Origin of the sequence: Enterovirga sp. GCM10030262 (genome assembly GCF_042666435.1) — a bacterium.
Classification (GTDB): Bacteria; Pseudomonadota; Alphaproteobacteria; order Sphingomonadales; family Sphingomonadaceae; genus Allosphingosinicella.
Map to the genome: position 1 here is coordinate 611,667 of NZ_JBHTDC010000001.1, position 111,694 is coordinate 723,360.

A 111,694-nucleotide genomic window follows, 5' to 3' on the forward strand; every position below is an offset into this window, starting at 1 on the left:
GATCCCGGAATGTGCAGCGCCCAGATGTGGAGGATGATGACTCCCGCGATCACGAACGGCAGCAGGTAGTGGAGCGAGAAGAAGCGATTGAGCGCCGCCTGGTCGGGCGCGAAGCCGCCGAGCAGCCATTGCTGGATGGGCTCCCCGACCAAAGGAATCGCCGCGAACAGCCCGGTGATAACCTGCGCGCCCCAGAAGCTCATCTGCCCCCAGGGAAGGACATAGCCCATGAACGCCGTCGCCATCATCAGCAGGAAGATGACCAGGCCGAGCAGCCACACCATCTCGCGCGGCGCCTTGTACGAGCCGTAATAGAGGCCGCGGAAGATATGGATGTAGGTGACGATGAAGAAGAAGCTCGCCCCATTGGCGTGGGCGTAGCGCAGCAGCCAGCCGGAATTGACGTTGCGCATGATATGCTCGACCGACTCGAACGCGCCCGCGGCGGTCGGCGCATAATGCATCGCCAGGATGATGCCGGTGACGATCTGGATAGTAAGCGCGACGCCCGCGAGGACCCCGAAATTCCAGAAATGGTTCAAGTTGCGCGGCACCGGATAGCCGCCGCCGACCGAATTCCAGACCAGGCGCGGGAGCGGCAGCCGCTCGTCCATCCACCGCATGAAGCCGTTTTTCGGCCGATATTCTTCCGCCCAGGGAAAGCTCATCTCAATCTACCTCAGCCGATCTGGACCAATGTGTCGGACGCGAACGCATATTCCGGCACCAGCAGGTTCGTGGGCGCCGGGCCTTTGCGGATGCGCGCGGCGGTGTCGTAATGCGAGCCGTGGCAGGGACAGAAATAGCCGCCATATTCGCCTTTGTTCTCGCCCTCGGCCGCGCCCAGCGGAACGCAGCCGAGATGGGTGCAGACGCCCATCGTGATCAGCCACTGATTCTTGCCTTCCTTGGTGCGCTCGGCGAGCGTCTGCGGATCGCGCAGCTCGCCGATCGGCACGGCATTGGCGGCCTGGATCTCCTGCGGCGTCAGGTGCCGCACGAACAAGGGCTGCTTGCGGAAGATGGTCTTGATCGCCTGGCCCGGCTCGATCGCGGAGACGTCGACCTCGATCGAGGACAAAGCCAGCACATCCGCCGACGGATTCATCTGCGTGATAAGCGGGTAGAGCGTCGCCACCCCGCCCACGCCAGCGAAGCTCACCGCGGCGATGTTGATGAAATCGCGGCGGCGGACGCCTCCTTCTTCAGGAGTCCCCGCTTCCGCACCCGTATCATCGGCATGTCGAACCGTCGCCATTTCAACCCTTCAGCGATTCAAATCGGATGTGCCAAAAGTCGCCATGGGCGGATTGCCGCGGCGACTCGTGTACACGCCGCGTCAGGCAACCCCCATTTGCGGCTTCGGGGCCTGATAGCCGCGCGGGACGCGCTTTGCCAACAGCGATTTTGACCCGGACGCGCCAAGCGCTATCGAGAACCCATGCGGATCGCGCTTTATCAGCCGGACCAGGCGGGCAATGTCGGCACCATATTGCGGCTGGCGGCCTGCCTCGGCGTGCCGGTCGACATCGTCGAGCCCTGCGGCTTCCCCTGGGGGGACCGCGCGCTCAAGAGGGCCGGCATGGATTATGCGGAGATCGCCAACGTGACCCGGCATGAAAGCTGGGATGCGTTCGAGGCCCAGGCGACAGGCCGCGTCGTCCTGCTCACGACCAAAGGCGATGTGCCGTTGCCGGAGGCACGCTTCCGGCCGGACGACATCCTCCTCCTGGGCTCCGAGAGCGCCGGCGCGCCGCCTGAGGTCCATGAACGCGCCGCACTCCGCATCCGCCTTCCCCAAGTGCCGGGCACCCGCTCCCTCAACCTCGCCGTCGCCGCCGGCATCGCGTTGGGCGAAGCGCTGAGGCAGACGGAGGGGTGGCCGAAGCCCTGAGTTCGGTGGGCGGCGACGGGCGCTCCGGCACCGCGGAGGTCGTTATTTGCGTGACCCAATTCCGGAACCTCCGCCCGCACAGACGGCAGGCACCCAGGCGCCCACCCGTTCATTCCATCGACTCCCCGGCGGCACGCCTCGCCTGACGCCGAGGGCGCGGAGTCGCTTGTCGAGCAGCGTGATCGCGTCGTCGAAGCTCATCCGCTTCTGATGGCCGTGGCGCCACTCCCGCGGGGCGGGCCGGCCGCCGCGCCGGTCCCACCCGGCGAGCAGCTTCATCACGCGCTCGAACTCGTTCGCCGCCTCGCCGGAGAGCAAGGCGGTCGGCTCGGCCTCCTCGATCGCCTCGCGGAGCCGCTGCTGCGCCCCCAGCCGCTGCCGCACCGCTTCCCCCTCCAGCCGGACATAGCCCTGCTCCAGCGCCTCCTGGAATTCCCCGGCGAAGACCGTATCCTTGCGGCGATAGGCGTAAACGGTCCGCTCGCAGACCCCCGGCTTCCGCGGCGGCGGCGGTGGCGTCGCAGCTCCAGGCAAAATGGGCGAGGAACACCTGCTGGCGCTTCTCGTCGAACCACACATGCCGCATCTTCCGCCGCTGCAACACGCGGCGGTTGTTCGACACGATCCGCGTCTCCGGCGCTTCGTCGGGTCCCGCCGGCCGCCGCCGCTCCGCCTGGGCCGAAACCGCGTGCGCCTCGTCCGACCCGGCGCGAAACGCCGGATCGCCCCGCGCCACGCGATAGAAGCTGTTCAGCGCATAACCGCCCGCCGCGGCCGCCTCCTGGCGCAGCGAGCCGGGGCGTAGAGCCGCCAGGAAAGCCGCCTTTGCCGCCGCCCCGATCGGCGCCTTCCACCGCCGCGAATCACCCTCCCCGCTCATCCGGGAGTTTAGAACATAAAAAGAACGAGTAGGAAAATAGTCCGGCCCTATTCCTCGAAACATGTAAGCGACTGTTCCCCGGCGAAAGCCGGGGTCCAGCCCAGCCGAGATCGCGCGCGATAGCGCGCATTCGACGCTTCGCGTCAAATCTGGACCCCGACGAGAAAGGCCGGTCGGCATCGACCACGAAGAGGACGAGCTGATCGAGATCGTTCGTGCCGCTGCTCGCCAGCTGCATCGCCCTTGACAGCCAGCCGCGAAGCGGCCCTTTTTGTTCGCTCAACGACTGGCGACGGGCCGTACTCAGGTGCCGTTCGCGGTTTGCTCGATCTGGCCCTCCGCCCAGGAGCGGAATGCCGAAATGAGGCGGCCGAGATCGCGCGGGCCACCCCAACCTTTGAACTTCGAGCCGTCGACCCGGCAAACAAGCCAAGGGACGTCGCCGTCTCCGCCCTGAACAGGCTCTTCCGCGTCAGGCACCCCTTGGTAAATTGGCGTGAAGTTTAGGCCTTCCAATGCGGTGCCATCCAGATCGATGGTCAGACCCCATCCGGGGTTGTCGAGCGTGTCGATCGTGACACCGAACTGGTGCTCCCAGTCCTCATCGCACTGCGCGAGATACCATTGCATCAACCAAAGTAGGTCATCTGGCGCGTTCATTCCGCTACAGTAGCGACCAGCCTCGAACATCCGCAATGAATTGCTGATTCAGTCGCTCATTGCCGGGAACCAGCAGGCACCCGACTCACCCCTAATGGATAGCAGACGGGAACGGTAAGAAGGAGCCGCGCCAGCCAGGGCATCGTTGTTTCGTGCGCCGCGTCCAAGTGGCGAAGAAGGTTTGGTACAGCCCTGCATCGTTCGCACGATAGACCGGAATGAAAGCCTCGACGAGTTTCACCGCGAAGCGCCAATCCTGGTCAGCCGATGGAGATACGGCTCCGAATCGTGCGGCCAGGTAGGCTGCGCCTCCCAGCCCCTGGGTGTGAGCCCATTCGTCCAATCCTCCCAGCTTCTCGTCGGCCTCGCCGGGATTAGAGCGATCCAGCAGCATCTGGGTAATGAACTCGGCGGAGCTCTCGGTCGCATCGCACTGGATGCTGCTCGTGATGCCCGCGGCAGCCGCTGACAGACAACCTTCGAGCGAGCTAGCAGCGATGACGATCAGCAGGGTACGACACTTCATGACGGGATGCTGCCATTGGCAGAGAATGTCCGCAATGGGCCCTTGCGGATTGCGCAATCCACGGGCGCGGGCCGCCGCGCGGCTTGCAAGCCGCGCCACACCACGGCATCGGGTCGCGCGGGAGTCACGGATGATCGAGCTGGACGAAGAACAACAAAGCGCTCGGGACTGGTTCGAGTCCTTGCGCGACCGCATCTGCGCGGAATTCGAGGCGGTCGAGCGGGAAGCCGAAAGCGGGGCCGCGTTCGACTATATCGAATGGGACCGCACCGACCCGGACGGAACCCCCGGCGGGGGCGGCGTTCGCGGGGTGATGAAGGGCGAGGTGTTCGAGAAAGTGGGGGTCAACGTCTCCACTGTCGGCGGCAGCTTCAGCCCCGAATTCGCCGCCACCATCCATGGCGCGGGCGAGGATCCGAGCTTCTTCGCGACCGGCATCAGCCTGGTCGCGCACATGGCCAATCCGCACGTCCCCGCCGTCCACATGAACATGCGCTTCCTGTGCACGACCAGACGCTGGTTCGGCGGCGGCGCCGACCTCAATCCGCCTATCCCCTATGAGGAGGATACGGCCGATTTCCACGCCCGCCTCCGCGCCGCCTGCGCCGCCCACGACCCGACTTATTATCCGCGCTTCTCCCAATGGGCGGAGGAGTATTTCTTCCTGCCCCATCGCGGCGTCCAGCGCGGCGTCGGCGGCATCTTCTACGACCATCTCGAAGAGCATTTCGACGGCAATTTCGCCTTCACCCGCGATGTCGGCGAGGCCTTCCTCGACGTCTTCCCCCGGCTGGTGCGCCGCCGCATGGACACGCCTTTCACCGACGGCGACAAGGCGCGGCAGCTCGAATATCGCGGGCGCTATGCCGAGTTCAACCTGCTCTACGACCGCGGCACATTGTTCGGCCTCAGGACCGGCGGCAATGTCGACGCCATCCTGATGAGCCTGCCGCCGATGGCGACATGGGCCTGATCGAGATTCCCGATGGCCATGTCGGCGCGGTGGTCACCTGTCTCGAAATGACCGAGCGGCCGCGGCCGCGGCCCCTGCCCGCCTCGCCGCTGCGGCTGAAAGCCTGGCCGGACATCGCGCCGGCCCAATATCGCCTGCTGTTCGAGCGGGTCGGCGGGCGCTGGCTCTGGGTCTCGCGGCTGGCGATGGACGATTCGGCGCTGGCCGCCGCTTTGGGCGAGGTCCACGCGGTGGTCGACCGCGCGGGCGTGGAGGTCGGGCTGGTCGAGCTTTCCTTCCGCGAGGAGGGCGAGTGTTTGATCGCCTTCCTCGGGCTGGTGCCGGAGCTGGCCGGCAAGGGCCATGGCGGCTGGCTGTTCGCGCGGACGCTGATGCTGGCGTGGCGCGAAGGCATCGCGCGCGTCCGGGTCAATACCTGCACGCTCGATCACCCGGCGGCGCTGCCCGCTTATCTCAAGGCCGGTTTCAAGGCCTGGCGGCGCGCCTTCGAGAGCTTTCCCGATCCGCGGGCCATCGGCCTGCTTCCAGCCGACGTCGCGCCTCAGATCCCGTTGCTGGGCGCCCCGGAGGCGAGCCGGCGGTAGAGCGAGGCGAGCAGCACGATGAGGACGGTGTTGAAGATCGTCCCGACGGCGGCATCGAGGATGAGCAGCAGCAAAGCGCCGATTCCGCCGCCGCCGGCCGCCTTGTCGAACAGGAGGAAGATCGAGCCGAAGACCGTGGTCAGCGCCAGGCTGACGATGAAGAAGGTGAGGACGACGATCAGGATCAGGCCGACCAGGGCCCAGCCATGTCCTTTCGTGACCGCGAAGCTGCGGCGGATGACGGCGATCGGCCCGCGGCGGCCCTCGGCGACGATCACCGGTCCGGTGAGCGCGACCCGGCCCATCACGTAGAGGCCCGGCACGATGAAGGCGAACAGGCCGGCCATCACGATCAGGCCCGACACCAGGGACACGAGGAAATAGAGCGGCACCAGCAGCAGCGCCGCCTTCAGCGCCGCGCCGACCGTCGGCCGGTCGTCGTCGAGCGCGAGGATCAGCAGAGCGAGGTTGCCGACGAAGCCGACGATGTTGACGACGAGCAGCAAAGGCCAATTCTCGTTGATGTGCGCCACCAGCATCGCCAGGGTCGGCCCCTCGCCGCCGCCGGCCGGCTGGGGCGCGAAATAGCCGGTGAGGACCGAAGGCAGGAACAGGAACACGCCGGCGACGGCGAGCAGCAGCGACGCATTGGCGCGCAGCAGCCTCGCCGCATCGTCCCAGACCGCGCTGTACGAAAATTTCATGTGCCGGAGCCCCTTTTCCTCCGCCGCCTTTGCCCGCGCGTGGACGGAGTTTCAAGCAAGGCTTGAAAGCCGGACCGATCTGTGGCCGAAGCCCGGCCATGGCGACGGCGGACCTGGAATGGCGGATCACGCCCGGCCTCACCCCTTATCCGGGCGCGCTGGCCGAGATGGAGGCGCGGGCGGCTGCGATCCGGGACGGCGGCGCGCGCGAGCTGGTCTGGCTGCTCGAGCATCCGCCGCTCTACACCGCCGGCACCAGCGCCGACCCGGCCGAATTGTTCAACCCCGAGGGCTTTCCCGTCTTCGACGCCGGGCGCGGCGGCCGCTACACCTATCACGGCCCCGGCCAGCGGGTCGGCTATCTGATGCTGGACCTCGACCGGCGGGGGCGCGACGTGCGCAATTTCGTCCACGCGCTGGAGGGCTGGCTGATCGGCGCGCTGGCCGGGCTCGGCGTCGAGGCGTTCCGCGCGCCGGGGCGGATCGGCATCTGGGTGGCCCATAAGGGGACCGAGGCGAAGATCGGCGCGATCGGCGTGCGGGTGCGCCGCTGGGTCACGCTGCACGGTTTCTCGATCAATGTGGCTCCGGAACTTTCCCACTTCTCAGGGATAGTGCCATGCGGTATTGCGGAGTTTCCAGTGACCAGCCTCGACGAGATGGGGGTGTCCAACGGGCAGAAACGTTTCGATCTGGCACTGAAACAGGGGCTCGACCATTTTCTATTCTCTCTCGGGGGGAGAATATAGAAGGCTTGAGAGCCTTCCTCTTTCCGTCTATTGTGCAAACCGGTTTGGCAAAAAAGGGGGGCCACCCCACCCAAGCCATCAATCTAGGGAGTTTCTAAATGCGTGACCTTCTCAAGACCGTCCTGACCTCGTCGCTGGTTGCCGGCGCGGCCCTCCTCGTCGTCGCCTGCGACAGCGGCGCCGACACCGAAGTCAACAACATGGCGGTCGACATGACCACCACCGATCCGATGATGGATGGCACCACCAACGACGTCACCGCCGTCGACGGCGCCATGGGCACCGACGCCAACATGGCGATGGACGCCAACATGACGATGGATGCCAACATGACCGACGCCAACATGGGCGCCGACATGAACATGGGCACCGACGCCAACATGACCAACGGAATGTAATTCCGACCCGTCATTCTGGTTTGGAAAGGCCGTCCGGAACCCCCGGGCGGCCTTTTCTTTTGGCGTCGTGTCCCGGCCCACCGCCGAGCCGTGCCGCGAAGGCGACAGAAAACAAACCATATTCTGGATTGCCCCGGGCGCCCCGTTAAGCATAGGGACAGGGGGAGCGGCCAACATGGCCGCCGGCTGGAGGGGTTTGGATGCGCGTGAAATTGGCTGGAAACTGGGGTCGGGCCGCATGGACGGCGGCCGCCGCGATCGCCCTGTCGGTCTCGCAGGCGGCGCCGGCGCAGATGTTCATCACCGATCCCGGCTTCGCCAAGGGGCCGGTCGAAGGCAGCGATCCGCTGGTCGGAATCCCGGTTCCGGGCGCCACCGCCGCCGAATATCGCGCCCACCTGCTGTGGAACCTGCGGGCCGGGCTGAACGTCGCCGCGCTCCAGTGCCAATTCTCGCCCTATCTGCGCGCGGTCGACAATTATAACGGCATATTGGCGCACCATTCGAAAGAGCTGGCCGACGCCTATTCGACGATGAACGCCTATTTCAAGCGCGTCCACGGCAAGGAAGGCCAGAAGCGCTTCGACGATTATACGACCTCCACCTACAATAATTTCTCGACGCTGCAGGCCCAGTTCGGCTTCTGCCAGGTCGCGAGCGACATCGCCAAGGCGGCGCTGACCCAGCCCAAGGGCCAGTTCTACGTGACCGCGCAGCAGCGGATGCGCGAGTTGAGGAGCAGCCTGGTCCCGACCCACGACCGCATCGCCGTCTACAATCCCCAGCTGATCCGGATGCCCGTCCTTCCCCCGCTGGACGAGGATTGCTGGCGGCGCGACCGGCTTCGGGAAAGCTGCATGACGGCGGTCGCGGGGCGCTAAAAGCCGGCAGCGACCTTAGGGCAATCCCAGCAGCTTGTGCGCCTGGAGGCTGAGCTTCCAGCGCGGATCGCGCATCGCCAGGTCGATCGCGGCGGCTTTCGCGCCTTCCGCGTCGGCGCAATCCATCGGCTGGACCAGATGATGGTCGAACGCCCAGGTCGCGAGCTCGCCGGGATCGATCTCGGGTTGCGGCCAGACCAGCTTCAATTCGTCGCCCGAGCGTTGGACGATATTCGTGCTCCCCTTCGGGCTGACGCAGATCCAGTCGATCCCCGGCGGCGCGGCAAGCGTGCCGTTGGTCTCCACCGCGATCTCGAAGCCATGGCCGTGCAAGGCGTCGATCAGGGGCGCGTCGAGCTGGAGCAGCGGCTCGCCGCCGGTGATCACGACCAGGCGGCGCCCTTCCCCGCCCCACAAGGCCGAGACCTTGCCGGCCAGCGCGGCGGCGTCGTAGCGACCGCCATTCTCGCCATCCAGGCCGACGAAATCGGTATCGCAGAAGCTGCATTGCGCCGTCGCCCGGTCCTGCTCCCGCCCGGTCCACAGATTGCAGCCGGCGAAACGCAGGAAGACGGCGCGGCGCCCCGCCTGCATCCCCTCGCCCTGGAGGGTCAGGAAGATTTCCTTGACCGCGTAGCTCACGGACGCACCGCATAATGCGTCGGGTCGGGAAGGCCGGCTTCGGCGAACCCCTTGGCCCTGAGGCGGCAGGCGTCGCACAGGCCGCAATGCTCGCCCGCCGCGGTCGGATCGTAGCAGGACCAGCTGAGGCCGGCGTCGAGGCCGAGCCGCGCCGCCTCGGCGGCGATGTCGGCCTTGCTCATGTGGAGCAGCGGCGTCAGAACCGAAAAGCCATCGCCCTCCACCCCCGCCCGGGTGGCGAGGTTGGCGAGCCGCTCGAAGGCGGCGACGAAATCGGGACGGCAATCGGGATAGCCCGAATAATCGAGCGCGTTGACGCCGATGAACAAGGCGCGGGCGCCCGCCGCCTCGGCCCAGCCGAGCGCGAGCGACAGGAAGATGGTGTTGCGCGCCGGCACGTAGGTGACGGGGATCACGCCCTCCTCGGCCCCGGCCTTGGGCACGTCGATGTCGGCGGTGAGCGCCGAGCCGCCGAAGCCGGTGAGATCGAGCGGCAGCACGATGTGCCGCTCCGCGCCCAGCCGCGCGGCGATCCGCCCCGCCGCCTCGATCTCTATGCGGTGGCGCTGGTTATAGTCGATCGTGAGCGCGAGCAGTCCGAATCCCTGCTCCCGCGCGATCGCGGCGGAGACCATCGAGTCGAGCCCGCCCGAGAGCAGGACGATGGCGAGAGGAGGGCTGCGGGTCATGGAAGGCGGCCCTCTAGGCCGCGGCGCGGGCGCGCGCAAGGCGCCCAAAGAAACGGGCCGCCCGGTGCGGACGGCCCAGTTGAGGCCGTGAAGCCTGCTAGGGAGGAAAGCGTGCCCAACTCGGCACGATGTCCTTATACCCGGTCCATGGTAAACAGAGGGTTAACGGCGGCCGCTGACACGATTTCCCTGGCAGGCGCCGGTCCGCCGCGCCTCGAGCCGGTAGGCGAAGGGCGCGTTGCCCGAGATTCCCTGGGTGTCGATCTGAACGAGGCGCGGCGTTTCCACCCGTAGCGTCGTGCGGCCGAAGCCGTTCGCCGGGCAGGTATAATGGACCGTGGCGCCGGCGGCGTCGTTGGCGATGACCAGCCGCGAGCAAGGCGAATTGCGATGCTGGACCTGCATCAGCACCGCGGGGTCGGCGACGCAGATCGAAGCCGGCGCCGAGCGATCGTCGTCGAGGTCGCGCAATTGCCACAGGCCCGGCTCCAGCCCGGCGAGCGCGCTGAGGCGGCCCTGCGTCAAGGCAGGCGCCGTCATCGATGCGGCCGCGCCGAGGACGATCAACGCCCGGCACAATGCGCCGTTCAACCTAGTCATCGCGGCACTCCAAACCAGCAGGCATCCCCACGCCCGCGCCCGATCGCGGCTGGCCCACCGTGCCACGAACCCCCTTTGTAGCAGATTTGCTCGCTCAAATCGACGGACTCGACACCCGGCGCGTCTAAGCTTCCAGGTCGCTGATCGAGATCGGGAAAACCCGCGAGCAGAACTCGCAGTCGACGCTGATGAAGCCGTCCTGGTCGACCATGTCGCTCCGCTCCTCTTCTCCGAATCGGGAGATGACGCCGCGTATATGTTCGAAATTGCAGCGGCAGCCCTTTTCCAGCGGAATCCCCGCCAGCACCCTGATCTCCTCCTCTTCGTGGAAGAGCCGCCAGAGCAGGGTCTCGAACGGCAGGTTCGGATCGACCAGCTCGCCCGCCTTGATCGTCTCGGACAATGCCCGGACATGCTCCCATTCGGGATGGTCGAGACGAGTATGGAGCCGGTCGCGCCCCTCCTCTCCTTCGGGGAGATGCTGGACGAGGATGCCGCCGGCGACGTGGCCGGTATCGTCGACCGCCAGTCGGACCAGGCTCGGTATCTGCTCCGACTGGCTGAAGAAGCTCTGCGCCGCCTCGGCCAGCGATTCGCCTTCGAGGGGCACGATGCCCTGATAGCGTTCCCCGCTCGCCGCCTGATCGAAAGTGATGGCGAGATAGCCCTTGCCGAACAAGGCGAACAGCGACGGCAGGCTGTGCATTTCGGCGAGCCGCTCTTTGTCGAACCGGACATAGCCGCGCAGCTCGCCGCCTTTATAGTCGCAGACGAGCAGGTCGATGATCCCCGCCTCGGTCTGCGCCTGGAGCGTGAGCTGGCCGCCGGCATCCTTGAGCATCGCCCCCAGCAGGGCGGTGAGCGTCAGCGCCTCGGAGAGGATGCGCGCGATCGGCGCCGGATAGGCGTGGGCGGAGAGGACCTCGTCGAGCACCGCGCCGAGCCGCACCAGCCGGCCGCGGGCGTGGCGGGCGGGAAGGGTGAAGCCCACCGCCTCGTCGAGATGGGCGGTCAGCGTCGCGGTGGATTGGTCGGAGGTCATGATGCCGATGTAGGGAGCGCAGCCGGCATGTCGAGTATCCGCGCTCGGATCGATCCCCTTACCGTTCGGGCTGCGCTTGTCGAAGCGCTGCTTTTCCACCAGCCCGGGGCGCTGGCCACCGGCACGAAACCGCACTCGCTCATCCTGAGGAGCCGCTGAGCTTGGCGAAGTCCCTCCTCAGGATGAGCGGAGACGATTCGGATTTCGCGCTCTAATGTTCAGGCAGCCGCCTTGGGCGCCTCGTAGCGGCGCGCCGCCTCGGACAGGCGCTCGACGAACTCGGTCACATGCGCCTCCTCGATAATGAGCGGTGGCAGCACACGCAGCACATTGTCTCCTGCGGCGACGGCGAGGAGGCCGTGTTCGCGCAGGTAGCTGACGAAGGCACGGCTGTCGGTCTTCATCTTGACCCCCAGCATCAGGCCGAGACCGCGCACGCTCTCGAACAGATGGTCGTGATTGGGGATCATCTGCTCCAGCGCGCCGCGCAGCCGCTCGCCCATCCGGGTCACGCGCTCCAGGAATTCATCGTTGGCGACGATGTCGAACACCGCCTGCCCCGCCGCACAAGCGAGCGGGTTGCCGCCATAAGTGGAGCCGTGGGTGCCGATCACCATCCCCGACGCCGCTTTCTCGGTGGCGAGGCAGGCGCCCATCGGGAAACCGCCGCCAATGCCCTTGGCCGAGGCGAGGATGTCGGGCTCCACGCCATAATGCTCATAGGCGTAGAGCTTGCCCGTGCGGGCGACGCCGCACTGGACCTCGTCGAACACCAGCATCAGGTCGTTCGCGTCGCATATCTCGCGCAGGCCCTTGATGAACTCCTGGCTGGCCGGGCGGATGCCGCCCTCGCCCTGGATCGGCTCGACCAGGAAGCCGGCGCTATGATCGTCGACGGCGGCGCGGGCCGCTTCGAGATTGTCGAACTCGACGACGGTGAACCCGGGCAGCAAGGGCGCGAAGCCGTCGCGCAATTTCTCTTGGTTCGTGGCGCTGATCGTCGCCATCGTGCGGCCGTGGAAGGCGTTGGAGAAGGTGATGAGAGTGTGCTTCTCGGGCTGACCCTTGGCATGATGGTAGCGGCGCGCGGTCTTGATCGCGCACTCCACCGCCTCGGCGCCCGAATTGGTGAAGAAGACGGTGTCGGCGAAGGTCAGGTCGACGAGGCGCTGGGCGAAGGCCTCGCCCTGCGGGCTGCCATAGAGATTGGAGACGTGGATCAATGTCGCCGCCTGCTCCTGGATCGCCTTGGTCAGATGCGGGTGACCGTGGCCGAGCAAATTGACCGCGATGCCGCTCGCGAAATCCAGATATTTCTCGCCCTGCTCGCCATAGAGATAGACGCCCTCCCCCTTTACCGGCCGCACCGGCGAGCGGGGATAAACGGGCATGAGCGGCGTGATCGGCATGGGGGGCTCCTGAAAGGCGGCGGTAGCGGGAAAGGCGGCCCCGAAAGGCCGTCCCTTCGCCGTCCAATAGGAGAGAAGCGACTCGCCGGTCAACTTGACCGACGCCCCTAATTCTTGAGCTTCCAGCCCGAGCGGAGCAGCCAATAGCACAAGGCGCCGAGCGCGACGTTGATCGCCAGCAGCAGGACGGCGCCGAACACGACGGGGGAGTCGGCGATGCCGAGGAAACCGTAGCGGAAGCCCGAGATGATGTAGAAGAAGGGGTTGGCGTGGCTCACCGCCTGGAAGACGGGCGAGAGGCTCTCGATCGAGTAGAAGGTGCCCGAGAGCAGCGACAAGGGCGCGACCACGAAGTTGGTCACCGCCGCGGCGTGATCGAACTTCTCCGCCCAGATCGATGTGATGAGGCCGAGGAAGGCGAGCATCGCGCTCCCCATCAGTCCGAACCAGACGACCGCGCCGATATGGCTCGGCACGACATCGACCCCCGGGTAGAAGAGCATGATCAGCCACACCGCGCCGCCGACCAGCAAGGCGCGGGTCACGGACGCGCCGACCAGCCCGGCGATCAGCTCGCCCGTCGACAGCGGCGGCATCAGATAATCGACGATATTGCCCTGGATCTTGCCGACCAGCAAAGAGAAGCTGGCATTGGCGAAGGCGTTCTGGATCATGCCCATGACGATGAGGCCGGGCGCCAGGAAATCGGCGAACGGCACCCCCATCACCTCGCGCCCGGCGCGGCCCAGGGCGACGGTGAAGATGACGAGGAACAGCAAGGTGGTGATGGCCGGCGCCCAGATCGTCTGCAGCTGCACCTTGAAGAAGCGCCTTACCTCTTTCAGGTAGAGCGTCTTGAGCCCGCCCCAGTTGACGCCCCTGATGACGGCGGTGCCGGGCTCGGCGCGCATCCAGTTCGAGGGCCGGTCGTTCATCGCGCCGTCGCTAGAGCCGGACGGCGAAGGGAGCAAGCGGCGTTTGCGATGGAGGCGGGGGTGTGGATGGAATTGAGGTTAGTGTTTCCCGGAACTGGCGCGGCCAAACGCGGTGCCGGGCGGAGGGAAGCGGGGGCGGAGCAGCGGATCGGCGAGCATCGGCTTCTCCCGAGCGGAACGCGGCGCATGGTAGCATCGGCTCCGCCCGATGGCGAGCGGCGGGAATTGAGGTTAGTGGCTCCGGAATTGTGAGGGGCGGGAATTAAGTATAGTGTCCCCGGAATTATAGTGTCCCCGGAATTACTGTTCCCGGAATTACTCGGAATTACTAGATGGATCAGCCGTAACCGACGAAATCTGTATGCTCTATCACGGTACCCGGTGGGAGAGTCAGGAACACGTTGAACGTTTGCCCCCCTGAGCCATCCGGGTCATATCTCACCCAGCCTGAATCCGGATCGTAAATGACGCGGTCATTTGCATCCTGTGCCTCTGTGCCGATCACGAACGACTCAGGGTCAAGAGCCCCCTCCTCTATCTGGGTGAAAACTGCGCGATCCAGGAATACCGCGTCGTCCGTGGATGAGAAATCCACGATGCGATCGGCGAAGGAACTGAGTTCTTCAAAATAGAAGCCGTCATTTCCGACACCCCCGAAGAGTCTGTCATTTGCTCCTCCCCCATAAAGGCTATCGTCACCGGCCCCGCCGATCAGGGCGTCGCGCCCCAATTCCCCTTTTATGACGTTATTCGCATCGTTGCCGACGATTCGGTTATTGAAGCCATTTCCGGTTCCGTCGATAGCGTCGGAGCGGATCAGGACCATGTTCTCAACGAATTCGCCGAAAGCAGACCCGGCCAGCGTGTAGCTGACCGTTGTGCGAACCGTGTCGATGTCCGATCCATCTTCCTCGATGGTGTCGCCGGGATTATCCACGAAATAGGTATCGCTGCCCCAGCCGCCGCTCATGAAGTCGGCGCCTTCGCCGCCGTTGAGGACGTTGGCGACGCGGTCGGCATTGTCCTGGTCGGCGATGATGCGGTTGTCGAGGTCGTTGCCCCGGCCGCTTTCCGCCGTGCCGGTCAGCCTCAGATTCTCGATCCCGCGCTGCAGCCGGAAGGAGACCGAGGAATTCACCGAGTCGATGCCCTCGCCGGCGAACTCGCGGATGCGGTCGAGCTCGCTGTCGACGAAATAGACGTCGCCTCCGGCGCGGCCGACCATCAGGTCGAACCCGCTGCCGCCATTCAGCCGGTCGTCTCCCGCCCTCCCGCGAAGCAGGTCGTCGCCGCCGAGCCCGCGCAGTTCGTCGTCGAGAATCGTGCCGAGCAATGTGTCGTTGCCGGATGTGCCGTCGATCATAGCCATGGCCGGAACCTTTCCAATTGCGTGTGGCACAAGAGCACGACTTCGAAGATTTTCAAAGGCCCGCCCCCTTGCGACCGTGTCGCTCCACAATTCCGGGGACACGCAATTCCGGGGGCATGATCCCTTTCGATGCCGCGCCGGCTCCCTCGGTCGGCGGCTCCGGAGACTCTCACTCCAGCCCCAGAAGCCGTAGCCCTATTGGCTGACCCCGGGGCCGCCCGTGTACGCCCTTGACGGGGCGATGAAGAGCGTCAGCCGCGGTCGCGAGGCGCGAAGGGCGTGCCCGCGAGGATTTTCCTACACGCGCGCTTCGTGCCACCATGATCGCGGCGGCGAGTCGGGCCGCCTTGGCTCCTTGAAAGTATAGAGAAGTTGCCACGGCTTCGCCCGGTGGACGCCTCACCTCGCTTTTCCGCGCCGAGGGCCGAAAAAAGCCGCCTCACCCCAGGAACTTCGTGAACTTCGCCGAGCCCGCGCCCCCGCCGACGTGACTTATCGAAATAACACAGCATAAGCTCTTGCGCTTCGCCCCGTATGTGCCCCATCTTCGCCAAGAGAGGCGGAGAAAGGGGAATCCGATGGCGACCGAGACCAAGCTGAAGCTGGAAGCGCCCGACGCGCTCGCGACCGTGCAGCCGCAGGAGGCCGCCGGGCTGGTGCCGCTCAAGGAGGAGGAGCGGACCGCGCTGGAGCTGAAGGTCGATTCCTTCGTCGACGACCTGGTCGCGACCGACGCCAACAGCCCCGAATTCGGCAAGAAGATCGACCAGCTGACCTCGATGGGCCGCAAGGAGATCGCCGAGGCCGCCGGCCATTCCAACCGCTTCCTTGACCGGCCGGTCAAGGCGATCGACAGCGACACCGGCATCGGCGCCGATCTGACCCAGCTCCGCAAGACGGTCGAGGAACTCGATCCGGGCCGCCAGGGCAAGCTCACCGGGCGCAAGCGCTTCCTCGGCATCATTCCCTTCGGCAGCAAGCTGCAGGGTTATTTCCGCCAATATCAGTCGGCGCAGAGCCATATCGCGGCGGTCCTCGCGCGCTTGGCCTCGGGCAAGGACGAGCTGCTGATGGACAATGCCGCCATCGACACCGAGCGCGCCAATCTGTGGAAGACTATGGGCCGCCTCGAACAGATGATCCACATCTCCAAGACGATGGACGCGCGGCTGGAGGAGAAAGCGAACGAGCTGGACGCCACCGATCCGGCCAAGGCCAAGGCGATCCGCGAAACCGCGCTTTTCTACACCCGCCAGCGCACCACCGACCTCCTGACCCAGATGGCGGTCAGCGTGCAGGGTTACCTGGCGCTCGACCTCGTCAAGAAGAACAATGTCGAGCTGGTCAAGGGCGTGGACCGCGCCTCCACCACGACCGTCTCGGCCCTGCGCACCGCGGTCACCGTCGCCCAGGCGCTGACCAACCAGAAATTGGTGCTGGGGCAGATCACCGCGCTCAACACCACCACCGCCAACATGATCGATTCGACCGGCACATTGCTCAAGCACCAGTCGGGGGAGATCCACAAGCAGGCGGCGTCCTCGACCATCCCGCTGGAGACGCTCCAGCGCGCCTTCCAGAATATCTACGACACGATGGACACGATCGACCGCTTCAAGCTCGAAGCGCTCGGCAACATGAAGCAGACCGTCACCGTGCTCACCAGCGAGGTCGAGAAGAGCCGAGGCTATATCGCCCGCGCCGAAGGGGTCGAGCAGAACCGGCTCAGCGGCTCCGCCTCGCCGCTGACGGCGCTGGAGGGGTAATAAGTGAGCCGTGCCACCTTCATCTTCGCGTCATCCCAGCGAAAGCTGGGATCTCCCTTGCTCCTGAAAGGAAAGGAGATTCCAGCTTTCGCTGGAATGACGGGGATGGATCGGGAGGGGCAAGGATGACCCGTCACCCCCGCGGCGTCGACCAGGCAATCGCCCGCTTCGACGAGATGGCCGCCCGGCTCGACGGCCATTTGCCGGCGGCGACGCGGCGCCGGGTGGGACGGAGCGCGCGCGCGGTCGGCCGGCGCCTCGCCAATATCGGCATGGCGATCGGCGCCCTCATCGTCGCGACCATCGCCTTCGGCCTGTTCGTCTCGCCGATCGGCTGGACCGGCCTCTTCCTGGTCGCGATGGCGATCATGTGCATCCTGGTCTTCTTCTCGAGCTGGTCCCCCGAGCCCAAACGGGTCGAATATAGCGAGCAGCTCCCCAACAAGGCGGTGGTGCGGCAGCTCGACACCCTGCTCGTTCGCCACCGCCCCGCCCTCCCCGCTCCCGCCGCGCGCACCGTCGACGCGATCAGCGCGCAATTGCCTTTGCTCGAATCCCGCCTGGCCGAGGTCGACCAGCTCGATCCCCTTGCCCAGGATGCGCGGCGGCTGATGGGCAAGCATCTGCCCGACCTCATCGACCGCTACGAGAAGGTGCCCGCCGCCTATCGCCACGAGCGCGACGGCGAGGGCCTGACGGTCGACGAGCGCCTCGCCTCCGGCCTCGAAGCGGCCAAATCGGCGCTGGACGATCTCGGCCGCAAGCTGGCGCATGAGGATCTGACCGCGTTCGAGACGCAGGGGCGCTTCATCGAGAGCCGCTACAAGGACAATGACGGCGCCATCCAGGGCGACTGAATCGGCGCGGCGGGGCCTTTACATGCCCCCTGCCCCGCCCTATATCGCGCCCATCACCACAGCCTTTCGGGACATGATGCGCCGTCGCGCAGCGCATCGTACGCATGGATCGGCTGAGGTTTCATAGACGCTGAAGCTGCCGTTTTCGCATCGAGAACGCGCGGCTTTTTGCGTTTCCGCGCACCTGAATCAGGACTGGACCCCGGCTTGTCGCCGGGGAACGGCAGGCAGACGAGGCGAATTTTTACATGGCGACCAAGGCAGCTCCGGCGACGGAACAGCGTTCCACCGCGTCCAAGCGCATCCGCAAGATTTTCGGCAACATCCACGAAGTCAGCGAAATGCCGAACCTCATCGAGGTTCAGCGCGAAAGCTATGAGCAGTTCCTCCGCTCGCGGCCGCAGGACGGCTATGTGTCGGGCCTTGAAAAGACGCTCCGTTCGGTCTTCCCGATCCGCGACTTCGCCGGCACCGCCGAGCTGGACTTCGTCCATTACGAGCTCGAAGATCCCAAATACGACACGGACGAGTGCCGCCAGCGGGGCATGACCTATGCCGCGCCGATGCGCGTCACCTTGCGCCTGATCGTGTTCGAGGTCGATCCCGATACCGAGACCCGCTCCGTCCTCGATATCAAGGAGCAGGACGTTTATATGGGCGACATGCCGCTGATGACGAAGAACGGCACGTTCATCGTCAACGGCACCGAGCGCGTCATCGTCAGCCAGATGCACCGCTCGCCGGGTGTGCTGTTCGACCATGACCGTGGCAAGACCCACGCCTCTGGCAAATATCTCTTCGCCGCCCGCGTCATCCCCTATCGCGGCTCGTGGCTCGATTTCGAGTTCGACGCCAAGGACATCGTCAACGTCCGCATCGACCGGAAGCGCAAGCTGCCGGTGACGGCCCTGCTGCACGCGCTCGGCCTCACCAGCGAGGAAATCCTCGACGAATTCTACAACAAGGTGACCTTCGTCCGCGGCGCGGGCGGGTGGCAGATTCCTTACGTCGCCGAGCAATGGCGCGGCCAGAAGCCGGCCTTCGACGTCGCCGACGGCAAGTCGGGCGAGGTCGTCTTCCCGGCCGGACAGAAGATCACGCCGCGCGGCGCCAGCAAGGCGGCCAAGGACGGGCTGGAGCAATTGCTCATCCCGACCGAGGAGATTTTCGGCCGCTATTCGGCCTATGATCTCGTCAACGACAAGACCGGCGAAATCTATATCGAGGCCGGCGACGAAGTGACGCCGGAAAATCTCGAGAAGCTCGACAAGGCCGGCATCGACCGGATCGAACTGCTCGACATCGACCATGTCAATGTCGGCGCGTGGATGCGCAACACCCTGAAGGCCGACAAGGCCGAGGACCGCGACCAGGCGCTCTCGGACATCTACCGCGTCATGCGCCCCGGCGAGCCGCCGACGCGCGAGACCGCCGACGCCTTGTTCGCCGGCCTGTTCTTCGATCCGGAGCGCTACGACCTGTCGGCCGTCGGCCGCGTCAAGCTCAACATGCGCCTCGACCTCGATGCCGAGGACACGGTGACCACGCTTCGCACCGAGGACATCCTCGCCGTGGTGAAGACCCTCGTCGATCTGAAGGACGGCAAGGGCGAGATCGACGACATCGACAATCTCGGCAACCGCCGCGTGCGTTCCGTGGGCGAGCTGCTGGAGAACCAGTATCGCGTCGGGCTCCTGAGGATGGAGCGCGCCGTGAAGGAGCGGATGAGCTCGGTCGACGTCTCGACCGTGATGCCGAACGACCTCATCAACGCCAAGCCGGCGGTCGCCGCGGTGCGCGAATTCTTCGGCTCGTCGCAGCTCTCGCAGTTCATGGACCAGACCAACCCGCTCTCCGAAGTGACGCACAAGCGCCGCGTCTCGGCGCTCGGGCCGGGTGGCCTCACCCGCGAGCGCGCGGGCTTCGAGGTCCGCGACGTCCATCCGACCCATTATGGCCGCATCTGCCCGATCGAGACTCCCGAAGGCCCGAACATCGGCCTGATCAACTCGCTCGCGTCGTTCAGCCGCGTGAACAAATACGGCTTCATCGAGACGCCCTACCGCAAGGTCGTCGACAACAAAGTGACCGACGACGTCGTCTATCTGTCGGCGATGGAGGAGGCCAAGCACACGATCGCGCAGGCCAATGCCGAGCTTCTGGAAGACAAGAGCTTCGGCGAGGAAATCGTCTCCAGCCGCCAGGCCGGCGAATTCCTGATGGCGCCGCGCGACATCATCACCCTGATGGACGTCAGCCCCAAGCAGCTCGTCTCGGTCGCAGCCTCGCTCATTCCGTTCCTGGAGAATGACGACGCGAACCGCGCGCTGATGGGTTCGAACATGCAGCGGCAGGCGGTCCCTCTGGTCCGCGCCGAGGCGCCGTTCGTCGGCACCGGCATGGAGGAGACGGTCGCGCGCGATTCCGGCGCCGCCATCGGCGCGCGTCGTTCGGGCATCGTCGATCAGGTCGACGCCACCCGCATCGTCATCCGGGCGACCGGCGAAGTCGATGCCGGCAAGTCGGGCGTCGACATCTACACGCTGATGAAGTTCCAGCGCTCGAACCAGAATACCTGCATCAACCAGCGTCCGCTGGTGAAGGTGGGCGACGTGGTCAATGCCGGCGACGTCATCGCCGACGGCCCGTCGACCGAGTTCGGCGAGCTGGCGCTCGGCCGCAACGTGCTGGTCGCGTTCATGCCGTGGAACGGCTACAATTATGAGGATTCGATCCTCATCTCCGAGCGCATCGTCAAGGACGACGTCTTCACCTCGATCCATATCGAGGAATTCGAAGTCATGGCCCGCGACACCAAGCTCGGGCCGGAAGACATCACCCGCGACATCCCCAATGTCGGCGAGGAAGCGCTGCGCAACCTCGACGAGGCGGGCATCGTCTATATCGGTGCCGAAGTGGAGCCGGGCGACATCCTGGCGGGCAAGATCACGCCCAAGGGCGAGAGCCCGATGACGCCGGAGGAAAAATTGCTCCGCGCCATCTTCGGCGAGAAGGCGTCCGACGTTCGCGACACCTCGCTGCGCCTGCCCCCGGGCGTCGCCGGAACGGTGGTCGAGGTCCGCGTCTTCAACCGCCACGGCATCGACATCGACGACCGCACCCGCGCGATCCAGACCGAGGAAAAGGACCGACTTCGCAAGGACGCCGACGACGAGCGCACCATCCTCAAGCGCGCCACCTTCTCGCGGCTTCGCGAGATGCTGGTCGGCCAAACCGCCACGGCGGCGCCCAAGGGCGTCAAGAAGGGCGTCGAGATCGACCAGGAGCTGCTCGACGGCGTCGAGCGCTTCGAATGGTGGAAGTTCGCGGTCAAGGACGACAAGGTCCAGGGCAACCTCGAAGCGGTCAAGGTCCAGTATGACGACGCCGAAGCCGTCATCAAGGCCAAGTTCGACGACCGCGTCGAGAAATTGGAGCGTGGCGACGAGCTGCCGCCGGGCGTCTTGAAGATGGTCAAGGTGTTCGTCGCGGTGAAGCGCAAGCTCCAGCCCGGCGACAAGATGGCCGGCCGCCACGGCAACAAGGGCGTCATCAGCCGCATCCTGCCGATCGAGGACATGCCGTTCCTCGAGGACGGAACCCATGCGGATATCGTGCTCAACCCGCTCGGCGTGCCAAGCCGGATGAACGTCGGCCAGATTTTCGAGACCCATCTGGGCTGGGCCGCGCGCGGCCTCGGCAAGCAGATCGGCGCGATGCTGGAAGAGATGCACGACAAGGGCAAGGACATCGATCCGAAGGACGTCAAGGGCGTCCGCGCCAAATTGAAGGACATCTATGGCGAGCATTATGACGGCGACATCGATGCCCGCGACGACGAGCAGGTGATGGAGCTGGCGTCCAACCTGGTCGGCGGCGTTCCGATGGGCACTCCGGTGTTCGACGGCGCTCGCGAGGCGGACGTGTCGGCGATGCTGCGCATGGCCGGGCTCGACGAGAGCGGCCAGGTGACGCTCTATGACGGCCGCACCGGCGACGAGTTCGATCGCAAGGTGACGGTGGGCTATATCTATATGCTGAAGCTCCACCATCTCGTGGACGACAAGATCCACGCGCGCTCGATCGGGCCGTACAGCCTCGTCACCCAGCAGCCTTTGGGCGGCAAGGCGCAGTTCGGCGGCCAGAGGTTCGGTGAGATGGAGGTCTGGGCGCTCCAGGCCTACGGCGCCGCCTATACCTTGCAGGAAATGCTGACGGTGAAGTCGGACGACGTGATCGGCCGCACCAAGGTCTACGAGGCGATCGTCAAGGGCGACGACACGTTCGAGGCCGGCATTCCGGAGAGCTTCAACGTGCTCGTCAAGGAGATGCGGTCGCTCGGCCTCAACGTCGAGCTCAACACCACGATCGACGAGAATGGCGAGGACATTCCGGCGATCGCCGCGGAGTAAGAACAGCCCCTCTCCCCTTGCGGGAGAGGGACAGGCGCGAAGCGCCAGGGTGAGGGTCTGGAAATGGCCATGCCCTCACCCTCCCACCGCTCTTCGAGCGGCGGGCCCCTCCCTCTCCCGAAATGGGAGAGGGGCAGAATTTCTAGAGAGGGTCATACCCGATGAATGAACTGAGCAACTTCGCCAACCCGGTCGCCAAGCCGGAGACGTTCGACCAGATCCAGATCGGCATCGCCTCGCCGGAGCGCATCCGCTCGTGGTCGTTCGGCGAGATCAAGAAGCCCGAGACGATCAACTACCGCACGTTCAAGCCCGAGCGCGACGGCCTGTTCTGCGCGCGCATCTTCGGTCCGATCAAGGATTACGAGTGCCTGTGCGGCAAGTATAAGCGCATGAAGTATAAGGGCATCGTCTGCGAGAAGTGCGGCGTCGAGGTGACCGTCTCCAAGGTCCGCCGCGAGCGCATGGGCCATATCGAGCTGGCCGCGCCGGTCGCCCATATCTGGTTCCTGAAGTCGCTCCCCTCGCGCATCGGCCTGCTGCTCGACATGCAGCTCAAGCAGCTGGAGCGCGTCCTCTATTTCGAGGCCTATATCGTCACCGAGCCCGGCCTGACGCCGCTCGAGAAGTTCCAGCTCCTCACCGAGGACGAGCTTCTCACCGCTCAGGATGAATATGGCGAGGACGCCTTCTCCGCCGGCATCGGCGCCGAGGCGGTCCGCCACATGCTGGAGAATCTCGACCTCGAAGGCGAGAAGGAGGATCTCCTCAAGGAGCTGGCAGAGACCAAGTCGGAGCTCAAGCCCAAGAAGATCATCAAGCGCCTGAAGGTCGTCGAGAGCTTCCTCGAATCCGGCAACCGCCCGGAATGGATGATCCTGGAAGTCGTTCCGGTCATCCCGCCCGAGCTGCGTCCTTTGGTGCCGCTCGACGGCGGCCGCTTCGCGACGTCGGATTTGAACGACCTCTACCGCCGCGTCATCAACCGCAACAACCGCCTGAAGCGGCTGATGGAGCTGCGCGCGCCGGACATCATCGTCCGCAACGAAAAGCGCATGCTGCAGGAATCGGTCGACGCTTTGTTCGACAACGGCCGCCGCGGCCGCACCATCACCGGCGCCAACAAGCGTCCGCTGAAGTCCTTGAGCGACATGCTCAAGGGCAAGCAGGGCCGCTTCCGCCAGAATCTGCTCGGCAAGCGCGTCGACTATTCGGGCCGTTCGGTCATCGTCACAGGTCCGGAATTGAAGCTCCACCAGTGCGGCCTGCCCAAGAAGATGGCGCTCGAGCTGTTCAAGCCGTTCATCTACTCGCGCCTCGACGCCAAGGGTCTGTCGATGACCCTGAAGCAGGCCAAGAAGTGGGTCGAGAAGGAGCGCAAGGAAGTCTGGGACATCCTCGATGAGGTGATCCGCGAGCATCCCGTCCTCCTGAACCGCGCGCCCACCCTCCACCGTCTCGGCATCCAGGCGTTCGAGCCGGTGCTGATCGAGGGCAAGGCGATCCAGCTTCACCCGCTCGTCTGCGCGGCATTCAACGCCGATTTCGACGGCGACCAGATGGCCGTGCACGTCCCGCTGTCGCTTGAAGCGCAGCTGGAAGCGCGTGTGCTGATGATGTCGACCAACAACATCCTCTCGCCCGCCAACGGCAAGCCGATCATCGTGCCCTCGCAGGACATGGTGCTGGGTCTCTATTATCTGTCGATGGAGCGCGAAGGCGAGCCTGGCGAAGGCATGATGATCTCCGACATGTCGGAGGTCCACCAGGCCTTGAACGCCAAGGCCGTGACCCTGCACTCGAAGATCATCAGCCGCGTCCCGCAGACGGACGAGGCCGGCAAGCAATATATGAAGCGCTTCGAGACGACGCCGGGCCGGATGCTGCTCGGCGAGACGCTGCCGAAGAGCCACAAGGTGCCGTTCGAGACGGTCAACCGCCTGCTGACCAAGAAGGAGATCGCGGACGTCATCGACACCGTCTATCGCCACACCGGCCAGAAGGAGACAGTGCTGTTCGCCGACGCGATCATGGGGCTGGGCTTCCGCCACGCCTTCCAGGCCGGCATCAGCTTCGGCAAGGACGACATGATCATCCCGCACGAGAAGGAAGGCCTCGTCGACGAGACCCGCAACCTCGTGAAGGACTATGAGCAGCAGTACCAGGATGGCCTCATCACCCAGCAGGAAAAGTACAACAAGGTGATCGACGCCTGGAGCCGCTGCGGCGACCAGGTCGCCAACGCGATGATGGACAAGATCAAGGCGCAGCCGATCGGCGAGGACGGCCGGATGGCGCAGATCAACTCGATCTACATGATGGCGCATTCGGGCGCCCGTGGTTCGCAGGCGCAGATGAAGCAGCTCGCCGGTATGCGCGGCCTCATGGCCAAGCCGTCGGGCGAGATCATCGAGACGCCGATCATTTCGAACTTCAAGGAGGGCCTGACCGTCCTTGAATATTTCAACTCCACCCACGGCGCCCGCAAGGGCCTCGCGGACACGGCGCTCAAGACGGCGAACTCGGGCTACCTCACCCGTCGCCTCGTCGACGTCAGCCAAGATTGCGTGATCGTCGAGGAGGATTGCAAGACCTCCAACGTGCTCGACATGCGCGCGATCGTGCAGGGCGGCGCCGTCATCGCCTCCCTGGGCGAGCGCATCCTCGGTCGCACCCCGGGCGAGGACATCGTCGATGCCAAGACCGGCGATGTGCTGGCCAAGGAAGGCGAGCTGATCGACGAGGCCGCGGCGCTGCGGATCGACGAGCTGGGCATCCAAGCAGTCAACATCCGCTCGCCCCTCGTCTGCGAGAGCGAGCATGGCGTCTGCGGCAAATGCTACGGGCGCGACCTCGCCCGCGGCACGCCCGTCAATATCGGCGAGGCGGTCGGCGTCATCGCCGCCCAGTCGATCGGCGAGCCGGGCACCCAGCTCACCATGCGGACCTTCCACATCGGCGGCGCGGCCCAGCTCAACGAGACGTCGAGCCTCGAAGCCTCGTCGGACGGCAAGATCGAATTCCGCGATCTGCCGACCATCATGGACTCGCGCGGACGGCGCGTGGCCATGGCCCGCAACGGCGAGCTCGCCATCGTCGACATGGACGGGCGCGAGCGAGCAGTGCACCGCATCCCCTATGGCGCGCATCTGATGTTCGACGACGGCCATATCGTCACCAAGGGCGACCGCATGGCCGAATGGGATCCGTTCATGATGCCGGTCATCACCGAGAAGGGCGGCATCGTGAAGTTCCAGGACATGGTCGAGGGCAAGACCCTCGCCGAGCAGGTCGATGAAGCGACGGGCATCGCCCAGCGCGTCGTCACCGAGTTCCGGGGCTCGGCGCGTTCCAAGGAGGATCTGCGCCCGCGCATCACCCTTCTCGACGAGGATAGCGGCGAGGCCGCGCGCTACATGCTGACGCAGGGCGCGATGCTCTCGGTCGAGGACGGCCAGACGGTCGCGGCGGGCGAAGTGCTCGCCCGCGTCTCCCGCGAGGCCGCCAAGACCCGCGACATCACCGGCGGTCTGCCGCGGGTGGCGGAGCTGTTCGAGGCGAGGAAGCCCAAGGAGAATGCGATCATCGCCAAGGTCTCCGGCCGGGTCGAATTCGGCAAGGACTATAAGGCCAAGCGCAAGATCGGCATCCGTCCCGAGGATGGGGGCGAGCTGGTCGAGTATCTGGTGCCGAAATCGAAGGTGATCGACGTGCAGGAAGGCGATTTCGTCAAGCGCGGCGACAATTTGATCGGCGGCTCGCCCGATCCGCACGACATTCTGGAAGTGCTCGGCGTCAAGGCGCTCGCCGAGTATCTCGTGTCGGAAATCCAGGAAGTCTATCGTCTCCAGGGCGTGAAGATCAACGACAAGCATATCGAGGTGATCGTTCGCCAGATGCTGCAGAAGGTCGAGATCATTGAGAGCGGCGACACCACCTTCCTGGTCGGCGAGCAGATCGACCACCAGGAGATGCGTGAGGCCAATGCCAAGCTCGGCAAGGGCAAGAAGCCCGCGGAAGGCAAGCCGGTGCTCCTGGGCATCACCAAGGCGAGCCTGCAGACCCGCAGCTTCATCTCGGCCGCCTCCTTCCAGGAGACGACCCGGGTGCTGACCGAGGCATCGGTGCAGGGCAAGATCGACACGCTCGACGGCCTCAAGGAGAATGTCATCGTCGGCCGCCTGATCCCGGCGGGCACCGGCGCAGGCATGAACCGGATGCGGATCGCCGCCTCCAGCCGCGACGCCGCGCTCCGCGCCCAGCACAAGAAGCTGCAGGAAGCGATGATCCTTGCCAACACCGCCGAGGAAGAGCATCGCGCCGAGCTGGCCCAGGGCCCCGAAGCGGCGATCGGCGACGACCCCCTCGCCGCGGTGGCCCCGGAGGGCCACGGCACCGACGCGGATGCGGGTGAATATCTGCAGGACTGAAGGCCCGGTAGAGACTGAAGAAAGAAGAGCCCCGCCGGAGCGATCCGGCGGGGCTTTTTTCGTTGCCTCGGAAGCGTTGGGGGGAAACGAACCGGCCGCTACGACACGGCCTTCCGCGGGGCCAAAATCAGAGTGTCTGGCGTGATCGCTTCCTTCTGTAGAAGCGAGTGATCGCTGAGAACGTCCCTAAATGCAGCCCAGGCTTCGGATGAACCGAGACGCGCACCCTGCTGATACAACTTGCCTATGCTTCGAGACGAGACCATCCGCACCAGATCCCCGACCGTTTTCACACTTCCCGGCAGGCGAATGGGTGCCACTCGATAGAGCGCAACCGGAGGAATGACGGAGGCAGCAGCCATCCACCATGGCCAACCTACAGTCAGCATGCCCATAGGAAGTGCCACGAAAAGCAGGAGCGCGATACAGCCCCAGAGTGACACGTACTGGGGTGGCGGTCGCAAGCCGCATTCGTGCTTGATGATCCAGTGCAATTTTCGCACCGACAAGCTTCCCAGCCCTTCGATGGGTGTCTTGGGCCGTAGCTCAGTTACAATCCGGGGCTGAAGCGCTCGACGCAACCGATAGAAGCACATTGCTGTTGCACAGCTCTCTATCGAGCGCGCACCAGGTAACTGGGCCTCGATCAGCTTAAAAAGATCCCCCACGGTCCAACACTGCTTAAGTTTTTCCTTAGAGAACTGGACGTCAAATGCCTCCTCGACGTCTTCAATTAGGTCATTATCGTCCAGATCACCTGTCAAACCAAGTGACGAGGGCATAGAAAAACTCTCCTTCGCTCCGGCAGCATAGCATCAGCTTCGCCACACACCAACAGGCGATGAACGTCTGAAACGGATCGAGCGACGCTAGAAGCTCACCCTCGCGCTCAGCCTTATGTCCCGACCAGCCAAAGGCACGAAATCCTTGGTGAAGGAGGCGTGGCGCCTCGCGTCGACGTCGAAGATGTTGTTGGCGGACAGCAGCAAGGTGGTGGGGTTGCTCTTCCCCCACGGGCGCCAGGCGACCGAGGCGTTGACCAAAGTGTGGCCGTCGGTCGGCGTCTCGAAGGCCGCGATCCGCTCCTGCTCGTCCGACCATTCGACCTCCAGGCGGCCGTCGACATGGTCGGACTGCGCCTCGATGCCGCCGAGGATGCGGAGCGGCGGGATGCGCGGCACGGGGCCGCCCTTCTCGATCGTCGCGTTGACATAGTCCGCCACGACGTCGCCGTTGAAGCGGAAGCCGGCGGCCTCGAACAGCTTGGCCGAACCTTCCAGCTCGAAGCCGTAATAGCGGGCGCCGCGCTGGAAATATTGGAAGACGGGGAGCTCGTCGCGCTCCTCGCCGGTCGCGGCCTGGAAGATGTAGTCGTCGAACCAGTTGGCGAAAACGGTGGCGCTGAGCGAGTAATTCGACGCGTCGTGGCGGACATAGGCTTCGGCGCCCCAGCTCTTCTCCTTGGCGAGATCGAGATTGCCGACCTCGAACGCCTGGGTCGCGATATGCGGCCCGTTGGAGAACAGCTCCTCGGCCGAAGGCGCGCGTTCGGCGCGGGAGCCGTTGACCCCGATCTTGGTTCGATTGCCGAGCTCGTAGGACGCGCCAATCGCCCCCGAATAGGTGTTGAAGCTCCGGTCGAGGCCGAGGGTCGTGGCGCTGACGTCGCTACGTTCGAAACGCCCGGCGGCCTCGATCCCCGCCCGGCCGAAGTGCATCTCCTGAACCGTGAAGAGACCGAGCTGGCGGCTCTCATTGGGCGGAACGAACGCCTCGGCGCCGATCGCCTCGAAATCGCGAACGAAATATTGGGCGCCGGTGACGCCATGCCAGCCGCCCCGATCGGCCTGCACCAGCTCGAATCGGCCTTCCATCCCGTTGGACTTGAAGACCGTGCCGACTTCCTCGCCTTCGAACTCGGTATGCTCGTAATCGGCCGCGGCGAGGCGAACGCGGATTTTGTCGATGAAGTCGCCGCCGGCCTCGATTTCGCCGCGCAGGTCGGCACGAAACTGTTCGAGGCCGATGGTGACCGGCACGTCGCCATGGGCGTGCCCCTCCTCTTCCTCGCCGCCTTCTTCTTCATGGTGGTGCTCGGCCCCAGGGCGCGAAGGGACGCCGTACTTGCTGTCATAGTAGCTGACCGACAGGCCGAGCTGGCCGCCGTCGCGGATGAAGGCGAGACCGGCGCCCAAGGTCTTCGTCTCGGTGGCGGAATTGGGGATGCGGCCGCTGAGGTTGGCAAGCTCGCGGGCTTCCTCGGCCTCCTCCACATGGCCTTCCGCTTCCTCTTCGGCGGCGATTTCCAGCTGCTCGGCGCGTAGCTCGGGCGAAAGGACGAAGCCGCCAACCTCCAGGTCGTCGGTGTTGCGGTAGCTGCCGTCGATATGGGCGACGAGGCTGTCGGTCAGCGGCACGTCGACCGCGGCGCCGACGCTGTGTTCGTCGGCGGCCGAACCATAAGCCGCGATGGCGTCGATATGGACCGGCTCGTCCGGCACGCGGCGGGGAATGCGCCGGTCCATGACGTTGACCGCGCCGCCGATCGCCTGGCTGCCGAAGAGGAGCACGGCGGGGCCGTGAATGACCTCGATCCGCTCGGCGGTCAGCGGATCGATGGTCACGGCGTGGTCGGCCGACGTGTTGGAAGCATCGATCGAGCCGATGCCGTCGGTCATCACCCGGACGCGCTCGCCCTGGAAGCCGCGAAGGACGGGACGGGACGCTCCGGGGCTGAAGGAGGTGGCCGAAACGCCCGGAAGGCCGGCCAGCGTATCGCCGATCTGCGGCTTCAGATCTCGCACCAGATCGGCGCCGGAAAGGACCGATTTGCCCGCCAGAAGATCGACCTCCTGAATGCTGTGACCGGTGATGACGATCGTCGCCGGCGGATCTTCATGAACGTGATCGGCCTGGGCCGCGGCCTGCGCGGCCTCAACGGTCTCGGCCGGCGGCTCCGGCCGCTGCGCGCCGGCCGGAAAGGCGACGAGTGCGGAGGTCGCGAACAGGAAGGCGAATTTGGTCATCAGGGTCTCCAGAAATCGTCGCCCGCTTACGGGAGACGTTACATTGTATCAATACCGTGATGGCCGCGCCTTGACGAGCCGGTCGCCCGGCGGACACGCTTCGTCGGCAAAAGCTGCTTCGCACGCGCTCGACAGCAAGGGCGGGCGCGGATAGCAAGCAAGCCAAAGAGGGGGAATTGATGAAGCCGACCGCCACCGCCTGCCTGGCCCTGCTGCTGTTCGCCGGAACGTCCACCGCCGCGCTATCGGCTGCCCCCGCTGCGGACGTCCTCCAGGGGACGACGGCGCGCTCGGGCCTGCTCCCGGTGCATGTCGACCGCAAGGACGGCCGCATCCTGCTCTCCCTGCCGGCGCCGGACGAAGATGGCATTTCCGGCCGCTATCTCTATGTCACCGCCCTGAAGACCGGCCTCGGATCGGCGGTCGCCGGGCTGGACCGCGCGCTGAGCGGGGGCTCGGAGCTCCTCGTCTTCCGCCGGGTCGGCAAGAAGATCGTCGCCGAGATCGAGAATTCCCGCTTCCGCGCCACCAGCGGCACCGAGGCCGAGCAGGCGGCGGCGCGCGACAGCTTCGCTTATTCGACGCTGTGGATGGGAGACATAGCGGCGGAGACGGCGGACGGGCGCTTGCTCGTCGATGTTTCGAGCTTCCTGACGCGCGACGCTATCGGCATCGCCCGGGCGCTGAAGGACAGCGTGGAAAAGGAATTCAAGCTGGTGCCGGAGCTGACCGTCGCCGATCCGGCTTCGGTCAAGGTCTTCCCGGAGAATATCGAGATGGAGGCGCGCCAGACCTTCGTCTCCACCGATCCCGGCGCGGAAGTTAGGAACATCGCGCCCGAGAGCGGCAATCTGAGCTTCGTTGTCCGCCATTCGCTGGTGAAGCTGCCCGAACCCGGATACCGGCCCCGCCCCTTCGACCCGCGCACTGGAAGCTTTGCGACGCAGGTGCTCGATTATTCCGCGCCTCTCGGGGAACCGATCGTACGGGAATTGGTCAATCGCTTTCGCCTGGAAAAGATCGATCCGGACGCGCCGCGGTCGCGCGTCAGGGAGCCGATAGTCTTCTATATCGACAGGTCCGCTCCCGAACCGGTTCGGACGGCTCTCTACGAGGGCGCGAACTGGTGGAAGCAGGCCTTCGAGGATGCCGGCTATATCGACGCCTACCGGGTCGAAATCTTGCCCGAGGACGTCGATCCGCTCGACATTCGCTACAACGTCGTCAACTGGGTGAACCGGGCGACGCGCGGCTGGTCCTACGGCCAGGCGATCGAGGATCCGCGCACGGGCGAGATCATCAAGGGCAACGTGCTTCTAGGCTCGCTTCGCGTCCGTCAGGACATGCTCATCTTCGAGAGCCTGGTCGGAGCCGACAAGGTTGGGACGGGAGGATCGAACGATCCGGTGATCGCCGCCCTCGCGCGCCTTCGCCAGCTCGCCGCCCATGAAGTCGGCCATGCGCTCGGTCTCGCCCATAATTTCTCCGCGAGCACCCAGGGCCGCTATTCGGTGATGGATTATCCCGCGCCGCGCGTAACCCTGGTCGACGGCGTACCCTCGCTTACCGACGCCTATGGCGTCGGGCTCGGCCGCTGGGATATGTTCGCGATCGACTGGCTCTATGGCAGCGCCGACGAAACCGAGGCGCGCGCCAAGGCGTCCGCGGCCGTTGCCGAGGGGCTGCTCTTCACGGCGGACAACGACGCCCGTCCGGTCGGCGCCGCTCAGCCGCGCGGCAGCCTGTGGGACGATTTCGCCGATCCAGCCGCCGAGCTCGAGCGAATGATCGCCGTCCGCCGCGCGGCGGTGGACAATTTCGGCCTCGGCGCGCTCGCGTCCGGCGAGCCGGTCGCCAACCTCCGCCGCAAGTTCGTGCCGATCTGGCTGCTCCACCGCTATCAGGTCGAAGCCGCCGCCAAGCTCCTCGGCGGCGTCGATTATTCCTATTCGCTGCGTGGCGACGGACTCGAAACCTCGCCGCCGGTCGCTGCCGACGCGCAAAGGCGGGCGTTGGACGCTTTGCTGGCGACGCTGGAGCCGGCCGCGCTGGAGGTGCCTGCGCGGCTGGTGCCCTTGCTCTCGTCCGGCTGGTCGGGGAGCAACGACCGCCAATATGATATCGAGATATTCCGCACCGCCGGCGGACCCGTGTTCGACTCCATGGTCGCGGCGGAAGTGGCCGCGTCGGTGACGCTCAACACTTTGCTGGCGCCGCAGCGGCTCAACCGGCTGGCCGAGCAGGACCGGCTCGATCCTGATGCCCTGGGCGCTGACGAGCTGATCGACCGCCTGATCGGCGCGACCTTCCCTTCGGGTTCCCGCGATTCCGGCCGCGCGGATGTGCGTCAGCGTGTCGCAACCACCACCGCTTTGGCGCTGGCGCGGGTGCGGCGCGACCCGACCTTGTCGTCGACAATCGCGCTGGCGCTGGACGAGCGGCTGCACCGGCTCGCCGGCAATCTCGCCGGAGAAGAAAGCGAAGCGCATCGTGACTGGAGCCGGGGTCTCGCGCGGCTGCTGACCGACCGGGAGGCGCTCGACAAATTGCTGGCCGAGCCGGATCGCGCCGCCGATATCCCGCCCGGAATGCCCATTGGCGCCGCCGCGGACGATTGGCTAAGCGACTAGTTCCAAAGGGCGATTCACCTCGCCGCGCTCGATGAACGGCTCGTCCCGTACGGCCCGGATTAAGCTGACAGTCACGCCTTATGCGTTATGGTCGGTCCTTTCAGGCATGAATGCATTGGGAGGGCAAGGTGAAGAGCGGGATCCAGCGAGAGGCGCGGCGGAGCATTCCGCGGAGCACCAAGGCCGCCTTTCTCGGTGCGCTGTCCGTCTCCGCTCTGCTGGCCGCCTGCATACCGCAGGCCCGATCCGCCGAAGTCGCGCCGGCGCCCCGCGCGCGCGCCGCGACCGCTCCTTCGCCTTCCTATACGCCACCGCCCGCCCCCGCTCTGCCGGCCCATGTCCAGACCGCGCAGCGCATTCTCGACGCCCGCATCGATGCGCTCGGCCGCGGTTTTCGGGGCGACATCGGCATTGCGGTCAAGGACGTCCAGTCGGGCTGGACCAGCCATTATGACGGCACGACCTGGTTTCCGCAGCAGAGCGTCAGCAAATTCTGGGTGGCGCTGGCCGCGCTCGCCGAGGCGGACGAGGGCAATCTCAGCCTGCACAGCCCGGTCACCGTGCGCCGCGACGACCTGACTTTGTTCCATCAACCTATCCGCTCGCAGGTCCTGAAGGGCGGCTTCTCCACGACCCTTGGCGACCTCCTCCACCGCGCCATCACCCAGAGCGACAACACCGCCAACGACTTTCTCTTGTGGAAATCCGGAGGGCCGCAGGCGGTTCGCGACTATCTCGATCGCAAGGGCATAGAGGGCATCCGCTTCGGACCCGGCGAGCGCCAGCTCCAGAGCCGCATCGCGGGGCTCGACTGGAAATCCTCTTACTCGATCGGCAACGCCTTCTTCGCCGCGCGCAACGCTTTGCCGACATCCGTCAGGCGGGCCGCGTTCGAGCGTTACATCGCCGATCCGATGGACGGGGCGACCCCGCTCGGAATCGTCGATGCGCTGACGCGGCTGAAGGGCGGCGAATTGCTGTCGCCGGGCTCGACCCAGCGCCTGCTCAACACCATGTCGAACACCCGTACCGGCCCGCAACGGCTGAAGGGCGGCCTCGCCCCCGGCTGGACGCTGGCGCACAAGACCGGCACCGGGCAGGTGTTCGGAGGGGTTCAGGCCGGCTATAACGACATCGGCATCGTCACCGCCCCGGGCGGGCGCTCCTATGCCGTCGCCGTGATGATCCGCCGGACCAGCGCCCCCAATATCGAGCGGATGCGGACCATGCAGGAAACCGTCCGCGCGGTGATCGACTATCACGAGAATATGCGAGGCTATAATATGGCCTCCGCCGCCGCCGAGCGCGGCAATGCCGGGCGCCGTTCCGCCAATTGATTTGGCGGCGGCGCCAGTGCGCGCTTAAGGTGCGGGGATGGCGAGGCCGCAATCCCCCGATTACGACAAGCGCCGCGACGCAATCGTCGCCGCGGCGACGCATCTCTACGCGCGGCAAGGATTCCAGGGCGCGTCGGTGGCCGATCTGGCCAAGGCGTGCGCCACCTCGAAATCGCTCATCTACCATTATTTCCCGTCGAAAGAGGATATCCTCTACGAAGTGATGGCCGCGCACCTCGAGGCGCTGGTGGACGCGGCCGACGATGTCATGCGCACCGGGGATGCGAGGGAGCGGCTGCACGCGCTCGCCCTCGCCTTCATGCGGCTCTACGAGGACGCGCAGGACAGCCACAAGGTGCTGCTGAACGAGCTCGACAATCTGCCGCCCGGGCGCCGGGCGGAAGTGGTGAGGAAGCAACGGCGGATCATCGCCGTGGTCGAGAGCCTGGTGCGGGAAATCCGCGCCGACGCGGGACCGGCGATGCTGCCGCTGACCATGCTGTTCTTCGGCATGATCAACTGGACCCATACCTGGTTCCGGCCCGGCGGCGCGGTCTCGGCGGAGGAGCTCGCCGACCTGGCGGTGGACATGATGCTGAACGGGCTGGAGACTATGAAGCTTTGACGCTCAGGCGTCGTAATCCAGTTCCACGCCCTCGCTCTTCGGCACCGACTGGCAGGTCAGCACATAGCCCGCCGCCACTTCCTCGTCGCTGAGGCCGTAATGGACCGCCATCTCGACCTCTCCCGAAACGACGCGGGCGCGGCAGGTCGCGCAGACCCCGGCCTTGCATGCGTAGGGCGCGGGCAGACCAGCCGCGCGGGCGCTGTCGAGAATGTTGCCGGCCTCGGCGTCGAAGCCGACCTTGCGCTTGCGGCCGTCGAGCGTGACCATCATCGGAAGACCGCGCGCCTGGTCCTGGAGCGCCTGCATCTGCGCTTCGACGGCGGCCGAGGGACGGTCGGCGGTGAAGCGCTCGATATGGATCTTGTGCCTGTCGACGCGGAGCTCGATGAGCGCCTCCTCGGCCGCGTCCATCATAGGGCCGGGGCCGCAGATGAAAAAGGCGTCCGCTTCGCCCGGCTCGACCAGGTGGGTCAGTATCTCGTCGCATTTGGCGCGATCGAGCATGCCGTTGAAGAGATCGATGTCCTCGGCCTCCTCGGCGAGGAAATGATAGACTTCGAGCCGCCCCATGAAGCGGTTCTTGAGCCGCGCCAGCTCCTCCAGGAAGATGACCGAAGAGCTGTCGCGATTGCCGTAGAAGAGGGTGAAGCGGCTTTCCGGCTCAGTCTGGAGCGCGGTCTTGATGAGCGAGATGACCGGCGTGATGCCGGAGCCGCCGGCGAAACCGACATAATGGTTGGATTGGGCGGGATCGAAATCCCAGGTGAAGGAGCCGTGCGGCGCCATCACGTCGACGGTGTCGCCGGGCTTCAAATTGTCGTTCGCCCAGTTGGAGAAGAGCCCGCCCGCGATGCGCTTCACCGTCACCTTGAGCTGGCCGTCGCCGGGCGCGACGCAGAGCGAATAATTGCGCCGCACTTCCTCGCCGCCGATGTCGCATTTGAGGGTGAGATGCTGGCCCGGCTTGAAGCGGAACGTCTCCTTCAGCGCCTCGGGCAATTCGAAGCGGATCGACTTGGCGTCGGCGGTTTCGGGGACGATCTCTGCGACCGTGAGGGTGTGGAAGTCCATCGACATTCTCAGGCCCTACGTGCCCCGGCGAAAGCCGGGGTCCAGCCGCACGGCCGAAGAAACTGGGCCCCGGCTTTCGCCGGGGAGCACAGGAAGCGGCTCAGTGACATTTGAACAGGTCGAACGGCTCGAGGCAGGAGCGGCAGCGCCATTGCGCCTTGCAGGGCGTGGAGCCGAAGCGGCTGAGTTCCTCCGTGTCGGTGGAGTTGCATTGCGGGCAGGCGACCTCGCGCTGGCCGGGAGCCTGCGGCGGGGCGATGCCATAGGCTTGGAGCTTCGCCCTTCCCTCCTGGCTGATCCAGTCGGTGGTCCAGGGCGGCGAGAGCATTGTGTCGATGCGGACGTGGCCGAAGCCGGCTTTGTCGAGCGCGGCGCGGACGTCGGCCTGGATGGCGACCGTGGCGGGGCAGCCGGTATAAGTCGGCGTGATCGCCACCCGCTCCGCCGTCACCTCGCGGACGATGCCGAGGTCTACGATGGAGAGGACGGGGATTTCCGGATCGGGTACGTTCCGCAGAACCTCCCACACACCGTTCGTGTCGAGCGAAGTCGAGACACCCCGCCGAGCGGAGCCGAGGCCTTTGTTCTCGCTTCGCTCGAAGGGATCCCTCGACTTCGCTCGGGACGAACGGGTCTCTTCAATCTGCACCGCTACCATGTCGCGTCCGGATAGGAGCGGGGGATGTGCTGCATCGCCGCGAGCAGATGTCCGAGATGTTCGCTGTGGTGGCCGTCGCGGCCGCCGAGGATGGGGCGCTGGTCCGTGGGCGCTTCGAGCCCGGCTTCGTCGAGCACGGCGCGTAGCTTCCGGTCATAGTCGCCGCGGAAGACGGTCACGTCCACGCCGATGCCGCGCTCGGCCATCTCGCGCGCCACCACATCCATCTCGAACAGCTCGGGGATGAAACGCCAGTTCCAGTCGAGGCCGTCGATCATCCGTCGCCGACTCTCCTCGGTGCCGTCGCCGAGGCGGATGACCCATTCGGCCGATAGCTCCTCATGATAGGCGACTTCCTTCACCGCCTTGGCGGCGACGGCGGCGGTGAGCTCGTCCTTGGAGGCCGTCAAACGCTCGAACAGCAGCTTCTGCCAGGTCGAGAAAAGGAACTGCCGCGCCATGGTCTGCGCGAAATCGCCGTTGGGCTGCTCGACCAGCAAGCAATTGCGGAAGGCCAGCACGTCGCGGTGGAAGGCGAGCTTATCGCCGTCGCGGCCACGCCCTTCGACCTCGCCGGCATAGCCCAGGAAATGCGTCGCCTGGCCGATCAGGTCGAGCGCGATGTTGGCGAGGCTGAGATCGACCTCGACGCTCGGCGCGTGGCCGCACCATTCGCCGAGGCGCTGGCCGAGGATCAGGCTGTCGTCGCCGAGGCGGAGGAGGTAGTCGAATACTGGATGGTCATGGCGCTCGGCGCGCGGGTCGAAAGCGCCCGCGCCCGTCGCGCCTTTGGGCACGTCAATGGGGGGAAGGGAAGCCACTAGAGACTCCGCTCGCCCTGAGCCTGTCGAAGGGCTGCTTTTCCCTTCCCGCTCGGGACCAAGGAAATACAGGGCTTCGACAAGCTCAGCCTGATCGGCTTGGGGTTACCAGAGCGCATCATATGTGCTTCACGTCGTCGGGGATGTTGTAGAAGGTCGGGTGGCGGTAGATCTTGTCCTCGGCGGGCTCGAACATCGGGCCGTCCTCGGCGGGGTCGGAGGCGACGATCTGGGCCGATGGGACGACCCACAAGCTCACGCCCTCCATCCGCCGCGTATAGGTGTCGCGGGCGTGGCGGACGGCGATCTCGGCGTCGGGCGCGTGGACGCTGCCGACATGGCGGTGCGAGAGCCCGCCCTTCGATCGGACGAATACCTCCCAGAGCGGCCAGTCCTTGCTCACGAGGCGACCTCCAACAAAGCCAAAGAAAGGCGGCGAATGTTCCCAATGTTCGCGGTGGCCAAGGAGATCCCGGGGCACGGACCACGGAAACGGCTCTTGAAGGGGGCGGACGGGTTCATGCGGCAACCATATCAGCGTCGGGCGCGTGTAGGAAAGCGGGTCACGCCGCCTGCCTGACGGTCCGTTTCTCCGCATAGGCCACTGCGGCCTCGCGGACCCAGGCGTTGGTTTCCCACGCGTCGCGCCTCGCCTTCATCCGCTCCTTGGCGACGGGGCCTTCGCCCTTCACCACGGCGTAGAATTCCTCCCAGTCGATCTCGCCGAAGTCGTAGCCGCCCTTCGCCTCGTCCCACTCGAGGTCCGCATCCGGCACGGTGAGGCCGATCGCGTCCGCCTGGGGCTTGGTGATGTCGACGAATTTCTGGCGGAGATCGTCGTTGGTGTCGCGCTTGATGCGCCAGCGCATCGACTGGGCGGTGTTGGGGCTGTCGGCGTCGGGCGGACCGAACATCATCAGCGACGGCCACCACCAGCGGTTCAAGGCGTCCTGCGCCATGTGCTTCTGCTCGGCCGTCCCGGCGGCGAGGTGCATCATGATCTCATAGCCCTGGCGCTGGTGGAAGCTCTCTTCCTTGCAGACGCGGACCATGGCGCGGGCATAGGGGCCGTAGCTGGTGCGCTGCAGCGGCACCTGGTTCATGATCGCGGCGCCGTCGACCAGCCAGCCGATCGCGCCGATGTCCGCCCAGGTGAGCGTCGGATAGTTGAAGATGGTGCTGTACTTGGCCTTGCCCGAATGCAGCGCCTCGATCATTTCCTCGCGGCTGGTCCCCAGCGTCTCGGCGGCCGAATAGAGATAGAGGCCGTGCCCCGCCTCGTCCTGCACCTTGGCGAGCAGAATCGCCTTGCGCCGAAGCGATGGCGCGCGGGTGATCCAGTTGCCCTCCGGCAGCATGCCGACGATCTCGCTATGCGCATGCTGCGAAATCTGCCGGGTGAGCGTGCGCCGATAGGCCTCGGGCATCCAGTCCTTGGGCTCGATGAACTCGTCAGCCGCCACCCGCGCCTCGAAGGCGGCGAGTTTCTCGGGATCCTCGATATGCTCGACGGCGGGCTTGGCCGATTTCTGCAATTCGGTGGTGTACATCACTGGCTCCTTGGCCCGCATTCTACCATTCACCGACCGATCGGTCAATGAATGGGGGTGGCCGGTTGATTAGAACGGCTGGTGGACGAACTCACAATCCGAGGGCAAAGCATTGCCCCAAACGACCTCCACGCGCCTATTATTCGCCTCCGCCACGCCGTCAGCGGTCCTGATCATGGGACGCAGTTCTCCATACCATTTGCCACACATAATCGCAGCGGGCTCTATCCCGTGCACGATCAAGAAATCGCGAACTGCGACGGCTCGACGACGCGAGAGAGCAAGATTGGCTGGCTCAGTGCCAACACGGTCCGCATGGCCGACAACAGCCAGCCTTTCTATAAAGCCTTGTTGATAAGCCTCGATGACGAACTGCTCCAGTATTGGGTTGGTCTTCGGATCAACTTTCGCGCTACCGGATTCGAAAAAGACGTAGGCGACGGGCGGTGTGTAGGCTGCAGTGGGGTTGCAAAGGGCCAATGTAGCCAATGCCGCTGCGGTCAGACGTGCGCGGCGCGCCAGCATCTTTCGTCTGTAAACGGCCATCCATCCTCTCCAGCGCCGAGTTGGCTACCGCCACATTTTGGCAACCGATCGAGAACAGAGCTTAGAGCGCGTTGGCCAACAGAGCTACACCCGCTCGATCACCATCGCGATGCCCTGCCCGACGCCGATGCACATGGTGGCGAGGGCGTAGCGGCCGCCGGTGCGGTGGAGTTCTTCGGTGGCGGTGAGGACGAGGCGGGCGCCGGACATGCCGAGGGGGTGGCCGAGCGCGATGGCGCCGCCATTGGGGTTCACATTCTCGGCGTCGTCGGGGAGGCCGAGTTGGCGCATGACGGCGAGGCCCTGGGCGGCGAACGCTTCGTTCAGTTCGATCACGTCCATGTCGGCGATGGTGAGGCCGAGGCGTTTGAGCAGCTTCTCGGACGCGGGCGCGGGGCCTATGCCCATGATGCGCGGCGGGACGCCGGCGACGGCGGTGCCGACGACGCGGGCGCGGGGGGTGAGGCCGTTGCGTTTCGCCGCTTCCTTGGACGCGACGATGAGGGCGGCGGCGCCGTCGTTGACGCCCGAGGCGTTGCCGGCGGTGACGGTGCCGTCGGAGCGGACGATGGGGCGGAGCCTGGCCAGCGCTTCGAGGCTGGTCTTGCGGGGGTGCTCGTCGCGATCCACCACAAGGGCGTCGCCCTTGCGCTGGGGGATGGTGACGGGGACGATCTCGGCCGCCAACCGCTCGTTCTCCTGCGCCCGCGCCGCCTTGTCCTGGCTGCGGACGGCGAAGGCATCCTGGTCCTCGCGGGAGACCTGGAACTCCTGCGCGACATTCTCGCCGGTGCTCGGCATGGAGTCGTCGCCATAGGCATGCTTCATCTTCGGGTTGACGAAGCGCCAGCCGATGGTGGTGTCGTACATCTCGGCGTTGCGGTCGAAGGCGGAGGTCGCCTTGGCCATGACGAAGGGGGCGCGGCTCATGCTTTCCGAGCCGCCGGCGATGATGAGGTCTGCATCGCTGCCGCGGATCGCCCGCGCGGCCATCGCCACCGCGTCCATGCCGGAGCCGCACAGGCGATTGAGGGTGACGCCGCCGGACGTGTCGGGAAGGCCGGCGAGCAGCCCGGCCATGCGGGCGAGGTTGCGATTGTCCTCGCCGGCCTGGTTGGCGCAGCCGAGGATGACGTCGTCGAGTTCGGCCCAGTCGACGTTCGGGTTGCGCTCGATCAGCGCCTTGATCGGAATGGCGGCGAGATCGTCGGCGCGGATATGGGCGAGCGCGCCGGCGTAGCGGCCGATGGGAGTGCGCACGGCGTCGCAGATATAGGCTTGGGTGTGGGTCATGACGTACCCATAACAGCGCCTCTCCCCTTGCGGGAGAGGATAGTGAAGCTTGGCGGCGCAGCCGACTAGCGAAACTTGGTGAGGGGTCGGCGGCGCAGCCGCCGCGCGAGCTTACCCTCGCGACCCCCCATCCAACTGCGACTAGGCGGCAACCCGCCAAGTCTACGTATCCTTCCCCCGCAAGGGGGGAAGGGCTATGCGGTGGCCATGCCAACCTACGAAACCATCCTCCTCTCCCTCGAAAGCGGCATCGCCCGCCTCACCCTCAACCGGCCGGAGCGGCTCAACAGCTTCACGGTCGAGATGCACGAGGAAGTCGCCGACGCGCTGGGTCGGTTGGGCGACGCCCGCGTGCTCGTCCTGACCGGCGCCGGACGCGGCTTCTGCGCCGGACAGGATTTGAACGACCGCGCGGTGGCGCCGGGGGGCAGCGTCGATCTCGGCGAGTCGCTGGAGTTGCGTTACAATCCGCTGATCCGGCGGCTGACCGCGCTTCCCATGCCGGTGATTGCTCGCGTCAACGGCGTCGCGGCCGGCGCGGGCGCCAATATCGCGCTCGCCTGCGACATCGTCATCGCGGCGAAGTCGGCCAAGTTCATTCAATCCTTCGCCAATATCGGCCTGGTGCCGGACAGCGGCGGGACGTGGATATTGCCGCGCCTGATCGGCCAGGCGCGGGCGATGGGGCTGGCGCTGACCGGCGAGGCGCTTTCCGCCGAGAACGCCGCTTTATGGGGGATGATCTGGAAAGCGGTCGATGACGACGCGCTCGATGCGGAGGTCGACGCCCTCGCCACCCGCTTCGCTTCGGCGCCGACCGCGGGCCTCGCCAGTATCAAGACGATGATCCGCGCCGGCTGGACGGCGACCCTCTCCGACCATCTCGACACGGAGCGCGACGCCCAGCGTTCGCTCGGCGGCGGCAATGATTATCGCGAGGGCATCGCCGCCTTCCTCGAAAAGCGAACGCCGAATTTCACGGGGCGCTAGGCTCCGTCATTCCAGCGAAAGCTGGAATCTCCGTTCCCATATCAAGGACCGGAGACAGTAGAAATGAGATTCCAGCTTTCGCTGGAGTGACGTGAAAGGCTCCCGATGAAGACGCTGAAGCTGTTGAACTACGCCGCCGACCAATGGGTCGCGGGCGATGGCGGCCTGGCCGAGGTGCACAGCGCCGTCACCGGAGACGTGATCGCCGAAACAGGCAGCAACGGCCTCGATTTCAAGGCGATGCTCGACCACGCCCGCAAAGTCGGCGGCCCCGCTTTGCGGGCGATGACCTTCCACGAGCGCGCCTGGATGCTGAAGGATCTCGCCAACGCGATCATGGCGCGCAAGGAGGAATTGTACGAGCTCAACTACGCCACCGGCGCGACGCGGACCGACGGCTGGATCGACATCGAGGGCGGCGCGGGGACGCTCTTCTCCTTCTCGTCCAAGGGCCGGCGCGAGCTCCCCAACGGCCGCATCCTCATCGACGGCGCGATGGAGCCGCTATCGAAAGGTGGAAGCTTCGTCGGCCAGCACGTCTTCACTCCGCTCCAGGGCGTCGCCGTCCATATCAATGCCTTCAACTTCCCTGTCTGGGGGATGCTGGAGAAACTGGGGCCGACGCTGCTCGCCGGCGTTCCGGCGATCGTCAAGCCCGCCTCCGCCACCGGCTATCTCGCCGAAGCGTGCGTCAGGATCATGATCGAAGCCGACATACTCCCCAAAGGCGCGCTGCAGCTCGTCATGGGCGGCGTCGGCGACCTGATGGACCATCTGACCCTTCAGGACGTGGTGAGCTTCACCGGCTCCGCCCAGACGGCGATGAAGCTCCAGTCGCATCCGGTGATAGCGCGCAAGAGTGTCCGCTTCATCGCCGAGCGCGACAGCCTCAACGCCTCGATCCTCGGGCCGGACGCCGCGCCAGGCACGCCCGAATTCGACCTGTTCGTCAAGGAAGTGGCGCGCGAGATGACCGTCAAGGCGGGCCAGAAATGCACTGCCATCCGCCGCGCCATGGCGCCCGCCGAGCATCTCGACGCGGTCCAGGACGCGCTCTCGGCCCGCCTCGCCAAGGTCAGGATCGGCGACCCGCGCGAGGAAGGCGTCACCATGGGCGCCCTCGCCAGTGCCCGCCAGCTTCACGACGTGCGCGAGCAGATCGCCAGGCTCCACAAGCAGGCGCGGATCGTCTCGGGCAATCCCGACCACGTCTTTCCCGGCCATGAGAAGGGCGCCTTCATGGAGCCCGTGCTGCTCCGCACCGATACGCCCTGGTCCGCCGACGCCGTCCACGATGTCGAGGCGTTCGGACCCGTCTCCACGATCATGCCCTACAAGGATCTGGAAGACGCGATTGCTCTCGCCAATCGCGGCATGGGCAGCCTGGCCCTTTCCCTGTTCACCTTCGACAACAAGGTGGCGGAGGAATTCGTGCTGAACGCCGGCGCCTATCACGGCCGCATGGTCATCCTCGACCGCACCAGCGCCAAGGAATCCACCGGCCACGGCTCCCCCCTCCCCGTCCTGGTCCATGGCGGCCCCGGCCGCGCCGGCGGCGGCGAGGAGATGGGCGGCATACGCGGCGTCACCCATTATATGCAGCGTACCGCGCTCCAGGGGGCGCCGGAAATGCTGTCGAAGGTGGTGCATCAATGGCTGCCCGGCGCGGACAAGCCGACGGGCGACGTCCATCCCTTCCGCAAACGCATCTCCGAGCTGGAGATCGGCTACACGCTCAAGACGGAGAGCCGCACGGTCACGCTCGAAGACGTGGAGCATTTCGCCGCCTTCACGGGCGACAATTTCTACGCCCATATGGATGAGGAAGCGGCCAAGGCGAACCCGATCTTCGACGGTCGCGTCGCCCACGGCTATCTCATCCTGAGCTTCGCCGCCGGCCTGTTCGTCGATCCCGCGCCCGGCCCGGTGCTCGCCAATACCGGCCTCGAAACCCTCCGCTTCCAGACCCCGCTCTATCCCGGCGATTCGATGCGCGTCGAACTCACGGTCAAATCGAAGAGCGTGCGCGACGAGGAGAAAGGCGAGGTCCGCTGGGCGGTCTACGTCTTCAACCAGAAGGACGAGGTGGTCGCGACCTACGAGCTGATGACGATGAACACACCCTAATCGTCATTGCGAGGAGCGAAGCGACGCGGCAATCCAATACAGCGCTGGATTGCTTCGCTTCGCTCGCAATGACGATTATTCCGTCGGCCACGCCTCCAGCACTTCCACGAACCGGCTCAGCCAGGCGTTGGTCTGGTGGCCGTCGACGACGCGGTGGTCGATGGTGAGGCTGACATAGGCCATCGGGCGGATCTGGATGGCGTCCTGGCCGCCGACCTCGCGCACCACGACGCGCTTCTCCAGCTTGCCGACGCCGAGGATCGCGGATTGGGGCTGGTTGATGATGATCGGGGTGGCGAAGAGCGAGCCCGAGACGCCGTGATTGGAGATGGTGAAGGTTCCGCCCTTCACGTCCTGGCTGGTCAGCCTCTCGGCGCGGGCTTTCTCGATGAGCGCGTCGAGGCCGGCGGCTATCCCCTTGAGAGACAGCGTCTGCACCTTCGGGAGGACGGGGACGATCAGGCCCTTGTCGCCCAATGCGGTGCCGACGCCGATATTGATGTCATCGAAGATTTCGAGCCGGTCTTTATGCCAGCGGCTGTTGATCGCCGGCGCGACCTTCATCGCCTCGGCTGCCGCGGCGACGATGTAGGCGGTGTAGGTGAGCTTCACGCCTTTCTTGGCGAAGGCGTCCTTATGGCGGGCGCGATGCGCCTGGATGGCTGAGAAGTCGGCCTCGAACACCGCGGTGACATGCGGGGCCTGGGTGACCGAGCCCAGCATGTTCTCGGCGATGCGCAGCCGCATGCGGTCGTGCGGGACGCTGTGCGAGCGGATGCCCGAGGTGGCGGGGATGACGCCTTCCACGGGCCGCACGTGCGTCGCTTCCTCGACGGCCTTGTCGACGTCGGCGCGGGTGATGCGGCCATCGCGGCCGGTCCCCTGGATGAGGGTGGGGTCGATATCGTGCTGGAGCAACGCGCGCTTCACGGCTGGCGACAGGCGCATTTCCGGATCGCGCAACCCGTTCGTGTCGAGCGAAGTCGAGACACCCTTTCGAGCGGAGCCGAGAATGAATGCCTCGGCTTCGCTCGGCCGGGCCCCTCGACTTCGCTCGGGGCGAACGGATTCCTCTTCAGTGGCGATGCGACCGAGCACCGCGCCCGGCAAAGCCTCCGCATCCGTCTCCAGCACTATCTCCTTGAGCACGCCCGCCGCCGGAGCCGGCACCTCGACCGCCACCTTGTCGGTCTCCAGCTCGACCAGCGGATCGTTCATCTCGACCCGGTCGCCTACCTGTTTCAGCCAGGCGCGCACCACGGCCTGGGTTCCCTCCTGCTCGACGGGCACGATGACGTCGATCATGACGAGGCCCCACTCGTCACCCCAGCGAAGGCTGGGGTCTCGGGGAGAAGGGCCGTGACTTCTGGTCCTGGGATGCCAGCCTTCGCTGGCATGACGGTCTTGCTCATCCTCAAAACCCCACCAGCTCTTCGATCTTCGCGCGGATGCGCTCGACGCTCGGGACGGCCCAGTTCAAGAGCACCGGATTATGCGGGCTGGGGATATCCGGCATCGTCAGGCGGGAGACGGGCGCGTCCAAATCCATGAACGCTTCGTCCGCCACCACCGCCGCGATTTCGGCGCCGAAGCCGCCGGTCCGCAAATCTTCATGGACGATGAGACAGCGGCGGGTGCGGCGGACGGATTCCAGCACCATTTCGCGGTCCCAAGGCAAGAGGGTGCGCAGGTCGATGACGTCGGCGGAGAAATCCTTCGCCGCTTCCTCGCAGCGCGGGACCATCGCGCCCCAGGTGACGATCGTGATGCCGCTTCCTTCACGCGTCTTCTTCGCACGCCCGAAGGGGAGCACATAATCGTCGCCCGGATAGGGCCGCCGCGCCCACACATCATCGAGCATTGCGCGATGCTCGAAGAAGATGACCGGATCGTTGCCGCGAAGGCCCGCGCGGAGCAGACCCACTGCGTCCTCGGCATTGCTCGGCACTGCCACTTTCCATCCGGGATTATGGACGAACTGCACCTCGTTGGTCTGGCTGTGCCAGGGGTCGCCGCACTTGAAGAAGCCGCCGGGGATGCGCAGCACCATCGGCGCGGCGAAGCGGTTGGCGGTGCGCCAGCGCATCGTGCCGCAATCGTTGATCTGCTCCAGCGCCGGCTCGGCATATTTGCGGAACTGGATTTCAGGCACCGGCATCAGCCCCGCCATCGCCATGCCGACGGCACGGCCGATTATGCCTTCCTCGGACAGGCTGGTGTCGAACACGCGCCCGGTGCCAAACTTGTCCTGGAGGCCGAGCGTCACGGCGTGGACGCCGCCCTTCGGCCCGATATCCTCGCCGAAGAGAAGCACGCGCGGATTGATTTCCAGCTCATGGTCCAATGTGCGGCGGATGGCCGTGACCATGTTGATGCGCTGGCCTTCGGGCTTCGGCTCGTCGGTCGAGGATGGCGGCTCATAGCCATGCGTCCACTGCCCCCCGAGCGTCTGCATCTCGCCTTCGTAGAAGACGTTAGAGAGCAAGGTTTCCGGATCGGCCACGCCCCTCGCCTCGGCGATCTCGCGCGCCTTCTCGACAGCGGCCTCGGCTTCGGCGGCGATGTCGTCCCACTCGCCTTCGTCGAGCAGCGAGCCGACCAGATAGGATTTCAGTTTGGGCACCGGATCGCGGGCCCATTCGGATTCGACGAACTCCTCCGACTTGTAGGTCTGCGTGTCCTGGAAGCTGTGGCCCTGGAGGCGCGGCACTGTGAGGCGCAGCAAAGCCGGCCCCTTCCCGCCCCGCACATGCTCAGACGCCAGTTTGAGGAGGCGTGCCGCCTCGGCCGGCTCGGTGCCGTCGCCGGAGAGGATTTGGAGGTTGGCGAAGCTCTCCAGGTTCCGCGCGATATTGCCGCCCGGCGTCTGATAGCTGCCGGGCACCGAGATGCCGTATTGATTGTCCTCGATATAGAAGAGCATCGGCAGCTTCTGCGTCGTGGCGATGGTGAGCGCCGACCAGAAACCGTTGGTCGCGACCGAAGCATCGCCGCCCAGTACCACCGCCATCGCGCCCTCATAGGCGCGGTCCTTCAGCACATCGCGATGATATTCGATCGCCTGCGCCCAGCCGGCGGTCGGCGTATATTGCGCGCCCACCCCGCCGCACATCGGCAGCGCCGGAGGCCCGCCGGGATTGGGATAGTTGAAGACCACCCCGATATCGCGCCCGTCCGAATAGCCGCCCGCCCGGCCCATGCCCGACCCCAGCGCATCCTCCAGCGGCACCCCGAGCGACAGCAGCAGAGGCCGCGACCGATAATAGCCGCAGGCCGCGTCCTTCGCGCCGGTCAGGCGGCTGCCGAGCATGATCTGCGCCATGTCGTGCCCGCGCGCCGAGAATTGATAGAGTATCTTCTTCTCGGGGACGAGCCGCGTCTCTTCCAGTCTGTCGAGCGCGCGCGACACCTGGACCAGATAGGCGATCCGCCGCCAGTCATAATCCGGATCGGGCGCGTTGGCTCGGGCGCGCGGCGCCGTCGCGAGCATCTCGTCAGCCATCGAGCTTTGCGACGACCGCCGCGGCGAAATAGTCGACATTGTCGTCCGACAGCCCGGCGACGTTGAAGCGGCCGCTATTCGCCATGTAGATGCCGTGGCTGGCGCGCAGCTCGACCACGGCCTCCGGCGTCAGCGGAAGCATCGAGAACATGCCATTCTGTTCGTCGATGAACGCCAGCCGCTCGTCATAGGCGGCGAGCCGCGCGCGCAGGCTGCGGATGCGGGTGAGCATTTCCTTGAGCTCGGCGCGCCAGTCCGCCTCCAGCTCCTCCGTTTCCAATATGGTGCGCACGATCGCCGCGCCATGGTCCGGCGGCATCGACCACATGGTGCGGGCGAGGCCGAGAAGGTTGCCGAACGCGACCTGAGCCTGCTCGGCGCTGGACGCCTTGATGAACAGGGCGCCGGTGCGCTCGCGATAGAGGCCGAAATTCTTGTCGCAGCTCTGCGCCACCAAGGCCTGCTCCGCCGCCTCGACGACCAGGCGCGTCCCCGCCGCGTCATCCTCCAGTCCGTTGCCCAAGCCCTGATAAGCCAGGTCGACATAGGGAAGGAGACCGCGCTCGGCGATGAGATCGGCCAACTCGCGCCACTGGTTGAGGCTGAGATCGGCGCCGGTCGGATTGTGGCAGCAGCCATGGACCAGCACGAGATCGCCGGCGCGCGCGCCCTTCAGCGCCTCGATCATTTCGTCGAACAGGACCGTCCGCGTCTCCTTGTCGTAATAAGGATGCGCGACGAACTCGACGCCGGCGGCGCCGATCAGCGGCACATGGTTGGGCCAGGTCGGCTGGCCGACGAAGATGCGGGAATTGCCGCCCGCCGCCTTGATGAGCTCCGCGCCGAGCCTCAGCGCGCCGCAGCCGCCGGGAGTCTGGACTCCGACGATCCGGTCGCTGCGCGCGCCGAGCCCGCCGAAGACGATCGGCTTGATAAGCTCGACGAAGCGCGCGTCGCCCTCGGATCCGAGATAGGATTTGGTCTCCTGCGTCTCGATCAGCACCTTCTCGGCGGCCTTCACCGCACGCAGGATCGGCGTTGCGCCGGCCGCGTCGCGATAGACGCCCACGCCGACGTCGATCTTCTCCGGCCGCGTGTCCGCTTTGGCGAGCCCGATCAGCGCCAGCAGCGAGTCGGAAGCCTGGGCCTCCAGCCGGTCGAAAAGCCTCGGCTCGTCAGCCAAGAGAAAATTCTCTGTCATCTGCACTCCTGTCGCGCCCCGCTTATGGCGGGGTACTTCCCGATACATCTACGCTTGCGCGCGGCCAAATGGGCATCAGATTTGCGCCAAACCGCGCTGGAATTGATAGCTTTGTTTCGCTACACTCGATTTCATGAAACAGAATGACCAGCTGGACGAGATCGACCGCCGAATCGTCCGCGAATTGCAGCGCGATGCGAGCCTCAGCCACGCGGCGCTGGCCGAGAAGGTCGGGGCGTCCTCCGCATCCGTGTGGCGCCGCGTCCGCAATCTGGAGACGAATGGCGTTCTCGGCCGGGCCGTCCGCCTCGCCAATGCGGAGCATCTCGACCGGTCGGTCAACGTCCTGTGCCAGGTCCGCATGACCCGCCAGACCATGACCGCCAGGGCCGAATTCGAAGAGTTCATCCGCTTGCGCGAGGAGATCGTCGAATGCTACGCCATGTCCGGCGAGTGGGACTATCTCCTCCGCATCGCCGTCCGCGATGTCGCCGATTACGACCGTTTCGTGATGCGCGGCGTGCTCGCCCATCCAAGCGTCGCCAACGCGGCCAGCAATTTCGCGCTGCGGCAGGTCAAGTACACGACGGAGATTCCGGTGTAGCTGGATTGCTTCGCTACGCTCGCAATGACGGTTGAGAATATCGTCGTCATTGCGAGGAGCGAAGCGACGAAGCAATCCATCTTCCCGCGTAGGGAACCGCCGCCCCTCTCCGAGGATTGAATCGCCTGCGAATCGATTTCGGAGGCATCACATGGCCGCGCGTCCCTATTGGAAAGGCCAGATCAGGCTCGCTCTGGTCTCGATCCCCGTCGAAATCTATTCCGCTACCAAGAGCGGCGCCACGATCGCCTTCAACCAGATCCACGAGCCGACCGGCAAGCGCATCAAATATGAAAAGGTCGTGCCGGGCGTCGGCCCGGTCGATCCGGACGAGATCGTCAAGGGCTATCAATATGAGAAAGGCAGCTACGTGCTGCTCGACGAAAGCGAGCTGGAAGCCGTCAAGCTGGAAAGCAAGAAGACGCTGGAGCTGACCCAGTTCGTCGATGCCCACGAGATCGACCCGCTTTACTACGAGAAGCCTTATTACGTCGTCCCCGCCGACGATCTCGCCGAGGAAGCGTTCGTGGTGCTGCGCGAGGCTTTGCGCGACACGAAGAAGGTCGGGCTCGGCCAGCTCGCCATGCGCGGCAAGGAATATATCATCAGCCTGAAACCGTGCGGGCGCGGCATATTGATGGAGACCTTGCGCTACGCCGACGAGGTCAACAAGGCGCAGGGCTATTTCCGCGACATCGGCGACGTCAAGCCCGACCCGGAGCTGCTGGAGCTGGCCGAGACGCTGATCGACAAGAAGACGGCGAAGTTCGACCCGTCCAAATTCCACGACCGCTATATCGACGCTTTGCACGAGCTGATCGAGAAGAAGCGCAAGTCGAAGGGCGCGAAGATCGAGGCGGAGGACGAGCCGGCGCCAAGCCGCGGCTCCAACGTCGTCGACCTGATGGCCGCGCTCAAGAAATCGATCGAGAAGCCTGGGGCGGCGAAGAAGCCGGCGGCCAAGAAGGCGCCGGCGAAAAAAGCCGCGCCAGCGCGCAAGCGGGCTTGAGATGAACGGGCACGCTCCCGTCCCCGTTCGCCCCGAGCGAAGTCGAGGGGCCCAATCGAGCGAAGCCGAGATATTCTGCCCCGGCTTCGCGCGGCGGGATGTCTCGACTTCGCTCGACACGAACGGTTGAGCGGAATGGCGCGCAAATCCGATCCGCTCGCGGTCTACAACAAGAAGCGGGACTTTTCGAAGACCGCCGAGCCCTCCGGCAAAATCGCGCCGGACAGCGGCAACAGCTTCATGGTCCAGAAGCATGACGCGACGCGGCTCCATTACGACCTGCGGCTGGAGATGGACGGCACGCTCAAGAGCTGGGCGGTGACGCGCGGCCCGAGCCCCAATCCCGACGACAAGCGCCTCGCGGTGCGCACCGAGGACCATCCTCTGAGCTACGCCACGTTCGAAGGCACCATTCCCAAGGGCGAATATGGTGGCGGCACGGTGATGCTCTGGGATCGCGGCACCTGGACGCCCGATCCGCGCAAGGATCCGCGCAAGACGATCGAGGAAGGTCACCTCCACTTCACCCTCGACGGCGAACGGATGAAGGGCGAGTGGGTGATGTTCCGGCTCAAACCGCGCGGGCGTGAGAAGAACGAGAACTGGATCCTGCGCAAGGTCGAGGACGAACATGCCGGCAGCTCCGCAGGGCTGACGGAAAAATATCTGACCTCGGTCAAGACCGGCCGGACGATGCTGGAGATAGCGGAGGGCAAGAAAGCGAAGGAGCTGAAGCCTCCCTCGTCATCCCGGCGAAAGCCGGGATCTCATAACAAGAAGTCACGGCCCGCGGACCGTCACCCCGGCCTCCGCCGGGGTGACGAAGCCCCCCCGCCCTTCCGCGCCCTTCAAAAAGCCACCCTCGTCGACGCCGTACCCTCGGGCGCCGGCTGGATCCACGAGATGAAGTTCGACGGCTATCGCTGCCTGCTCGGCATCGCCGGCGGCGAGGCCAGGATTTACACCCGCACCGGGCTCGACTGGTCGGATAAATTCCCCGAGATCGTCGCGGCCGCGCGCCAACTGGAAATCGGCCCCGCCTTGCTCGACGGCGAAATCGTCAGCGTCGACGACAAGGGCGCGACCAGCTTCTCGGCGCTCCAGCAGGCGATCAGCGAAGGCGGGCGCGGGCTCACCTTATTCCTGTTCGACGCGCTCCAGATCGATGGCGAGGATCTGACCGCGCTGCCCAATATCGAGCGCAAGCAGCGGCTGGCCTCCTTGCTGGGCGACGGCCGTCCGCCGATCCTCTACGCCGATCATATCGTCGGCGCGGGCGAGAAACTGTTCGACGCGATGTGCGAAGCCGGCCAGGAAGGCATCGTCTCCAAGAAAGCCGACGCGCCCTATCGTGGCGTCCGCTCAAAGGCCTGGCTCAAGGTCAAATGCACCTTGCGGCAGGAATTGGTGATCGTCGGCTGGACGCCCAGCGCGAGCAAGACCCGGTCGCTGCGCTCGCTGCTGCTCGCGGTCAACGAGTACGGCAAATTGCGCTATGCGGGCAAGGTCGGCACCGGCTTCTCCGTCAAGACCGAGCAGGAATTGCTCGCGAAGCTCGGCAAGCTGAAAAGCGGCAAGGCCGCGCTGGAGGTTCCCAGGGCCGAGGCGCGCGGCGCCCACTGGGTGAAGCCCGAGCTGGTCGCCGAGATCGCCTTCGCCGAATTCACTTCGGACGGGGTCGTCCGCCACGCCAGCTTCCTCGGACTGCGGGGTGACAAGGAGGCCGGGGCGGTGGTCGAGGAAAAGCCGCAACCCGTCGCCAAGGTCGCCGCCCCGGCCGACACGATAAAGATCACCAATCCGGACCGGGTGATCTTCCCCGATTCCAACGTCACCAAGGGCCAGCTCGCGGACTATTACCGCGCGGTCGGCCTGATCATGTTGCCGTGGACCGCCAACCGTCCGATCAGCCTGGTCCGATGCCCGCAGGGCCGGGCGAAGAAATGCTTCTTCCAGAAGCACGACGCCGGCACGTTCGGCGAGCATGTCCTCCAGGTTCCGATCAGGGAGAAGGACGGCCACAAAGAGGATTATATCTACGTCGCGCAGGCCGCCGGAATGATCGCCTGCGTCCAGATGGGGGCGATCGAATTCCACGGCTGGGGCAGCAAGGTCGACGATGTCGAGAAGCCGGATCGGCTGGTGTTCGATCTCGACCCCGATGAAGGCCTCGACTTCGAGGAGGTCAAGCGCGCCGCGCGCGACCTCAAGCGGCACCTCGCCGACATGGGCCTCCAGACCTTTCCTTTGCTGACCGGGGGCAAGGGCCTTCACGTGGTCGTGCCGCTGACGCCGCAGGCTGAATGGCCCGCCGTCAAGGATTTCGCCAACCGCTTCGCTCTGGCGTTGACGGAAGCCGAGCCCGAGCGCTTCACCGCGACCATGTCGAAGGCCAAGCGCAAGGGCCGCATCTTCCTCGACTGGCTCCGCAACCAGCGCGGCGCGACCGCGATCATGCCCTTTTCCGCCCGCGCCCGCGAAGGCGCGCCGGTGTCCGCGCCGATCGCCTGGGACGAGCTGGACGCGACGCGATCCGGCGGCCGCTTCACGGTCAAGGATGCGGAAACCCTGCTCGAACGCGCCTCCGGCCGCACCCTCCAGGGCTGGGGCGAAGCCGCCCAGACCCTGCCCGACCTGTGAGTTAGCGGGCGGCGTCCGACACCGTCTCGCCGACCGATTCCAGATCGCGCCCGACCCCGCCGACCGTATTGCACCCGGAGATCAACAAGGCCGCCGCGAGGCTGCCCAACAAAACCGCTTTTCGAACCATCTTCCACTCCAGGAAATCGCCGTCGCCCTTTCCCGCGCCGCTCGCCGAGGAGCAAGCGAAATCGCACGCGGCAGGAGGGCGTCTCCCAATCTTGCCGGTTGCAAATCGTATACGATCGCCTCTATCCTCGCCGCTCCCAGAACAGCCGAGGCCGCCCGTGACGAAAAATCTCCTTCCTTTGGCGACTTTGCTGCTCGCCGGTCTTTCCCCGATCGCGCTCGCGGCCCCGGCAACGGCGCAGACCGCATCCGCCACGGCCGAGGCCGCCGGCGCTGACGCCCGGCTCCGCGCCCTCTACGACGCCGAATGGGCCTGGCGGATGAACGAATATCATCGGGTCAAGCAGGACGAGGATTGGGTGGCGGGCGATCGCCTGCCCGACGTCGACGCCGCGGCGCAATCGCGGCGCCTTGCCTATCTCGAAAAGACGCTGGCGCAATTGCAGGCGATCCCCGTCGACCAGCTATCGCCCGAGGAGCGGATCAACGCCGCCGTCTTCCGCACCAATCTCGAGCACGACATTTCCGACGCGCGCTTCCGCGAATGGGAGATGCCGTTCGACAGCGACAGCAGCTTCTGGACCTATCTCAACCCCCGCCAGGGCTATCGCACCGCCGAGGAATATCGCCGCTATCTCAATCGGATGCGCGACATCCCGCGCTATTTCGACCAGCATATCGTCAACATGCGGGCCGGGCTGGAGCGCGGCTTCAGCGTGCCCCGCGTGACGCTCACCGGCCGCGATTCTTCGATCGTGCCGTTCACCGACGCCGATTCCGCCAGGAACCCCTTTTACGACGCCTTCGAGATGATGCCGGACGGCATCCCCGCCGCCGAGCAGGCCGCTTTGCGGGCCGAGGCGGAGACGGTGATCCGCGACGCGGTCGCGCCCGCTTATGCCGAACTGCTGACCTTCATCCGCGAAGACTATCTCCCCAACACCCGCACCACGATCGCGGCCGCCGACATGCCCGAGGGCGAGGCCTATTACCTCGCCAACATCAGGCAATATTCGACGCTCGACCTCACCCCCCAGCAGATCCACGAGATCGGCCTGAAGGAAGTCGCCCGCATCCAGGCCGACATGCGCGCGACCATCGCCGAAACCGGCTTCAAGGGCGATTTCAAGGAATTCCTGACCTTCCTCAAGACCGATCCGCGTTTCTACGCGAAAACGCCCGAGGAATTGCTCAGCTTCTCCGCTTATGTGGCCAAGCGCGTCGACGGCAAGATCGGCGACACGATCGGCCTGCTGCCACGCGGCCGCTTCACCATCCTGCCGGTGCCGGACGCGATCGCGCCTTTCTACACCGCCGGGCGCGGCGGGCTCGAATCCTGCCTGATGAACACCCACAACCTCCCCGCGCGGCCGCTCTACAATATCCCGGCGCTGACCCTGCACGAATGCGCGCCCGGCCACAGCTTCCAGGCCGCGCTCGCGCTCGAGGCGCCCGAGCGTCCGGACTTCCGCGGCGAGACCTATTTCTCCGGCTATGGCGAGGGCTGGGGCCTCTATACCGAATGGCTCGGCATCGGCATGGGCATCTACCGCACGCCCTATGAGGAGTTCGGCCGCCAATCCTACGAGATGTGGCGCGCGGTGCGTCTGGTCATCGATCCGGGCATCCACGCCATGGGCTGGAGCCGCGACAAGGCGATCGCCTATCTCGCCGACCATACCGCGCTTTCCCAGCACGAGGTCGAGACCGAGGTCGACCGCTACATCAGCTGGCCCGGCCAGGCGGTCGCCTATAAATTGGGCGAGATGACCATCCGCCGCCTCCGCGCCAAGGCCGAGAAGGCGCTCGGCGCCGATTTCGACCAGCGCTGGTTCCACGACACGATCCTGGCGCTGGGATCGGTGCCGCTGCCGGTGCTGGAGCAGGAGATCGACCGCTTCATCGCCGCCGGCGGCAAGAAGCCGGCCGACAGCCCGGCATGAGGATGAGGGCGCCGGGGCGGCCCGGCCGCCCGCGCCTCTTGAACATTCGCCCCGCCTCCTTCACATAGGGAGGCTTGAGGCCGTCCCAACGACGCTCCCGTCAAAGGAGCGCCAGGGTCGGCGCGAACCCATTGGAAGGCCGGCCATCCACGGCGCCGCCGCTCGCGGCGGACGCCGGAGGGCCATGAGCCGCGATTATTGAGGACGAATATCCATGTCGTGGACCGACGAGCGCATCGAACGCCTGAAGGCGATGTGGAGCAAGGGCATGACCGCCAGCCTGATCGCCGACGAATTGGGCGGCGTGTCGCGGAACGCGGTGATCGGCAAGGCCCACCGGCTCGGGCTCCAGGCGCGTCCCTCCCCGGTCAAGGCGCACGAGGCGGCCGCCCCGGCGAGCCCGGTGCCGGCGGCCTCCGCCGCGGCCGAAGTCGCTCCCGCCGACGCCCCCGCCCAGGATGCACCGGCCGAGCCCGCGCCGCCCCCGGCTCCGGCCAGCGCCGCGCCCGTCGCTCCGCCTCAGTCGCAAACCCAGCCGCAGCCGCAGCCGCAGCAACCGCGCATCGTCTCGGTCGGCCCGGGCGGCTTCCTGCGCCAGGGCCCGGGCGACCAGCAATCGCCGATCCCGCCCGCGCCGCCGCGCCGCCTGGTGCCGGCCAAGCCCAGCGCCGAGGTCGCCGACAAGACCAGCCTGCTCGATTTGAACGAGAAGATCTGCAAATGGCCGATCGGCCATCCCGGCGAGCCCGATTTCCATTTCTGTGGGCGTACCGCCAATCCGGGCTTCCCTTATTGCGTCGACCATTGCGGCGTCGCCTATCAGGCCCAACTCCCCCGCCGCGACCGCCGCCCCCCGCCCCCGCTCCCCTTCGGCGGCCCGCGGATACGCTGAAGCGCTTTCGCCGCTCTCGTCATCCCGGCGTCCGCCGGGATGACGATGAGTTTTACCGCCCCTTCTCCCAAGCCCCCGTCTTGAGGCTGGCGACCTCCACCCTCTTCCCCAGCCACTCGGCCAACTCCTCGAAGGCGAGCGGCTTGTCGAAGACGATGCCGGCATAGCCCTGGCGATACCAGCGCGCGATGCCGCGGATCGGGCGCAGGCTCTCGATGGTGATCGTCACCGGCTTGCCGACGCACTGCCAGTCGCCCAGCTCCACCTTGACCCCGCCCAGCGAAATGTCGTGGACCTCGACCTTGTGGTAGAGCCGGCCGATCCGCACGGTCGCGCCGCAGGCGATCTCCAGGCGCGGCGGCCGCTGGACGAAGCCACCGCGCGGCCTTTTGGCGGCGAGCAATTCGCGCAGGTCGACGCTCTGGTCGAACTTGATGCCGAGCATCGGCGGCCGGGTCCACACCACCGTGCCGTGGATCCGCTGATCGGAGCTGAACTCGACATAGAGGTCGGTATCGACGGGCGGCACGGCGCCGGTGGTCTCCGCCATCAGCCCGCCGGCCGAGATGTTGCGGACACGGCAGAGATCGCGCCAGTCGAGGGTCACCAATTTGGCGAGCGGAAGATTGGGGACGACGCGCTCCTCGGCCCGCTTTTCGGTCGGCCGCGGCACTTGCGTGGAAAGCGAGAAGGTCGCGGATTCGAACGCCAGCTCGCCGTTGTTGGGCGGTCCGCTCAGGCCCCTCCGGATCAGATCCACCAGCATCAAGGCTCTCCCACGCGCCCAACTCGAAGGGGCGAGGCTATGCCCAAAGCGTTAACGCTTCGCGCAGAACCATCGTTAAGCAAGCTCCGCTTGGCAGGGTGCGGCGCTGCGCCCTATAGCCTTGGCCATGTCCGATTTGTTCTCGTCCACCGCCCCCGCCTCGACCGATTACGACGCCTCCTCGATCGAGGTGCTGGAAGGGCTGGAGCCCGTCCGCCGCAGGCCCGGAATGTATGTCGGCGGCACCGACGAGAGGGCGCTCCACCACCTCGCCGCCGAAGTGCTCGACAACAGCATGGACGAGGCGGTGGCGGGCCATGCCAGCCGGATCGAAGTGACGCTGGAGCCCGGCAACCGCCTCACCATCGCCGACAATGGCCGCGGCATCCCGATCGATCCGCATCCCAAATATCCGGGCAAGTCGGCGCTCGAGGTGATCCTGACCATGCTCCATTCGGGCGGCAAGTTCAGCCACAAGGCCTATGCGACTTCGGGCGGCCTGCACGGCGTCGGCGTCAGCGTCGTCAACGCGCTCTCGACCGAGACCATCGTCGAGGTGGCGCGTAACAAGGAGATTTATCGCCAGAGCTTCTCCAAAGGCCATCCGACCTCGGCGCTGGACAAGGTTGGCACCACCCAGAACCGGCGCGGGACCACGCTGACCTTCACGCCGGATGCGTCCATATTCGGCGAAGACGCCCGGTTCCGGCCGGCGCGGCTCTACCGGCTCGCGCGGTCCAAGGCCTATCTGTTTGCCGGCGTCGAGATACGCTGGAAATGCGATCCCGCGCTCATCTCCGACGACACCCCGGCCGAGGCGGTGTTCCAGTTCCCGGGCGGCCTTTCCGATCATCTGAGGGAGCAGGTCGGCACCCGCGAATGCGCGACCGCCGAATTCTTCCGGGGGCGGCAGGAATTCGCCGACGGCCAGGGATCGGTCGAATGGGCGGTGGCCTGGCCTTTGTGGAGCGAGGGCGGCTCCTCTTATTATTGCAACACCATCCCCACCCCCGACGGCGGCACCCACGAGCAGGGCATCCGCGCGGCGCTGACCCGCGGCATCCGGGCGTTCGGCGAGCTGGCGGGGCAGAAGAAGGCGAAGGACATACAGGGCGACGACATCGTCTCGGGCGCCGAGATCATGCTGTCGGTCTTCATCCGCGACCCGCAGTTCCAGAGCCAGACCAAGGACCGCCTGACCAGCCCGGACGCGGCGCGACTGGTCGAGACCGCGATCCGCGACCATTTCGACCATTTCCTGGCCGACAATATGGACCGCGGCCGCGCGCTTCTCGGCTTCGTGCTCGACCGGATGGACGAGAGGCTGAAGCGCAAGGCCGAGCGCGAAGTCAAGCGCAAGACCGCGACCTCGTCGCGCAAGCTCCGCCTGCCGGGCAAGCTCACCGATTGCGCCAATGACGATCCGGCGGGGACGGAATTGTTCATCGTCGAGGGCGACAGCGCCGGCGGCTCGGCCAAGCAGGCGAGGAACCGCAAGACCCAGGCGATCCTCCCGATACGCGGCAAGATATTGAACGTGGCCAGCGCCAACAGCGCCAAGATCGGCGCCAATCAGGAAATCGCCGACCTGACGCTTGCCCTCGGCTGCGGCACCCGCGAGCGCTGCACAATCGACACCCTGCGCTACGAGCGCATCGTCATCATGACCGACGCCGACGTCGATGGCGCCCACATCGCGACCTTGCTGATGACCTTCTTCTTCCAGGAAATGCCGGACCTGGTGAGGAAGGGCGCGCTCTTTCTTGCCCAGCCGCCGCTCTACCGCCTCGCCTCGGGCGGCACCGTCGCCTACGCCAAGGACGACGCTCACCGCGCCGAGCTGGAGCGGACGCTCTTCAAGGGCAGGAAGGTCGAGGTCGGCCGCTTCAAGGGCCTGGGCGAGATGAACCCGCAGCAGCTTCGCGAAACCACGATGGACCCGAAAACGCGCAGCCTCATCCGCATCACCCTGCCCGAGGAATATGAGCAGCGCGCCGGCGTCCGCGACCTCGTCGACCGGCTGATGGGCAAGAATCCCGAGCACCGATTCCAGTTCATCCAGAGCCACGCCGCCGAGCTCGACGAAGAGGAGATCGACGCGTGAGCATCCCCTTGTTCGAGGTCAATCCGGGGCTCGACCGCAAGGCGCTTGCGGCGCAGTTCGCGCGGGACCGCAGGATCCAGATCCGCGACGTGCTGACCGAGCAGACCGCGCAGGAGGTCCGCAAGATATTGATGCGGCACACGCCCTGGGCGCTGGCGTGGCAGGCGGGGCATGACGGGCCGCACGTCATCCGCCGCGAGGATCTGCCCAGGGTCACGCCCGAGCAGAATGCCGAAATCGGCCGCAAGGTGACGGCGGCGGTGCAGGGCGAGGATTATGCCTTCGTCTATTCGACCTACCCGATGCTCGACGCCTATCTCCAGAAGTGGGACGAGGGCAGCCCCCAGGATCTCCTCATCGAGCATATCAACGACCAGCCGTTCATGGACCTGGTGCGCGAAGTGACCGGCATGGCGGAGCTGCGCAAGGCGGACGCGCAGGCGACGCTCTACGCCCCCGGCCATTTCCTCGCCGAGCATGACGACAGCCATGTCGCCGAAGGCTGGCGCGTCGCTTATGTGCTCAACATGACCCTTGGCGAGTGGCGGCCCGAATGGGGCGGCTACCTCATGTTCTACGACGAGGAGGGCGACGCGGTCGCGGGCTTCCGGCCGCGCTTCAACGCGCTCAACCTGTTCGCCGTGCCGCAGAAGCATAATGTCAGCTACGTGCCCCCCTTCAGCCCGGTCGGGCGCTTCGCCATCACCGGCTGGTTCCGGGACCAATGAGGGGGTGGCGCTGAAGGCCCTGCTCCGGCGCGCGTCGGCGATCCTGCTCGGCATGACCGCGGTGGCTTCCGCCCAGGCGGCCGAGCCGACGGCGGATTTCTCGGCGCGGGCCGGCGAGCTGGTCGCCTTGTTCAACGGCACTACGCGGCCAAAGACGATGTTCACGCCCGCCTTCCTCACCGACGTGCCGGAGGACCGGCTGGCCGCGATCGCAAAGCAGATGACGGCCCAGCTCGGCGTCGCGCGCGCGGTCGATCGCATCGACGTGAAATCCCCGAATATGGGCGTTGTCATGCTCGCCTTCGCGCGCGGGACCGCGACCATCGACCTGGTCATCGAGGCCGCCGCGCCGCATCGTATCGAAGGGCTGCTGATCACCGGCAGCGAGGTGACGAACGACAGCTTCGCGACCATCCTGGAAGAGCTTGCCGGGCTTCCTGCCGACACGTCATTGTCGGTGGCGAGGCTGAGCGACGGCGCGCCCGGGCCGATCGCGACGCATCATGCCGAGCGGCCGATGGCGATCGGGTCCAGCTTCAAGCTGTTCGTGCTGGCCGAGTTGGTCCGCGCCATTGGGGCAGGCGAACGGCGCTGGGACGATGCGGCGCCGCTGACGCATCGCAGCCTCCCCTCCGGCTTCCTCCAGGCCTGGCCGCGGGGATCGCCGCTGACGCTCCACACCCTGGCGGCACTGATGATCTCCCAGAGCGACAACAGCGCGGCCGATACGTTGCTCCATCTCCTCGGCCGCGAGAACGTGGAGGCTTTGCTCCCCGCCCTCGGCGTTCGCGCGGCGGAGCGCAACCGGCCCTTCCTGTCGACCCTGGAAGCCTTCGCGCTCAAGGCTGGCGAGGAAGCGCCGCGCCAGGCCTGGATCGAAGGCGACGAGGGCAAACGGCGGGCATTGCTGTCGTCCCTCGCCGAGATCGACCCGGCGGACATCGACATCGCCCGCTTCGCCGGCGATCCGCTGGCGATCGACTCGGCCGAATGGTTCGCCTCGACCGACGATCTGGTGCGAACGATGGACTGGCTCCGCCGCCATGGCGACGAGCGCGCTTTGGCGCTGCTCGCGATCAATCCCGGCATCGGCGGCGCGGCGGCGGAGGCGTTCGACTATCTGGGCTACAAGGGCGGCTCCGAGGCCGGGGTCGTCAACATGACCGTCCTCCTGCGCAACGAGGCCGGCGGTTGGTATGCGGTCTCGGGGAGCTGGAACGACCCGGTGGCGAGGCTCGCGGAGGCGCGGTTCGCGATGCTGATGAGCCGCGCCGTCGCGTTGCTCCGCTGATGCTGCAATATTGGACCCTCGGCAGGGCGACCGGAACCGGCGCCGCGGCCGGCCTCGCCGCCCTCCTCTTGTGGCCGCTTTACGCCGCCTGGCAGGGGCCCTGGCTGGCGCCTTATTGCGTGGCGCTGGCGGTGACCGGCTTTTGCGGCCTCTCGATCCTGTGGATCACCGCCGCCGATCTGCTCTTCCATCGTCGGCGAGGCGAGCGGCTGGTCCCGGTGAGGGTGTTCGACACCCTGTTCGCGCTCCTGCTCCTCGTCCCGTCGGCGACGACCTTGGCCGCCTTGCTCGCCTGAATCAGAGCTCCAGCGACATCACGTTGAGGCCGGAGGCGGCGATGGCGGTGGCGCAGAGCCACATCGAGACCCGCAGCACCCGGTATTTGCGCGAGCAGACCACCGAAACGTGGTAGCAATTGGAGATCATCTGTCTCGCCAGGCTCTCCGCCGTATTGTCGGAAATGTCGGCGAGATAGGAGGAGACGTCGCCATAGCTTGCGACCGAGTGGAAATAGAGAGGGCCGGGCGCGGCCTTGCTGTAGCGCGGCAGGATGACGGCGAAGGCCGAGGCGAAGGCGAGCAGCAGCGCGACCAGGGCGACCCAGCTGAGCAAGGCATAGGGCCCGACCGTGCCTGTGATGGCATCGCGGAAATAGGGCTTGGACAGCAGATAGCCGGCGATGCCGCCCGAGACGCCTAGCACGACACCCGCCTTGGCGTCGGCCAGCTGGATATGGTCGGACAGATATTCGCGGTGGAAGTCCGCGAACTCCCGCATGCTTTCGGACGACAGCGGCATCGGTTCCTCGCTCAAAGCATCCGCGGCCGGCGCGCCGCCGGGGTAGCGAGCGCGCGCGCTGCGTCGCAAGACGCCGCGGCGGAAGCGACCAGGAGGCCGCGAAAGGCAAAGTCCTGCTTTGTCATTGTCCGTCTTGCCGTGAATCCGATGGGTGCCCGCCCGAAGCGCCGGCTATCCCAGCCCGGCCCAGCCGGCCTGGCCTCTTCGACCTGCGGGAAGAAATATTCGGCGAACGGCGGCGCGCGCGACGAAGGCCGCACCTTCGTCGACGAACATGCGGCCTAGCTCGTGACGGCGGGCGCGGTCAGCGGGAAGCGGGGGATGGCGACGGCGAAGGCGCGGCCGTCGGCGCCGATCATGTGATAGCGCCCTTCCATCGACCCGGTGGGCGTGTGGAGCGGGCAGCCCGAGACATAATCGAAGGAGCCGCCGGGCTCGATCACCGGCTGTTCGCCGACCACGCCTTCCCCCTGCACCTCGTGATGGCCGCCGCGGCCGTCGACGATCGTCCATTCGCGGCTGACCAGCTGGACGGCGTGACCGCCCTCATTCTCGATGCGGACGTGATAGGCCCAGAACCAGCGCCCCCTCGCGGGCTCCGATTGCTCGGGCAGGAAGCTCACCGAGACGCGGACGGTGACGTCGCGCGTGGTCGCGCTGTGGGGGAAAAGGGCTTTCACGCCGGAACTGTCCACCTTCCTGCCATGCCCGTCAACGCGTGACGCGGCGCAGCCGCTCCATCAGCCGTTCGCGCGCCGCGAGTATGTCCGCCTGGCGCTCGATCAGCAGGTCGCGGGCGAGGAAATGGCCGGTGAGCCGGAAGGCGGCGAAGATATCGTCCCATTCGGCCGCGCCGCCGGCGAGGAGGAAAGGTGGCAGAGGCAGCAGCCGGTCGCGATACTCCCCCGCCCCCGCCCGGCTGACGGCGCGGCCGCTCCTGGGGCTGACGAAGACGAGATCGTCGGTCGCGCCCGTCGCGGCGCACTGGGCGAGATCGAGGCCGAAGCCGAGCTCGGCGAGGAGGAGCAATTCGTAGCGGACCAGGGCCGCCGCCCAGCCTTTGGCGTTGGGCGAAGCCTCCACCGCTCCCAGAACGCCGTCCAGCGCTTCGTAGAGCCTGGGATAGGCCTGGCCCTCGGGCAAAGCGGCGGCGGTGAGGGCCGAGGCCCAGTCGATCGCGGCGGCGGGAAGCGCCTCGGCGAGCAGGGGCGCGCGGCTGTGGACCAGCTCGACGCTCAACTGGGCGAGCTGCTCCTCGGTGCGGGCGCGATATTCGGCCTGAACCAGGTTTCCGGGCAGCAGGATCGGGCGGAGCCTCCGCGAGCGGCCGCCGCGGACAAAACCGGGCTGGACGCCGTCAACGGGGGTCAAAGCACGGACGATGGCGCCATGCTCGCCATGGGCGCGGACGGCGAGGATGATGGCCTGGGTCTCGATCCGCATGGGAGCGGCAGCCTATCAGCGCATCAGCGAGCGGGCGAGCCTTTCGAGGCCGAGCCGGCCGACGGCGCGCCGGGCCAGAGCCACGGCCCCGTCGAAACCGTTGAGCGCATAGCCGGCCAGCAGGTTCGCGATCGTCGACCGGACCAGCAACAGGTCGACGCAGTCGAGCGCGCCGGTGCCGAACTGGCGCTTATGCTGGCCGTCGCCCTCGGTGAAGTCGAACAGGCGGAAGCGGCCTTCTTCCATCAGTTCGCGCATGGCCTCGAGCTGGAGCACGGTGCCGGGCGAATGTTCCGAATAGTCCGGGTCATAGCCAAGATAGGCGTAGATCAGCGTGCCGCCTTCGGCCGGGGCGTAGAGGTAGCTGACCGGCGCGCCGTCGAGGAACAGGACCCAGCCGCGCATCGCGTCGCGGCTGGCGCGGTCCTTCATCTCGGCCAGCGCCGCCTCCCCCTGGGGCAGGCCGGCGCCGAGCAGCCGTTCCTGGTAGGTTCTGGCGGAGACGGCGCGGGCGTGGCGATGGAAATCGTCGATCTCCCCGGGCGCGCTGTAGGTGCGAACGTCGACCGCGCCGCCCGATCGCTCAGCGAGCTTGCGGGCCTTGCGCTTCAATGTGGAGCGGCTCCTGGCCGAAAAGCCGGCGAGATAAGCGTCGAAGCCGCCTTCGAGCGAAGCGTAGCTGCGCCGGTAACGCTGGCGTATGAAGGGCTTCAGTGCCGGATGCGCCGCCGCCAGCGATGCGAGCCGGGCGGCGGGAAGCGCGTTGACCATGTAGCCGTCGGCGCCGGGCGGCAGCGGCGGGAGGACAGGCGGCTCCGATCGAAGCCCCTGCTCCAGCGACACGCCCGATTGCACCAGGCGCCGCTGGAACCGCCAGACGGTGCGCGCGCCGATGCGCAGCGGGAGGGCCACCGAAGCGGTCACAGCCGCCGCTCATAGATTGCGTTGGACCAGAGCTGCTGAACCATCCGGTCGGCCCGGCGCAAGGCATTGGCGGGCAGCGGCGCGGCGGAGCGATCCAGCGGCAGATCGTCGAGATCGGTGAAATGCGCGGTGGGCAGATTATTCCGCTGCTCGGCGAGGAAGGCGCAGAGTGTCTCGAAACGCCGGCGCAGCGCGTGATTGGGCCGCAGGCCGTCGCGGCTGGCGAGCTCGAAGCTATGGCTGACGATGGTCGTCACCGGATGGCGATGCCGGGCGGCGTGGAGCAGCGCCTGGCGCAGCTCGGCCGAGGACAGGGCGCAGAGCTGGAGGTGGCGAAGGCGGCCGACCTTGTCCTCGATCTGGGAGACCGGAATTTCGACGATGCCGCGATGCTCGACCGGCGCGCATTGCGCCGGCGCGATCGACAGGGCGCTCGGCCAGGGATGGTGGCTGCCATTGTGGCTGCTGTCGTAGCGAAGGCCGAGCGCCGCCAGCGCGTCCAGGGTCGAATCGTCGGCCGCATAGCTGCCCGAGCGGAAAGCTACCGGAAGCGAAGCGCCGGCCTCGACCAGCAGGTCGCGCGCGGTGCGGATGAGATCGCGCTGTCCCTGGGGATCGAAATCGGTGAGCTCGTAGCGGGGCTCGGCCCGCCCCTCGGCCAAGTCGTGCCAGAAGCTGTGGAGGTGAAGCTGCACCTCCTGCCCGGCTTCGAGGATCGGCCGCACCATGCGCCAGATCGGCTCAATGCCGTAGACCAAGGCCGGCATCGGATCGACGAAGAAGCAGGCTTTGAGGCCGTGCCCGGCGAGGATGCCGAGCTGATAGGGAATGCCGACGCCCGCCGCCTCGTAAGCGCGCGCGAAATTCTCCCGCCACGGGCCGCCGCGGGCATAATGGCCCCAGGTCAGCTCGGTATCGACGGTGAGGAGGACGCGGCATTTCATGCCTTTTCCTCTAACCCGGCGGGGTGAAAGAAGGGTTTTCCTCCGGTCATCATTCGTCATTCCCACGAAAGACCTCTCTTCATTCCCGCGGAGGCGGGAATCCAGACCTGACTCCGGGCCTGGATCCCCGGACGGGCTGAGCTTGTCGAAGCCCTGCCCTCCCTTGCCGGGCCAGAAAGGACAGCCCTTCGACAAGCTCAGGACGAGCGGAGCTTGGGTACAGGGCGGAGAGGAAGGCGGCATCGGCCCCGAAAGCTAACGGGAGTCTCCCGCTCACGGCCGAATCGTGTCAGTTTCGGCAGCTTTCGGATCGAGCGCCGCGAGCAGGGCTTCGAAATCGGCGGCGCGGGCGGCGTCCGAACGATCATCGTCCATTCGCCCGACCATATGGTCGAGCGCGGCCAGGGTGCGCATCGCCTCACCATGATCCTCGCGGGCGACGAAGCCGACAAGCCGGCCGCGATAGAAACGGGGCACCCAGATCGTCTCGAGCCCGAAGGCGGACGGCGGCGCCCCCCGGCCGGCCCGCGCCGCTTGCTCCGCGAACGCCGCCGCCGCATCCCACGCCGCCGCGAAGCGCGCCGCGCCGGCCTTCAACCGCAGCGCATGCGCCGTCTGCCGGCTCATCCCCACCGACCGCGCCGCCTCCGTTGTCCCCGCTCCGCGCGCGACGGCGAGGACGAAGCGCAACTGCCGGTCGGGCGTCCAGCCGTCATGGCGCGCGCGGACGGGCACGGGGGTGAAGCGGAGGAAGGCGGGGAGCGACATGGGGCGAGGCTATCAGGGGCGCGGGCGTGTAGGAAAGCGGAAAATGGAACAAAGGTGGTACGCTTTTCGCCGCAGCTCGCGTTTTCCAGCCGTCTTTCTGCTTACGGCGCGATGACGCTAACGGCTCGATAGGGCGGTTGGCTTGGCTGAATTGGGCGGCGGCAAGGCTGGGTGCGCCGCCCCGAATCTGTCGAGCCAATTGACCTTGTGACTCAAACCGCGACCAGTTCGGCGAGCTTGGCCGCAACGTCGGCCATCGACTCTTCGGCAGTGCTCAACCCGGCGCGAGACGCGAGCAGGAGGCTGACCTTCTCAAGTTCTTCATAGGTCGTTCCGTGCACCACCGGGACGAGCCGCTCACGCCGGAGAAGTGCCGACAGCTCCTTGTCTGCGACGCCCTCGGCCGGAGGGCGACGCAGCATGGCCGGGGTCACCAGAACGATCCCGAGGCGGGAATTCACCAGGCCTTTGTCGATCGCCCGCATCATCGGCACCCCGAGGCCAAGGTCCTTCTCGCTGAACCACACCCTGACACCGCGAGCTTCGAGCAGATCATGCAGTTCCTTGGCAGAGTCCTGTCTGTCGTCCCATGCGTGACAGAGAAACACATCGCGCAAATCCGGCTGCGAGGCCGCCAGACTCTCGACGTTTTCACGAACCGGCTCGAACGCCCGGACTTGTTCGGCGGTGTAGAAAACGGGGGAGCTTGCCGACGACCAGCGTGGCTTCTTGGTCCTGCCCGAACTACCGCCACCGCTACGCCCGCTGCCGCCGCCAGAGGACGAGTATGAGGTGTAGAAAGGGGATGAGTAAGAAGGAGGACTGTATCCGCCATCGCCGCCGTAGCTACGACCGTAGCGTCCGCGACAGGCCGACGGCCATCAGCCGGGCGCTCGGAGCGGATCAGGCAGGAACGTAGGTCAACCTGATTACGTCCTCACCTATATGATCGCTGGCCAAAAGGCGGAGCGGCGGCCGAGGGCCGGCGAAGAACGGCTTGCCCCGGCCAAGCACGACGGGATGAAGGTAAAGTCGATACTCGTCGATAAGACCAAGATCGGTCAGGCTTTGTGCCAGGTCTGGTCCGGACACCGCAATTTCGCCAGCGCGCTGAGCCTTTAGCCCGCGCATCACCGCCTCGAAGTCATCCGCGACGAGCGTGGCGTTGGGGCCGACCGAGGTCAATGAGTTCGATGCGACCCATTTCGGCTGGCTTCGCCACGCCGCCGCGAACTCGCGCCGCTCCGCGTCCCACTCAGGACGGTCTTCGTCCCAATAACGCATGACCTCGTACATGCGGCCACCGTAGACGCTGCCGGCAAGGCCGCGCACATGCTCTATCCAGTGACGGAAGAGCGCGGGGCCTGGCGCAAATTCCTCATGGTCGACATAGCCGTCCAGGGACTGGTTCATTCCAAAGACAAGCTCCGCCATGTCGCAAATCTCCACCGCTGCTTATTCGGGCCCGCCACGATGTGACATCTGCTGAAAGGAGAGGAAGCGGGACCCCGGGTCAAGCCCTGGGAGACGAGGGGGAATGGAGCGACCGCTTTCCTCAGTCCATCATTCCGCATGCGCCTCCTCACCTATCGGGCGCCGCATTCATCATGCGCAAAAAAAGCACTTGCCGAATATCGATATGTGTAATATCGTTTATCGATAATATATGGAGTCAGGTTCGATGACACGAAGCTATTCCGCCGCCTTGCCGACCGCTTATGTGCTGCTGCGCATCCTGATCGTGCTGAACTGGCTGTCCGGCGCGGCCATATTCGTGCTGCTGATCGCCACCATCGTCGCGGAGGAGTGGACGATGACCGCGCTCGGCATCCCGCCGACCTCCGCGCTCCGCCCCCTGCTAATGGGGCTGCGCGCCATCGCCGCGCTCGGCCTGGTCGCCATTCCGCTCAACCATATCGTCCTCAAGCGGCTGCTCGCGATCGTCGAAACGGTGCGCCGGGGCGATCCGTTCATCGCGGCCAATGCGGAGCGGCTACAGGCCATCGCCTGGGTCCTGCTCGCGCTTCAGCTGCTCAGCCTCGTCATCGGCGGCATCGGCAAGGCGCTATCGACCCCGGCCTATCCGCTTCACCTCGACGCCGGCTTTTCGACCAGCGGCTGGCTCGCCGTGATCCTCACCTTCGTGCTGGCCCGCGTGTTCGCGGAAGGCACGCTGATGCGCGAAGAGCTCGAAGGGACGGTGTGACATGGCGATCGCCGTCAAGCTCGACGATTTGCTCCACGACCGGCGGATGACGCTGACCGAGCTCGCCGAGCGGGTCGGCATCACGATCGTCAACCTTTCGATCCTGAAGACCGGCAAGGCGCGCGCGATCCGCTTTTCGACGCTCGAGGCGATCTGCGCCGCTTTGTCGTGTCAGCCCGGCGACATCCTAGAGTTCCTGCCAGAGGCGGCGGAGGACGACCAATCCGCGGCGAGTGAATCACGGAGCGAGCAAGCATGACCGAAGTGTCGAACCTCCGGCTCTGGGTGCTGCGAGCCGCCTATCTTTTCGTCGCCGTCGGTCTGTTCCTGTTCATCTGGCCCGCCATCCTCAGCCACTCGAGCGACTGGCCGCTGATGAACTCCGTGGTCAGCGCCATGCTGGGCGCGGTGTCGATCCTGGCGCTGGTCGGCGTGCGATATCCGCTGCGGATGCTGCCGGTCCTGCTCTTCGAGGTGCTCTGGAAATCGATCTGGATGATCGCCGTGGCGGTGCCGCTCTGGACGGCCGGCGCCATGGACGCGGAGCGGATGGCGACCGTGACGGATATCATCCCCACCATCATCCTGCTGGTCGCCATTCCCTGGCCCTATGTCTGGGCGAAATATGTCCGCCGGTCCGCGGAAGGATGGCCGCCAGGGCGCCGCGCGTAGGCATGAACGAGGCGACCCGCGCGGATGCGCTTGTTCTCGAAGCGACGCGCCGCGACATGTGCTAAACGTGCCTCCCGCGCTGAAAGGCGCGGACGAATGAGGATGCGTCCGGGGGGAGCACGTCGTTGGATAGACTTATAAAGATAGTCCGCTGGTCGGCCTTGATCGTCGGCGGCTTCGTGGCCGTCGTCTTCGCACTGTTGCTGCTGGGCGCCCATGTTTACGCGCTGCCATATCTTGCTCCTTACGGCTCGCTCATCCTCAACTGGTTCAGCCCGTGGTTTATCCTGCTGCCTGCATTGGCCGCCGCTTTCATCTGGATGGGCGGCCCCAAAGGCAGGCGCCGGCTGCGGAAGGGCCTGAGCCTGTTCGCGGTCGCGGTCGTGGTCGTCGGGGCGGTCGCGGTCGGCCGAATGGTTGCCGTGGCGGACGACAATGATGTGCCGGTCGACATGGTGCTTGCGCTGGCGAGCCATGCCCCGCTCCCGGCGCTGCCCGATCATGATCTCGTCTATTCCAGCCTCGATGGCGAACCCCTCGGCCTCCTTGTCTATGAACCGGATCGCGCCAAGCCGCGCTCCCCCGCGCCCGTGCTGATCTACGTCCATGGCGGCGGCTGGGTCGCCGGCGACAGGTTCGCGGGGGGCGAGAATATGCGCTGGTTCGCGCGGCGGGGATGGCTGACCATCTCGATCGACTACCCGCTCTCTTCGCCCGACCGCCATTTGTGGGACAGCACGACGGAGCAGGTCGGCTGCGCGCTCGCCTGGGCCAAGGCGAACGTTGGGCGTCTCGGCGGCGATCCGGCGCGGATTTCGCTCATCGGCGATTCAGCGGGCGGCAACCTGGCGCTCAACGCCGGATACAGGGCCAATGAAGGCACATTGCGCTCGTCGTGCGGGGGCAGCGTGCCCCGGGTGGCCGCGGTCTCCACCATCTATCCCGCCGTCCACCTTGCGGATGTCTATCGCAACGATTTCCCGCAATTGGGCGACATGGCGCGTGCCTATGCGAATGCCTATGTCGGCGGCTCGCCCGAGCGCTATCCGGATCGCTATGCCCGGATCGACCCGGCTTCCCATATCGGCCCCCGGGCGCCGCCCACGCTCGTGGTCGTCGGCGAAAACGATCATCTGCTGCCCCCGCGCCTCACCTATCGTTTCGCGGCGGAAGCCAGGCGAGGCGGCGTCGATATCCGGCTTATCCGGTTTCCTTATGGCCAGCATCTGTTCGATCAGGCCACGAACAGCATCGGCAACCAGCTCATTCTCGGCGCGACCCGGAATTTCCTCGAAGCGCAGGGGCAGGGTCCAGGGCGCGAGGAGTAAGTCGGGCGGCGCTGTGGCCTGAAAGCGCCGCCGACGCTCCGGGCGCTCACCCCCTCGGGTGGAAATAATCGTAGATGCCGCGCGCCATCGTCTTCGAGATGCCGGGGGCCTTCTCCAGATCCTCCAGCGCCGCGCCCTTCACCGCCCGCGCCGTGCCGAAGTGCATCAGCAAAGCGCGCTTGCGGCTGGGGCCGATGCCGGGGACCTCGTCCAGCGGGTTGGCGGCGAAGCTCTTGGCGCGCTTCGTGCGGTGGGCGCCGATGGCGAAGCGGTGGGCTTCGTCGCGGAGCCGCTGGAGGTAGAAGAGGACGGGGTCGTTGGGCGGCAGCGTCGTCTCGCGCCCGCCGGGAAGGTGGAAGACCTCGCGGCCGGCATTGCGGTCTGGACCCTTGGAGATGGCGACGACCGGCACGTCGTGGACGCCGGCATCCTCCAGCACCTCGCAGACGGCGGAGAGCTGGCCCTTGCCGCCGTCGATCAGCAGCAGGCTCGGCCAGTCGCCTTTCGAGCGGTCCGGATCCTCCTTCTCCAGCCGGGCGAAGCGGCGGCTCAGCACCTCGCGCATCATCGCGAAATCGTCGCCGGGCGCGGTCTCGGCGCGCTTGATGTTGAACTTGCGATAGGCGTTCTTGCGGAAGCCCTCGGGGCCCGCCACGATCATCGCGCCGACCGAATTGGTGCCCATGATGTGGCTGTTGTCATAGACTTCGATACGCTCAGGCGGGCCTTCCAGCTCGAACAGTTCGGCGAGCGCACGCAGGTTCCGGTGCTGGGTGCTGGTCTCGGCGAGGCGGCGGTCCAGCGCTTCCTCGGCGTTGCGCTTGGCCTGGCGGATCATGCGAATATGGGCGCCGCGCTGGGGGACGCGGAGAATCACCCTGTGCCCCGCGCGCTCGCCCAGCGCCTCGCCGAGCAGGGCCGCCTCCGCCAGCGGGCGATCGAGCAGGATCTGTTTCGGCGGAGGCACTTCTTCGTAGAATTGGGTGAGGAAGCTCGTCAGCACCTCGTCCTCGGGCACCTCGTTGGTGTGGGCGGGGAAGAAGCTGCGATGACCCCAATTGTTGCCGCCGCGGATGAAGAAGGCCTGGATGCACATCGCGCCTTCCTTGCAGGCGAGCGCGAAGATGTCGGCGTCGCCCAGCCCCTCGGCGTGAATGGTCTGCGTGCCCTGGATGAAGGTCAGCGCGCGCAGGCGGTCACGATAGACGGCCGCGAGCTCGTAATCCTGCCGCTCCGCCGCCACGCTCATCAGCCCGCCGAGCTTGGCCTGGACCTTGGTCGACTTGCCGCCGAGGAAATCCTTGGCGTCGCCGACCAGTTCGGCATAGCCGTCGGCGTCGATCCGGCCGACGCAGGGCGCGGAGCAGCGCTTGATCTGATAGAGCAGGCAGGGCCGCGAGCGGTTGGCGAAGAAGCTGTCGGAGCAGCTCCTGAGCAGGAACAGTTTCTGGAGCGCGTTGAGGGTGCGGGTGACCGAGCCGGCGCTGGCGAACGGGCCGTAATATTGGCCCTTCGCCCGGCGCGCGCCGCGATGCTTCTGGACGCGGGGGAAAGCGTGGTCCTCGCGCAGCAGGATGAAGGGGAAGCTTTTGTCGTCGCGCAGCAGCACGTTGTAGGGCGGCCGGTAGCGCTTGATGAGCTGCGCCTCGAGCAAGAGCGCCTCGGCCTCGGTGTTGGTGGTGACGATCAGCATGTCGCGGGTCTGCGCGACCATCCGCTGGAGCCGCTTGGTGAGGCGCGAGACCTGGGTGTAGTTGGTGACGCGGTTCCGGAGCGCCCGCGCCTTGCCGACATAGAGCACCTCGCCGCGCGCATCGAGCATCCGGTAGACGCCGGGCCGCGTCGGCAAGGTCCGCACGACGTTGCGGATCGCCGCCACGCCCGCCTCAAGATCGGGCTTGTCGGTCCCGCGCACCGTGTAGGTGGCATTTTCCTCGTTGAAGCGGTTCGGGGAGGTCGGGTCGGTCACAAGGGGGATTTAGGAGCCGCCGCCGCCCAGCGCCACCCGTCGTCGTCGCGCCTCCAAAAGTCCTCCCCTTCGAGGGGAGGTGGCGCGCGCAGCGCGACGGAGGGGTGTCAGCGTTCGGACTTATCCGGAGAGGCCGCACCCCTCCACCAGCCTATGGGTGGTCCCCCTCCCCTCGACGGGGAGGATTTGGCATGTTGCACGATCCACTGAACAACCCCTTCGAGATTGCCCAACACCTCCGCCGCCGGGATCCGCAACATTCTGAACCGCCGCTCGACGAACCAGGCATCCCGCGCCTTGTCCCTTTCCGATCGGTCTCCGCGCTCGTGCGCTTGGCCATCGACCTCGATCACCAGCCTCGCCTCGTGGCAGAAGAAATCGGCCGCATAAGACCCGGCCGGGTGCTGCTTGCGAAACTTGAGCCCCTCGGGCCGCTTGCGCAGCTCGCACCAGGGCAGCACTTCCGGCAGGCTCATCTCCCGCCGCAGCCGCCGCGCCATCCGGATCGTGGACTGGGGACCGCTCAGCATCAGGTTCCTCCCTTGGGAGGCACCCTCTCAAATCCGCGACTCAACGAGAAGGACCCGGGCGGCGTCGCCTGAAAATCCTCCCCGTCGAGGGGAGGTGGCGCGCGTAGCGTGACGGAGGGGTGCGACGGTCGGGATTATTTCGGGGAGGCCGCACCCCTCCACCAAGCTTCGCTTGGTCCCCCTCCCCCTTGAGGGGGAGGATTTTTGGGTTAGTGCGACCGCCCCAGCCCGGCGATGGTCTGGTCGACCATCGCCTTGTCGGCGGCGGCGTCGTGCCGGTCGGTGATCAGCGCGGCGGCGGCAGCGGCGGCGGCTGTCGCGGCCCTGGTGCGGACTTCCTGGATCGCGCTCCGTTCGGCGGCGGCGATCTTGTCCTCGGCCATGCGGGCGCGGCGTTCGACGAGGGCGGCGCTGTCCGTCTTGGCCTGCTGGACGATGGCGTCGGCCTCGTGGCGGGCGCGTTCGAGCATCGTCGCCGCCTCGGCGCCGGCGGCGGCGGCCTTGGCTTCATATTCCGCCTTCAGCGCCTCGGCTTCGGCGCGGAGCTTGGCGGCCTCGTCCAATTGCTCGCGGATGCCGGCGATCTTCTTGTCGAGCGCCTTGCCGATCGCGGCCGGCACCTTCTTCCACAGCATGATCGCGATCACCGCGATCATCGCCAGGGCGACCCAGGCGGTGGCGTCGAGGCCGAGCGCGGTCGGCTCGGGATGAGCTTCCACGTCCGCCTCGGTCAGCGCCGCGGTGCCTCCATGCTCCATTCCCTCCAGTTCGGTGGGGTTGGCAAGGTTCTGCTCCACCAGTGCGGTGTTGGGGTCGATGGTCCTGACGTCAGCCATTGGCGAGCGCTGCCTTCACTGCTTTGGCCGCCTGGGCCTGGGTCGTGGTCGTGCCCGACAGCCTCGCGACCATGTCGCGCGCCGCTTCGGCGGCGACGGTCTCGATGTCGGCCATGGCCGCTTCGGACGCGGCGCGAATGCGCGCCTCGGCCTCGGCGACCTTCGCGCCAAGCTCCGCATCGGCGGCCTTGGCCTTGGCCTCCGCCTCGCGAGCCGAAGCGTCCTTGGCGGCCTGCGTCACCTTGAGAGCCTCGGTCCGGCTCTGCTCGGTCCTGGCCCGATACGCCTCTTCGGTCTCGTCGGCCGCGGCGCGCGCGCGCTCCGCCTCCGCGAGATCGTCCGATATCCTTTTGTCGCGCGCGTCCACGGTCGCACCGATCTTCGGCAGCATCCCCCGTCCGATCACCAGATAGATGATGCCGAACGTGACGATGAGCCAGAAGAGCTGCGACGCGAAGGTTGCGTCGATTTGGGCTATCTGAGGCATGGCTTGGGTCCGCCCGCTCTAGTCGCTGTTAGGCGACGAAGAGCAGGATCATGGCGACGACGAACGCCAGCAGGCCGAGAAGCTCGGCGGCGGCGAAGCCGATGAACAACCTTCCCTGTTGGCCATCCGCGGCGGCGGGGTTGCGAAGCGCGCTCTCGAGGAACGAGCCGAACACGTTACCCACGCCCAATGCGGCCATGCCGACACCGATAGCGGCGAAACCCGCGCCCAACAGCTTTGCGGCTTCTGCGTCCATGTTGAAACTCCCTTTCAAAAATCGTTGTGAACGTTGACGAAAACTCAGTGAAGATTGACCGCGTCGTTGATGTAGAGCGAGGTCAGAAGCGCGAACACATAGGCCTGGATCGCCGCGACCAGTATCTCCAGCGCGGTGATGCCGATCATCAGCCCGAAGGTCGGAATGCCGATCGCGACGCCATAGCCGATGCCGGCATTGGTCGAATTGATGACGAAGCCGCTCAGCACCTTGAGCAGGATATGGCCGGCGGTCATCGCGACGAACAGCCGCAGGCCGAGGCTGAACGGGCGCACCATGAAGCTGACGAACTCGATCATCGCGATCAGCGGCATCATGTACCAGGGCGTACCGTGCGGCACGAACAGGGAGAAGAAATGGAGCTTGTGGCGCCAGAAGCCGACGACGAGAACGATCGAGAAGGACAGGATCGCGAGCACGCCGGTGATGGTGAAGTGGCTCGTCACCGTGAACGGGTGCAGGCCGAATATGCCGACCGGCAGCATTCCCATCAGATTGGCGGTCAGGATGAACATGAACAATGAGAAGACGTAGGGCGTATATTTGCGCCCTTCCGGCCCGATATTGGTCAGCATCATGCTGTCGATGAAGCCGGTCATGCCCTCGACCGCGGCCTGCCAGCGGCCGGGCACGAGCTGGCGCTTCATGCCGCCCAGCATGAACAGCCACAGGACGCCCACGGTCAGCACCATCCACAGCGCCGAGTTGGTGAAGGCGATCTGTTGCCCGCCCAGCTCGAAGCCTTCGAAGATGGTCTGCACCTCGAACTGGTGCATCGGGTCGATCTTGCCTGATTCGGCCGCCACGCGTTTCATTCCCGTTCAATAATCCAAACGCCCGAAATCACTCCGGGCGCCGGTTGGAAAGCTTGATGATGTTCCAGAACCCAGCCGCCGTTCCCAGGAACAGCATGATGAGCAGGAGCCAGGGAGAAGTGTCGAAAAGCTGGTCTAGCGCCCAGCCGATCGCCGCTCCGCCAAGCAGCCCCCCGATCAGATAGGACAAGACGCGATTGCCGAGCTGCTCGTTGCGATCAGCCGGCTTACGCGTCCTTCCCGTCCTCACCGCTTCGTCGTGCTGCGCTTGGCGTAACCGCTCGTCGAGCGATGCCAGCCGCGCATCTTCCTGAAGCTTAGGGGCCTGCCCGGATTCGTCTTCCGTCACGTCGTTCTCCCAGGGTGCGACCCCGCGCGCGGCGAGGTGCGACAAAGGGCGTGGGACATGCCGGCGAACGAACCCGCCAGGGCGCGGTTCCTTTAGGAAGGGGCGGACCCCAAGTCAACAGCGCGGCGCCCCCGAGCGGAGTTGAGAATAGCGGCCTTCAGAGTTCTGGACCGGCCGCCACGCTTTCCGCTAGCTCTATCGCCATGAAGAAGCTTCTCCTCGCATCCGCCCTGATCCTCTCGGCCTGCGGCACCGAAACCGCACCCATGGCCCAACCCGCCAAAGCCGAGGCCGAGGCGGCGGCACCCGCGGCCCCGGCGGCGGCGGCGGCCAGGCTGGTCGAGGAGAAAGGGGAACCCGTCGATTTCACCTATGGCTGGCCCGCCGAGGCGGCCGCCATCCCCGGCCTCGACGCGGCGCTGGAACAGGCGCTCGCCCGCGACCGCGCCGAGGCGCTGGCGACGGCGCGCGATGATAAAGCCATAAGGACCGAGGATATCCCCTTCAACGGGCATTATTTCAGCAAGGTCTGGACGATTCGAGGGGATAGCGCGCCCCTGCTCAGCATCGCGGCGACGCTGGAGACCTTCACCGGCGGCGCCCATGGCAGCCTGACGTTCGATTCGATCCTGTGGGACCGCGAGGCCGGCCGCGCCATCGCCGCCGCCGACCTGTTCTCCGATCCGGCCGCGGCGTTCGCGGCCATGAACGGCGCCTATTGCGCGGCGCTGGACCAGGAGCGGGCGACGCGGCGGGAGGAAAAACTACCTCTGGAGGGCGACGATTGGATGACCGGCTGTCCGAACCTCGCCGAGCAGGTGATCGTCCCCGTGGACAGCGACAGCGACCGTCGATTCGACGCGTTCGGCATCCTCATCCCGCCCTATGAGGCGGGGCCGTGGGCCGAAGGCGCCTATCCGGTGGAGGTGCCGGTCACCGACGCCCTGCGCGCGCTGGTGAAGCCGGACTATCGGGAGGCCTTCTAAAGCGGGGCGGGATTGGGGCCTGATGACTTTGGATTGCACCATCTCGTCATGTTGAGCTTGTTCGAGCATCCATATCGAGCCACATGACGGGCCGGTAGGTGGACCCTCAGACGAGTTGAATCATACCCCAGAGGATTTGGGAATCCTGTCCATAGGCATGTGACCGAGAGCGGGATTATGCCCCCTTCGCCTGCGGGGCGATCTCGCCAGCCAAAGCAATGCAAGCATCGGGATGACATATTGCAGCACTTGCAGGATACCGTGCGCGAAATTCAGACCGATGGTGCCGAAGGCAAGGCGCCAGATCGACACGGCGTATAAAATCGTGATCGGCAGCGACACTCCCAGATGCGGCCTGCAGCTCTCGTAGAAGACACGCAGCAACCCTCCGAAAATGAACATCACGATCGGGATTCCGGGGATGCCGAAATTAATATAAGCCTCGGCGATCATTCCCGGCGGCCACCCGTTCTTGCGGACCGACTGGCCGAACAGCTCGCCTTTGATCCATACTCCCATGCTAGGGTTCGGCTTTTCCGGCCAGATGCCGCGCGGGATAACCGAGGTGAAAAGGGCTGCGTAGGTTGTGCCGTTCTGGAAGGGCCGTACCGACGGCACCCGCTCCATGATAGCCGCCGTTCGAACGAAGTCGATTCCGTTGCCGGACCCGATGATCGCGTCCACCGCCCCTTCCCGCTCGATTGCGCCCTGCTGATTGAACTCGCGCAGGGCGCCCATTCCCGTTACGACCGTCGCCGCGATTACCGCGGCAATAAGAATGGCCTTAAGGTGAATGCGCCCGTAATAATATGCCAGAATGCAGGCAATAATCAGGAGCAGGAGGATCGAAGATCGCGAACTGCTCATGAACGGAACAATTATCGAGAGAAAGAACAGGGCCGAGACGGCGCCGATATTCCGGCCATTCCATCGCAACAAACCAGCGCACAGCACCGCTGCGAGCAGGATGAACCCATATTGGGAGAACTGCCCCAAAAAGACCTCATAACCCTTTCCGTAAATGATCTCTCCAGAATCTCCGACAAATTCCGCCGCGCGTTTTCTGCTGAGCGCCAGAATGCCGTCCGACAGGCTTATCCCGAATCGGGTCATGAAAAGACCGACGCCGACGAGCCCGGTGACGGTCGCGAAACCTATCGCGGTCCACAATCGGCCCCGGCTGACGGTGAACCGCTGGACGAAGGACAACCGCTCCAGCGGAACCCGGTAAGGAACGACGATATATCCAATGGAGAGCGCCGCGATGCCGAGCAGCATCCATGGAATCTGCGCGTTCACCGCGTCGAAAGACGCGCCCATCATCAGGAATTCGGCCCGGGAAGAGTCGCTCGCCATCAGATAGAAGGCCCGGATCGTGGTCGCGAACAGGATCGCCCCCGCGACGAGATTCACCGGCTCGAAGATATCGAACTGGCGACCGCGCAACAGCCCTGTCGCGGCGGGAATCAGGAACGCCAGAAGCGCCATGCTCGCATAGACGACGCTGGCGCTTCCGGCGGCGAAACCGCCGATGAACATCAGGATTGCGAGCGCCGCGCCACTCCCGACGGCAGCCAAAGCGGCCTGGCTCATCTGATATTGAAAGTTCGAGCCGCGGAACTGGGAATTGCTGTTCATTTTAAGTTCTTAGCTCTTGCTCGCCGGATCGCCAACATGGCTCGACAGAAACAGGCGCCTTGCTAGGGCAGCGGACGGATTTCGATGTCGTCGAAACGCGCCCCGACCGTCTCGCGCGGGGACGTGGACTTGGCATGCAGCCTTAGGGTCTGGGCCTCGCAACCGCTGGCCGGCACGGTGAGCGGAAGCTCCACCCGCTTCGCCTGACCGGCGACAAGCGCCGCGCTCGTCTCTTCGAGGAGCGGCTGCGTCCCGGGCAGGCAGGTGGCCGACCAGTTAAAGCGCTCAAGAGCGTTCGCATCCGGGCTGACGACGGTGAAGGCGAAACGGTAGGAACCGGGCGGTACGCGCACCACCTTCGTCGCGAGCACGGCAGGCTGAGCGCCGTTGGAATCGACGTACAGCGCGCCGTCGTCCTGCCCGGCCGAGGCGCCGACCGTCGCCGTGGCGCCGCGCGTCGAGCCGATCTCCCAGTCGAACGGCGTGCGTTCGTTGTTCGGTCTCCGATAGACGTCGGCGAGGGCGAAGCCTCCGTCATCGACCAGATTCCCCGATCCCGATCTGGGTTTGCCCAGCAGGTCGGTGGCGAGGGCATCGGCGCGGTCATAATTGCCGAGAACGACCAGCCGGCGGACGACGGGCGTGACCTCCTCGCGCGTCGGAGGCGCGTCGCCGCGCTGGAGCCGCCTCAGCAGCATGTCGAGGGTGTTCGTCTGCGTCGCCGTCGCCTCGGACGCCATCCGAAAGAAATCCTGCCGCCAGGTCGGCGCCAGTTCGAGGCGATCGAGCAATGTTGGAAGGGTGGTGGAATCGTCGGCGAACGCGACGATCAAAGGCAGAAGCTCCGGCCGCACTCCCGCGCGGCGGGCGAGCGCGTCCGCGCGAAATATCGCCTCCTGGGGCTGCCCGCGCTGGAGTGCGTCGATCATCAGCCAGGCCTGCGTCGGCACATCCTGCCAGCCGAGCAATCCCGCCGCCCGCACCGTTTCATGGCCCTGCGGATTGCCCTGTGCGACCTGCGCCATCCCCACGATGCGCAACGCTTTCTGGTGGAGCGGAGCGCCCTCCACCGCCCTGCGAGCGACAGCCTCGGCGGCGGCGTAGTTCCTGAGCTCGAACGACCGCTGCGCGCTCTTGGCAAGGAAATCCGCGTCCCGCGATCCGAGCGCTTCGAGCATAATGCCGAGCCCGCGATTGTTCGCCCATTGCCCGAGACCCTGCGCCGCCAGCAACAAGGACATCAGGATGGCGAGTGCGATCGTTACGAACGACCGCCCACGGCGGCTGCCAGCTGTCACCACGTCTTCATGCCCCGGGCTCTCCTGCCGTCACAACAAGCAGCTGCGCGCTACTCCTCCTCGCTCGCGCGATACTCGTAATTGTACCGGTAATCATATTCATAGCCCATGTGGCGGGCGTTGAACTTGGTGAATACCGCGCCGACCAGGCGGGCGCCGCCCGCCCGCAGCCGGTCGATCGACGACCGGACCTGCTGCGTGCGCGACCTGTCCGCCTGGATCACCACGACGGTGCCGTCGGCGACCGCGGCAAGGATCGAGGCGTCGGCGAGCGCCAGGACCGGCGGACCGTCGAGGACGATGAGATCGTAGACCGAAGCGGCCTGATCGAGCGTCGTGCGAAGCATCGAGCTCGACAGCAGCTCCGCCGGGCTCGGAGGCAAGGGGCCGCTGGCGAGGAAGTGCAGGTTGCTGGCGTCGCCAAGCTCCTGGACGGCCCCGGCCAGCGTGGCTTGGCCGGCGAGCAGGCTCGACAGGCCGGTTTCGTTGAAGCGGTCCAGCTTGCGATGGAGCGACGGGCGGCGCATGTCGGCGTCGACGAGCAGAACCTTCTTGCCGCCCTTGGCGAAATCGGTCGCGATCTGGAGCGCGCTCGTCGACTTGCCCTCGCCCTGCTGTCCGCTGGTGAAGAGCAGAGTCTTGGGCACGCCGGCCGAGGTGCTGAGCTCGAGCGTCGAGCGCAGCGTATGGTAGGCCTCGGATGCCGGAGACCGGGGATTCTTGAGCGTCTCCCCGAGATCCTGCTTCTCGACCATCGGAATGGTCGCGAGCACCGGGATGCCGACGGACTGCTCGACATCCTCGGGAACCCGCACCCTTCCGGCCAGCTTCTCGCGAGCCAGTGCCGCCAGCACCCCGAGGACGAGCCCGAAGATGGTCGCCAGCAGGATGTTGAGGACAGGCTGCGGCGTATAGGGGAAGCGCGGCGGCTCGGCCTGGTCGACGACGGAAATGTTGTTGGCGGTGAGGCCGGCGGCGGCGCTCAGTTCCTTGAAGCGCTGCAGGAGGCCATCATACAGGATGCGGTTGGTCTCCACCTCGCGGCTGAGGATATTGTACTGGACGCTGCGGTCCTGCTCGCCGAGGCGGCGGGAGGTCAGATCCGCGACGGCGCGCTCCATGGCGGCTTCCTGGCCGCGGGCCGACTGATAGGCCTCCTGGACCGACCGGCGAATGCCCGACGCGATCGTTTCAAGCTCCTTGTCGATCTGGGCGATCTCCGCCGCCATCTGGCGCATCGCCGGGAAATCCTCCTGCCGGTGCTGGAGACCCTCTTCGTAATCGGCGCGCAGCTGCGCGCGGCGCTGGTACAATTGAGTGACGGCCGGGTTCCGGTACACGTCCGGCAGGCTGAGCGCGGGCGCGGTGCGCGCGTTGTTCCAGCGCTGCTCGGCGGCGATGCGGGCGTTGCGCGCCTCCGCAAGCGCGGCATTCGCCTGCACGAGGCTGGCCGCGGTCAAGGTCGAGGTCGACTGGCCGCCTTCCGAGGCGGTGGTGGGGCCGGCTTCGATGAGGCCGGCCTGGCGGGCATAGGCGTTCATCGCCCGCTCCGAGGCTTCGAGCCGCTCCTTGGTCTTGGCGAGCTGGTCGCGGAGGAAGTTCCGAGCATAGCTGCTCATGTCGAAGCGGCGGGCGAGATTTCCCTCGATATATTTCTCGGCGAAGCTGTTGGCGACCCGCGCGGAAAGCTGCGCGTCCGGGCTCGAGAAGCTGACCTGGACGATCCGCGAAGACGGCAACAATGTAATCGCCTGATTGTCCTCGAGGACATCCAGCACGGCGTCGCGACGGATATTCTGCTGCGCCTCCGGACGCAGAGATTCATCGGGAATGGGGACGTTCATCGCCAGAAGGAAGCTGTTGTCCCGGAGCAAGCCGAGATCCTCGGCGACAGCCTGGCGGAGCGAGCGGCTGCGCAAAATCTGCACCTGCGTCTGAAGGAACTGGTCGACGTCCTGGACCGCTTCTTCCTGCACGACGTCCTCGACGTTGAGAACGTTGGCGGATTCGCGCTCGATCTCGAGGCTGGTCGCCGCCCGGTACAAAGGGGTGGTCAACGCCGTCGCGATAACGCCGAGAATGATGGCGCCGAGCAGAATGCCGCCGATGAGCCAGCGGTTCCGATATATCCCGGCCCAGATCCGGCGAAAATCGAGATGAAGCCCGCCCGCGCCGCGGTCGTCGCCGCCCGACCCGCCGAACGGGGTAGCGCCCTCGATCCGCGTGGGCTCGATCTCGATCGAGCGCGTCTGTTCAGCTCGGAAGCCTGATGTGGGTTTCATGCAACTAAATCACTTCTCTTTGGAGTCCGCCACGCCGGCTCAATTGTTATTACCCGAACCCGCGATCGGGCGGAAAATGCCCGCGATAAGCGGCGAAGCGGAGAGGATGTCGCGATAGATCTGACGGCCGTTCGACGCGCCGACGACGACGATGTCGTTGCCGAATATGGCCGGATCCTCGGCAATCCCCCGCCTTATGTCCACCAGGTTGAACGCCGCCGCCATGCGCTGCCCGTCGATCGTCCGAAAGATCACCACGTCGTCGAGCGAAGCGATCTCGTTCGGTCCGCGGGCCAGCGCCAAGGCTTGCAGAAGCGTCGTGCGGCCTTCGATCGGGAAGACGCCGGCGGCGTTGACCGCGCCTTCGACGGTGACCTTGCGCTGCGCCGACGAATTCACCGCCACCGTCACCTGCGGATCGACCAGATAGCGCTGGCCCAGCTTGGCGGCGATGTCGTTCGCGAGCTCTTCGGCGGTGCGGCCGGCGGCCTGGACGGGGCCGATCAGCGGGAAGATGATGCCGCCCCCGGAATCGACCTTCACCTCTTCGAGAGACAGACCTTCTTCCTGAAAGGTGGAGATGCTGATGACATCGAACGCGCCGATCCTGTACTCGCTCACGGCGGGGATCTGCGTGGACGATGGAAAGGTGCGATAGGCCTCCGCGCCCATCGGAACGACGGGGCGGGTGGACGCGCAACCGGCCAGGGCGATGCACGCCATGCCTGCGGTGAAAGCTACTCGGATCATGCTGCCTCTCTAGACGGGCTTCTATTCAGAGGAAAGGCGAAAAAGGGGCTGCGCGGCTGCGCGCCCGGCCGGATTCGCGGTGTTTATCATGCTATTGCCGGGGCATGCGCTCGGGCCTGCGCGCGCCCGTGGCGGGCAGCGGCATCAACAGGCCCATCAGGAGCGCGAAGGTTATCGCGAGCGAGGACGTGCGCAAGGAGTAATCGACCACCGAATGGGCCAGCAGCACTACGATACCGGCGGCCGCGGCGGCGCACAGGGGGGCATATTTGCGCGGCAGCTCACTCCTGAACGCGGCGGCGACGGCCCAGGCGAACAATGCCATGAAGCAGATGACGAGGAAAATTCCGATCGCTCCCATCTCGAGCGCTATCTCGAGATAGTCGTTATGAGCATGATTGACATATCGGTCCTTGACCGTGTCCAATTCCTCCGCGGTTTGGAAAATTGGAACAAAGGTGCCGAGCCCGGAGCCAAGCGGCATATATTGCCCAATCAGGTCCATGATGACCGGCCATATCTGGAACCGCAGGTCGCTTTCGGCGTCGTCGAACCGTCCCAGCACGTAGCTGAACAGATCCGGCCGGACGAAGATAAGCACGGCCCCGATGGCGCCGGCGACCAATGCGGCGATACCAAGCGACCTTCCCCCTTTGCGGAAGCCGAGCGCGATGACCCCACAAGCCACGAGCGCGGGGATCGACAAGGCGATGCCGGTGCGCGAGGCGGTCGCGACCAGATTGACGACCACAAACGCGACGACGATCGCGCCGATCAGCGCGGGCACCAGCGGCGATTTCGCAAGGGCCTCCCGGTTCACCCGGTACACGGCGCTGGCCAGCAAGGCGCCGATCAAGGTGAAATCGGCCTGGTGGTTGCGGTTGGTGAAGAAGCCGACCGAATAACCCTCATGGGTGGTCTGGTAGAGATAGAGGGAATCGGTCTGGCTGGCGAATTGCAGCAACCCCACGACGAGCGATGCCGCCGCCGCGACCATGACCACCAACGCAAGCCGCTGCCGCTCCCACGCCCGCATCTCGAACATCGCCAGGAACAAGGCGATCGGCGGGAGCAAAGTGAGGATCGTCTCCCGCGTCGCGCTGGCGTCGAGCGTCAGCGGCCTGGCGCCGCCGGCTTCCCCGATCCGCTCCAGGATGGTCGCGGCTTCCGGCGCCCCGGAGGTCGCGGCCCAGAGGCTGTAAGGGAGCGGCACCAGTTGCAAGAATGCAACCGCCAACGTGGCGAGTATCAGGACGATGGCGGCCGTGGAGAGGCGCGATTCAGCGGCCGTCCTGCGCGACAGCGCCAGCCAGACCAGCAGCCAGACCGCGAGGATCTGGAACAGCGCCTCCGAAAGCGGCGTACCCGAAGAGCGTCCGCCCAGCGTGACCGCGGACAGGACCAGAAGCAAGCTGAGATAGAATCCCAGGCGTTGCGAGAAAGGCTCGCTCTTGCCGCTCGCGGATGTCACGCGGTGACCGGCCGACGCGACGGACATGGGGCGCCGGCGGACCGGGGCGACCGAAATCGCGCGCACGCATGGATCGCGACACCGCCAGTTCCTGCAAACTTCACCTACGCACCCCCGGAGCTTCCCTATGTTGCGCTCGGTATCGCGGCCCCCGACCTGAATCAAGTGCCGGTCGGCACCGAAGCGACGGGAAGTGACAAGGAATTCGAAACGGACGCGGGCGGCGCAAAGCGATGGAGCGAAGCCGCAGCCGCAAGGGGCTTCGCGGCAACCGCGGGCCGTGCCATGAAGGCGGCGGAAAAATTTCGGACAAGCGGACGCAGGCAGAACCGTCCCGGCAGGAAAAGAGGCAATCGATGGCCGAGGCTTATATCGTCGAAGCGTTGCGAACGGCCGGCGGCCGGCGCGGCGGCGCGCTGGCCGGCTGGCACCCCGCCGATCTGGGGGCCGAGATACTGGACGCCCTGGTCGCCCGCGGCGGGATCGATTCCGCCGCGGTGGACGATGTCATCCTGGGTTGCGTCAGCCAGGTGGGAGAGCAGAGCTTCCATGTCGGCCGCAACGCCGTGCTGGCCTCCAGGCTGCCCGACAGCGTCCCCGCGGTCACCATCGACCGGCAATGCGGTTCCTCCCAGCAGGCGCTCCACTTCGCCGCCCAGGCGGTAATGAGCGGCACCCAGGATGTCGTCATCGCCGCCGGCGTCGAGAGCATGACCCGTGTCCCCATGGGCACGCCCTTCATCCTGTCCGCCAAGGCCGGCCTCGGCGAGGGCCCGTGGAGCCGGCGCATCAAGGAGCGCTATGGCGTCGCCGAATTCAGCCAGTTCACCGGCGCCGAGATGATCGCCGACAAATACGGACTGACCCGCGAGAATATGGACGCCTTTGCCCTCGACAGCCACCGCAAGGCGGCGGCCGCGACCGAGAGCGGCGCCTTCGCCGACGAGATCGTCGCGCTCCCCTTCACCCGCGCCGACGGCTCGGAAGCGGTCCACGACTGGGATGAAGGCATACGCTACGACGCCTCGCCGGAGGGGATGGCCGGCGTCAAATTGCTCAGGGAAGGGGGCCGCGTCACCGCTGCCAATGCCAGCCAGGTCTGCGACGGCGCCAGCGGCGTGCTGGTCGTGAGCGAGCGGGCCTTGAAGACGCACGGCCTGACCCCGCTCGCCCGCATTCACGCCCTCGCCGTCACCGCCGGCGACCCGGTGATCATGCTGGAGGAGCCGATCCCCGCCACCCGCCGCGTACTCGACCGGGCGGGCCTGGATCTCGGCGACATCGACCTGTTCGAGGTCAACGAGGCTTTCGCCAGCGTCCCACTCGCCTGGCTCCAGGCGACCGGCGCCGATCCGGCGCGGCTCAACGTCCATGGCGGCGCGATCGCGCTCGGCCATCCGCTCGGCGCGTCGGGGACCAAGCTGATGGCGACCCTCGTCCATGCGCTCCGCGCGCGCGGCCAGCGCTGGGGGCTCCAGACAATGTGCGAAGGCGGCGGCATCGCCAACGCCACCATCGTCGAGGCGCTCGCCTGATCGCGGAAGGGTTCGATGTGGCGATCGTCGTCGGCGGACGACGGCGCTCTGGCTGGGGCGGCAGGATTCGAACCTGCGAATGCCGGCATCAAAAGCCGGTGCCTTACCACTTGGCGACGCCCCAGCATGGCGCGCTGGCGGCCTTATAGCCGCGCGAAGCCGCAGCGAAAGGGCTAAGTGTTCGTCCGCTTGTTGACCAGGTCGAGATAATCCTGACGAAGCTGGAGGGTGAGCGCGCCGACCTCGAAATTCCACGGTCCCGCCTCGGCCACCGGGGTCACCTCGGCCGCGCTGCCGGTGAGGAAGAATTGCTCGAAGCCCTCCAGCTCCTCCGGCCAGATCTTGCGTTCGACCACCTCGACGCCGCGCTTGCGGGCGAGGTCGATCACGGTGCGGCGGGTGATGCCGTCGAGGAAGCAGTCCGGCACGGGCGTGTGGATCGCGCCGTCCTTGACGAAGAAGGCGTTGGCGCCGGTCGCCTCGGCGACCTGGCCGCGCCAGTCGAACATCAGGGCGTCGTTATAGCCTTTGTTCTCGGCGGCGTGCTTGGCCATGGTGCAGATCATGTAGAGGCCGGCCGCCTTGGCGTCGGTCGGCGCGGTGTAGGGGGCGGGGCGGCGCCAGGGCGAGATGTCGAGCCGGATGCCCTTCCTCGCCGCCTCGTCGCCGAAATAGGCGCCCCAGGTCCAGCAGGCGATGGCGAGGTGCGGCCTGGTGCGCTGCGCGGCGACCCCCATCTGCTCGGACCCGCGCCAGGCCACCGGGCGCATATAGGCGTCGACGAGCCCGTTGGCCTTCAGCGTCTCGCGGCAGGCGGCGTCGATCTGGTCGGCGCTCCAGGGGAGGTCGAAGCCGAGGATCGACGCGCTCCTGCGCAGCCGGGCGCTGTGCTCGGACAGCTTGAAAATCTCGCCGCCATAAGCGCGCTGCCCCTCGAACACCGACGAGGCGTAATGGAGCGCATGGGTCAGGATGTGGATGTTGGCCTCGCGCCAGGGCCGCAATTCGCCGTCGAACCAGATCCACCCGTCGCGGTCGTCATAGCTGCGCTGGTCGGTCATGCCATTTGCCCTCGAGTCCCGCGTGGATGGAATGCCCGCGCGATAAGGCTGACCGCTCGGTCGGTCAACTTCGGCGCCGGCGGAAAGGGTCGCCTGAGGGATCGCGTCCGCAGCACCAGCGCCCGCAACCCGTCCTCCGCGCCCAGCGCGTTGAGCCCCGTTTCGGTCGTGCCGCCGGGGCTGGCGACGCGGCGGGCGTGTTCTTGCAGCCTCAGGCGGCGATGGGGGCCACGTCGATGTCGGCTTCGTGGGCGCGGGCCAAAGCGAGCTCATAGACGGCCTGCATCCGGAGGAGCGTGTCGGCCCGGACGCCGAAAGCCTTCTCGAAGCGAATCGCCATGTCGGCGGAGAGGCCGGCGCGGCCGTTGAGGAGCGCGCTGACGGCCTGGCGGGTGACGCCGAAATGGCGCGCGAGCTTGCTGACGTTGAGGCCGTGCGGGGCGACGATCTCGGTCGCGAGCCAGTCTCCCGGGTGGACGGCGAGCGTGGGATGCATGGTCATGGCCATCAGTGATAATCCTCCAAATCCAGATCGGTGATCGCCTGTTCGCGGCTGAGCCTGAACGTCATCCGCCAGTTGCGAGTCACCGTCATCGACCATGTGCCGCTCCTGTCGCCGGTCAGCCGGTGAAGGCCATAGTTCGGCGGGACAACCAGCTCGTCGAGCGACGCGGCGCTGTCGATATAGGCCAGCATCTTGCGCAGCCGCTCGACAATATCCCCAGGCAGTCCGCACGCGTTTCCGGTTTCGAAATACCGACGCAACGCCTTGTGTGTGATACTCTCGATATCCACGAGCCTATGTAGCGCGAGGGGCTACGCATGTCAAGCGTGGCTTTACAGTTTTGGACTGGCCCGCGCCGCCTCCGCCATCTCCTGCCCCCGCCGCCGCGACGCCTCCAGCGTGCGAAGGATCAGCGCGCGGAGGCCGTCCTCCGCGTCCAGAACATTGAGCCCCGCCTCGGTGGTGCCGCCGGGGCTGGCGACCCTTCGCGCGAGTTGCGCCGGCGTCTCGTCGGACGTGGCGGCCAGCGCGGCGGCGCCTTCCGCCATCAGAGCGGCGAGGCGGGAGGCCTGCGCGGGCGGGAGGCCGAGCTCGGCGCTGGCGGCGGCCAGCGCGTCGAGGAAGCGGTAGAGGAAGGCGGGAGCGGCGGCGGTCAGGTTGGAGGCGAGGCCGAAATAGGCTTCGTCCTCGAACCACAGAGCCTGGCCGAGGGCGGACATCAGCTGCTCGACGTCGGCGCGGGCCTTGGCGTCCCCGGTATCGGTGTGGAGCTCGACCACGCCTTTGTTGATGCCGACGGGGAGGTTCGGCATCGCCTTGACGATGGCGCGCGGGCCGGGAAAGCGGGAGCGGAGCGCGGCGAGCTCGACGCCGGCGAGGATCGAGATCAGGATCGTCTCGCGCTCCAGCACGGGAGCGATCCCGGGGGCGATTTCATCAAGCTTCTGCGGCTTGACGCCGAGCATGAGCAAAGCGGGAACTTCGTCCTCGGGGAGCACGGTGACGGTGCGGATGCCGGGTGCCGGCTGGCGGCCGCTGGGGCGGATGACGGTGACTTGAGCGGGGTCCAGGCCCGCGGCCAGCCAGCCGTCGAGCATCGCGCCCGCCATGTTGCCGCAGCCGATCAGCCAGAGCGGGCCGGGAATTTGGATTGGGGTGTTCATCTTCCCTCCGTCATCCCCGCGAAAGCGAAGATCCCGCTATTATGCGTCCGTCGGCGAAGAAAGAAGCGGGATTCCCGCCTTCGCGGGAATGACGAAGCTGAGAGACTCCGACCTACGCCTCGCCCTGGGTCTCGATGAGCGCGGCGGCGATGGCTTCCTGCGGGGTCTTGTCGGCCCACAGGACGAATTGGAAGACCGGGTAGAAACGCTCGCATTCCTCGATCGCGGCTTCGACCAGGGTCTCGGCCTGCTGGAGGGTAAGCGTCCCGCCCTCCTCGCCTTCGAGCAAGGCGGCGTGGCGGAAGAGGACGAGGCCGGAGGTGGCCCAGAGCTCGAAATGGCCGAGCCAGAGCTGCTCGTTGATGAGGCCGATCGTCTCATAGGTCTGGCCGCGCTTGTCGGCGGGGACGCGAATGTCGGGCAGCGCGAGGAACTGGAGGACATTGTCGTCGTCCCGCCAGATCGCGCGCAATTCATATTGCGCCCAGCTTCCCTGGAAAGTGGCGACGATCTCCTCGTCGCCGTTCCTCTCATAGGCCCAGCCATGCGCGTTGAAATAATGTTCGAGCATGTCGATGGGGGCGCTGGTCTCGCGCTCCATCTCGAACTCGTCGACGTCCATCATTCAGCTTCCCACGCTCTTTCCCACGGCCGAATCGTGCACCGGCACTCGCCCGAGCGCAAGGGCGGGCGTGGTTGCGCTGCAACAAAGTTGTGGATTAGTCGCCCCGCCCGGCCTTGGGCGTGGCCGGCTTCTTTGCCTTGGCGCGGGGGGGCGTCGGCGCGGCGCCGGCGGCATCGAGCGCATCGATCCGGGCCTTCAGCGCCTGGTTTTCCTCGCGCGCGGCGACGGCGATCGCCTTCACCGCCTCGAATTCGTCGCGGCTTACCATGTCGAGCCCGCCGATCCATTCGCGCATCCGCTCGCGAAAGCCTGCTTCCGCTTCGCGTCCCATGCCGGCGAAGGTGCCGGCGGCGCCGTTCAGGACCTTGACGAAATCGTCGAACAGGCGGTTTTCGGACTGCATCTCGTCTCTCCTCGGCGTCGTTCAGAGGGAGATATCGGCGCTGCCCGCCCGCGGCACAAGGGTCTCCGCGCCCGGGTTGAGCGTCGCGATCCCCAAGGTGAGGTAGGCGGCGAAGCAGAGCCAGGCGAGATAGGGCAGCAGCAGCAAGGCGGCCGCCTTTCGGATCCGGGCGAAGAGCAAGGCGGCGGCGAGGGTGAGCACGATCATCGCGGCGATCATGCCGAGCGCCAGATCGACCTTGTGATAGGCAAAGAAGGCCGGCGACCAGGCATAGTTGATCAGGAGTTGGGCGACGAACAGGCCGATCGCCCTCTCCCGCCCCCTCGCGCCGCGCGCGTGCAGGATCATTGCAAGGGCGAGACCGAGCAGGATGTAAAGGAAGGTCCAGGCGGCGCCGAACACCCATCCGGGCGGCATCGCCTCGGGCTTGGCCAGCGCGGCGAACCAGGCATTGCCGTAGCCGCTGTTCGACGCACGCCCCGAGAGGATGCCGAGCAAAAGGACCAGCGGTACGACAAAGAGGGCATAACGCAGGAACGACATGCGCAGCTGCGCCTTGGATGCGATCCCCGTCATCGATTTTCCCCTTACTCCGCCGGAAGCGGTCGCGCCATTTGCGCCTCCAGCTTGCGGCTCACTTCTTCCGGAGACCCCGTAAAGCGCGCGAGCCGAGAGTAAAGGACGGGAATCAGGAAAAGCGTGATGGCCGTCGCGATCGTGACGCCCCACACGATGACCACGCCGATGGCGGTGCGGGCGGCGGCGCCGGCGCCGGTGGCAAGCATGAGAGGCACGGCGCCGGCCACGGTCGCGATGGAGGTCATCAGGATTGGGCGCAGGCGCCGGCGCGAGGCTTCGCGGATGGCGGCCCCGATATCTTGACCGGCGTCGCGCAGCTGGTTGGCGAATTCGACGATAAGAATGCCGTTCTTGGCGGCGAGGCCGACCAGCATGACGATGCCGACCTGGCTGTAGAGGTTGAGCGTCTGGCCCATGAGCGCGAGGCCGATGACGCCGCCCGCAACGGCAAGCGGCACGGTCGTGATAATGACGCCCGGGTGGACGAAGCTTTCGAACTGGGCGGCGAGGAGCAAATAGACGATCAGGATCGTCAGCGCGAACACGATCACGATCGAGCCGCCCGCCTCCCTCAAGGACTTGCTCTCACCACGATAGCCGATGGCGGTGACTTCGGGCGACGCTATCGCCTGCGCCTCCAGCCAATCGAGGGCCGCGCCGAGCGAATAGCCCGGTGCCAGGCCGCCTTCCAGCGTGATCGCGCGAAGCTTGTTGAAACGGCCGAGCTCCCGCGCTCCCGCCGTTTCCTGGGTGGTCACGAGGTTCGACAGCGGCACCAGAGCGCCGGTGCGGCTCCTCACGTAAATGGAGGCAAGGTCGGCTTCCGTGGCACGCTCCGGCCCTTCGGCCTGGACGACGACGCGATATTCCTCGCCCCGGTCGATATAGGTGGTCACGCGCCGCGAACCGAGCAACGTCTGGAGCGCCTGGCTCACCTCGTTGACCGAAACGCCCAGATCGCCCGCCCGCGTCGTGTCCACCTCGATGCGGAGCTGGGGCTTGGTTTCCTTATAATCGGAATCGAGGTTGATGATCCCGGGATTGCTCTGGGCGGCGGCCAGGATCCGGTCGCGCGCCACAACGAGGTCCTCGTACGTGTTGCCGGCAATGACGAAGCTGATCGGCTGGCCCCGCCCCCGACCCAGCGACGAGCGCACCGCTGCGTTGCCGCGCACCGCCGGCAGGGTGGACAAGCGCCGGTTGACTTCGTCCACCACATCCTGGGTCGTCTTCTCACGCTCCTCCCAGGGTTTCAGGAAGACGGTGATCGCGCCGCTGTTGAAATCGTCGCTCGCGCCGAATCCGCCGGGTGTGCGGGTGATGACCGTGCGAACCGCCCCCTCGTCCAGGAGCGGGAGCAGCAGCGATTGGGCGGCGAGCACATATTCGTCCATCTGCCGATAGCCGGTGCCGAGGGGTGCGGTGACATTGGCGGAAAGGACGCCGACATCTTCCGCCGGAGCCAGCTCCGATTCCAGGGTCAGGAACAGCGCGCCCGCGACGAGGAGCAGCCCACCGACCGCGGCCGCGGGAATGAGCGGCCGGTTGATCGCGCCGTCGAGGCGTCGGGCATACCAGGCCTCCAGCCCCTTGAGCCGCGCGTCGATCCAGCGCGCCAGCCGCCCGCGCTCCTCATTGCGCAGAAGCTTGGAGCAGAGCATCGGCGCCAGGCTCAAGGCGAGGAACCCCGAAAAGGCGACGGCGCCGATCATCGCCGCCGCGAGCTCGCGGAAGAGGAGGCCCGTGGTGCCGGCGATGAACATGACGGGGACGAACACCGCGCACACGACCAAAGTGGTGGAGACGATGGCGAACGCGACCTGCCGCGCGCCCTGATAAGCGGCGACGAGCGGCGGATCGCCCTCCTCGATGCGGTGATAGATGTTCTCGAGCATGACGATGGCGTCGTCGACGACGATGCCGATCGACAGCACCAGCGCCAGCAGGGTGAGCAGGTTGATCGAATAGCCGAGCATCCACAAGACGGCGAAGCTCGCCAGCATGCAGATCGGCACCGTCACCGCCGGGATCAGCGTGGCGCGCCAGCTTCCCAGGAACAGGAAGATGACCAGCACGACCAGCACCGCCGCTTCGGCCAGGGTCACCCATACCTTCTCGATGGCGCGGTTGATGAATTCGGAATCGTCGGACCCGACCGAGATCGTCATTCCTTCGGGCAGGCTTGGCGCGATGTCCTTGGCCGCCTGCTTGGCCGCGTCGGCGACGGCGAGCGTATTCGCGCCCGACTGGCGCACGATGCCCAGGCCGACCGCCGGCTGGCCGTTGGAGCGGAAGGCGGAATAGGGGTTTTCCGGCCCTTCCTCGACCCGGGCCACGTCGCCGATGCGGACGAGATAGCCGTCGTTACCGCGGCCGACGATCAGCGAGGAGAATTCAGTCGGCGTCGAGAAAGGCCGTTCGACGCGCAAGGTGACGTTCTGGGCAGCCGATTCCAGCCGCCCGGCGGGGAGCTCGACATTCTGCGTCCTGAGCGCCGCCTCGACATCGGCGGGGGTAAGGCCATAGGCCGCCAGCCGATCGGGCTTGAGCCAGATCCGCATCGCTGGCCGCGCGTCGCCGGCGACGAACACGCGCGCCACGCCGTCGATGGAGGAGAAGCGATCGACGATATTGCGGTCGACATAATCGCTGAGCCGCAGGCGATCCCAGCCGGGCTTGGAGATGACCAGGAACATGATCGGCGAGGCGCTGGAATCGGCCTTGCGCACTTCGGGAGGCCGCGCCTCGTCGGGGAGATCGTCGCTCGCGCTGCCGATGCGGTCGCGCACATCGTTGGCGGCCACATCGACATCGCGGCCCGGCGCGAACTCAAGCGTGATGTCGGATTCGCCGTCCTGCGACCGGGAGGTGATCGTCTCCAGTCCCTCGATGCCCGACAGCCGCTCCTCCAGAACCTGGGTGATGCGGCTTTCAACGACGCTAGCGGCGGCGCCCGTATAGACGGTGTCGACCGACACGACCGGCGGATCGACGTCCGGATATTCGCGAATGGAGAGGCTGAAGAAGCCGACGATGCCGACCACCACCGTCAGCATTGCGAGAACGGCGGCGAAGACCGGGCGTTTGACGGAGATGTCGGAGAGTTTCATCGGGCCACCGCCGCTCCGGGGCCGTCTTTCCCCTCACCTTCCGTCATTCCCGCGAAAGCGGGAATCCCGCTTTGTCTTTCACCGGCGAGGAATACAAAGAAGCGGGATTCCCGCTTTCGCGGGAATGACGAGGAGAGGGGATCGCGACCAATCACCGACGCTAACCGCCCTTGGCCATGCGGCCGGCGCCGGGGGGCTCGGCATTTTTCGGGCCGGCCAGTCTCACCTTCATGCCGTCGGTGAGCTTGACCACGCCTTCCGTCACGACCTGCTGCCCCGGCCGAAGCCCGTCGAGTATCTCGATCCTCCCCTGCGAGCGAAGCCCCGTCCGCACCTCCGTCCGGCGGGCCACGCCGTCTTCGCCGACCACGAAGACGAAACGCGCGTCGCCCTCGCCGATGACGGCGAGTTCGGGCACCGACAGCGACGTGCGCGGCTCGGTCTCGATCGCGACGGTGAGCAGCATTCCCGGCTTCAGCTTGCGGTCTGGATTGGGGATCATGGCGCGCACGGTCACCGCGCGGGTCGCCGGATCGATGACCGGCGCGATCGTATCGATCTGCCCGCGAAAAGGCTGGTCCGGCCAGGCGGCCGCCGTCGCCACGATCGATTGCCCCGGCCGGATCGCCGACAGCATCGTCTCGGGCACCGCGAAATCGAGCTTGATCGGGCTCACGTCGCTGATCGTCACGATCTCGTCGCCGGCGCTCACCACCGCGCCGCGTGAAATGTTCCTGAGCGACACCCAGCCGGAAAAAGGCGCTTCGACGATGCGGTCGCCGATCTGCGCCTGGGCGCCCGCCGCCGCCGCCCGCGCCTGCGCGGCCAGCGCCGCCTGCGCGTCGAGGCTGCTCTGCGTCGCGAAGCCCCGCTCCCTCAGAGCCTCCACCCGGTCCAGTTGCTGTCCGGCTTCGCGGGCCCGGGCCTGAGCCTCGTTCAGCTGCGCATTCTCTTCCGATACCGCCAACACGGCGATCGTCTGCCCGCGCGTGACGAAATCGCCATCCTCGAAATTGAGGCGCACGATCCGCTCGGTCACGGGCGCGGCGAGCGTCACCTGTTCGTTGGCGCGCGCCGTCCCAACCGCGTCGATCGTCTCGACGAATCGCATCGTGGAGGCGGCGTCCACCGTGACCAACGGCGCCGCCCGGTCGCGCTCCTCGGCGCCGCCGCCGCCGCACGCGGACGCGAGGCCAAACGACGCCAACAAAATGATAATTCGGAGCTTGTGCACCGGAGGCCGCTAACCCTTGACGAACCGTTGTTCAAGTGCGGTAACCCGCAATCAGGAACTCGACATTTCCCTCCGGCCCCGTGATCGGGCTCCGGGTCAACCCCGCGACCCGCCATCCGCGCGATTCCAGCCACTTGGCGACGGAATCGCATACGCGCTCGTGGACCGCGGGGTCGCGCACGACGCCGCCCTTGCCGATCTCGCTCCGCTCCGCCTCGAACTGGGGCTTGACGAGCGCGATCAGCCGCCCGTCTGGCCTGGCGAAATCGAGCGCGGTGTGGAGCACCTTGGCGAGGCCGATGAAGCTCGCGTCGCAGACGATCAGGTCGACCGGCTCGGTGATGATCGCGCCGGTGAGATAGCGCGCATTGGTCTGTTCATGCACGGCGACGCGCGGATCCTGCCTGAGCTTCCAGGCGAGCTGGTTGGTGCCGCTGTCGATCGCGAAGACCTTCGCCGCCCCCCGTTGCAGCAGCACATCGGTGAACCCGCCGGTCGACGACCCCACGTCGATCGCCACTGCTCCGGCGACGTCCCAGCCGAAATGGTCCAGCCCATGCGCCAGCTTGATCCCGCCCCGCGACACCCAGGGATGCTCCTTGCCCCGCACCTCCAGCGGGGCGTCGGCGGCGAGGGCCTGCCCCGCTTTGTCGACCTTGCGTTCGCCGGAATAGACGAGCCCGGCGAGGATCAGCGCCTGCGCCCTGGCGCGGCTTTCGACGAAGCCGCGCTCCACCAGCATCTGGTCCGCCCTGGTCTTGACCATATCGCTCCGGAACCTCCGCCCAACCAGCCACGTTTCGCTCCCGAAAGAACAAGGGGGCCACATCATGAAACCCGGTATCTTCAAGAAATATGCTTATGCCTGGATAACGGCGGGCTTCTTCCTTGTCTCGATCCTACTGCACTGGATGTTCGGCTGGTACGCGTTCGTGGACGAGGCGCGCGAGCATGGCCAGAGCCCCGAAATGTCCGGTTATCTGATCGAGATGGGCCGGGACACGTTCGAGAACTGGCAGTCCGAATTCCTGCAATTGCTCTGGCAGGTCGTCGGCCTCGCTTATTTCCTCTACATCGGTTCACCTTCGTCGAAAGAGAATGACGACCGCCTGGAAGCCAAGATCGACAAACTGATCGAGCTTCAGGCCGGCGCGAAGGCCAAGGGCATGATCGAGGATATCGACGAACGCTATTTGCGCCACCACGGCCACGCCGCCCCGCATGGGAAAACGAGCGAGGGGCGCGAGTGAGGCGGGCGGGAGGCGCCTCTTGTACCGGCATGAGTAGCGCGCTACCTTGGATGGAATGAACGACTCCAGCCCAGCCTGCCAGGACAAGTTCCGCCGTTACCGCGCCCGAAAGAAGGCGGCGGGCCTGCGCGAGATCCGGATGTGGGTGCCAAACGTCGACGCGCCGGGATTTTGGGAGCGCTCCGTTAGGGCGGCCGCGATTTTGCGCAACGCGCCCGAAGAAGAGAAGACGATGCTCTTCATCGAGGCGCTGCAAGCGTCTGATCCGGAGGCTTGGGATTGAAGCGCGGCGATATCGTTACAGTCGCCCTCCCAGGAGACCAAGGCAAACCTCGGCCAGCCGTCATTGTCGAGACCGACCGCCTCGCCCCGACAGATCATGTCATTATTTGTCCGGGGACCAGTCATGTCCGGCAGGATGTCGGCCAACGACGCGTGTACGTAGCGCAGAGCGAAGCGAACGGTTTGCGAACGGCGACGCAGTTTCAGGTCGACAAGATCACTATCACGCGGCGCGGAAAGTGCGGCCCCGTGATCGGACACCTTGATGCGGCCAGCACCGATCGGCTCAACGGCGTGCTGGTTTTGGTCTTGGGATTGGCGGATTAGCTAGCGCCTAAGATCAACATGCTCTGCAAGGCGAATGCCCTTGCGCAACTCAGTCTTATAGGAATCTGGCATCCCCGCGCGACCCAGCAAATCGGGAAGGGAAACGCCCTTCAGAGCCTCCGCACGCTTTATCCCGAACAAGTGGATACGAACGACTTTCTGACTCGTGGAAGCGCCTTCATAATCAGCCTTCAATTCACGCGCTAATTCATGAAGATGGCTCATTCGGCCTCCTACGCCCGCGCGCCCTCGACCACGCCGACGCTGTTGATGCGCAGCGCCTTCAGCACGGTATCGACGATCGCGTCGGCGTCGAGACCTGCCTCCGCATATTGCTTCTCCGGCTTGTCCTGATCCTGGAACGTGTCGGGCAGGCGCATGGTGCGGAGCTTGAGGCCGGCGTCGGTGAGGCCGGCGTCGCTCGCCATGGTGAGGACGTGGGCGCCGAAGCCGCCGATCGCGGCTTCCTCGACGGTGACGGCGACTTCGTGGCTGGTGAGCAATTTGCGGATCAGCGCTTCGTCGAGCGGCTTGGCGAAGCGGAGGTCGGCGACCGTGGTCGAGAGGCCCTTGCCCTCCAGCGCGTCGGCGGCCTTGAGCGCTTCCTCGAGACGGGTACCGAGCGAGAGGATGGCGACCTTCTTGCCCTCGCGGACGATGCGGCCCTTGCCGATCTCCAGCCGCTCCGGCACCGCCGGGAGCGCCACGCCGGTGCCGTTGCCGCGCGGATAGCGGACCGCGATGGGGGAGCTGTCGTGGAGCGCCATGGTGTGAACCATGTGGACGAGCTCGGCCTCATCCGCGGCGGCCATCACCACGAAATTGGGCAAAGTGCAGAGATAGGCCAAATCAAAGCTGCCCGCATGGGTCGCACCGTCGGCGCCGACCAGCCCGGCGCGGTCCATCGCGAAGCGCACCGGCAGATTCTGGATGGCGACGTCGTGGACGACCTGATCGTAGGCGCGCTGCAGGAAGGTCGAGTAGATCGCGCAGAATGGGCGGTAGCCCTGCGCGGCAAGGCCGGCGGCGAAGGTCACCGCATGCTGCTCGGCGATCCCGACGTCGAAGGTGCGGTCGGGGAAGCGGTCCTCGAACTTGTCGAGGCCGGTGCCGGACGGCATCGCGGCGGTGATCGCCACCACCTTGTCGTCGCGCTCCGCCTCGCCGATCAGCGCCTTCGCGAACACGCCGGTATAGCTGGGCGGCCCGGCCGGCGCCTTGGCCTGGACGCCGGAGACGACGTCGAACTTCTGGACGCCGTGATATTTGTCGGCCGCCGCCTCGGCGGGGGCATAGCCCTTGCCCTTCTTGGTGACGACATGGACCAGCATCGGCCCCTCGGCGGCGTCGCGGACATTTTCGAGGATGTCGACCAGCCGCTCGACATTATGGCCGTCGACGGGGCCGACATAATAGAAGCCCAATTCCTCGAAGAGGGTGCCGCCCGTGGCCATGCCTCGGGCATATTCCTCGACCTTGCGGGCCGCATTGTGGAGCGGTTCGGGGAGCTTGCGGGCGAAGCGCTGGGCGAGGTGCCGGACCGACAGATATTTGTTCGAGCTGACCAGCCGCGCCAGATAATGCGACAGCCCGCCCACCGGCGGCGCGATCGACATGTCATTGTCGTTGAGGATGACGACCAGCCGATTGCCCGCTGCTTCGGCGTTGTTCATCGCCTCATAGGCCATGCCGGCGCTCATCGCCCCGTCGCCGATCACGGCGATCGCCTTGCCCGGATTATCCGCCAGCTTATTCGCCACCGCGAAGCCCAAAGCCGCCGAGATCGAAGTCGAACTGTGCGCCGCCCCGAACGGATCATATTCGCTCTCGGACCGCTTGGTGAAGCCCGAGAGGCCGCCGCCCATGCGGATCGTCCGGATGCGCTCGCGCCGCCCGGTCAGGATCTTGTGCGGATAGCATTGGTGGCCGACGTCCCAGATCAGCCGATCCGTCGGCGTGTCGAACACGTAATGGAGCGCGACCGTCAGCTCGACCACGCCGAGCCCTGCGCCGAGATGCCCTCCGGTCACCGAGACCGCCGAAATCGTCTCCGCGCGCAGCTCGTCGGCGAGCTGCCGCAGCTGCTCCTTCTTCAGGGCACGAAGATTATCGGGCGTGTCGACGGTATCGAGAAGCGGCGTAAGCGGGCGCTCGGTCATTACTCACTTGGTCCTTTTCGCCCCCCGCTCTTAACGGGGCGCCGACGGCCTGTCGAACCCTTCAGTTCGGTTCGCAGTCGCCGCAGCGGCCGCGGACTTCGATCACCGGCCGTTGCGGCGCGAAGCCTGTCCGCCGGGCAGCATCGCGCACCCCCTGCGAAAGACTGTCGTCATCGAGATGAGTGGTCTGGCCGCACGTGTCGCAGATGAGGAAAATGCAGTCGTGCAGGCAATCGGGATGCTCGTTCGCGACATAGGCGTTGGCGCTCTCTACCCGGCGCGCGAGGTTCGCGCCGACGAACAGGTCAAGGATGCGGTAGACGCTGTTGGCGGCGACCCGCCGCCCCTGCGATTTCGAGACCTGGTCGGCGATGTCGTAGGCCGAGGCCGGCTTATCGAAGCCCGCCAGCGCCTCGAAGATCGCCGAGCGCATCGCCGTCCATTGCTCGCCCGAACGCTCCATGGTGGCGCGGGCGGCGCTCGACAGTGATTTGCCGGCATGGCTGTGGTGGACGTGAACCATGAAAGGAGATTTAGGCCGATCTCACGCCGGGAACAAGACCGCGGCCGAGATAGTCGGCGGTCAGGTTACCGCGCGCCGGTTGAGATCGTGCCCGAGCGCCAGGATCGCGACGCCGACGAGCGTATAGACAACCTCCAGCCCGCTATGCGGTAGCGTCAGCGCGCCGGCCATCAAGCCGAGCCCGAGCCCGCCCACCGCCGACGGCATCATATAGCCATGCTCGACGACGCCGCGCCCGAGCGCGACGATGCCGAGGCCGATCGCCAGCACCAGGCCGATCTCGTGGACGATCGGATCGACCAGCAGCCCGCCGACCGAAGCGAGCATCGCCACCAGCACCGCGCTCGCCAGGCAATGGACGAGGCACAGCCCCGACAGGCCGATGGCCAGCCGGTCGAACGTCCCTCCTCCTGCCGTTTGCGCGAACATATCCTGCTTCGATCCGTGGTGACGCACCCTCTATAGGGGGCCAGGAGTAAAGATACAACATTACATTTGCCGTAAAGTTGCGGTTGGCAACCGCGCCGCGCCGGGCCATATCGCCGTCTCATGGCATCCCAGGCACATTCCGCCGTTTCGGCGCCGGCCGGCGCGCGTCCCGGCGCGATCTCCAGCTGGCTTTTCGCCGTCGCCGCGCTCGTCCTCCTGATGATAATCGTCGGCGGCATCACCCGGCTCACCGAATCAGGCCTGTCGATGGTGCGCTGGGAGCCGGTTTCCGGCGCCATCCCGCCGCTCAACGCCGAGCAATGGCAGGCGGAGTTCGACGCCTATCGCGAAAGCCCGCAATATCAGCAGGTCAATCGCGGCATGTCGCTCAGCGAGTTCAAGAACATCTATTTCTGGGAATATGTCCACCGGCTGCTCGGACGGATCATCGGCCTCGCCTTCGCCCTCCCGCTCCTTTGGTTCGCGTTCAGGCGCGCCATCCCCCGGGGCCATGGCTGGCGGCTGACCGCCTTGCTCTTCCTCGGCGGGCTACAGGGGGCGATCGGCTGGTGGATGGTCGCCTCTGGGCTGATCGACCGGCCGGAGGTCAGCCACATCCGTCTTGCCGTCCACCTCCTTGCCGCCTTGCTCATCTTCGCGGCCCTGATCTGGGCGGCGCTGGACCTTCGCACGCTCGCCAGCGCTCCCGCCGCGCGGCCCGCGAAGATGCCGACGCTCGCCATCTGGACCCTCTCGATCCTCGGCCTCCAGTTGCTGTTCGGCGCCTATACGGCCGGGCTCGAAGCCGGCTACGCTTTTTCGAGCTGGCCGAAGATGGGCGACGAATGGTTCCCGGCCGCGGCCCCGATCTACGAGCCGTTCGCGCGCAACTTCGTCGATAATCCGATCGTGGTGCAGTTCGTCCACCGCTGGCTCGCTTTCGCCGTCGCCGCCATCGCTGCGATCCTCGCCGCGCAAGCCTGGCGCCGCTGCATCCGCTGGCCCGCTCTGGCCGTCGTCGCGGCGGTCATCCTCCAGATCCTGCTCGGCATCGGCACGTTGCTGAGCGGCGTGGCTTTGTGGATCGCCGTCTCCCACCAAGCCATGGCTGCCCTCCTCCTCGGCGCGATCGTCTGGGCATCGCACCGGCTCGGGCGGCAGCCGGCATGACCACGATCCTCAAGAGCGAAATCGTGTCGGTCTACGTCGTCTTCGCGTCGGAAGAGGAAGCGCGGCGGATCGGCCGCGAGATGGTGGAGCGCCGCCTCGCCGCTTGCGTCAACATCCTCGGAGACTGCCACTCCATCTACCGCTGGCAGGGCGAGATCGAAGAAGCCGACGAGATGGCAGCGATCTTCAAGACAAGCTGGGAAAGCGCCGAACCCCTTGCCGCCGCAATCGCCGAACGCCACGGCTACGACGTGCCGGCCATCGCCATCTGGCCGATCGCGGCGACGACCCGCGACTATCAAGCCTGGATTCTGAAAAATAGCGGGTGATCAGGCCTGGCTGGGCCAAACTTCCAGGCGGAGCCCAGGGATTTTCCGGAAATCGGCGCCGTTACATGTAATCAGGCGCGCATCACGCGCCAGCGCCTGCGCCGCGATCAGCCGGTCGAGGGTCAGCGGACGCGAATAGCCCAGCTTGTACACAATCTCGCCATAGACCCTCACGTCCGCATGCGTGAACATCTCAACCGCGATCGTGCCGAGAAAGCGATCGAGCAAGCGACGACGGAGATTGACGCCGGCGGGCTCTCGATTGACGCCGTTCTCGAGTTCGATCCGGGTGACGATGGAAATGACGGGGACCGATCCCAGGGCGCCGACAAGCCGGTGCGTTTCCGGGTCGACATCGCGTAGAGCAATCGCGATGTTGGTGTCGATGAAGATCACCTAAAGGCCTGGGCGATCCGGAAACTCGAAGGGTTCGCGCTCCTGCGGGCCATCCGGAGGCGCGCCGATCGCCCGCAGATCGGCCAGCAGTGCGGCGAGACGCGCTTTTTCCGCTTCAGGGTCTACTTTGGGCCGGATGGTAAGCGCATTTCCATTGCGCTCGATCACCACTTCGACGTCGGCCGCGATACCCAGCGCCTTGGGCAATCGCACCGCCACGCTGTTCCCGCTCTTGAAGGTCTTGCTGCTGACTGCGTTCATCGGACACGCCTCTAGTAAGGATATACACGTATATACGCGGCGCCGCCACACGGCAAGCCGTCTTGCGCTTTTCCAGCACATCGACGCCTCCCCAACTGAAATGATAGGATGGTAATATATTACCTCTCGGGAAACCCGCGATATTCTTGACTTTCCGCCCCCTCCCTGCCAATTGGCCGCCACCAGCGCCGCTCGGATTCGGGCGGCGCGGCTCATTTCAGAACGAGGTCCACGCCCATGAAGGCGCTGATGAAGACCACCAAGTCGGCCAAGCCGGCCGAGGTGGAGAAGAAATGGCATCTGATCGATGCCGACGGCCTGGTGGTCGGGCGTCTCGCCTCGATCGTCGCCAACATCCTGCGCGGCAAGCACAAGCCGAGCTTCACCCCGCATGTCGATTGCGGCGACCATGTCGTCATCGTCAACGCGGACAAGGTCAGGTTCACCGGCAAGAAGCTGACCGACAAGGTCTATTACAAGCATACCGGCTATGCCGGCGGCATCAAGTCGACCACGCCCGCCAAGGTGCTGGAGGGCCGCTTCCCCGAGCGCGTGCTCGAAAAGGCGATCGAGCGCATGATCCCGCGCGGGCCGCTGGGCCGCGATCAGATGCGCGCGCTTCACCTCTATGCCGGCACCGAGCATCCGCACGGCGGCCAGGCCCCTGAAACTCTCGACGTCGCGGGCATGAACCGCAAGAACAAGGTTGGTGCCTGATGTCCGACAATCGTCAATCGCTTTCCGATCTCGCGGCGCTGACCGAGGCCAAGACCGAGGCGCCCGTCGCTGACGCGCCCGCCCCGGCCGCCGATGCGCCCGCCGAGGCTCCGGCCGCCGACGCCGCGCCCGCCGCGCCGATCCCCGGCTCCGAGGATCACGGCGTCTCTACCCAGGGACCGCAGATCCAGGCCGTTCTGCGCGAGCAGCAGCTCGACAAGCAGGGCCGCGCTTATGCCACCGGCCGCCGCAAGGACGCCGTCGCCCGTGTCTGGCTGAAGCCCGGCACCGGCAAGATCGTCGTCAACGGCCGCGACCAGGAGGTCTATTTCGCCCGCCCCACCCTGCGGCTGGTCATCAACCAGGTGTTCGACATCACCGAGCGCCGCGGCCAGTATGACGTCGTCGCCACCGTCAAGGGCGGCGGGCTTTCGGGCCAGGCCGGCGCTGTCCGCCACGGCATCTCGACCGCGCTCACCCGCTACGAGCCGGGGCTGCGCACCACGGTCAAGCGCGAAGGCTTCTTGACCCGCGACCCGCGCGTCGTCGAGCGCAAGAAGTACGGCAAGGCCAAGGCCCGCCGCTCCTTCCAGTTCTCGAAGCGTTAAGGCCCTCTCCTTCTCCGAAGGATGGAAAACAGAAAAAGGCGGTCCGAACCCGGGCCGCCTTTTTTATGTCCGCGCGAAAAGGGACGCAAGAGGTGCCCCGGACCTCGTCCCCGGCCGGGGCGGGCGCATCGCTTCGGGGTGGGCACCTGGGAGCGACTCGCCTTTCAATTCAGTCGCTTCACCCTACATTAAAAGGGCGCGCTCGGACAGGCTCGCGAAGCGCGATAAACGAGACGCAATAGTGACGTGACGAACCGGATTGAAAGATCGAGGCCCCGGGGGCCGATGCTTCTGCTCTGCCTGTTGCTGTCGCTCGCGCTCGCCGGCATCCAGCTGCCCGCGCCGGGCCCGGCATCCCTCCCCGGTTCCACGGTCACGGCCCGCGATCTTCCCGCGATGCTGGCTCCGCGTCCGGCGCTCGCCGATCTTCGCTTGTCCGCCGGCCCTTCGTTCATCGCCCCCGACCGCCTCGCGCCATTCGACGACGGGCCACGTTTCCCGGACTATCCTTCCGGTCCGCCTCTCGGCCAACTGTCCTTCCCGCCCGCCCGCTCCGCCGGCGCCGCCTTTCCCGCGCTCGAGGCGGTCCCGCCTCGCACCGCGACGCGGGGCTTCCGAGCCCGCGCGCCTCCCGCGTCCGCCTGAGCCGAGCCGCCGCCCTTTGGGCGGCCCGACTACCCTCGACGAGCGCCCGCCTTGCCGACCCGCGGAAAACGCGGCGGCCGCGCCGTGCCGTCGCAGCGACGGATTCCCATCATGGTTGAAACGAAACTCTCCGCCCGCGCCGAGCGGGTCGAAGGCCTGCTCGCCCTCTATCCCGACATCGCCCCGGCCGACACCGAGGAGATCGTCCGGTTCCTGAAGACCGGACCTCATCTCGAAATCGGCCTGCTCACCGCGAGGGACGGCATCGGACCCCACCTCAAGGCCTTCCGGCGCGATCATCACCGCCGCTTTCGGCTCGGGGCGCGTGATCTTCTCGTCTTCCTGCTCGCCACGGCGGTGCCGCTGGCGGCTTTCTGCTGGTTCGTATGGAGCAGGGTGAACGGCGGCTAGGCGCTGGAACGGGTCCGGGCCTCGCGCCCGGACCCGCTTCGCCGAGCGGCGTCAATTCGCTCGCAGGTCGTCCAGGAAGGCCCGGATGCGCCTGGCGTTGACGCCGACGTCGCTCACTCCGACCCGGCTGACCGAACGCATGTCGACATGGCTTCCGCCCGCCGGGTTCGGCGTCACCCGCACCACCACGTCGTCCTTGAAGCGGAAGAAGGTGCTGGTGTCGGTCGCCTCGACGATGCCACGCGGATCGGCGCTCGCCACCTCCCAGCCGCGCTCGCGCGCCAATGCCTCGGCCCGCCGCACCGTCTCATCGACGCTCCACGGCACCTGGATCGTGGCGAGATCGCCATAAGCCTCGCGGTGCAACGCCCGCCACCGCTCTACCGGCGTCATCCGCATCAGCTCCGGATCGCCCTCCGCCGGCACGTTGTCGAGATTGTCTTCGCGCAGGGACAACCGGAAGAAACGCGGCACGCTGTCGAGATCGGTGGTGACGTCGTGGATCGGCGGCACACTGCGGGCCGTGCGAACCTGGACGAGCAGATATGCGGCAAAGGCGATGGCCACGGCCAAAGCGACGAGATTGACGATGCCCAGCGAGCCCGGAGCGCGCCGGGCCATGAACCAGGCGACGATCGCCAGCACTCCGCCCGCCACCGCCGCGTAGAAGGCCCATCGCAGGATCAGGAAGCCGGTCATGAAGGGCCACAGGCCCCGCCCGCTCCCGATTGCGCCGATCAGCGCCGCGACGACGCCGCCGAGGCTGAGCGCCAGCGCCCACCAGCTGAGCCTGCCGGCCCATATCCGCTTGCGAAGAGCATCCGCCATCGCCCGAACTCCCCTGATTTGCCGCGCTCACTCTGAGCCCAACCATCGCTCTCGACAAGCCCCGCCCGGCTTTCTAGATACCGGAATTCCAAGCGGGCGTAGCTCAATGGCAGAGCAGAAGCTTCCCAAGCTTACGACGAGGGTTCGATTCCCTTCGCCCGCTCCATGAGCCAGCTCCTTCCAGCGACGGGCGCCGATGTTCAAACTGATTGACGACCTCCTGCTGGCGGACGAGATCGCCGAGCTTCGCCGCATCGCGGGCAGCGCGAACTTCATCGACGGCCGGAGCAGCAATCCGCATTCCCCGGTCAAGGATAACGTCCACCTCCACGATCAGGACGCTTACATGCGTTCGGCGACGATCATGATGACGGCGCTCAGGCGCTCCGAGGATCTGACCAACTACGCTTTTCCGGTGCGCACCGCGCCGCCGCTCCTCACCCGCTATTCGAAGCAGATGAAATACGGCCTCCATGCCGACGCCGCGTTCATGCAGGTCGGCGACATCATGCTCCGTTCGGACCTGTCCTGCACGATCTTCCTCTCCGATCCCGAGACTTATGTCGGCGGCGCGCTTCGCATCCGGCTGGGCGATGTCGACCATCGTGTCCGCGGCAAGGCCGGTTCAGCGGTCGTCTATCCGTCGACCACCCTCCACGAGGTCGAGCCGGTGGAGAGCGGCGAGCGCCTCGTCGGCCTCACCTTCATGCAGAGCCGCATCCGCGATACCGCCCTGCGCGACTTGCTTTACGAGCTGAACGAGGTCGCCGCGCTCGAAGGCCTCAAGATGGATTTCGCCAATTATTCGCGGCTCCAGCGCGTCCAGTTCAATCTGCTGCGCCTGTGGAGCGAGGCCGGCTGAGCCTTTCCGTCCCCGTCCATCGCTAGCATTTCTCCGATTCCACGCACTGCGGCCGGACGCAGCGGCGACGCGCCGTGTCGTGCGTCGAAGAAACGCGCAAGCCCGGAGTCATTGGCCGAACCCCCTCGGCCGTTCGTCGAAATCGCCCGCCTGCCCGAACGCGGCCCGCGAATATGGCGGAGAGGAGCCGGGAAACGCGCTCCGGAAACAAGCCTGTCAGGGGGTAAAGATGATTTCCAATTTCTCCAGTCTGCCACGCCGGGCGATGCTGCTGAGCAGCGTCGCCGCGCTCGGTTTCGCCGCGCCGGCCTTCGCCCAGCCGGTCGATGAAGACGTTCAGGAAAACGCCGCGGGCGTTTCGATCGACGAGGATGCGGGCGAAGGCAGCGAGGCCATCGTCGTCACCGGCTCGCGCATTCAGCGCCGCGACCTGACCTCGACCAGCCCGCTCGCCGTCATCCAGGACGAGGAGTTCAAGCTTTCGGGCGCGGTCAATGTCGAGCAGGTCATCAACACCCTGCCGCAGGTCATCCCGGGCACGACCTCCTTCTCCAACAATCCGGGCGGCGGCGTCGCCACTTTGAACCTGCGCGGCCTCGGCGTGGCCCGCACCATGGTGCTGGTCAACAACCGCCGCTGGATGTTCTTCGATACCGGCCAGGTCGTCGATTTGAACACCATTCCACAGTTCCTGATCGACAGCGTCGACGTGGTGACCGGCGGTGCTTCGGCCGTGTACGGTTCGGACGCGCTCGCCGGCGTCGTCAACTTCCGCCTGAAGACCGACCTCAACGGTTTCGAGGGCGGCGCCTCCTACGCGCTGACCGAAGAGGGCGACGGCGCCCGCTTCAACGCCTTCATGGCGCTCGGCACCGAATTCGCCGACGGCCGCGGCAGCGTCACCGTCTTCGGCGAATATTATAAGCGCAAGTCGGTTTTCGCCGACGACCGCGCATTCTCGTCCGACCAGTTGATCGACGACGACGGAATTCTCGTCGCGGGCGGCTCGTCGACCGTCGAGGAGGGCAGGCTTCTCTATGACGGCGTGCTCGGCGCCGAGGACATTCCGGGCAATTTCGAGGATGCCTTCTTCGCGCAGCCCGGCACCAGCCGCCCGCGGCTGGACACCGATCTCTACAATTTCGCCCCGGCCAATTATCTGATGGTCCCGCAGGAGCGCTGGCTGCTCGGCGGCTACGGCTCCTACGAGATATCCGACAGCGTCACCGCCTTCCTGGAGGCCGCGTTCGTCAACAACCGCGTCGAGAACGAGCTTGCCGCGACTCCCGTCACGGGCACGTTCAGCCTGAACGTCGCCCAGCAGCGCCCCTTCCTGTCCGATGCCGACTTCGCGGCGCTGCAGGCGATCGACGCGGCCGAGACCGCGCAGAACGTCGCGGCGGGCGTCGCCGACGATCCGGGCATGGTCGATATGTTCATCCAGCGGCGGGTCACCGAAACCGGCGCTCGCAACCAATTCGACGAGCGCAACGCCTTCCGCGTCCTCGCCGGCGTCAAGGGTCCCGCTTTCGGCGGCTGGAATTACGAAGCTTATTATTCCTACGCCCGCACCCGCAACGCCCAGATCCAGAGCGGCAACATCTCCCGCTCGGCCTTCCAGGCGGGCCTCGACGGCACCGCCGCGCCGATCAATATCTTCGGCCGCGGCACGCTCACGCCCGGCATGGTCGATCAGATCTCGATCCTGGCGCAGAACAACAATATCTCCACGCTCCAAGTGGCGAGCGCGTCCCTGTCCGGCTCGCTCGGTAATTTCGGAATGGGCGCGGACGATATCGGTCTCGCCGTCGGCGTCGAATATCGATCGGTGGCGAGCAGCTTCATCCCGGATACGGCGCTGTCGTCCGGCGACGTGATCGGCTTCAACGGCGGCGACCCGACCGACGGCGGCTATAATGTCCGTGAGGTTTTCGCCGAGCTCAGGCTGCCGATCATCGCCGACCGGCCGGGCTTCCACCGGCTCGAGCTGAGCGGCGCCGCCCGTTATTCGGATTATTCGCTCGGCGCCGTCGGCGGCGTGTGGACCTATGCCGCCGGCGCGGAATGGGCTCCGATCCCCGACCTCACCTTCCGCGGTCAGTATCAGCGCGCGGTCCGCGCCCCCAATGTCGGCGAACTGTTCGGCGGCCAGGCCAACGGCTTCCCGCCGGCGACCGATCCGTGCGGCGACAGCACGCCGGTCGCCCAGCGCACGGCGGCCCTGCGCCAGCTCTGCATCCAGACCGGTGTCCCGGCCGACCTGGTGTTCGATGAATCGATCCAGGAAGACACCCAGATCGAAGGCCTGTTCGGCGGCAACCCCAATCTGCAGGAGGAAACCAGCGATACCTACACGATCGGCGCGGTCATCCGCCCGAGCTTCATCCCGCGCCTTGCCATCACCATCGATGGCTATGACATCACGGTCACGGATGCGATCTCGGTGTTGGGCGGCAGCCTCGGCAACACGCTGAACCTCTGCTACAACGTCATCCAGGATCTCCAGAGCCCCTATTGCCAGGCGGTGGTCCGCAACCCGCGCAACGGCCAGATCGGCGGCGAGTTCATCCCGGCCATCCTCAACGCCAATATCGGCAAGTTCGAGACCCGCGGCATCGATCTCCAGGTCGATTATTCCCAGCCGCTCGGCATGGGCCTGATGAGCGACGACAGCCGCCTCAACTTCTTCTTCTTGGGCACCTATACCGACAAGTTCGACATCACGCCGGTGGCCGACCTGCCCGGCGAGGTGAACGAATGCGCCGGCAGGTTCGGCATCCTCGCCTGCGGCGAGCCGACGCCCAAGTGGAAGTGGACCTCGCGCCTGTCCTGGATCGACGGGCCGCTGACGAGCTCGCTGCGGTGGCGGCATGTCAGCGGCGTCAGCGACGACGATCCGGACACCGACTATGTCGTCGAGAGGGTCAATTCCTACGATCTGTTCGACCTCTCCTTCGCCTACGACATCAGCGACCAATTCTCGATGGCGATGGGCGTCAACAACCTGTTCGACAAGAAGCCGCAGCTGATCGGCGACAACCAGCAGCAGTCGAACACCTATCCGGGCACCTACGACCCGCTCGGCCGCGACTATTTCGTCTCCGCGAACTTCCGCTTCTGACGGGCGGAGCAGCGAACCTTCCGGCCGGACCCCCTAGCTCGGCCGGAAGGATGGGTGGACGTCTCACTCCACCCGCAAGGGCCGGACGCTTCTCCCAGGCGTCCGGCCCTTCAGTTCATGCCAAAGATGCGGACGGGAAACAACTGGCCGCGACCGCCTCCGCCTGCGCCGCCTCAGATGCCGTTCGGCACCACGGTCCGCCCCGCCGCCTCGAGCCGCCCCGTCAGATCGCCGGCGCACGCCTCCAGCGCGGCCTCGTCGGCGCCGCGGATGACGAAATTGGCGCCGACCTTGCCCTCGCGGAAGAAGGGGTAGCTGCCGATCCGGCAGCCTTCATGCGCCGTCTCCGTCTCGCGCAGGATGTCGGCGACCTCGCTCTCGGGCACCCAGCAGCCGATCGTGCGCGACAGGAGCGGCCGCCCGCCTTCGAGGGTCCCCGACAGCGCCTCCAGCATCAAGGCGGCGATATGGGGCACGCCGGCGAGCAGGAAGACGTCGCCGCATCTTATGCCGGGCGCGCCCGACATGCCGTTCTCGATCAGCTCGGCGCCCGCCGGCACCCGCGCCATCCTGAGCCTGGCCTCGGTCAGCCCGCCGCGCCCGGCATAATAAGCCTCCAGCACCGCCCGCGCCTTCGAATGCACCTCGACGCCGACGCCGAGCGCCGCCGCGACGGCGTCGACGGTGATATCGTCATGAGTCGGGCCGATGCCGCCGGTGGTGAAGAGATAGTCGTTGGCCGATCGCAGCGCGTCCACGGCCGCGACGATCCGCATATGATCGTCCGGCACCACCCGCACCTCGGCCAGGCGGATGCCCTGGAGATTGAGCCAGGTCGCGATCGGCGCGACGTTGCGGTCCTGGACGCGGCCCGAGAGGATCTCGTCGCCGATGATCAGCAGCCCCGCCGTCCAGATGCGCTCGCTCGTCATGGCCGCTCCCTGCCACAGCCGGCGGGGGTCGCCAAGCCGCGGCCGGCAACCTATATTGCCTCCATGACCGAATATCTGACCATGGAACGCGGCGACACGCCGGCCGCGCGGAGCGGCGCGATCAGGCTGCACGGGCCCGAGGGCTTCGCCGGGATGCGCGCCGCGGGCCGCCTCGCCGCCGAGATACTCGACGCGCTCGTCCCCCACGTCGCGCCCGGAGTCACCACCGGCGAGCTCGACGCCATCGTCCACCGGATGATCCGCGACGCCGGCGCCGTCCCGGCCACATTGGGCTATCGCGGCTACACCCACGCCTGCTGCATCTCGATCAACCACGTCGTCTGCCATGGCATCCCGGGCGAGCGCACGCTCAAGGACGGCGACATCCTCAACATCGACGTGACGCCTTTGCTGAACGGCTGGCACGGCGATTCCAGCCGCATGTATCTGTGCGGCGACGTGCCGGTGAAGGCGAAGAGGCTCGTTCAAATCACCTATGAGTGCCTGATGCTGGGGCTGGAGCAGGCGCGGCCGGGCAACCATCTGGGCGACATCGGCCACGCCATCCAGCGCCATGCCGAGAAGCAACGCTACGGCGTCGTCCGCGATTTCTGCGGCCACGGGCTCGGCCGACTGTTCCACGACGCGCCCGAGGTCGTCCATGTCGGCAGCCCCGGCTCCGGCCCCGAGCTTCGCCCCGGCATGTTCTTCACGGTCGAGCCGATGATCAACATCGGCAAGCCCGGCACCAAGCTGCTCGACGACGGCTGGACCGCCGTCACCCGCGACCGCAGCCTTTCGGCCCAGTTCGAACACTCGATCGGCATCACCGACGACGGCTGCGAGATTTTCACTGCCAGCCCGGCCGGCTTCGACAAGCCGCCTTACTGACCCCTCGCCTCGCTACGGCAGAGGAATCGCGCCGTCCGTCGCGGCCGGGGCGAAGGAGGGCGCATGGGATGCGTCGGCATCGTAGCGGGCGCGGGCTTCCAGCCGGGTCTTGCGGTAGCGGACATAGCCGATCGCGCCGGCGATGCCCACGATCACGGCGAGGAACATGATCCCGTTGCGCGCGAACAGGGTGACGGCGAAGGCCAGTGCCCCGACAATCATCATCATTTTCATATTGCGCTCGTTGCCGCTGGGGATGATGAAATCGGACCGCCCGTTCTGTGTCCGGGCCGCGAACATGCCCTTATGGTCGATCGCGCTGTAGCCGTAGAAACGTCCGGCGCTGCCCGGCTGGAGCATTTCGGCGACGCTCGGCGCGACTACCAGGTTGCCGAAGCGCCGCTCCGTCCCGTCGGCCAGCCTGAAAGTGATGTTCTTGTAGATGACACGCTTGCCGTTCGATTTCGGCGGCGTCGCGGCCTCGACCGTTCCGTCGATCACTTCCAGTCCCATCTGGCTTCTCCCTCTTGGAGCGCCGCGACAGCCGATCCCAAAGCAACCCGATCCAGTTTCCGCGCTCGGAGACGGCAGGATGGGACTCGCCCGACGCGCTGTCAATCGATTGGCGGTGGTGCCATTGGGGGCCGTCATGCGTAGCCTTGGTTGGAGACATTATGCGATTTTCGACGATGCTGCTGGTGGCCGGGTCCGCCGCCCTCGCCGCCGCCTGCGGGGACCGCGGGGGGACGAACGATCCGTCCGTCGGCGCGGACGACCGGCGGCTCGGCGCCGAGCAGCATCCGCAGCTGCTGGCGGAATTCGGCGGAGCCTATGAAGGCCGCCAGGCGGATTATGTGGAACAGGTGGGCGAGAGTCTCGCCGAAGCCGCCGGCCTCGAAGGCCAATGCACCTTCACCTTGGTCAACACCGACGTGGTCAACGCCTTCGCGGTGCCGGGCTGCTACATCTACGTCACCCGGGGGCTGCTCGGCATCGTCAACAGCGAGGCCGAGCTCGCTTCGGTGCTGGCCCACGAGATCGGCCACATCGTCGCCGATCACAGCGGCCGGCAGCAGAACCGTTCGCTGCTGCGCCAGCTCGGGGTGCTCGCCGTGGGCTTGATCACCGATTCCGAGACGCTGACCCGGATCGCCGGCCAGGCGGCGCAATTCTTCACCCTGCGCTACTCGCGCAAGCAGGAATATGAATCGGACGATCTCGGCATCGCCTATATGAAGGCGGCCGGCTACGATCCCTACGAAGCCGCCGACATGCTCGGCGCGCTCGGCCGCAACGAGCAGTTCCTGGCCAGGACGCGCGGCCGCGACGACGCGCAGGGCATGCCCGAATGGGCCATGACCCACCCGCTCACCCGGAACCGGATCGAGCGCGCCCGCGCCACCGCCGCCGCGACCGGCGTGGCCGACAACGCCTTGCCCGAGGGACAGCTGGATTATTTGCGGGCGGTGGACGGCCTCCTCTATGGCGACGATCCTTCTCAGGGTTTCGTCGACGGCCGGCGGTTCGTCCACCCGGTGATGCGGATCGGGTTCGAGGCGCCGCCGGGCTTCACATTGACCAACAGCCCGCAGGCGATCCTGATCGACGGCCCAGGCGGGCTGCGCGGCGAATTCGGCGGCGGCCGCCTGCCGCCGGGCGGGCTGGAGGCCTATGTCGCCGCCCTCGCCCGGGAAATAGTCGGCGATGCGCCGGCGGAGGCGGGCGCCATCGCGCACGCGACGGTCAACGGGATCCCTGCGGCGACCCTGCCGCTGCTCATCCGGACGCCCGAAAACTCTGTGCGCCTGGCGATCGCGGCTTATGCCGGGGCCGGCGGCGAGGCCTATCATTTCATCATCGCCGCCCCCGGCACGGCCGGTGCCCAGCCCGCGCTCGACGAGCTGTTCGGATCGTTCCGATTCCTCTCCGCCGAGGAAGCCCGGAGCCTGCGTCCGCGCCGGATCGCGGTGGTCGCGGCCGCCCCCGGAGACACGGCGCAGGCGCTCGCCGGGCGGATGGCGAGCGATCACCCGCTCGACCATTTCCTGATGCTCAACGGCCGCGCTCCGGACGATCCGCTCAGCCCCGGCGAGCGGGTCAAGATCGTCGTTCCGGCCGGCCGATGACGGAGCGGCAGCGCTTGCGCCGTCGCCCGGCGGCGCTATGTCACGGGCCGCGGCAGCGAGGGACTGGAAAGTGAAGAAGATCGAAGCGATCATCAAGCCGTTCAAGCTCGACGAGGTGAAGGAGGCACTCCACGATGTCGGCGTCTCGGGCATCACGGTGTTCGAAGCCAAGGGCTTCGGCCGCCAGAAGGGCCATACCGAACTCTATCGCGGCGCCGAATATGTGGTCGATTTCCTGCCCAAGGTGAAATTGGAGGTGGTGGTCGACGACGGCCTCGCCGAGCGCGTCGTCGAGGCGATCGCCAACGCCGCCCGCACCGGCCGCATCGGCGACGGCAAGATCTTCGTCACCAACGTCGAGGAGGCGCTGCGCATCCGCACCGGCGAGCGGGGCTCGGACGCGATTTGAGGTGGGGGACGCCCGAGCCACCGTGAACGACCCCCTCCTCGCTTCCATGTCGCCGGACGAGCTGCGCGCCGCGATGCGCACGCTCGGCTACCGCACCCAAAGCGACCTCGCCGCCGCGATCGGCGTCAGCCGCTCGGCGGTGAGCC

General features: G+C 66.2%; 111 protein-coding genes and 2 tRNA genes (2 of these 113 only partly in view). 46 read left to right on the plus strand and 67 right to left on the minus strand.

All coding sequences use genetic code 11. From position 1 onward, the window contains the following. A protein-coding gene (locus tag ACFQRC_RS03045; protein ID WP_379957617.1) for a cytochrome bc complex cytochrome b subunit crosses the window boundary here: on the minus strand, positions 1-668 show its 5' portion. The gene continues 628 nt to the left of window position 1, outside the view; 668 of the gene's 1,296 nt are visible here — the first part of the coding sequence; its start codon is at positions 666-668; its stop codon lies off the left edge, out of view. Between the two features lie 11 nt (positions 669-679). Next, positions 680-1,258, minus strand: a complete 579-nt coding sequence (gene petA, locus ACFQRC_RS03050; protein ID WP_379957619.1) for a ubiquinol-cytochrome c reductase iron-sulfur subunit — start codon at positions 1,256-1,258, stop codon at positions 680-682. A 183-nt stretch (positions 1,259-1,441) separates the two neighbouring features. Between petA and ACFQRC_RS03055 the strand changes: the two genes are divergently transcribed. Next, positions 1,442-1,894, plus strand: coding sequence for a tRNA (cytidine(34)-2'-O)-methyltransferase (locus tag ACFQRC_RS03055; protein WP_379957621.1), 453 nt, complete (start codon positions 1,442-1,444; stop codon positions 1,892-1,894). A 42-nt stretch (positions 1,895-1,936) separates the two neighbouring features. Here ACFQRC_RS03055 and ACFQRC_RS03060 read toward each other — a convergent pair whose 3' ends face one another. The 3 genes from ACFQRC_RS03060 to ACFQRC_RS03070 all read right to left on the minus strand — a co-directional run bounded on the left by ACFQRC_RS03060 (position 1,937) and on the right by ACFQRC_RS03070 (position 3,960). After that, positions 1,937-2,428: a hypothetical protein gene (locus ACFQRC_RS03060; RefSeq protein WP_379957623.1), complete on the minus strand. Its 492-nt coding sequence runs from the start codon at positions 2,426-2,428 to the stop codon at positions 1,937-1,939. Positions 2,429-3,077: 649 nt separating this feature from the next. After that, on the minus strand, positions 3,078-3,404 hold the full coding sequence (locus ACFQRC_RS03065; protein ID WP_379957625.1) for an immunity 53 family protein: 327 nt from the start codon (positions 3,402-3,404) through the stop codon (positions 3,078-3,080). Positions 3,405-3,525: 121 nt separating this feature from the next. After that, entirely contained in the window at positions 3,526-3,960 is a 435-nt protein-coding gene (locus tag ACFQRC_RS03070) for a hypothetical protein (RefSeq protein ID WP_379957627.1), read from the minus strand. A 130-nt stretch (positions 3,961-4,090) separates the two neighbouring features. Here ACFQRC_RS03070 and hemF point away from each other — a divergent pair, with 130 nt between their 5' ends. Together hemF and ACFQRC_RS03080 are read left to right on the plus strand one after the other, a co-directional pair. Continuing rightward, positions 4,091-4,933, plus strand: coding sequence for an oxygen-dependent coproporphyrinogen oxidase (gene hemF / locus ACFQRC_RS03075; protein WP_379957629.1), 843 nt, complete (start codon positions 4,091-4,093; stop codon positions 4,931-4,933). Next, positions 4,924-5,517, plus strand: a complete 594-nt coding sequence (locus ACFQRC_RS03080) for a GNAT family N-acetyltransferase (protein WP_379957631.1) — start codon at positions 4,924-4,926, stop codon at positions 5,515-5,517. The genes hemF and ACFQRC_RS03080 overlap by 10 nt, the downstream gene beginning before the upstream one ends. Here the strand turns inward: ACFQRC_RS03080 and ACFQRC_RS03085 are convergent. Next, a complete protein-coding gene (locus tag ACFQRC_RS03085) occupies positions 5,475-6,221 on the minus strand; it encodes a hypothetical protein (protein ID WP_379957633.1) in 747 nt (248 codons plus the stop codon). The two genes, ACFQRC_RS03080 and ACFQRC_RS03085, sit on opposite strands and share 43 nt — an antisense overlap. A gap of 98 nt (positions 6,222-6,319) precedes the next feature. On the opposite strand from ACFQRC_RS03085, the gene lipB reads away from it, so the two are divergent. The 3 genes from lipB to ACFQRC_RS03100 all read left to right on the plus strand — a co-directional run bounded on the left by lipB (position 6,320) and on the right by ACFQRC_RS03100 (position 8,249). Continuing rightward, entirely contained in the window at positions 6,320-6,970 is a 651-nt protein-coding gene (lipB, locus tag ACFQRC_RS03090; RefSeq protein WP_379957635.1) for a lipoyl(octanoyl) transferase LipB, read from the plus strand. A 98-nt stretch (positions 6,971-7,068) separates the two neighbouring features. Beyond that, a complete protein-coding gene (locus ACFQRC_RS03095; RefSeq protein ID WP_379957637.1) occupies positions 7,069-7,368 on the plus strand; it encodes a hypothetical protein in 300 nt (99 codons plus the stop codon). Positions 7,369-7,568: 200 nt separating this feature from the next. Continuing rightward, positions 7,569-8,249, plus strand: a complete 681-nt coding sequence (locus tag ACFQRC_RS03100; RefSeq protein WP_379957639.1) for a hypothetical protein — start codon at positions 7,569-7,571, stop codon at positions 8,247-8,249. 15 nt (positions 8,250-8,264) lie between these two features. Here the strand turns inward: ACFQRC_RS03100 and queE are convergent, their stop codons facing one another. The 7 genes from queE to ACFQRC_RS03135 all read right to left on the minus strand — a co-directional run bounded on the left by queE (position 8,265) and on the right by ACFQRC_RS03135 (position 14,935). Next, on the minus strand, positions 8,265-8,891 hold the full coding sequence (gene queE / locus ACFQRC_RS03105) for a 7-carboxy-7-deazaguanine synthase (protein WP_379957641.1): 627 nt from the start codon (positions 8,889-8,891) through the stop codon (positions 8,265-8,267). After that, on the minus strand, positions 8,888-9,580 hold the full coding sequence (gene queC / locus ACFQRC_RS03110; protein WP_379957643.1) for a 7-cyano-7-deazaguanine synthase QueC: 693 nt from the start codon (positions 9,578-9,580) through the stop codon (positions 8,888-8,890). The genes queE and queC overlap by 4 nt, the downstream gene beginning before the upstream one ends. 162 nt (positions 9,581-9,742) lie before the next feature. Then, positions 9,743-10,180, minus strand: a complete 438-nt coding sequence (locus ACFQRC_RS03115; RefSeq protein ID WP_379957645.1) for a DUF3617 domain-containing protein — start codon at positions 10,178-10,180, stop codon at positions 9,743-9,745. A gap of 124 nt (positions 10,181-10,304) precedes the next feature. Next, positions 10,305-11,357: an Hsp33 family molecular chaperone HslO gene (locus ACFQRC_RS03120; RefSeq protein WP_379957647.1), complete on the minus strand. Its 1,053-nt coding sequence runs from the start codon at positions 11,355-11,357 to the stop codon at positions 10,305-10,307. 83 nt (positions 11,358-11,440) lie between these two features. Next, positions 11,441-12,631 (minus strand): aspartate aminotransferase family protein, encoded by a 1,191-nt coding sequence (locus tag ACFQRC_RS03125; protein ID WP_379957649.1) that lies wholly within the window; start codon positions 12,629-12,631, stop codon positions 11,441-11,443. A gap of 107 nt (positions 12,632-12,738) precedes the next feature. Continuing rightward, the gene (locus tag ACFQRC_RS03130; RefSeq protein WP_379957651.1) at positions 12,739-13,566 is read right to left on the minus strand and encodes an ABC transporter permease; all 828 of its coding nucleotides are present in this window, start codon (positions 13,564-13,566) and stop codon (positions 12,739-12,741) included. A gap of 337 nt (positions 13,567-13,903) precedes the next feature. After that, complete coding sequence (locus tag ACFQRC_RS03135; protein WP_379957653.1) at positions 13,904-14,935, minus strand: hypothetical protein; 1,032 nt, start codon at positions 14,933-14,935, stop codon at positions 13,904-13,906. Positions 14,936-15,513: 578 nt separating this feature from the next. On the opposite strand from ACFQRC_RS03135, the gene ACFQRC_RS03140 reads away from it, so the two are divergent. From ACFQRC_RS03140 to rpoC, 4 genes are all read left to right on the plus strand, one after another. After that, entirely contained in the window at positions 15,514-16,701 is a 1,188-nt protein-coding gene (locus tag ACFQRC_RS03140) for a toxic anion resistance protein (protein ID WP_379957655.1), read from the plus strand. A 125-nt stretch (positions 16,702-16,826) separates the two neighbouring features. After that, on the plus strand, positions 16,827-17,558 hold the full coding sequence (locus tag ACFQRC_RS03145; RefSeq protein ID WP_379957657.1) for a hypothetical protein: 732 nt from the start codon (positions 16,827-16,829) through the stop codon (positions 17,556-17,558). Positions 17,559-17,806: 248 nt separating this feature from the next. Further along, positions 17,807-21,970 carry a DNA-directed RNA polymerase subunit beta gene (gene rpoB, locus ACFQRC_RS03150; RefSeq protein ID WP_379957659.1) on the plus strand — a complete coding sequence of 1,388 codons (4,164 nt, stop codon included), beginning with the start codon at positions 17,807-17,809 and terminating at the stop codon, positions 21,968-21,970. 161 nt (positions 21,971-22,131) lie between these two features. Continuing rightward, the gene (rpoC, locus tag ACFQRC_RS03155; RefSeq protein WP_379957661.1) at positions 22,132-26,400 is read left to right on the plus strand and encodes a DNA-directed RNA polymerase subunit beta'; all 4,269 of its coding nucleotides are present in this window, start codon (positions 22,132-22,134) and stop codon (positions 26,398-26,400) included. Between the two features lie 98 nt (positions 26,401-26,498). On the opposite strand, the gene ACFQRC_RS03160 is transcribed toward rpoC, so the two are convergent. Both ACFQRC_RS03160 and ACFQRC_RS03165 read right to left on the minus strand, forming a co-directional pair. Next, on the minus strand, positions 26,499-27,182 hold the full coding sequence (locus ACFQRC_RS03160) for a hypothetical protein (RefSeq protein ID WP_379957663.1): 684 nt from the start codon (positions 27,180-27,182) through the stop codon (positions 26,499-26,501). Positions 27,183-27,269: 87 nt separating this feature from the next. Continuing rightward, entirely contained in the window at positions 27,270-29,426 is a 2,157-nt protein-coding gene (locus ACFQRC_RS03165; RefSeq protein ID WP_379957665.1) for a TonB-dependent receptor, read from the minus strand. 179 nt (positions 29,427-29,605) lie between these two features. Between ACFQRC_RS03165 and ACFQRC_RS03170 the strand changes: the two genes are divergently transcribed. From ACFQRC_RS03170 to ACFQRC_RS03180, 3 genes are all read left to right on the plus strand, one after another. Beyond that, positions 29,606-32,056: a zinc-dependent metalloprotease gene (locus ACFQRC_RS03170; protein ID WP_379957667.1), complete on the plus strand. Its 2,451-nt coding sequence runs from the start codon at positions 29,606-29,608 to the stop codon at positions 32,054-32,056. A gap of 128 nt (positions 32,057-32,184) precedes the next feature. Then, a complete protein-coding gene (gene bla, locus ACFQRC_RS03175) occupies positions 32,185-33,393 on the plus strand; it encodes a class A beta-lactamase (protein ID WP_379957669.1) in 1,209 nt (402 codons plus the stop codon). Positions 33,394-33,430: 37 nt separating this feature from the next. Further along, positions 33,431-34,018, plus strand: a complete 588-nt coding sequence (locus ACFQRC_RS03180) for a TetR/AcrR family transcriptional regulator (protein WP_379957671.1) — start codon at positions 33,431-33,433, stop codon at positions 34,016-34,018. Positions 34,019-34,021: 3 nt separating this feature from the next. On the opposite strand, the gene paaE is transcribed toward ACFQRC_RS03180, so the two are convergent. From paaE to pcaF, 7 genes are all read right to left on the minus strand, one after another. Then, positions 34,022-35,098: a 1,2-phenylacetyl-CoA epoxidase subunit PaaE gene (gene paaE, locus ACFQRC_RS03185; protein ID WP_379957673.1), complete on the minus strand. Its 1,077-nt coding sequence runs from the start codon at positions 35,096-35,098 to the stop codon at positions 34,022-34,024. A gap of 94 nt (positions 35,099-35,192) precedes the next feature. Next, on the minus strand, positions 35,193-35,621 hold the full coding sequence (paaD, locus tag ACFQRC_RS03190; protein WP_379957675.1) for a 1,2-phenylacetyl-CoA epoxidase subunit PaaD: 429 nt from the start codon (positions 35,619-35,621) through the stop codon (positions 35,193-35,195). Between the two features lie 122 nt (positions 35,622-35,743). Beyond that, a complete protein-coding gene (gene paaC / locus ACFQRC_RS03195) occupies positions 35,744-36,571 on the minus strand; it encodes a 1,2-phenylacetyl-CoA epoxidase subunit PaaC (protein WP_379957677.1) in 828 nt (275 codons plus the stop codon). Between the two features lie 118 nt (positions 36,572-36,689). Next, positions 36,690-36,974, minus strand: coding sequence for a 1,2-phenylacetyl-CoA epoxidase subunit PaaB (paaB, locus tag ACFQRC_RS03200; RefSeq protein ID WP_379957679.1), 285 nt, complete (start codon positions 36,972-36,974; stop codon positions 36,690-36,692). A 160-nt stretch (positions 36,975-37,134) separates the two neighbouring features. Further along, positions 37,135-38,121 (minus strand): 1,2-phenylacetyl-CoA epoxidase subunit PaaA, encoded by a 987-nt coding sequence (gene paaA / locus ACFQRC_RS03205; protein ID WP_379957681.1) that lies wholly within the window; start codon positions 38,119-38,121, stop codon positions 37,135-37,137. Positions 38,122-38,190: 69 nt separating this feature from the next. Then, on the minus strand, positions 38,191-38,667 hold the full coding sequence (locus ACFQRC_RS03210) for an OmpA family protein (protein ID WP_379957683.1): 477 nt from the start codon (positions 38,665-38,667) through the stop codon (positions 38,191-38,193). Between the two features lie 84 nt (positions 38,668-38,751). Then, on the minus strand, positions 38,752-39,960 hold the full coding sequence (gene pcaF, locus ACFQRC_RS03215; protein WP_379957685.1) for a 3-oxoadipyl-CoA thiolase: 1,209 nt from the start codon (positions 39,958-39,960) through the stop codon (positions 38,752-38,754). Positions 39,961-40,167: 207 nt separating this feature from the next. Here pcaF and paaG point away from each other — a divergent pair, with 207 nt between their 5' ends. Together paaG and paaZ are read left to right on the plus strand one after the other, a co-directional pair. Beyond that, positions 40,168-40,950 (plus strand): 2-(1,2-epoxy-1,2-dihydrophenyl)acetyl-CoA isomerase PaaG, encoded by a 783-nt coding sequence (gene paaG / locus ACFQRC_RS03220; RefSeq protein ID WP_379957687.1) that lies wholly within the window; start codon positions 40,168-40,170, stop codon positions 40,948-40,950. A 105-nt stretch (positions 40,951-41,055) separates the two neighbouring features. Further along, positions 41,056-43,077 carry a phenylacetic acid degradation bifunctional protein PaaZ gene (gene paaZ / locus ACFQRC_RS03225; protein ID WP_379957689.1) on the plus strand — a complete coding sequence of 674 codons (2,022 nt, stop codon included), beginning with the start codon at positions 41,056-41,058 and terminating at the stop codon, positions 43,075-43,077. 75 nt (positions 43,078-43,152) lie between these two features. Here the strand turns inward: paaZ and ACFQRC_RS03230 are convergent, their stop codons facing one another. From ACFQRC_RS03230 to ACFQRC_RS03240, 3 genes are all read right to left on the minus strand, one after another. Further along, positions 43,153-44,382 (minus strand): dihydrolipoamide acetyltransferase family protein, encoded by a 1,230-nt coding sequence (locus tag ACFQRC_RS03230; RefSeq protein WP_379957691.1) that lies wholly within the window; start codon positions 44,380-44,382, stop codon positions 43,153-43,155. Positions 44,383-44,491: 109 nt separating this feature from the next. Beyond that, positions 44,492-46,579 carry a transketolase C-terminal domain-containing protein gene (locus ACFQRC_RS03235; RefSeq protein WP_379957693.1) on the minus strand — a complete coding sequence of 696 codons (2,088 nt, stop codon included), beginning with the start codon at positions 46,577-46,579 and terminating at the stop codon, positions 44,492-44,494. Beyond that, entirely contained in the window at positions 46,572-47,780 is a 1,209-nt protein-coding gene (locus tag ACFQRC_RS03240) for an amino acid aminotransferase (RefSeq protein ID WP_379957695.1), read from the minus strand. Before ACFQRC_RS03240 ends, ACFQRC_RS03235 begins: the two co-directional genes overlap by 8 nt. A 133-nt stretch (positions 47,781-47,913) precedes the next feature. Here ACFQRC_RS03240 and ACFQRC_RS03245 point away from each other — a divergent pair, with 133 nt between their 5' ends. The 3 genes from ACFQRC_RS03245 (at position 47,914) to ligD (ending at position 52,033) form a co-directional block, all read left to right on the plus strand. Continuing rightward, entirely contained in the window at positions 47,914-48,384 is a 471-nt protein-coding gene (locus ACFQRC_RS03245; protein ID WP_379957697.1) for an Lrp/AsnC family transcriptional regulator, read from the plus strand. 151 nt (positions 48,385-48,535) lie between these two features. Then, the gene (locus ACFQRC_RS03250) at positions 48,536-49,393 is read left to right on the plus strand and encodes a Ku protein (RefSeq protein ID WP_379957699.1); all 858 of its coding nucleotides are present in this window, start codon (positions 48,536-48,538) and stop codon (positions 49,391-49,393) included. Between the two features lie 135 nt (positions 49,394-49,528). Then, positions 49,529-52,033: a DNA ligase D gene (gene ligD, locus ACFQRC_RS03255; RefSeq protein ID WP_379957700.1), complete on the plus strand. Its 2,505-nt coding sequence runs from the start codon at positions 49,529-49,531 to the stop codon at positions 52,031-52,033. 1 nt (position 52,034) lies between these two features. On the opposite strand, the gene ACFQRC_RS03260 is transcribed toward ligD, so the two are convergent. Further along, positions 52,035-52,163 (minus strand): entericidin A/B family lipoprotein, encoded by a 129-nt coding sequence (locus ACFQRC_RS03260; RefSeq protein WP_379957701.1) that lies wholly within the window; start codon positions 52,161-52,163, stop codon positions 52,035-52,037. 157 nt (positions 52,164-52,320) lie between these two features. On the opposite strand from ACFQRC_RS03260, the gene ACFQRC_RS03265 reads away from it, so the two are divergent. After that, the gene (locus ACFQRC_RS03265; protein ID WP_379957702.1) at positions 52,321-54,105 is read left to right on the plus strand and encodes a DUF885 domain-containing protein; all 1,785 of its coding nucleotides are present in this window, start codon (positions 52,321-52,323) and stop codon (positions 54,103-54,105) included. 214 nt (positions 54,106-54,319) lie between these two features. Continuing rightward, on the plus strand, positions 54,320-54,997 hold the full coding sequence (locus ACFQRC_RS03270) for a GcrA family cell cycle regulator (protein WP_379957704.1): 678 nt from the start codon (positions 54,320-54,322) through the stop codon (positions 54,995-54,997). 52 nt (positions 54,998-55,049) lie between these two features. Here ACFQRC_RS03270 and ACFQRC_RS03275 read toward each other — a convergent pair whose 3' ends face one another. Next, entirely contained in the window at positions 55,050-55,763 is a 714-nt protein-coding gene (locus tag ACFQRC_RS03275) for a PilZ domain-containing protein (protein WP_379957706.1), read from the minus strand. Between the two features lie 127 nt (positions 55,764-55,890). Here ACFQRC_RS03275 and parE point away from each other — a divergent pair, with 127 nt between their 5' ends. Genes parE through ACFQRC_RS03295 form a run of 4 tightly spaced genes read left to right on the plus strand, consistent with a single transcriptional unit; the run spans position 55,891 to position 60,182 of the window. Beyond that, complete coding sequence (gene parE, locus ACFQRC_RS03280) at positions 55,891-57,867, plus strand: DNA topoisomerase IV subunit B (RefSeq protein ID WP_379957708.1); 1,977 nt, start codon at positions 55,891-55,893, stop codon at positions 57,865-57,867. Then, positions 57,864-58,595, plus strand: coding sequence for a 2OG-Fe(II) oxygenase (locus tag ACFQRC_RS03285; protein ID WP_379957710.1), 732 nt, complete (start codon positions 57,864-57,866; stop codon positions 58,593-58,595). The genes parE and ACFQRC_RS03285 overlap by 4 nt, the downstream gene beginning before the upstream one ends. A gap of 4 nt (positions 58,596-58,599) precedes the next feature. After that, positions 58,600-59,886 (plus strand): serine hydrolase, encoded by a 1,287-nt coding sequence (locus ACFQRC_RS03290; protein WP_379957712.1) that lies wholly within the window; start codon positions 58,600-58,602, stop codon positions 59,884-59,886. Further along, on the plus strand, positions 59,886-60,182 hold the full coding sequence (locus ACFQRC_RS03295) for a hypothetical protein (RefSeq protein WP_379957714.1): 297 nt from the start codon (positions 59,886-59,888) through the stop codon (positions 60,180-60,182). The genes ACFQRC_RS03290 and ACFQRC_RS03295 overlap by 1 nt, the downstream gene beginning before the upstream one ends. 1 nt (position 60,183) lies before the next feature. Here the strand turns inward: ACFQRC_RS03295 and ACFQRC_RS03300 are convergent, their stop codons facing one another. The 8 genes from ACFQRC_RS03300 to ACFQRC_RS03335 all read right to left on the minus strand — a co-directional run bounded on the left by ACFQRC_RS03300 (position 60,184) and on the right by ACFQRC_RS03335 (position 66,197). Further along, positions 60,184-60,684 carry a Pycsar system effector family protein gene (locus tag ACFQRC_RS03300; protein ID WP_379957716.1) on the minus strand — a complete coding sequence of 167 codons (501 nt, stop codon included), beginning with the start codon at positions 60,682-60,684 and terminating at the stop codon, positions 60,184-60,186. 281 nt (positions 60,685-60,965) lie between these two features. After that, positions 60,966-61,364 (minus strand): Co2+/Mg2+ efflux protein ApaG, encoded by a 399-nt coding sequence (gene apaG / locus ACFQRC_RS03305; protein ID WP_379957718.1) that lies wholly within the window; start codon positions 61,362-61,364, stop codon positions 60,966-60,968. Positions 61,365-61,395: 31 nt separating this feature from the next. Then, a complete protein-coding gene (gene recO, locus ACFQRC_RS03310) occupies positions 61,396-62,127 on the minus strand; it encodes a DNA repair protein RecO (protein ID WP_379957720.1) in 732 nt (243 codons plus the stop codon). Positions 62,128-62,142: 15 nt separating this feature from the next. Then, positions 62,143-63,051: a GNAT family N-acetyltransferase gene (locus tag ACFQRC_RS03315; protein WP_379957722.1), complete on the minus strand. Its 909-nt coding sequence runs from the start codon at positions 63,049-63,051 to the stop codon at positions 62,143-62,145. After that, positions 63,048-63,995 carry a polysaccharide deacetylase family protein gene (locus tag ACFQRC_RS03320; RefSeq protein WP_379957724.1) on the minus strand — a complete coding sequence of 316 codons (948 nt, stop codon included), beginning with the start codon at positions 63,993-63,995 and terminating at the stop codon, positions 63,048-63,050. Before ACFQRC_RS03320 ends, ACFQRC_RS03315 begins: the two co-directional genes overlap by 4 nt. A 273-nt stretch (positions 63,996-64,268) precedes the next feature. Next, on the minus strand, positions 64,269-64,763 hold the full coding sequence (locus tag ACFQRC_RS03325) for a hypothetical protein (RefSeq protein WP_379957726.1): 495 nt from the start codon (positions 64,761-64,763) through the stop codon (positions 64,269-64,271). A 212-nt stretch (positions 64,764-64,975) separates the two neighbouring features. Next, positions 64,976-65,371, minus strand: coding sequence for a toll/interleukin-1 receptor domain-containing protein (locus ACFQRC_RS03330; RefSeq protein ID WP_379960391.1), 396 nt, complete (start codon positions 65,369-65,371; stop codon positions 64,976-64,978). Positions 65,372-65,666: 295 nt separating this feature from the next. Beyond that, a complete protein-coding gene (locus ACFQRC_RS03335) occupies positions 65,667-66,197 on the minus strand; it encodes a dihydrofolate reductase family protein (protein ID WP_379957728.1) in 531 nt (176 codons plus the stop codon). A gap of 247 nt (positions 66,198-66,444) precedes the next feature. On the opposite strand from ACFQRC_RS03335, the gene ACFQRC_RS03340 reads away from it, so the two are divergent. The 4 genes from ACFQRC_RS03340 to ACFQRC_RS03355 all read left to right on the plus strand — a co-directional run bounded on the left by ACFQRC_RS03340 (position 66,445) and on the right by ACFQRC_RS03355 (position 68,969). Continuing rightward, positions 66,445-66,969 (plus strand): DUF2975 domain-containing protein, encoded by a 525-nt coding sequence (locus ACFQRC_RS03340; RefSeq protein ID WP_379957730.1) that lies wholly within the window; start codon positions 66,445-66,447, stop codon positions 66,967-66,969. A 1-nt stretch (position 66,970) separates the two neighbouring features. Next, on the plus strand, positions 66,971-67,228 hold the full coding sequence (locus ACFQRC_RS03345; RefSeq protein WP_379957732.1) for a helix-turn-helix domain-containing protein: 258 nt from the start codon (positions 66,971-66,973) through the stop codon (positions 67,226-67,228). Next, positions 67,225-67,641, plus strand: a complete 417-nt coding sequence (locus tag ACFQRC_RS03350; RefSeq protein WP_379957734.1) for a hypothetical protein — start codon at positions 67,225-67,227, stop codon at positions 67,639-67,641. The genes ACFQRC_RS03345 and ACFQRC_RS03350 overlap by 4 nt, the downstream gene beginning before the upstream one ends. A 125-nt stretch (positions 67,642-67,766) precedes the next feature. Next, positions 67,767-68,969, plus strand: coding sequence for an alpha/beta hydrolase (locus tag ACFQRC_RS03355; RefSeq protein ID WP_379957736.1), 1,203 nt, complete (start codon positions 67,767-67,769; stop codon positions 68,967-68,969). 46 nt (positions 68,970-69,015) lie between these two features. Here ACFQRC_RS03355 and uvrC read toward each other — a convergent pair whose 3' ends face one another. The 7 genes from uvrC to ACFQRC_RS03390 all read right to left on the minus strand — a co-directional run bounded on the left by uvrC (position 69,016) and on the right by ACFQRC_RS03390 (position 74,232). Continuing rightward, entirely contained in the window at positions 69,016-70,938 is a 1,923-nt protein-coding gene (uvrC, locus tag ACFQRC_RS03360) for an excinuclease ABC subunit UvrC (protein ID WP_379957738.1), read from the minus strand. 107 nt (positions 70,939-71,045) lie between these two features. Further along, positions 71,046-71,468 (minus strand): endonuclease domain-containing protein, encoded by a 423-nt coding sequence (locus ACFQRC_RS03365; protein ID WP_379957740.1) that lies wholly within the window; start codon positions 71,466-71,468, stop codon positions 71,046-71,048. Positions 71,469-71,677: 209 nt separating this feature from the next. Beyond that, positions 71,678-72,304: a F0F1 ATP synthase subunit B gene (locus tag ACFQRC_RS03370; protein WP_379957742.1), complete on the minus strand. Its 627-nt coding sequence runs from the start codon at positions 72,302-72,304 to the stop codon at positions 71,678-71,680. Beyond that, positions 72,297-72,791 carry an ATPase gene (locus ACFQRC_RS03375; RefSeq protein ID WP_379957744.1) on the minus strand — a complete coding sequence of 165 codons (495 nt, stop codon included), beginning with the start codon at positions 72,789-72,791 and terminating at the stop codon, positions 72,297-72,299. The genes ACFQRC_RS03370 and ACFQRC_RS03375 overlap by 8 nt, the downstream gene beginning before the upstream one ends. A 28-nt stretch (positions 72,792-72,819) precedes the next feature. After that, positions 72,820-73,047, minus strand: coding sequence for a F0F1 ATP synthase subunit C (locus tag ACFQRC_RS03380; protein WP_379957746.1), 228 nt, complete (start codon positions 73,045-73,047; stop codon positions 72,820-72,822). 44 nt (positions 73,048-73,091) lie between these two features. After that, positions 73,092-73,874 (minus strand): F0F1 ATP synthase subunit A, encoded by a 783-nt coding sequence (locus tag ACFQRC_RS03385; RefSeq protein ID WP_379957748.1) that lies wholly within the window; start codon positions 73,872-73,874, stop codon positions 73,092-73,094. Positions 73,875-73,911: 37 nt separating this feature from the next. Further along, complete coding sequence (locus ACFQRC_RS03390; protein WP_379957750.1) at positions 73,912-74,232, minus strand: AtpZ/AtpI family protein; 321 nt, start codon at positions 74,230-74,232, stop codon at positions 73,912-73,914. Between the two features lie 203 nt (positions 74,233-74,435). On the opposite strand from ACFQRC_RS03390, the gene ACFQRC_RS03395 reads away from it, so the two are divergent. Continuing rightward, positions 74,436-75,218, plus strand: coding sequence for a PdaC/SigV domain-containing protein (locus ACFQRC_RS03395; RefSeq protein WP_379957752.1), 783 nt, complete (start codon positions 74,436-74,438; stop codon positions 75,216-75,218). A gap of 120 nt (positions 75,219-75,338) precedes the next feature. Here ACFQRC_RS03395 and ACFQRC_RS03400 read toward each other — a convergent pair whose 3' ends face one another. The 5 genes from ACFQRC_RS03400 to ACFQRC_RS03420 form a co-directional block, all read right to left on the minus strand. Further along, positions 75,339-76,856 (minus strand): oligosaccharide repeat unit polymerase, encoded by a 1,518-nt coding sequence (locus tag ACFQRC_RS03400; protein ID WP_379957754.1) that lies wholly within the window; start codon positions 76,854-76,856, stop codon positions 75,339-75,341. Positions 76,857-76,918: 62 nt separating this feature from the next. Beyond that, positions 76,919-78,154, minus strand: a complete 1,236-nt coding sequence (locus ACFQRC_RS03405; protein WP_379957756.1) for a hypothetical protein — start codon at positions 78,152-78,154, stop codon at positions 76,919-76,921. 50 nt (positions 78,155-78,204) lie between these two features. Beyond that, positions 78,205-80,436: a GumC family protein gene (locus ACFQRC_RS03410; RefSeq protein ID WP_379957758.1), complete on the minus strand. Its 2,232-nt coding sequence runs from the start codon at positions 80,434-80,436 to the stop codon at positions 78,205-78,207. 39 nt (positions 80,437-80,475) lie between these two features. Further along, the gene (locus ACFQRC_RS03415) at positions 80,476-81,186 is read right to left on the minus strand and encodes a polysaccharide biosynthesis/export family protein (RefSeq protein WP_379957760.1); all 711 of its coding nucleotides are present in this window, start codon (positions 81,184-81,186) and stop codon (positions 80,476-80,478) included. Positions 81,187-81,277: 91 nt separating this feature from the next. After that, the gene (locus tag ACFQRC_RS03420; protein WP_379957762.1) at positions 81,278-82,684 is read right to left on the minus strand and encodes an O-antigen ligase family protein; all 1,407 of its coding nucleotides are present in this window, start codon (positions 82,682-82,684) and stop codon (positions 81,278-81,280) included. Between the two features lie 329 nt (positions 82,685-83,013). Here ACFQRC_RS03420 and ACFQRC_RS03425 point away from each other — a divergent pair, with 329 nt between their 5' ends. After that, a complete protein-coding gene (locus tag ACFQRC_RS03425; RefSeq protein WP_379957764.1) occupies positions 83,014-84,192 on the plus strand; it encodes an acetyl-CoA C-acetyltransferase in 1,179 nt (392 codons plus the stop codon). Between the two features lie 49 nt (positions 84,193-84,241). On the opposite strand, the gene ACFQRC_RS03430 is transcribed toward ACFQRC_RS03425, so the two are convergent. The 11 genes from ACFQRC_RS03430 to ACFQRC_RS03480 all read right to left on the minus strand — a co-directional run bounded on the left by ACFQRC_RS03430 (position 84,242) and on the right by ACFQRC_RS03480 (position 93,638). Continuing rightward, positions 84,242-84,316: transfer RNA gene (locus tag ACFQRC_RS03430), tRNA-Gln, on the minus strand. Between the two features lie 49 nt (positions 84,317-84,365). After that, on the minus strand, positions 84,366-85,253 hold the full coding sequence (locus ACFQRC_RS03435; RefSeq protein WP_379957766.1) for a branched-chain amino acid aminotransferase: 888 nt from the start codon (positions 85,251-85,253) through the stop codon (positions 84,366-84,368). 211 nt (positions 85,254-85,464) lie between these two features. Then, on the minus strand, positions 85,465-85,761 hold the full coding sequence (locus ACFQRC_RS03440; protein WP_379957768.1) for a HigA family addiction module antitoxin: 297 nt from the start codon (positions 85,759-85,761) through the stop codon (positions 85,465-85,467). Then, complete coding sequence (locus tag ACFQRC_RS03445; RefSeq protein ID WP_379957770.1) at positions 85,761-86,048, minus strand: type II toxin-antitoxin system RelE/ParE family toxin; 288 nt, start codon at positions 86,046-86,048, stop codon at positions 85,761-85,763. Before ACFQRC_RS03445 ends, ACFQRC_RS03440 begins: the two co-directional genes overlap by 1 nt. A 42-nt stretch (positions 86,049-86,090) precedes the next feature. Then, the gene (locus ACFQRC_RS03450) at positions 86,091-86,921 is read right to left on the minus strand and encodes a pyrroline-5-carboxylate reductase family protein (RefSeq protein WP_379957772.1); all 831 of its coding nucleotides are present in this window, start codon (positions 86,919-86,921) and stop codon (positions 86,091-86,093) included. A 112-nt stretch (positions 86,922-87,033) separates the two neighbouring features. Next, positions 87,034-87,546, minus strand: a complete 513-nt coding sequence (locus tag ACFQRC_RS03455) for a YbjN domain-containing protein (protein WP_379957774.1) — start codon at positions 87,544-87,546, stop codon at positions 87,034-87,036. Positions 87,547-87,640: 94 nt separating this feature from the next. Further along, positions 87,641-87,949, minus strand: coding sequence for an accessory factor UbiK family protein (locus tag ACFQRC_RS03460; RefSeq protein ID WP_379957776.1), 309 nt, complete (start codon positions 87,947-87,949; stop codon positions 87,641-87,643). A gap of 21 nt (positions 87,950-87,970) precedes the next feature. Continuing rightward, positions 87,971-88,525 carry a TspO/MBR family protein gene (locus tag ACFQRC_RS03465; protein WP_379957778.1) on the minus strand — a complete coding sequence of 185 codons (555 nt, stop codon included), beginning with the start codon at positions 88,523-88,525 and terminating at the stop codon, positions 87,971-87,973. 11 nt (positions 88,526-88,536) lie between these two features. Beyond that, positions 88,537-91,638, minus strand: a complete 3,102-nt coding sequence (locus ACFQRC_RS03470) for an efflux RND transporter permease subunit (RefSeq protein ID WP_379957780.1) — start codon at positions 91,636-91,638, stop codon at positions 88,537-88,539. A 160-nt stretch (positions 91,639-91,798) separates the two neighbouring features. Next, complete coding sequence (locus tag ACFQRC_RS03475) at positions 91,799-92,845, minus strand: efflux RND transporter periplasmic adaptor subunit (protein ID WP_379957782.1); 1,047 nt, start codon at positions 92,843-92,845, stop codon at positions 91,799-91,801. 58 nt (positions 92,846-92,903) lie between these two features. Then, entirely contained in the window at positions 92,904-93,638 is a 735-nt protein-coding gene (locus tag ACFQRC_RS03480; RefSeq protein ID WP_379957784.1) for a TlyA family RNA methyltransferase, read from the minus strand. A gap of 64 nt (positions 93,639-93,702) precedes the next feature. Between ACFQRC_RS03480 and ACFQRC_RS03485 the strand changes: the two genes are divergently transcribed. Genes ACFQRC_RS03485 through ACFQRC_RS03495 form a run of 3 tightly spaced genes read left to right on the plus strand, consistent with a single transcriptional unit; the run spans position 93,703 to position 94,731 of the window. After that, the gene (locus tag ACFQRC_RS03485) at positions 93,703-94,122 is read left to right on the plus strand and encodes a DUF6766 family protein (RefSeq protein WP_379957786.1); all 420 of its coding nucleotides are present in this window, start codon (positions 93,703-93,705) and stop codon (positions 94,120-94,122) included. A gap of 55 nt (positions 94,123-94,177) precedes the next feature. Continuing rightward, positions 94,178-94,405 (plus strand): antitoxin MazE-like protein, encoded by a 228-nt coding sequence (locus tag ACFQRC_RS03490; RefSeq protein ID WP_379957788.1) that lies wholly within the window; start codon positions 94,178-94,180, stop codon positions 94,403-94,405. After that, positions 94,402-94,731, plus strand: a complete 330-nt coding sequence (locus tag ACFQRC_RS03495) for a type II toxin-antitoxin system PemK/MazF family toxin (RefSeq protein ID WP_379957790.1) — start codon at positions 94,402-94,404, stop codon at positions 94,729-94,731. The genes ACFQRC_RS03490 and ACFQRC_RS03495 overlap by 4 nt, the downstream gene beginning before the upstream one ends. On the opposite strand, the gene ACFQRC_RS03500 is transcribed toward ACFQRC_RS03495, so the two are convergent. From ACFQRC_RS03500 to ACFQRC_RS03515, 4 genes are all read right to left on the minus strand, one after another. Then, positions 94,732-94,956, minus strand: a complete 225-nt coding sequence (locus tag ACFQRC_RS03500; RefSeq protein ID WP_379957792.1) for a hypothetical protein — start codon at positions 94,954-94,956, stop codon at positions 94,732-94,734. A gap of 8 nt (positions 94,957-94,964) precedes the next feature. Continuing rightward, the gene (dxs, locus tag ACFQRC_RS03505; RefSeq protein ID WP_379957794.1) at positions 94,965-96,890 is read right to left on the minus strand and encodes a 1-deoxy-D-xylulose-5-phosphate synthase; all 1,926 of its coding nucleotides are present in this window, start codon (positions 96,888-96,890) and stop codon (positions 94,965-94,967) included. 61 nt (positions 96,891-96,951) lie between these two features. Further along, positions 96,952-97,413, minus strand: coding sequence for a Fur family transcriptional regulator (locus ACFQRC_RS03510; RefSeq protein ID WP_379957796.1), 462 nt, complete (start codon positions 97,411-97,413; stop codon positions 96,952-96,954). A 60-nt stretch (positions 97,414-97,473) separates the two neighbouring features. Next, positions 97,474-97,842 carry a MerC domain-containing protein gene (locus ACFQRC_RS03515; protein ID WP_379957798.1) on the minus strand — a complete coding sequence of 123 codons (369 nt, stop codon included), beginning with the start codon at positions 97,840-97,842 and terminating at the stop codon, positions 97,474-97,476. Positions 97,843-97,962: 120 nt separating this feature from the next. Here ACFQRC_RS03515 and ACFQRC_RS03520 point away from each other — a divergent pair, with 120 nt between their 5' ends. After that, the gene (locus tag ACFQRC_RS03520) at positions 97,963-99,012 is read left to right on the plus strand and encodes a COX15/CtaA family protein (RefSeq protein ID WP_379957800.1); all 1,050 of its coding nucleotides are present in this window, start codon (positions 97,963-97,965) and stop codon (positions 99,010-99,012) included. Beyond that, on the plus strand, positions 99,009-99,341 hold the full coding sequence (gene cutA / locus ACFQRC_RS03525; RefSeq protein ID WP_379957802.1) for a divalent-cation tolerance protein CutA: 333 nt from the start codon (positions 99,009-99,011) through the stop codon (positions 99,339-99,341). Before ACFQRC_RS03520 ends, cutA begins: the two co-directional genes overlap by 4 nt. Here the strand turns inward: cutA and ACFQRC_RS03530 are convergent, their stop codons facing one another. Together ACFQRC_RS03530 and ACFQRC_RS03535 are read right to left on the minus strand one after the other, a co-directional pair. Then, positions 99,342-99,737: a PIN domain-containing protein gene (locus tag ACFQRC_RS03530; protein ID WP_379957804.1), complete on the minus strand. Its 396-nt coding sequence runs from the start codon at positions 99,735-99,737 to the stop codon at positions 99,342-99,344. Continuing rightward, complete coding sequence (locus ACFQRC_RS03535) at positions 99,738-99,998, minus strand: antitoxin (protein WP_379957806.1); 261 nt, start codon at positions 99,996-99,998, stop codon at positions 99,738-99,740. Positions 99,999-100,247: 249 nt separating this feature from the next. On the opposite strand from ACFQRC_RS03535, the gene rplM reads away from it, so the two are divergent. The 4 genes from rplM to ACFQRC_RS03555 all read left to right on the plus strand — a co-directional run bounded on the left by rplM (position 100,248) and on the right by ACFQRC_RS03555 (position 102,379). Further along, positions 100,248-100,715, plus strand: a complete 468-nt coding sequence (gene rplM / locus ACFQRC_RS03540) for a 50S ribosomal protein L13 (protein WP_379957808.1) — start codon at positions 100,248-100,250, stop codon at positions 100,713-100,715. 185 nt (positions 100,716-100,900) lie between these two features. After that, positions 100,901-101,323: a 30S ribosomal protein S9 gene (rpsI, locus tag ACFQRC_RS03545; protein WP_379960393.1), complete on the plus strand. Its 423-nt coding sequence runs from the start codon at positions 100,901-100,903 to the stop codon at positions 101,321-101,323. Positions 101,324-101,608: 285 nt separating this feature from the next. Beyond that, positions 101,609-101,968, plus strand: a complete 360-nt coding sequence (locus ACFQRC_RS03550) for a hypothetical protein (RefSeq protein WP_379957810.1) — start codon at positions 101,609-101,611, stop codon at positions 101,966-101,968. A 111-nt stretch (positions 101,969-102,079) separates the two neighbouring features. After that, positions 102,080-102,379, plus strand: a complete 300-nt coding sequence (locus tag ACFQRC_RS03555; protein WP_379957812.1) for a hypothetical protein — start codon at positions 102,080-102,082, stop codon at positions 102,377-102,379. Positions 102,380-102,430: 51 nt separating this feature from the next. On the opposite strand, the gene ACFQRC_RS03560 is transcribed toward ACFQRC_RS03555, so the two are convergent. Beyond that, positions 102,431-103,207: a DUF1499 domain-containing protein gene (locus tag ACFQRC_RS03560; RefSeq protein WP_379957814.1), complete on the minus strand. Its 777-nt coding sequence runs from the start codon at positions 103,205-103,207 to the stop codon at positions 102,431-102,433. 92 nt (positions 103,208-103,299) lie between these two features. On the opposite strand from ACFQRC_RS03560, the gene ACFQRC_RS03565 reads away from it, so the two are divergent. The 3 genes from ACFQRC_RS03565 to ACFQRC_RS03575 all read left to right on the plus strand — a co-directional run bounded on the left by ACFQRC_RS03565 (position 103,300) and on the right by ACFQRC_RS03575 (position 107,190). Next, positions 103,300-103,373: transfer RNA gene (locus tag ACFQRC_RS03565), tRNA-Gly, on the plus strand. Positions 103,374-103,403: 30 nt separating this feature from the next. Further along, the gene (locus ACFQRC_RS03570; RefSeq protein WP_379957816.1) at positions 103,404-104,069 is read left to right on the plus strand and encodes a Fe2+-dependent dioxygenase; all 666 of its coding nucleotides are present in this window, start codon (positions 103,404-103,406) and stop codon (positions 104,067-104,069) included. A gap of 229 nt (positions 104,070-104,298) precedes the next feature. After that, the gene (locus tag ACFQRC_RS03575) at positions 104,299-107,190 is read left to right on the plus strand and encodes a TonB-dependent receptor domain-containing protein (RefSeq protein WP_379957818.1); all 2,892 of its coding nucleotides are present in this window, start codon (positions 104,299-104,301) and stop codon (positions 107,188-107,190) included. Positions 107,191-107,363: 173 nt separating this feature from the next. Here ACFQRC_RS03575 and ACFQRC_RS03580 read toward each other — a convergent pair whose 3' ends face one another. Further along, a complete protein-coding gene (locus ACFQRC_RS03580) occupies positions 107,364-108,122 on the minus strand; it encodes a competence/damage-inducible protein A (protein WP_379957820.1) in 759 nt (252 codons plus the stop codon). Between the two features lie 63 nt (positions 108,123-108,185). Between ACFQRC_RS03580 and map the strand changes: the two genes are divergently transcribed. Further along, positions 108,186-109,013, plus strand: coding sequence for a type I methionyl aminopeptidase (gene map, locus ACFQRC_RS03585; protein ID WP_379957822.1), 828 nt, complete (start codon positions 108,186-108,188; stop codon positions 109,011-109,013). 12 nt (positions 109,014-109,025) lie between these two features. Here map and ACFQRC_RS03590 read toward each other — a convergent pair whose 3' ends face one another. Next, entirely contained in the window at positions 109,026-109,526 is a 501-nt protein-coding gene (locus ACFQRC_RS03590; protein ID WP_379957824.1) for a hypothetical protein, read from the minus strand. Between the two features lie 161 nt (positions 109,527-109,687). Here ACFQRC_RS03590 and ACFQRC_RS03595 point away from each other — a divergent pair, with 161 nt between their 5' ends. The 3 genes from ACFQRC_RS03595 to ACFQRC_RS03605 all read left to right on the plus strand — a co-directional run. Next, the gene (locus ACFQRC_RS03595; protein ID WP_379957826.1) at positions 109,688-111,139 is read left to right on the plus strand and encodes a M48 family metalloprotease; all 1,452 of its coding nucleotides are present in this window, start codon (positions 109,688-109,690) and stop codon (positions 111,137-111,139) included. Positions 111,140-111,209: 70 nt separating this feature from the next. Next, positions 111,210-111,548 carry a P-II family nitrogen regulator gene (locus ACFQRC_RS03600; protein ID WP_379957828.1) on the plus strand — a complete coding sequence of 113 codons (339 nt, stop codon included), beginning with the start codon at positions 111,210-111,212 and terminating at the stop codon, positions 111,546-111,548. A gap of 22 nt (positions 111,549-111,570) precedes the next feature. After that, positions 111,571-111,694: the 5' portion of a helix-turn-helix domain-containing protein gene (locus tag ACFQRC_RS03605; RefSeq protein WP_379957830.1), read on the plus strand. 86 nt of this gene lie beyond the right edge of the window; 124 of the gene's 210 nt are visible here — the first part of the coding sequence; its start codon is at positions 111,571-111,573; its stop codon lies off the right edge, out of view.

Bases quoted from the DNA above. Each gene is read 5' to 3' on its own strand.
- ACFQRC_RS03250 (WP_379957699.1), top strand. From the start codon at position 48,536: ATGGCCGCGCGTCCCTATTGGAAAGGCCAGATCAGGCTCGCTCTGGTC.
- ACFQRC_RS03450 (WP_379957772.1), bottom strand. From the start codon at position 86,921: ATGAACACCCCAATCCAAATTCCCGGCCCGCTCTGGCTGATCGGCTGC.
- paaZ (WP_379957689.1), top strand. From the start codon at position 41,056: ATGAAGACGCTGAAGCTGTTGAACTACGCCGCCGACCAATGGGTCGCG.
- ACFQRC_RS03400 (WP_379957754.1), bottom strand. From the start codon at position 76,856: ATGAACAGCAATTCCCAGTTCCGCGGCTCGAACTTTCAATATCAGATG.
- ACFQRC_RS03410 (WP_379957758.1), bottom strand. From the start codon at position 80,436: ATGAAACCCACATCAGGCTTCCGAGCTGAACAGACGCGCTCGATCGAG.
- ACFQRC_RS03550 (WP_379957810.1), top strand. From the start codon at position 101,609: ATGCTTCTGCTCTGCCTGTTGCTGTCGCTCGCGCTCGCCGGCATCCAG.
- ACFQRC_RS03070 (WP_379957627.1), bottom strand. From the start codon at position 3,960: ATGAAGTGTCGTACCCTGCTGATCGTCATCGCTGCTAGCTCGCTCGAA.
- ACFQRC_RS03470 (WP_379957780.1), bottom strand. From the start codon at position 91,638: ATGAAACTCTCCGACATCTCCGTCAAACGCCCGGTCTTCGCCGCCGTT.
- ACFQRC_RS03435 (WP_379957766.1), bottom strand. From the start codon at position 85,253: ATGACCGACCAGCGCAGCTATGACGACCGCGACGGGTGGATCTGGTTC.
- parE (WP_379957708.1), top strand. From the start codon at position 55,891: ATGTCCGATTTGTTCTCGTCCACCGCCCCCGCCTCGACCGATTACGAC.
- ACFQRC_RS03130 (WP_379957651.1), bottom strand. From the start codon at position 13,566: ATGAACGACCGGCCCTCGAACTGGATGCGCGCCGAGCCCGGCACCGCC.
- ACFQRC_RS03520 (WP_379957800.1), top strand. From the start codon at position 97,963: ATGGCATCCCAGGCACATTCCGCCGTTTCGGCGCCGGCCGGCGCGCGT.
- hemF (WP_379957629.1), top strand. From the start codon at position 4,091: ATGATCGAGCTGGACGAAGAACAACAAAGCGCTCGGGACTGGTTCGAG.
- ACFQRC_RS03455 (WP_379957774.1), bottom strand. From the start codon at position 87,546: ATGATGGACGTCGACGAGTTCGAGATGGAGCGCGAGACCAGCGCCCCC.
- ACFQRC_RS03135 (WP_379957653.1), bottom strand. From the start codon at position 14,935: ATGGCTATGATCGACGGCACATCCGGCAACGACACATTGCTCGGCACG.
- ACFQRC_RS03510 (WP_379957796.1), bottom strand. From the start codon at position 97,413: ATGGTTCACGTCCACCACAGCCATGCCGGCAAATCACTGTCGAGCGCC.
- ACFQRC_RS03440 (WP_379957768.1), bottom strand. From the start codon at position 85,761: ATGGCCATGACCATGCATCCCACGCTCGCCGTCCACCCGGGAGACTGG.
- ACFQRC_RS03165 (WP_379957665.1), bottom strand. From the start codon at position 29,426: ATGACCAAATTCGCCTTCCTGTTCGCGACCTCCGCACTCGTCGCCTTT.
- ACFQRC_RS03375 (WP_379957744.1), bottom strand. From the start codon at position 72,791: ATGCCTCAGATAGCCCAAATCGACGCAACCTTCGCGTCGCAGCTCTTC.
- ACFQRC_RS03350 (WP_379957734.1), top strand. From the start codon at position 67,225: ATGACCGAAGTGTCGAACCTCCGGCTCTGGGTGCTGCGAGCCGCCTAT.
- ACFQRC_RS03275 (WP_379957706.1), bottom strand. From the start codon at position 55,763: ATGCTGGTGGATCTGATCCGGAGGGGCCTGAGCGGACCGCCCAACAAC.
- ACFQRC_RS03480 (WP_379957784.1), bottom strand. From the start codon at position 93,638: ATGGTCAAGACCAGGGCGGACCAGATGCTGGTGGAGCGCGGCTTCGTC.
- ACFQRC_RS03500 (WP_379957792.1), bottom strand. From the start codon at position 94,956: ATGAGCCATCTTCATGAATTAGCGCGTGAATTGAAGGCTGATTATGAA.
- ACFQRC_RS03160 (WP_379957663.1), bottom strand. From the start codon at position 27,182: ATGCCCTCGTCACTTGGTTTGACAGGTGATCTGGACGATAATGACCTA.
- ACFQRC_RS03365 (WP_379957740.1), bottom strand. From the start codon at position 71,468: ATGCTGAGCGGTCCCCAGTCCACGATCCGGATGGCGCGGCGGCTGCGG.
- ACFQRC_RS03180 (WP_379957671.1), top strand. From the start codon at position 33,431: ATGGCGAGGCCGCAATCCCCCGATTACGACAAGCGCCGCGACGCAATC.
- ACFQRC_RS03570 (WP_379957816.1), top strand. From the start codon at position 103,404: ATGTTCAAACTGATTGACGACCTCCTGCTGGCGGACGAGATCGCCGAG.
- ligD (WP_379957700.1), top strand. From the start codon at position 49,529: ATGGCGCGCAAATCCGATCCGCTCGCGGTCTACAACAAGAAGCGGGAC.
- ACFQRC_RS03325 (WP_379957726.1), bottom strand. From the start codon at position 64,763: ATGTCGCTCCCCGCCTTCCTCCGCTTCACCCCCGTGCCCGTCCGCGCG.
- pcaF (WP_379957685.1), bottom strand. From the start codon at position 39,960: ATGACCCACACCCAAGCCTATATCTGCGACGCCGTGCGCACTCCCATC.
- paaG (WP_379957687.1), top strand. From the start codon at position 40,168: ATGCCAACCTACGAAACCATCCTCCTCTCCCTCGAAAGCGGCATCGCC.
- rpoB (WP_379957659.1), top strand. From the start codon at position 17,807: ATGGCGACCAAGGCAGCTCCGGCGACGGAACAGCGTTCCACCGCGTCC.
- rpoC (WP_379957661.1), top strand. From the start codon at position 22,132: ATGAATGAACTGAGCAACTTCGCCAACCCGGTCGCCAAGCCGGAGACG.
- ACFQRC_RS03395 (WP_379957752.1), top strand. From the start codon at position 74,436: ATGAAGAAGCTTCTCCTCGCATCCGCCCTGATCCTCTCGGCCTGCGGC.
- ACFQRC_RS03485 (WP_379957786.1), top strand. From the start codon at position 93,703: ATGAAACCCGGTATCTTCAAGAAATATGCTTATGCCTGGATAACGGCG.
- ACFQRC_RS03085 (WP_379957633.1), bottom strand. From the start codon at position 6,221: ATGAAATTTTCGTACAGCGCGGTCTGGGACGATGCGGCGAGGCTGCTG.
- ACFQRC_RS03210 (WP_379957683.1), bottom strand. From the start codon at position 38,667: ATGGCCGTTTACAGACGAAAGATGCTGGCGCGCCGCGCACGTCTGACC.
- ACFQRC_RS03145 (WP_379957657.1), top strand. From the start codon at position 16,827: ATGACCCGTCACCCCCGCGGCGTCGACCAGGCAATCGCCCGCTTCGAC.
- ACFQRC_RS03515 (WP_379957798.1), bottom strand. From the start codon at position 97,842: ATGTTCGCGCAAACGGCAGGAGGAGGGACGTTCGACCGGCTGGCCATC.
- paaE (WP_379957673.1), bottom strand. From the start codon at position 35,098: ATGTCGATGGACTTCCACACCCTCACGGTCGCAGAGATCGTCCCCGAA.
- ACFQRC_RS03095 (WP_379957637.1), top strand. From the start codon at position 7,069: ATGCGTGACCTTCTCAAGACCGTCCTGACCTCGTCGCTGGTTGCCGGC.
- ACFQRC_RS03240 (WP_379957695.1), bottom strand. From the start codon at position 47,780: ATGACAGAGAATTTTCTCTTGGCTGACGAGCCGAGGCTTTTCGACCGG.
- ACFQRC_RS03080 (WP_379957631.1), top strand. From the start codon at position 4,924: ATGGGCCTGATCGAGATTCCCGATGGCCATGTCGGCGCGGTGGTCACC.
- ACFQRC_RS03590 (WP_379957824.1), bottom strand. From the start codon at position 109,526: ATGGGACTGGAAGTGATCGACGGAACGGTCGAGGCCGCGACGCCGCCG.
- ACFQRC_RS03555 (WP_379957812.1), top strand. From the start codon at position 102,080: ATGGTTGAAACGAAACTCTCCGCCCGCGCCGAGCGGGTCGAAGGCCTG.
- ACFQRC_RS03235 (WP_379957693.1), bottom strand. From the start codon at position 46,579: ATGGCTGACGAGATGCTCGCGACGGCGCCGCGCGCCCGAGCCAACGCG.
- petA (WP_379957619.1), bottom strand. From the start codon at position 1,258: ATGGCGACGGTTCGACATGCCGATGATACGGGTGCGGAAGCGGGGACT.
- rplM (WP_379957808.1), top strand. From the start codon at position 100,248: ATGAAGACCACCAAGTCGGCCAAGCCGGCCGAGGTGGAGAAGAAATGG.
- ACFQRC_RS03140 (WP_379957655.1), top strand. From the start codon at position 15,514: ATGGCGACCGAGACCAAGCTGAAGCTGGAAGCGCCCGACGCGCTCGCG.
- ACFQRC_RS03575 (WP_379957818.1), top strand. From the start codon at position 104,299: ATGATTTCCAATTTCTCCAGTCTGCCACGCCGGGCGATGCTGCTGAGC.
- ACFQRC_RS03320 (WP_379957724.1), bottom strand. From the start codon at position 63,995: ATGAAATGCCGCGTCCTCCTCACCGTCGATACCGAGCTGACCTGGGGC.
- ACFQRC_RS03340 (WP_379957730.1), top strand. From the start codon at position 66,445: ATGACACGAAGCTATTCCGCCGCCTTGCCGACCGCTTATGTGCTGCTG.
- ACFQRC_RS03415 (WP_379957760.1), bottom strand. From the start codon at position 81,186: ATGATCCGAGTAGCTTTCACCGCAGGCATGGCGTGCATCGCCCTGGCC.
- ACFQRC_RS03420 (WP_379957762.1), bottom strand. From the start codon at position 82,684: ATGTCCGTCGCGTCGGCCGGTCACCGCGTGACATCCGCGAGCGGCAAG.
- ACFQRC_RS03170 (WP_379957667.1), top strand. From the start codon at position 29,606: ATGAAGCCGACCGCCACCGCCTGCCTGGCCCTGCTGCTGTTCGCCGGA.
- ACFQRC_RS03535 (WP_379957806.1), bottom strand. From the start codon at position 99,998: ATGAACGCAGTCAGCAGCAAGACCTTCAAGAGCGGGAACAGCGTGGCG.
- ACFQRC_RS03460 (WP_379957776.1), bottom strand. From the start codon at position 87,949: ATGCAGTCCGAAAACCGCCTGTTCGACGATTTCGTCAAGGTCCTGAAC.
- ACFQRC_RS03580 (WP_379957820.1), bottom strand. From the start codon at position 108,122: ATGACGAGCGAGCGCATCTGGACGGCGGGGCTGCTGATCATCGGCGAC.
- recO (WP_379957720.1), bottom strand. From the start codon at position 62,127: ATGCGGATCGAGACCCAGGCCATCATCCTCGCCGTCCGCGCCCATGGC.
- ACFQRC_RS03100 (WP_379957639.1), top strand. From the start codon at position 7,569: ATGCGCGTGAAATTGGCTGGAAACTGGGGTCGGGCCGCATGGACGGCG.
- ACFQRC_RS03230 (WP_379957691.1), bottom strand. From the start codon at position 44,382: ATGATCGACGTCATCGTGCCCGTCGAGCAGGAGGGAACCCAGGCCGTG.
- paaA (WP_379957681.1), bottom strand. From the start codon at position 38,121: ATGTACACCACCGAATTGCAGAAATCGGCCAAGCCCGCCGTCGAGCAT.
- dxs (WP_379957794.1), bottom strand. From the start codon at position 96,890: ATGACCGAGCGCCCGCTTACGCCGCTTCTCGATACCGTCGACACGCCC.
- ACFQRC_RS03380 (WP_379957746.1), bottom strand. From the start codon at position 73,047: ATGGACGCAGAAGCCGCAAAGCTGTTGGGCGCGGGTTTCGCCGCTATC.
- ACFQRC_RS03490 (WP_379957788.1), top strand. From the start codon at position 94,178: ATGAACGACTCCAGCCCAGCCTGCCAGGACAAGTTCCGCCGTTACCGC.
- ACFQRC_RS03245 (WP_379957697.1), top strand. From the start codon at position 47,914: ATGAAACAGAATGACCAGCTGGACGAGATCGACCGCCGAATCGTCCGC.
- ACFQRC_RS03465 (WP_379957778.1), bottom strand. From the start codon at position 88,525: ATGACGGGGATCGCATCCAAGGCGCAGCTGCGCATGTCGTTCCTGCGT.
- ACFQRC_RS03065 (WP_379957625.1), bottom strand. From the start codon at position 3,404: ATGCAATGGTATCTCGCGCAGTGCGATGAGGACTGGGAGCACCAGTTC.
- ACFQRC_RS03370 (WP_379957742.1), bottom strand. From the start codon at position 72,304: ATGGCTGACGTCAGGACCATCGACCCCAACACCGCACTGGTGGAGCAG.
- lipB (WP_379957635.1), top strand. From the start codon at position 6,320: ATGGCGACGGCGGACCTGGAATGGCGGATCACGCCCGGCCTCACCCCT.
- ACFQRC_RS03055 (WP_379957621.1), top strand. From the start codon at position 1,442: ATGCGGATCGCGCTTTATCAGCCGGACCAGGCGGGCAATGTCGGCACC.
- ACFQRC_RS03295 (WP_379957714.1), top strand. From the start codon at position 59,886: ATGCTGCAATATTGGACCCTCGGCAGGGCGACCGGAACCGGCGCCGCG.
- map (WP_379957822.1), top strand. From the start codon at position 108,186: ATGACCGAATATCTGACCATGGAACGCGGCGACACGCCGGCCGCGCGG.
- ACFQRC_RS03560 (WP_379957814.1), bottom strand. From the start codon at position 103,207: ATGGCGGATGCTCTTCGCAAGCGGATATGGGCCGGCAGGCTCAGCTGG.
- ACFQRC_RS03115 (WP_379957645.1), bottom strand. From the start codon at position 10,180: ATGACTAGGTTGAACGGCGCATTGTGCCGGGCGTTGATCGTCCTCGGC.
- cutA (WP_379957802.1), top strand. From the start codon at position 99,009: ATGACCACGATCCTCAAGAGCGAAATCGTGTCGGTCTACGTCGTCTTC.
- ACFQRC_RS03345 (WP_379957732.1), top strand. From the start codon at position 66,971: ATGGCGATCGCCGTCAAGCTCGACGATTTGCTCCACGACCGGCGGATG.
- ACFQRC_RS03425 (WP_379957764.1), top strand. From the start codon at position 83,014: ATGGCCGAGGCTTATATCGTCGAAGCGTTGCGAACGGCCGGCGGCCGG.
- queC (WP_379957643.1), bottom strand. From the start codon at position 9,580: ATGACCCGCAGCCCTCCTCTCGCCATCGTCCTGCTCTCGGGCGGGCTC.
- ACFQRC_RS03260 (WP_379957701.1), bottom strand. From the start codon at position 52,163: ATGGTTCGAAAAGCGGTTTTGTTGGGCAGCCTCGCGGCGGCCTTGTTG.
- ACFQRC_RS03300 (WP_379957716.1), bottom strand. From the start codon at position 60,684: ATGCCGCTGTCGTCCGAAAGCATGCGGGAGTTCGCGGACTTCCACCGC.
- ACFQRC_RS03125 (WP_379957649.1), bottom strand. From the start codon at position 12,631: ATGCCGATCACGCCGCTCATGCCCGTTTATCCCCGCTCGCCGGTGCGG.
- ACFQRC_RS03270 (WP_379957704.1), top strand. From the start codon at position 54,320: ATGTCGTGGACCGACGAGCGCATCGAACGCCTGAAGGCGATGTGGAGC.
- ACFQRC_RS03595 (WP_379957826.1), top strand. From the start codon at position 109,688: ATGCGATTTTCGACGATGCTGCTGGTGGCCGGGTCCGCCGCCCTCGCC.
- ACFQRC_RS03335 (WP_379957728.1), bottom strand. From the start codon at position 66,197: ATGGCGGAGCTTGTCTTTGGAATGAACCAGTCCCTGGACGGCTATGTC.